The following is a 115,343-nucleotide window of genomic DNA, read 5'->3' as shown; positions in this document are numbered from 1 at the left end:
TCAAATCGAGCAAAATCAAATCGGGGCTGTAGTCTGGCGTGTTTAACCACTTGAGGGCTTCCAGTCCATCATTGGCAACAACAACCTGAAAGCCTGCCTGAGTCAATTGAATGGTTAGTACCATTCGGTAGGTCGCATCATCATCAACGACCAGAATTCGTTTTCTCGTATTCATCGGTGGGCGCTACGGCGGAGTAGCATTTAGATACACGTTACCTAACAATTGCCAGCGAGTGGTCTGGCCATGGATGTGGATTGCCAGCAGATCGGTCTGAGTTAGTTGAGCCAGTAGGGGAGGAACCAATAACGCAGGCTGATTGAGCTATTAAAGATTACCGTTTGCTAATAAATAGACAAGCGACAGGAAAAGAAATATAAATACTTAACAAAAAAAGTGAGAGTACGGTTATGTCAGTTGAGTATTTGGCGCTCTTAGAACGATTCCGCTCAGTGGAAATCAATTAATTATCAGACATAAATGTAAGAGTGCCAGTCATTGCAATTTAGGGAAGATTACTTAGATCACCGGTCCGGAAGACCTGGCCGGTGATTGACTGTCCTGTTTAAAGCGAAGGATATTTAATAAGTTTTCGATAGACCAGATGAATGAAGCGATGAAGGAGCTTGTCTTTTTAGGCGATCCGATGTCTTGTTGGTCTACAAAATCGCCATTCAAACAAAAAGCGCCCGAAATCTGATCAATCCGATCCTGATTTTGTTATATGGGTCAAACAGCCACCGGTTGGCTTGGTAAGCTAGTATGGACTTCAAAACCAGTGTCCTTTGTACTTTAAACTGGAGGCTTGCCGCCGAATTAAGCCGGGATTGCCCAGCCTTTCCAAAGGATACCGGCAAAAACCGGGCAGATCACGTGGGAAGGTCCGTAGGCCTGCACCACCTGTCGTCCTACAGGGTTTTGGAGGCCGGGCGCCACGGATGCTCCAGGTGTCAGCGGCAGATAGGGGAAAAGGCAATTAACACGCTCGTCGACCTGAGAAACCTAGCCGGATGTCAGGAAACGTACCTGCCTGAACGGCTAGGAGTGACCGGATCATGGTAACCTTCGGTCATCCGTTCCAATCGAAGGTTTTTCAGCTAATCAACAGGATCATCAATAAACTTAAAAGCAATAATGCCGGTAACAAAGGAGAAGAAAAGAATTGCCATCTTGGGAGCGGGACCCAGCGGCCTTTTTATGTACAAGAGACTGATTGAAGCCAATTCCGCGGGCTGGGAAATTGATATTTTTGAAAAGAACACGCAACTTGGGGCCGGCATGCCTTACAGTCCAGAGGGCGCCACGCTTGAACATGTCACCAATGTGTCAGGAAACGAAATTCCGGCTATGGTTATCTCATTGGAGGAATGGGTGCAAACGTTGCCCCCCGACGTGCTCTCCCCCTTCGGCTTAGATCCCAACCGGTTCAACGAATACAAGGTGGTTCCCCGGCTTTTATTCGGACAATACCTGGCCGCCCAGTTTGAATTTTTACTCGAGCGGGCCCGCCGGGAAGGACTCCAGACCCGCGTTCATCTTTCCAGCAGGGTCACCGACCTAATTGACCGGCCGGATCAGCAGAAAGTAGAGGTTATCAGTACCGCGCCCGAAGTCGCCTTGTTTGATGCCGTCATCATCTGCACCGGCCATGACTGGCCTAAAACGTACGAAGGATCAATTCCTGGCTATTTTGACTCGCCATATCCGCCCACCAAACTGGCTTTGCCGCTCAATCATCCCGTTGCGCTACGGGGTTCATCCTTAACGGCCATTGATGCGATTCGAACGCTGGCCCGCCACAACGGAATTTTTAAACCGCAGCCGGACGGTACGTTAAGCTACGAACTGGCACCTGAAAGCCCCCACTTTCGGATGGTGATGTATTCCCGCAACGGATTACTGCCTGCCATTCGGTTTCATCTGGAGGAGTCGCTGCTATCAAAAGATGCTTTGCTAAGCCCCGAAGAGATTGCCGCGAACCGGGCTGCCAATCAGGGGTTTCTTTCCCTGGATTTTGTCTTTGAAAAACTCTTCAAGGAATTTTTCAAAGACAAAGATTTGGCGTTTTACCAGCGGATTCAGGCCATGCAGATGGAGGAGTTTGTTGAAATGATGATGGAACAACGCGAACGGCGTGAACCCTTTGAACTCTTTCAAAGTGAATACCGCGAAGCCGAGCAGTCCATCCGGCGTCAGCAGTCAATAGTCTGGAAGGAACAACTGGCCATTTTAAGCTACGCGATGAATTACCCGGCAAAATATTTTTGTGCCGAGGACATGCAACGGCTACAGCGTTCGCTGATGCCCCTAATTTCCGTCGTCATTGCATTTGTCCCCCAACGCTCGGCGCAGGAACTGCTGGCGCTGCACCAGGCCGGCATTTTAAGCATCCATTCGGTCGGTTCCGATAGCCGGGTGGAACCTGAAAAAAAGGGTGGGATCACCTACCATTACAAAAATGAGCAGCAGGACCAGTCCGCGGTTTATCAAACGTTCGTTGACTGCGTGGGGCAGCCTCATTTAGCTTTCGATGATTTTCCGTTTAAAAGTCTGATCACGAATGGGACGGTCAGTGCGGCCCGGTTGAAGTTTCAAGCGGAAGAAGAGGGGCGTCGGGCGAAGGACCAGGATGACCAAAGTGTCGAGACAGATGGCCAGGGAGGCTATTATCTAAAGGTGCCGGGTTTGGCAATCAATGATTATTTCCAGGTAACGGATGCCAACGCGAGGGCAAATCCCCGGATTTATATCATGGCGGTGCCGCACATTGGCGGGTATAATCCCGATTATTCCGGACTGGATTTCAGCGAAACGGCCTCGGAGTCAATCGTAAAATGCCTGCTGGAAGATTAGTCCGTGGGGGCAATGGTGATCGTGTAGAATCACCATCAGGCAGAATGACAATACCGGATTGAATGCAGTGAATCAGCTGCCATGCTCAAGTCAATACCGCCTTTTGATTGGGTCTGTGGCACCGGAAGAAAAAGAGTTGGCTGACAAAATCTGTATATGGATAAAGCCAGGTAACTACCGCCAGTCTACTCATTAAAACATTCTACGCCTACCCGCTGTTATTAGCCCGGGATTACGATTGAGGAGGAGATTGTACAGAGAGTATCAGAATAGCCAGACGTGTAGTCTGGCTATTTTTTTGCCCACCCATCCGGCATCTCACGTTCCACCCTGTTAAAAGCCGGTTTTTGGCCGGCTCCTGGTAATCCGTTGAATTTCATCTTAATTAACGCTCCGGCCAGTGCGAGACGAATGCAGTGACAGACTTGCCGTATCGCGCTCCTGACTTTGCAGCGGTTTTACCTATATTTACCCATCAAACAAGACGATTCACCGAGCAGGTTAATCATTTAAGTCTATGACCAACTCAATTATTGGTGCCTGGCGATTGCTACGGTTCGACGCTAAAAATGTTGTCACCAATAAAGTGTATCAGCTTTATGGGCCTGACCCCGTTGGCACTCTACTTCTTAGTGAAGACGGTTATATGTCAGTGGCTATTATGGCCAGAAACCGAACCGATTTCCCGGTTGAATCCCTACAAGGGGCGTCAACAGAAGCAAAAGCTCATGCCTGTGAAACCTATTTGTCGTATTCGGGCCGGTGGCGGATTGAGGATACTAAAATTTTTGTCCACGTCCTGGTTTCCCTCTTACCGAACTGGACCAATAAAGAGCATTACCGGCGGTTCCATCTGGAAGCGGATACATTAACGTTCCAAACGCCCATTCTACAGACAGGCGGTTCCGAAACGGTTATTGAGCTCAGTTGGGCCAGAATGAGCTAAAATAGGTAGGAACAAAGGCCCTGTCGGGCGGGCCGGCGCGTCCGATTCTGGAGGGGGCTCAACCCGCATGTGCCGAGAAGTGGGGGCTGTTGGAAGAGCCCCAATGCATGGGATGACCAATCATATTGGCCGGTATTTGGGTTATGCATTAAGCCAACGATTGATTCACATGACCTCAGAGAGCCCCGAAACACCAACTACTCCACCCCGAAGCATCTTCAAGCGCATCAAAGAGTTCCTCATCGACCGGTTCAGTCTGGAGGAGGACAAGGACGACGAGGCAGGCGTCATTCAATCCATTAGCCGGGGGATCGAGTTTCGGGGCATTAATTTGTGGACGCTCATTTTCGCTATTTTCATTGCTTCCATTGGTCTGAATATCAATTCCCCCGCCGTCATCACCGGCGCGTTTCTGATCTCGCCGTTGATGGGCCCGATCATGGGGATCGGAATGGGGGTAGGGATCAACGACCTGGCGATGATTCTGCGATCGCTGAAGAATTTAAGCATTGCCGTGGTCATTAGCTTACTCACCTCAACGCTCTACTTCTTTTTGAGTCCGCTGCATCTGGCGCAATCCGAATTGATCGCCCGCACCTCACCAACCGTTTGGGATGCCCTGGTGGCTTTCTTTGGCGGACTTGCTGGTATTGTTGCGGGGTCCCGGCGGGAAAAAATAACGAATGTTATCCCCGGTGTGGCAATTGCCACCGCCCTGATGCCGCCCTTGTGCACCGCGGGGTATGGCATTGCGACCGGGAACCTCTACTACTTCGCGGGGGCTTTTTATCTGTTTTTGATTAATGGAATCTGCATCAGTCTGGCGACCTTCCTGATTGTGCGGTTTCTGGGCTATCACCAAAAGGATTATCCCACCCCCGAAATCGAACAGCGTGTGCGCAGTACGATCTGGATCGCCGTGTTGATTGTTGTGGTTCCGAGCAGCTACCTGGGCTACCAGATTGTGCGCAAAACCATCTTTGAGGAATCAGCCCGGCGATTTGTTACCAATGAATGCAATTTTCAGTATCGGCAGGTCATCAATTACGCAGCCCGTTTTAATCGCCAGCAGAGCACCCTGGAACTTTCGCTGGTGGGCGAACCCCTCCCCAAGGATTCCATTCACGTTCTGCGCACTAGAATGCCAGCTTATGGTCTGGGTGATGCCAGATTGGTCATTAAGCAGGGAAATTTCAAAGATTCCGAAATTGACGTGGATGCGCTTAAAAATACGCTGGCGGACCAGGTTATTCAATACAGCCAGGCCACGATAGCCCGAAAAGACCAGACGATCGACTCCCTGCAGAGGTACATTGAGCTGACCCAAACCTCCCGGATTCCGGTAGCTGATCTGCGAAATGAACTGAAAACGCTCATGCCCGATGTGCAGACCTTTACGGCCGCCCGCTCGCTGGTAATGAATGCAACGAACACAAAGCCTGACACCGTGCTGCTGGTATACGCCCGTTTTTCCCGTCGCCACACCCAGGCAGAACGGCAGCGGATTCAACGCTGGCTGCAATCGCGGACCAAAAGCAAAAAGATTAAGTTAATCGTGGAGTAGTATAGGGCCTGATGCTGGCCCCTAAAGAACTCCGCCGGGCGGGCATATACCAATCTCTATGGCCTACACGTCGTCCGGTAGTAGAGTAAGCCCGTTTGTGAACTCGTCCGCGTCAGCTACAAACGGGTTGTGCGTCCTACTGGCTGCGGCTGCGCGGCAGGAATACGGTTTTTCGGATTTCTGTTGCTCTCACTAAAAAACCGGGTATTGTTTTTCCGGCCATCCAACTCAGACCTTATTCGTTTCGCAGGCTTTTAACCGGGTTGATCAGCGCGGCTCGAACGCTTTGTAACCCGACCGTCAGCAGGGCAATGGAAGTCGCCAGGACGCCCCCCACCGCAAAATACCACCATTCGATCTCGATCTTGTAGGCAAAGTCACGCAGCCAGCCGTTCATCGTGTACCAGGCAATGGGCGTGGCCAGCCCAAGAGCCACCAGAATCAGTTTGAGAAACGACTTCGACAGCATCGTCACAATGCTCACCACCGAGGCCCCCAGGACCTTGCGCACGCCAATTTCCTTTCTCCGCTGCCCGGCCGTAAAGGTGGCTAGTCCAAACAAACCCAGGCACGCGATGAAAATAGCCAGACCCGAAAACCCTAAGAAGAGCGTGCTCTTGCGCTCGTCGGAGCGGTATTGCTCGGCAAAGGTCTGGTCCAGAAAACCGTATTCGAACGGCTGACCCGGATTCACTTCCTCATAAACCCGCTTGATCGAGGCTAATGAAACCGGCATACGCTGGGGGGGTACCCGAATCAGCAGGTGGTCGGCCCGATCCGGGTGCAAAACCAGCACCAGGGGTTCGATCTGATTGTGCAGGGAACGCAGGTGAAAATCCCGGATGACGCCCGCAATCGGAATTTTTCTGGTGTCAAACTCAATCAATCCTTCCGTGCGGTTTTTCCAGCCCAGCCGCCGGAGCATGGCTTCGTTGACCAGCACGGCATCCGTCGAATCACGGGCCAGATCGGTCGAAAAACCGCGTCCCTCTTTTAAGGGTATTTGTAACACCCGCAAAAAGTCGGCATCAACGGAAAAATGTTCGCTGCTCACGGGTTGCTCCGTGCCGCCGGCGTAAAAACTAAAGGTGCTTTTGCTGTTGATTTCCCCGCCCAGGGAGCCATCGGTCAGGCTCACGCCTTTGATCATCGGATTTTGGAGCAGTCGGTTTTTGAGCACACGGGCCGTCCGCTGAACGGATGGTGCTTTGAGGGGAATCGAAATCACCTGCTGTTGATTGAAGCCCAGTTCCGTGTGCCGCATGTACTGCAACTGCCGGTACACAATGAGGGTCCCCACAATCATCACCATCGAGATCGTAAACTGCACCACCACCAGCGACTTGCGGAGCCATACGCCACTGCCACTGGAGCTGAACGATCCTTTCAGAACCGCCACGGGTTTAAAGCGGGAAAGAATAAAGGCGGGGTAAAAACCGCCGATTAATCCGACCCCTAACGCAAAGGCCGCGCCCAGCGCCAAGGTCTGCCCGTTCCACAGATCGATGGTCAGGGCTTTGGCGGCAATGGTATTGAAAAACGGCAAAAGCCCGTACAGCAAGACCAAACTTAACAAAAGGGCCAGAAAAGACAACAGAATGGATTCGGTCAAAAACTGCCCGATTACTTGAAATTGCAGCGAACCGACGGCCTTGCGAATGCCGATTTCCTTGGCCCGACGGGCCGATTGAGCCGTTGTCAGATTGATGTAATTAACCAGGGCGATCAAGAGAATGAATACCCCAATCACCGAAAAGGTGTAAACGTAAGCCATATTGCCCCCGTTCTCTTCGCCCATCAGGTGGGTGGAGCGCAAATGCATATCCACCAGCGGCTGAAACGTAATCTCAACCTTTACTTTGGTTTGGGCGCCGGGCACGTCTCCAATCGCTTTCGCAATGTATTTTTGGTAAAAAACCGCCATTTTCTGCTCCAGTTTAGGACGGTCGCCGGCCTGATTCAGCAGCACGTACGTCATCGAACTGAAGCTGTCCCATTTATGGAGGTTAACCCCACTGACCTCAGGATTGGCGTACGGCAGAATGGCGTCGAAGGTCAGGTGGTGATTAGCGGGAACATTCCGGATGATACCCGCGACGGTAAAAGGCAAATTGTCTTTCACCATGACAACTTTGCCTACCAGGCCCTCGGTCCGGCCAAAGAGGGCCAGCGCCATGTTCTGGGTCAGAATCAGATTGGTCGGGCTCGTCAGTGCGTTCTGAAGGCTGCCTTCCACGAAGTCGTACTCAAAAAACGTAAACAGGGTGGAGTCGGCATAAATAACATTTTTCGCATACAGGGCTTTCTCACCGACCCGCAACAGGGTTTCGTGGGCGGTTTTGACGCGCAGGACGCTGCTTATTTCGCCATATTCCTGTTGTAAAGCAGCCGCCATGGGAGCCGAAGCAACGCCCAGCTTGTATTCATTGCCGGCCCACTGGAGGTGCATGTTGACCCGGAAAATCCGATCGGCCCGGGCATGGTAGCGGTCGAAAGTCAGTTCATCGTGGACATACAGGCCCAGCAGAATGGCGCATGTCATACCGACCGCCAAACCCAGTAAATTGAGGGCTGTGTAGGTTTTGTTTCGGACGAGGGTACGCCAACTAATTTTGAAGTAGTTCAGCAGCATGGGGTAGGGGCCTGTTTTTGCTTCCGGCAAAAGCGGCTCAACAATCATACCACCGGGCCAAAACCGGCCTTGGGCACGTCTGGAGACGCCGGGTTAGGTAGAGCCTGTACGATTTCGGACAAGCAGTGTCCATTTTCAGCAGCCGGATTTTGATTTGCCTTATTTCGACCATACCGATGGCCTGGGCGTAATCCGTCACGAAGCGGATTGGATAAGCAACGTTCTGAGGCTTTGTATGAAACTTCGGCCCTGGTCATCTACACGCTCTTCGGCTTTCGATTCATGAACAACCGGATGAATATCCTTGAATAGGTTAGAGTTTGGGTTCCCAAATCAGGTTGGTGTAATAGAATCCACCCACGGCCGGCCCACCGATGAAGGTGTAGTAATAACGATTCGTCAGGTTAGTCCCGCCCACCTTGATGCCTAAATTCCAGTTCCGGACCTGATAACTCACCTGCGCATCCAGGGTGTTGATGGCCGATACCGTACCGGTGGCCAGCTCCGATTGCCACAGAAAGGCGTCCTGGTGTTTGTAGTTCACCGAAAAACCGAGTCCCCGCCAGAGATTCCCGTTCGCAATACTCAGGTTGGTAATCCAGCGGGGTGTATTGAAGGCGCTTTCGAGCCCATCGCCCTGATCGGCGCGGTCAAGTTTGGCAAAGGAGGCATTACCGGCCACCGACCAGTTTGGGGTCAGGCTGTAGCGCAGACCCAGACTGAAACCGTAATTATAGACCCTGGTTTGCGAATTGGTCCACAGGCGGTACCGATCCTGGGTGGTGGAAGACGAAAAGGAATACGCCAGTGAATCTGCATTGCGACTCCGGGCCGCGTTGGCGTTCACCTGGGCGATGAAGTTTCGGTAGGCGGAATAGTAGAGGTCGGCATCGACGTACAGCCGGTTTTTGAAAAACAAGCCCTTATAACCCACTTCCACGCTATTCACCTGTTCGGGCTTTAGATAGGTATAGGGGCTCTTTCGTAACAGGCCTTTGTTTTTGTCGATGGCCTGGCTGGTCGTCAGGCCATTGGTATTCACATCGGTCGTGATGGCCGTCTGAAAAGCGTTGATCGAGGTGACCAGGTACGTATTTTCGTAAATCCCCTGGGACATCAGCGGCAGCCCGCCCACCCGTTTGACCCCGCCCGAATTGATGTTGGTGAAGCCTTCGAATAAAGACGGGAACCGGTAGCCATTCTGGTACGATAACCGGAGGTTGTGCGTCGGGACCGGCGAATACACGGCCGACAGCCGGGGATTAAACCGGGCATCGAAATAGGTGTTTTTGTCCAGCCTGAGCGATCCGGCGACCTTCAGTTTAGTGTCAAAAAAGGTCCGGCTGAGCTGAACAAAACCGCCGGTTTTTCCGTATACCAGGTTTTTGCCAGCCTCGGTGGGATTGATGAAATAATTCCCGTCCGGGAACACGACGTAGCGCCGGAAGTCGAAACCGGCCTGAATGCTGATGCCCGTTTGCTGGCGAAACCGCTGCCACAGCACCCGCGTGGGCTCAACCTGCCCTTCGACGTGGTACAGCCAGGACTGGACCCGCAACGCAGCCCCAAGGTCCCAGTTGTTGATGTCGCGAAGGTTTTCAATCAAATCGTTGTAGGCGGGTGTGCCGGGAACCGGACGACCCCGGTCAGCCACCGTACGGGCATTGCGCAGGGCCTCCGGCACGGCCAGACCCGCCCGGGAATCCGCATTAAATTGGTTGGTAAAGTCGGCAAACCACTGCGTATCGGTTTTGAACGATTTATCAATGTTTTCCGCCATGGAACGGATGTTGTAGGCATCCCCCGTGTTTTCGTGCGTTCGGTAGGCTCGGATCTGGATCGATGGAGTGGTTAAGGTTACACTGTGCTGGTCGAGCCGGTACTTATCGAGCCGGAAGCGATTGGTCCGCTGATATACGTTGTCCAGCGTGGCGCCCTGAACGGTGTAGGCCAGTTCGACGGTGGGTGAAAACCGGTAGTGCAGCGACACATCGCCCCGAATATTCTGGAGCCGGTAATCGGTGGCCTCCCGTTCGTAGTAACCCGTTCGGCCAACGCTGTAGCGCCTTCCTCCCAGGGTGAGCGTCCGGCGGTTGGCCGCTTCATTGCCGTAGCCATTGACCGGATCGTAAGCCGGGTTATCAAACCCAAACAGGTTAAGGGACGCGTTGCCGTTGGGATTGAGGTCCCGGCGATTGTCGGCGATCCAGTCATACCCCCGCTGATACACCAGATTGACCTTGAAGGCAAATCGGTTTCCCAGCTGGCGGGCATACCGCAAACTGGTCTCTGAATAAAGTTTCGCAGCCTGGGAAGCGCTCCCCACCTGATTCACACCGGTTTTTTGCCCCACACTAAGTCCGGGTGAATCGAAAGGATTGCGCGTTAAAATAGTTACCAGGCCATTCAACGCATTCATTCCATACAGGGCAGAGGCTACCCCCGGCACCACTTCGACCTGTTGAATATCCAAATCCGAGGGGGCCAGCGCACTGGCAATCGGAGCGCCGATGTGGGGGGCCTGGTTATCGCGCCCGTCCACCAGTTGCACAAAACGAACGTTGGTGGTGGCGGCAAATCCCCGGGTGTTGTAAACCTTAAAACCCAGACTGGAGGTCAGCAGCTGAATGCCTTTGATGTTTTCAATGGCGTCAAAATAGGAGGGTTGCCCCGACAGGCGGATGCGCCGGGCATCGAGCACTTCAATGCTGACGGGCGACCGCAGCACGGATTCCGTCACCCGCGATGCCGAAATGACCACCTCCGCCAGTTCCCGGGAGCGCAGGGTATCGCGGGCCGGGAGGGTATCGGAGGGTGACGGAACCGGGGCTAAGCTTAAACAAAGAAGTAAAGCGTTGATCATACGGATAGGGCAGGCGAGCGGACAGCTTAGTAAAAAGGCAAGCGTTATGGTTAATAGAATATAACGCTAGGTAGCACTTTTTGCTGATAAATAAGCGATTCTGCGCTGATTCGTTAGGCAATGCGCCGGTCGGCTGGAAAACCGGAAGAAAAAGGGGGTTTTCGAGGGGGAAACCTACTATTCCTTAAAACCTATTCTTCGCTGAATTTGCTCATCGCTGACGGTCATCAAACGGCTATTGAATGGGGACAAGGACTGGCTGATCGCCCTTGACATGAAAGGTTGCCTGAATCGATTTTGACGGCCAGGAGCGGTAAATGAGTCGGTAGTCACCCGCACCGAGTTGCATGGAGATGGGAAACCGGTAGTAATCGCCCCGACGAACGTTGATTTTACGCGTCGAAACCATACCGCTTCCGTAGACTTCCAGAGATCCTTTCCGACCGCATTGGTTGCACGTAAAGTTAACTTCCCGATTCATGAATGAGTTATTCGGCGAAACGACAACCGACTGTAGTTGCTGCATGGCCTTTTCAACCGCCTGTTTATACGGATACGCCCGGTTTTTATTATAGATTTCCAGTTGCTGGAGAATCGTTGGCAGATAAATGAAGTGACGGTTGGTGATGTAGTGGGACTTTAACTGGGCCGCCCGCTTGCGATGCCCCAGGTTTTGAGCAATGATGATTTCACCGGCCCGTACAAAATGCTCGTACAGGCAGCTTTTCCAGCGGGTGTAACCCTGGTTCGCCATCGGCTGCTTAATGGGCTCAAACAGACTGGCCGTGCGATTAATCAATTCTTCGGGAAGGCTATCAATCACGGGATTGACGAAAGGATGGCCAAATTCATGCGTGCTTAATTCCAGCAGATGCTTTGGATCATCGAAACCCATATTCAGGGTATGCCCCGGATCGAATTGCTGCGGGTTGAAAGGACCGAATACATGAAAGGTCCTGGTTTTTTGGGCTAACGTGTACTGAAGGCCAAAACCCATGCCGGTCGGGATGGTCAGACTGGGAACTAAGGCGTACTGATCGAAACGCCGGCCATAAAAAGCCTCCAGGGCCGGAATCAATTTTCGCTGCGGCAAACCCCGTCTGACCTGGGTCAACGCGTTTTCATAGCGATTCGCGCTGGTCCGGAGATAGTGAGCAAAATCAACTTCCCGATAAAGTTGATTCATCGCTTCGATGAACTGCGTGGCATTTTGCCGGGCTTCCTGGGGATTACGGGTGGGCGAAAAGCGGAGGTAATAGGTTTCATCAATCTGGTCACTTAACCGGGCCCGGGGGAAGTCATCCAACTGAAGCAGCAAATTGATCAGGTAGTCTAACCAGATGCGCTCGGCATACCGTATGATGACCGCCAGGTGCTTGCTGTGTTGATACTGCCTGTACTGTTTGTATAAGCTAAAACCGTAGTTATACCATTCACTTCGTTTGATGGGGCGGGTTTTCAGGTACGAATCATGGGTTTCGAGATGGGCTCCTTCGTAGCCTACGAAATAAACAAAACCCAGCAGTTCGACATTGGGGTTAATCTGCACCCGAATGGAGTGCTTACTGGCGGGCTGGCTGTGCACCTTCGCTTGATCAGCGAAGAAAGGCAGCCCAACAAGAATCAGGAGTAGGCCGAATGGTTTTAGCATGAGAACAACTTGATAGCGCTGATGAGGACGCAAATCAGCGGTATTGGCTTTTCTTTTGCGCTCAAAACCGATTTCGGGACGTCCACTATCGTGATTCCGGCCGTTTGGAAAGGGCTGTCAAGTTTATGTGTTGACTTAGGAAAGGCTGACGGGCTTTCCTTTCTGCGCCGTCATATACTGGGAGGGGGATTGACCGGTATGCTGTTTAAAGACTTGGTTGAACGCCGATTTGGAGTTAAAACCGGCCTCCAGCGCCAACGCCAGCAAGGTTTTGTGCTGCTGCCTGGGGTCGTTTAGCTTTCGAATCACTTCGGCCACGCGATGCTGATTCACGAATTGATTGAAGTTGACGGAATCGTGCGAATTAATGAGGTAGGATACGTAACGGGCCGGTAAATCCAGGTGTCGGGCGACATCGTCCAGCGTCAGTTTGGGCTGAACGTGAACCGCTTCGCGCTGAAACAAATCTTGCAGACGCTGCCATTCCCTGGCCTGGTCATAGTGGTCGTATTCCGGTTTATCGGTCGCTTTGGCTTTGGGCAGACCGGGTAGCGAGAAATAGGAGGAGTCCCAGTAGGCGATATACCCATACGCAAGCAAAACCACGGTTAACAGCATTTCCAGCGCTTCAAAAACCGGCCAGTTTAACAGCACGCCCACGGCCCAGATTCCCGTTAAGGTCACCAAAAAAGCAAAAAAACCGTATAGCCGGAGCCAGGACCCGATGGACAAGGGCGTTCGCCCGGCGGTTAAACAGCGGTGATACGCGACCAGCTGCGTACCATACATCCCAACCGATAGGACCATTCCCAGGATGGGGGCTATTTCGGTAAGGCTAAACCAGACCGGATTTTTCAAAAGGGAAGGCAAAGCAATGCCGGTTTCCCGCTGGTAAAGAGTCACTGCCCAGCGGATTCCTATTTCCACCAAAGCCGGCAGGAAAGCCCACCAGTAGGTTCGCTGAAACACGAAAGCCGGCGAAGTTGTCAGCCGGGCGAAAAACCAAACGGCGAGCGGCAGTAGGCTATACGATTGAAAATTCCAGAAGGGAAACGCCGTGGCGGCTCGATGATGATTCACTTGCATTCCCCAGGCATTCAATACCTCCAGAGAAAGACAAAACAGAATAATTCCCAAGAAAAGCGTTGGTCGCACCGGTCGTGCGCCCTTCAGAATTAAAGCGATACTGAGCAGCGCTCCCTGGCTAAATGCCAACAAAAAGGCAATTGCTTTCCAATGTTCCATTCAAAATCGACGCGCCAACTCTTTATTACTGGATAAATTCTTTGCTTTACAAATCTCCCGGACACCTAAGCTACTTGAAAAGCCATCTATAAATGTAACGGAATTTTGAAACGGGCTCGATGAATGAGTAGGGTCAGCCCTAAAAATAATCGGGTAAAACGCCCGTCGTTGCCAGTCTATTCAAGAATCTTTATTCGTCTTATTTTTGAGATGGTATAGAGAAGACCCTCCTGAATCTCAGCGTATGCCTGAAATCCTGGTATGCCTGCTTCTCTCACCGGTTTCCCATTTACCAAATCCAGAATTCTTAAATGACTATTTTTGTAGACTTTTTGTCTACTATACTTGATAAAAAGAAAGGTTTTCCTATCTTTGTGAGAAACTAAACAATCATCCAGATGGACCAGTCTAAAAAAGCCGTGAACCAACATTCTGTTCTCTTCGCCCTCCTACACGGTGCTACCTATTTACCGGCAACCTGGCTGTTAAAAAACCAGGTATTTAGCCTGCCGGTAGCGGCATTGATTGCAATCGTGCCAATTATCACGTTTTCCGTTTTTATTTTCAAATACATCAAAGCCCTTTCGGTCATGGATGAAGTAAAACAGCGGGTCCACCTGGAAGCCGTTGTCATCGGTTTTTCACTGACAGTCATGTTGGTCATGCTGTTGTTTTTGCTCGGCCTGGGGAATGTTTCGACCACCACCTGGTTTGGCTATGGACATCTGGTGGGGTATTGCTGGGTGTTTTACTTTATTGGCTGGTTCATTTCGAGAAAAAAATACGGAGTATGAAGAACACTATAAAGGTGGAGCGGGCAAAGAAGAACTGGACCCAGGCCGATCTGGCAAAACACATTGGGGTATCCAGACAGGGTTTAAATTCGATTGAAACCGGAAAATTCATCCCATCCACGGTACTGGCTTTACGAATGGCTAAAGCTTTCAATACGACGGTCGAAGCTTTGTTTCAACTGGAAGATACGGAGGAGTGATTGACGTAGCGTCGGAACGAATTTACCTATTGACACCCCGAAATCTATACAATTGAAGTGAGTCACCACTCCACCAGACACGTTTCGGATGGGCGCAACGAAATGCGGACTAAAAACAAGGGGTGGAGTCTACCCTGAAAGAGCTGACGGTTCCTCCATTCCTGTTTTGTTCGGAAACCGCCGGATTTTTGGGTGACCAACGTTCCCGTATGCTCCATCAGATAAAGCGGTAGAGGCCCGCCAAATCGCGTAAAACGATCAGGTTGTCCACGTTTAATTTATCAAAGATCCGGGCTTTGTGCGTACCCACCGTGGAGGTGTGAATGTTTAACGAATCCGCGATACAACTGACCGACTTGCCCCTGATTAACTGGTTGACAATTTCAAATTCCCGGTTCGACAGCAGGGAAAAGGGGTCTACTTCTTCGGACAAATGGTCGTCGTTGATCATCTTGTCGCGCACGTCCTCACTGAAATACGTTTTACCACTCAGCATGGCCAGCACGGAATTCAGAATTTCTCTATCCTCGGCCTGCTTGCTCAGGTATCCTTTGATGCCGCACTGTACATAGCGTTTGGCAAAGGCGTATTCGGTCTGGCTCGTAAAAATCAGGATGGGCAGGCCGGGGCTCATTTTCCGAATCGTATCCAGCAGACTGAACGTATCGGTGTTGGGTAGGTTGATATCCATCATCACCAGATCGTACGAGGCATCCAGGATTTTGCGGAAGGCTACGCTGCCGTTGGACGCTTCATCAATCTTCACGTTGCCAAAATAATCCCGCAGCAGAAACCGGATGCCGGAGCGAACAATGGCGTGATCGTCCACCACTAAAATTGAATACATGGGAGTAGGAATTGAGTGAAACCAGGAAAGGGACCTTCACCGGGCACCCGGTGAAGGTCCCTGCGATTAAAAATCCAGAGTCGTATAAACCGGATTGTTGCTGATGAATTCGGGAATCAGCCGTTTGATGGTGGCTACCAGCGCCCGGTCATTGTCTTCCGGCAGCAACTGCCGCAGGTGTTCGACGGCCCGCTGGATCTCATCCCCCGGAGGGGCCAATACCCGGGCTTTCAGAATTTTGGGGTGGTGCGTCGGCAGGGTTCGTTCGGCCTTGTGCAGCAATTCCTCGTACAACTTTTCCCCCGGCCGCAAACCCGTAAACAGAATCCGGATGTCCGGCCCGGCTGCGGACCGGGAAAGATGGATCATCTTCCGGGCCAGATCGACAATCCGCAGCGGACGCCCCATGTCAAAGACAAACACTTCACCGCCCTGGCCCATCACCCCTGCCTCCAGCACCAGTTGACAGGCCTCGGGAATGGTCATAAAATACCGGATGACGTCCGGATGCGTGACCGTAACCGGACCACCGCTCCGGATTTGCTGGCGAAAAACCGTTACTACCGAGCCATTCGACCCCAGCACATTCCCAAACCGGGTCACCACAAACCGGGTCTGGCGCAGCAGAGGGTCCGTGGGCGTAAGTCCCTGAACGTACATTTCCGCCAGCCGCTTGGTGGCTCCCATCACGTTGGTCGGATTGACGGCTTTATCCGTCGAAATCAGCACGAACGTTTCCACGCCGTATTCCACCGCCAGATCGGCTACTACCTTCGTGCCCAGCACGTTCACCCGTACGGCTTCGTACGGGTGGGCTTCCATCAGCGGAACGTGTTTGTAGGCAGCCGCATGGAAAATCAGCGTGGGCCGGGTCGCCCGAAAGATGTGACCCATTCGGATTTCGTCGGACACATCGGCAATTTTGACCACGAGTTGAATGTGGCTCAGGGCGGTTTTGTGCTGCCGGCGGAGCTGATGCTCCAGCTCAAACAGGGCCGATTCGGCCTGGTCGACCAGCACCACCGTCTGCGGGTGGTAGTGCAATACCTGCGCGACGAGCTCACTGCCAATGGAGCCCGCTGCGCCGGTGACCATGATCACCTGTCCGTTCAGATGGTCGCCCAGGGCTTCGTTGGCCAGGTGAATCGGCTCCCGTTCGAGCAATTCCTCAATGCTCACATCCTGAAGTTGCAAGGCCGTAAGCTGACCATCCATCCACTGGCCCACGCTCGGAATGGTTTTGATGGGCACCTGGTGCTGTAGAAAGAAATCGACGAGTACTGCCCGTTTAGCCGGGTTGAGGCCTTCCGTTGCCAGAATAACCTGCGGTTTGTAAGTCTGATTCCGGATAAAACGGTGGTAGGCCTGCTCGCGGGAAATGACCCGGATTCCTTCGATTACCTTGTCGATCTTGGCCGGATCGTCATCAACGAAGGCCAGCACCTGATAGCGGTGTGTCGAATTTTGAACCAGCGCTTTTCGGGTTACCAGACCGGTTTCGCCCGCGCCGTAAATCAGTACCCGCTCGCGGCTGTCGTAGCCCGTCGAAGACAGGTGCCAGTAGACGGTTTTGATGCCAAAGCGGCTCAGGGATAAAAGCACCAGACAGCAGAAATAATCGATCAGGATAATGGAAAAAGGAACGTTGAACGTCGTGTCGCCCTGGGCCAGCAGCCAGGAAACCAGGGCTATCGACAAAGCACTCAGCGTAACGGCATAAACCAACGGCACCACATCTTCCAGACTGGTATGGCGAATAATGCCCTGATGGGTACCGATAAACAGAAAGCACCCCAGCCGAATGCTGATCGTCAGCAGTAGACCGGTCAGAAACTGAGGACCATCGATGGTCGCAAAATCGAAGTTAAACCGCAATCCGAAAGCCACCGCGAAAGACGCTACGGCCAGAATCGCATCCGTCAGCAGGATAAAATAGCGGGAAGCGAAGCGGTTAGTCAGGCTTATTCTATAAATCGCTCTCATTAGTGATCAGATCGGGATGAAACAAATGAAAGGATTTGTGCTTATTGCTTGAGGAGTTTGATCGTTTGGGCCTTGCCGGATCCGACTTCAACCTGAATCAGCAGTAGACCTTTGGGCCAGCTGGGGTCCATCGTAAACTCCAACCGCTCGGAGGCCGGGCGCTTATATTGTTTGAGCAGCCGCCCATCGGGGGCCACCACCCGAACCCGGATGGGCTGCCCGTCGGGATTCTCCAGGCCCGTCAGGCTAAACTGGTTGTCGGCCGGATTGGGCATTACCACCAGGCGGGGGGTGCCGTCAAGAACCACGCCCTGAATTTTGGAGTATTCGTACGAACCGTCGACATCAATCAGTTTGAGTCGGTAATAGTGGGTACCCGGTTGCAGCGGTGCGTGCGTAAAATGATAGCGTTTTCCCTCAAACGGACTGCCGACGGCGTTGACGGATCCGATGCTTTCCCAACTTTTGGCATTTGGGCCGTATTCGATGACAAACCGGCTGAAATTGATTTCCGACCGGGTTTGCCAGCCCAGTTCAACCTGGTCCAGGGAACCTCTTGCCTGAAAATAGGCCAGCGTAACCGGTAGTTGGGTGGGCGTGAAAGAACCGGTAAAGGGATAGTTATGAATTTCAGCAGAAGTTCCGGCGTGCGTCAGATCCCCGCTGACGTACAACCGACCGTCGTAAGCGCCATTCAGGGTGACGCTGCCGTTGGGAACCAGTGCGGTGCCAATAAAGGCCGAATTGAAACTGACGCTGGTGGCTTCACAGAAATTAAAGATTACATTATACACCTGGGCATCCGGTTCGCTGGCGCCGGGCTGACCAGCCCGCCCAATGAGAGCCCGCCAGTTAACACTTAAGCCGCCCCCGCCGGTGACATTAACCACCACGGTAGCGCCTGGGGCAATATTGCTGAAGGTGAGATCTGAAGTAACGCTGCTGTTGGCAATCGTAAATACTTCGTTGGCGGCATTGGTACCCGTCAACACGCTCCCCGAGCGGGAGCCGGTCGGGGTACTGGTGCACAAATTGCTACTGATCTGCTGCATACCGGAAATAATACCGGCAATGTCGATCCCAGCAGGACCCTGGCTGCTGGTTTGTCCAGCGCTGCCCGCCCCCGAAGAAGGCAGCGTATTGGCCCCTCCTGAACGGATCGTGTACGTGCCTCCTCTATTAAATCCGACGCCCAGCGAACCCGATCCCGAAATGGTCCCGCCGACGGCCACTGGAAAACCGCTGCCCCCCTCGCCAAGGACAAATGTGCCCCCGCCCGATTGGGAAATTCCGTAGCCACTCTGGTTGATGACCAGATTACCGCCCACGGCCAACCGGCCCTCCACTTCACGCCCCCCGCCGGAAGGTACCGTGAAGTTACCGCCCACCACGACGGCGTAACTCTCGTCGTAGCCCCGGATCGGCGGATTTCCGGGCGCATAAATTCCAGCCTGCTCATCGGGCGTAAGCGGACTGGGATAAGCCCCCGATACGGCATCCGGTTCGGGGAAAACCGCTGTTGTACTGATACAACCGGCCCCCGAACAATTCAGTTGCGCCAAAAATTCGGGAATGCCCATTGGTTTTGCGGAAAACCGGGTTGCTTTACGACCCTGGGGCGACGTAAAAGCCAGAAAGAGGCTTACCAGTGCGAAGGAGAAAATGTGTTTCATCGTGATAAGAGAAAAATGGTTACCGGAAGTGATTAGGGATCTTGCAGAAAAGGATCGACCCAAAAGTAGAAGGAGAGGGCCAGGGCGACTATTTCAAATGTTACCACCACTATGACGTATGTTACATCCCCCAAAAATTCCGGCATTTTTGATGTATTTTTAGAGTAAAGAGGATTTTTTAGCTTGCCAATTCAACCGATTTTCGGGCTGCATGTACCCTGCCTGGTGAAAGTGTCAATTTGCGGAATTGGAATTCATTCAACGCGCGGGCCTTTAACCGCAGCGTCTATACGTTGAGCGGTGAATGCGGATGGCAGACTGACTTGGAGGGACTGTATTTCGAACGTATTTGCGAAAAGCCGGATCGGCGAAACCTATAACTGGGTAGCCAGAAAAACCGTGGGCGGCATGTGATAGTGTTCCCGAAAGCATTTGGTAAAGTACGCCGGTGACTCAAAGCCAACCAGTTGGCTGGTTTCTGCAACGGTATGGCCCGCCCGCAGGTATTCAATCGCCCGTCTTAACCGGTAATTGCGCAGAAATTCCGTCGCGGTCATCCCCGTCAAACCTTTCACTTTTCGGTACAAATGAATCCGGCTCAGTCCCACCTGCTCGGCCAGTTCGCCCACTCCAAAACCGGATTGGGTGATGTTGCTGTCAATAAGGCCGTGCAGGGAAAGCAGGAACGGGTCAATAGGGACTGTCCGGGTTTCGTCGTCGGACTTTCGGCTGGAGTGTTTCCGGGGGTGACGAATCCGTACTGTTTTGGGGGGCTGATAAGCTGGAGTCGATACCGGCCGTCGGCAATGCCGCAAGAAGGTCCGGAGCCGTTGCCAATACGAAAGTAACCGTTCAAATAGAGCCATACAAGTTAAGGGTATCCGGTTCCAAAGAAACCGGATGACTCGGTCTTGCTCTATTTCAAATGATACATGACACTATCAATTATGTTAAATAATGCCTTCGGGCCTAAGTCCCGCGGTTATTCAAGTGTTGAATTACAAACTCGGTTGGGGTCATGTTGAAGTGTTCCCGAAAACATTTGGTAAAATAAGCGGGCGTATCGAAGCCGACGAGGTTACCGGCTTCACCGACGGGATGACCCGCCCGCAACAATTCGGCAGCTTTTTTTAACCGGTAATTGCGCAGAAGTTCGGTAGCCGTTAAGCCCGCCAGGGATTTAATTTTCCGGTAGAGCTGAATGCGGCTGATGTCGAGCTGACCGGCCAGTTCTTCCACGCCAAACGTGGAATCATCCAGGTTTTGATCAATGAGCGCGTACAGTTTTTCTAAAAACAAATCGAGCGGAGCCGGTGGAGCTTCCCGAAGCGGAACGTCCGGCGATTGGAACATCGTGCGAACCCATTCGCGGAGTCGACGGCGCCCCTCAAGTAAATTTTGAACCCGGACCTGCAATTCCCGGATGTTGAAGGGTTTGGTCATGTAATCGTCCGCTCCCAGCGTCAGCCCATCCAGCCGGTCGTTGAGTGACGATTTGGCCGTGAGCAACATCACCGGAATATGGCTGGTCCGCAGGTCCTTTTTAAGTTGATCACAAAGGGCAAAACCGTCCATTTCCGGCATTAACACATCGCTGATGATCAAATCCGGAAGTTGCTCAACCGCCTGTTCAAAACCGCGCCGACCGTTTTCGGCCTGAATGATTTGGTAGTTTAGCGGCAGGCTTTCGGCGACGAACTGGGCCAGTTCCGCATTATCTTCCACGAGTAACACCCGCGGGGCACCGTCGGACGTTTCCTCCGCTTCGTACCGGGTCGGGAGCGGGCTGACAGGCGCCGAACGGCTGGTGGAACCCGCAATAACCGGACGCAGGGGAATGGACAGGCGGAAAGAGGTTCCTCGTCGACCGGTCGAAGGATCGGCTTCGCTTTTCACCTCGATCTGACCCTGCAAAAGGTCAACCAGTTCCTTGACCAGGGCCAGCCCGATACCGGTCCCCGGCACCTGCTTATTGGCCGAGGCTCCCGAAGAATCCGCCTGATAAAAGCGATCGAAGATGCGGGGCAGGTGCTCGGCCGAAATACCGATGCCGGTATCGGAGACAATCAGGAGCATCCAGGGCGCCAAGGTGGTTGGCAAGTCGGTTTCGGGCGAATGGGGACCCGGAGCCGCTAAACCGTCAACGATCTGAAATTGAACCATTATTTGGCCGCCTTCCGGGGTAAACTTGAGGGCGTTGGAGAGCAGGTTGGTCAAAATCCGTTCCAGCTTTTCGGCATCGAAGTTGTACTCGGCCGCTCGTTCCAGCCCTTCCAGCCGCAGCTCAACGCCTTTTTGCTGAACCGCGGGCTGAAAACTCTGACCAATCGACTGGATGAACCCGGCAATATCACCCCGTACCTCCTCGATGGGTAAGGCCCCGGCTTCGAGTTTGGAAATGTCCATCAACTGGTTGACCAGGTCCAAAAGCTGCTGGGCGTTGCGGTCGATGGCCGCCAGCCGACGCTGGTCATCGGGCTGTTCAAGCCGGGGTTTGAGTTGCTGAGTGGGGGTTAGGATTAAGGTTAAGGGCGTGCGGAATTCGTGGGTAATGTTGGAAAAAAACCGGTTTTTCATTTCGTCCAGAATCCGCAGTTGCTCCGCTTCTTTTTGCTTCAACTCCATGGACTGGCGTAATTTCAACCGGTTAGCATAGAGCCGGAAAACGCCGACTGCGGCTCCAATAAAGGCCAGAGCATACAGGAAATACGCCCACCAGGTAGCCCAGAACGGCGGCAGGATTTGGATGGACAGCCTGCGTGTGTGTCGGCTCCAGTTGCCGGAAGTGTTTGAGGCATTCACGATCAGCGTATACGTGCCGGGTCTTAGATCGGTGTAGACCGCTTCCGGCCGGCTGGTTTCGATCCAGGTTTCGTCAATGCCCCGTAACCTATACCGGTACCGGTTGAGGTTGTTCTGGTTAAACTGAAGGCCTACGAATTGAGCCGTTATGAAGTTCTGGTCGTACGGTAGGGTGATTTCCTGCACGGCCTGGATCGGTAAAGCGCCGAGAGGGGAGTTGGGTCCCGGCATCACGGGGCGGTTTTTGATCTGCAAGCCCGTCAGTTCAACCTGCGGGTGGAATTGATCCTCCTGCAGGTGGCTCGGTTGAAAAGCCGTAAAACCTTCGACGCCCGCCATGACGATAGCGCCATCCGCAAACTGAATATAATGAAACCGGTTGAACTCCTCGGCTAATATGCCATCGTCGGTGGTGTAAGTCCGGATCTGAAAAGTCCGCCGGTTCATTTGGCACAGGCCTTTGTCTGTTCCGATCCAGAGATTGCCATGTTGGTCAGGAATGGCGGAGTACACCACATTATTGGGTAGCCCGTTGCCGGTGGTTATCCGCTGGCTTCGTCCGGTCCGTTTGTCAAAGGCACAAAGCCCGGCCCCGTAGGTGCCGATCCACAGCCGATGCTGATCGGCCGGATCCGAAAAAAGACAATACAGGATGTTGCTGCCCAGAGAGGTCGGGTCGTCAGCCTGGTGCCGGTAATTGCTGAGCTGCCGGGTTTTCCGGTCCAGGCGAAACAAGCCATTATCGGCGGTGCAAAACCAGAAGGATTGCTGGTCGGCGACCATTTGAAGAACCGAACCCATCAGGTCCAGGTCAAGGGAATAATCACTTATTTGCCAGGTTTCGGATGCTTCATTGAACCGGATTAACTGGTGTTCCACCACCACCCACAACGTTCCATCCGTATCGCGGGTAACCGGGTAAATGTTCGACCGTCTTTTCACCACCCCAGGCAGCGGAAAAGTCGTCACTTCATTTTTGACTGTGTTTAAACGGTGGATAGCGGCCGGAAAACCGTGCGTATACCAAAGCATCCGGCCGGTCCGGTCCAGGGTATTCCGGAAATAATACTGAGATGCCGATGGGGGCCGAATGGGTTGACGGTCGGGCGGAATCTTTCCCCAGCGGGTAAGCCAGTCCGTCAGAAAACCTTGTTGATACGGAATTGCCTGAAAGGGCGGTTTTCGCAAATTGAATTTACGGATTCCAAAACCGTCAGTTCCCACCCACAGCACATCGGAACGGTCGATGTACAACCACATCGGATGCCATCGCTCCCGGGAATAATCGTAAATCACCTCGACTCCGGAACCGGAGCCACGCACCAGCACACCATTGTTTTGGGTGTAGAGATTTCCCTGACTATCGAATACAACCGGAACAACCCGGTTTTCCGGAATTAACCGGGCCATTGGAAACGTCCGGACAGGATCGGGCCCTGTTCCCAGTATCCGGAGTTGATTCAATCGGTGGTTCACCTGTCCGAACTGGGGATAAAAGGAAGTGGTAGCCGACTCCTTTACCACTTTTTGGTAGGGCACCAGGGCCTTCCGGGAAACATCGTAAGCCACCAGACTATCTTGAGCAAGCAAGCAAAGTTGGCCCCGGTCGTCGAGTTGAAGGACGACGCCCAGCGGATAGCGGCTCGTTTTTAAAAACCTTGCCTGAAACGGCACCCATTCGGTCCGGTTGGTGGTTAAGTTAAGGCCTAACAAACCGTGGTTGTGAAAAACGAGCCATAATTGCCCTGAATGATCGAATTGAAAATCGGTCAGCGAGAAATTTTGCCGGTGTTTAGTAATGGCGGGGTGGGTGTCAAAACGGACAAACCGCTCGGTCACCGGGTCAAAGCAGTCGAGGGTTGAATTCTCGGATAAAATCCAGATGTTTCCCTTCGGGTCCAGCCGGAGTCGGGACAGGGTATTGGAAGACAAACCCGGGCGGCCGTTTAGATTGACCTGAAATACTTTGGTCTGCCGCCCGTCATACCGGCATAACCCTCCACGAGTCGCCATCCAGATAAAACCCTGCCGGTCCTGTAAAATACTGGGGACAAACCCTTGCGGAAGTCCGTTCTGGCTGGTCATGGCTTCCGGCTGGAGGAAAGCAGCCGGTTGCGCCGAGAGCGAATTCAAGGCGCCTGAAACGACCAGAATTATCCAGAAAACCGCATACGTAAACCGGCCTGGCCCTTGTGTCGAACCCATCATAATTCCTGAAAAAAGACACTGTCTGACGTTTAAAAGCGGACGGTACGGGTATCGCCGACGGTCAGCTACCGGGTCGACCGGATGGAGAAGATAGACAATCAGTAACCAGGGCTACCGATTCAACACGTTTCCTTAATCACTCAATTCCTGAAATTAGTTACTAATAGGTAAATATGTTTGTTTTTAGAAGAGATTTTTTTGTCGATGTAACATTCGTTATAGTGCCAGGTAACATCTGAAATACCCCTCATCGACGCTTCCCCTTACTTTTGACCTGTCGAGCGACCTGGCGTGCCAAGTAATCCTGTCGAGTATTCGGGCCGGTTTCTGGGGCCCATTTTAAACGGTTTTGCCATCGGAATAAAGGGCAACGGGCGCTACCTCGTTCGTTGAAACTTGGTGCGCAATCCCCTGATGGCCCACAAGGAAGAATTTTTGACCAGGCATTCCTTCGCCGTCGACCCGTCTGTTTCCTAAAACCAATTTTAGCTTTTGTCTACCTTTTTAACCGGATGATTCATGAAAAAAAACGTACCTGTTTCGTGGGCTTTTAGCCTTATTTTCTGGCTTCTTCTGGCCGGCACAACGCTACTGGCTCAGGTTCCCAGTAAGCGCGGGGATAAATCCCTCGGGGGAACAGCGGATGATGAGGGCCGGGTGATTCTGAAACTGCCGGATGGAGGCTACCTGGTTGGGGGCGATTCCAATTCTCCGGCCAATGGGGGTGACAAAACTGCGGGAACGAACGGACGAGTTGATTTCTGGGTGGTCCGCTACGATGCCAACCACAACAAACAGTGGGACAAGAACTTTGGTGGAGTCAGTAATGAGGAGTTGACAGCAATCACGGCCACCGCCGATGGCGGTTTTTTGCTGGGAGGGGCTTCGAATTCGCCCAGTGCCGAAGGGCTAAAAACCGGCGAGCATTATGGCGGTTTTGATTATTGGATCGTTAAAATAAAGGCCAATGGCGACTATCAATGGGATCAATCCTACGGGGGAACCTCAAATGATTACCTGACAACCATCACGGCACTTTCCGACGGAACGGGTTATTTGGTGGGGGGCTATTCCACGTCTCCAGCCTCCGGAACCAAGGAAGCTGAACAACTGGGCACTTTTGATACCTGGGTCATCCGAATTGATACCAACGGTCTTAAGGAATGGGACAAAACCTACGGGGGTGATCAACGCGAAGAATTGCATGGCATCCTGCCTACTTCCGACGGCCATTATCTGCTGGCTAGCCAATCGTCGTCGCCAGCCGGAACCGGAAAGGAGGCTGCGAACCTGGGTGGAGCTGATTACTGGCTGGTTAAAATCAATGCGTCGGGCGGTATCCTCTGGGATAAAACACTGGGCGGGACCGCAGGGGATTACCTGCGATCAATCGTCCCGACGGTGGATGGAGGATATTTCTTAAGCGGTTTTTCCGACTCGGATATAAGCGGCACAAAAACCGGGGGAAATTTGGGGGGCTATGACTATTGGATCGTCAGGGTTGATTCGGACGGTGACCCAATCTGGGACAAAACGGTGGGGGGGAGTGATTCCGATGAAGGCATTAAGGCGGTGGCAACGGCTGATGGGGGCGTTGTAGTGGCCGGGAACTCGTCCTCCAATACGGGCGGAACCAAATCCGCCGATTCGAAAGGAGGCTCCGATTACTGGATCGTTTCTATAGACCGTGAAGGGAAAGTCATTTGGGATAAAACCCTGGGGACAACGGGGCTGGAACAAGTATTCGACTTCACCCAATTAATTAGCGGAGACTATGTGGTAGTCGGGTTTTCACAGGATGTAAAAGATGAAGACAAAGAAAGTCAGCCCCATGGCGGCAATGATTATTGGCTGGTAACCCTGGAAGGCTGTATCCCGCCCACCCTTACCTTTGTTTCTAACCTGACAAACCAACTGATTCTGCAAAATACCCCGGGTGTTTCGCTTTCCATTTCGGGTTGCTCGGGGGGAACGCTGCACTGGAATGGACCCAACGGGATCACCGGCACGTCTTCTACCATTTCGGTGCCCACATCCATCACCGGAACGCTTGCTTATTCGGCTACCTGCACCATTGGAGGTTGCTCAGCCTCCCAATCGACTACGCTGACGGTTGCGCCCCCGCCGGTCACCGGTTCCTTTGATGGCTTCATCAACGGGGCCGATTGCGGCAGCTTCCGGGGCTGGGCCTGGGAACGCAGCAAACCCAATTCCGCCGTCTCTATTGATATTCTTGACGGACCCAATGTGATTGCTACGGTACTGGCCGATGTCTTCCGGCAGGATCTGCAAACTGCCGGAAAAGGCAACGGTAAACACGCTTTCTCCTGGTCGATCCCCGCCAATCTGAAAGACGGTTTGGCCCACAGCCTCTCGGCCCGCGTCACGGGGAGCAGCTTTATTCTGAAAGATTCGCCCAAAGCACTCATTTGCGAGGGCGCACCGGTCCCGGGGGGCAACAACCCCCCCATACCCCCCTCGCCCACCATCCTGATTGCTCCGCTGGCAGCCCAGGTAGGTGTTCCTTTCTCGGGTACGTTAAGCGCTTTTACGGATCCGGAAGGCCAGCCCTTAACGTATAAACTGAGCGGTTTGCCGGGCGGATTGCTGATTAACCAAACCACCCGGGTGATTTCCGGAACCCCATCGGAAGCGGGCACCTTCGTATTGACGTATCAGGCTACTGATCCCGGCCCCCTGACCAACTCCGTCAGCTTTCCGCTAACGGTGAATCCGGCATCCACCACGACCGTAACCGGGAGTTTTGAAGGCTATCTGGACAAAGTGGAATGCGGCACGATTCGGGGTTGGGTCTGGGATCGAAACAAACCCAACACGCCGGTGACGGTGGAGATCTACTCGAAAACTCCTGAGGGCACTGAAACGGTCTGGGGTAGTACGGTGGCCAATATCTACCGGGAAGATCTGAAGAATGCGGGCAAAGGCAACGGGGTTCATGCCTATAGTTTTTCCACCCCGGCAGGATTGAAAGATGGGCAAACACGTTTACTGTACGGCCGGGTACAGGGTAGTACGTACCTATTAAAGGATTCGGGTAAACCGCTGACCTGTAATTCTCCGGTCCGAGCATCGGCAGAAACCGGTTCTGATCTGAAGGTGACCCTCTTGGAAAATCCGGTTACGGATCAGGTGAAGGTGGAAATTCGTGGTGCGGCAGGTCGGCCTGTTCACGCTCAATTGACAGACTTCCAGGGGCATACGATTGGGTTCCAAACCATTGGGTCAGCTGGGACCGTTGAATTCGTGAGCTTTGGCATCCGCCCGCAGGCCGCTGGCTTGTTGTTGCTGCAAATCAGCAGTGAGCAGCAGCGTCGCGTGATCAAGGTGGTCAAACCCTGACGGTGTGGGAGGTTTTAGATCAGTTCAACCAACCCGGCTTAAAAACCGGGTTGGTTTGTCTTTGTGAAAGCGCATGGGTCTATGAAGAATTTTTTCTGTATTTCACTCCTAAGGAAACCGGGGCAAATGGAAAATCAGACGAGAACATTAGTACGCTTAGCGGGATCCGGTTTTATGAAAGAGGCCTTATAAATAGCCATTTCGGGATTCAACGAATCAGCAAAATAACAATGCCGACTAATCCACCCGGAAACTGGCAGCAATCTCCTAGTTAGCGATGACCTTCACGGGAAGAAGTCAGTATCCTAATCACCCACTAAAACAATGCTTTTGGGAGCCATGGTCTGGCCATAATCCTGGATAATCTGTCGTAAAATCTGCATGTCGGCCGGGCACTGCTGCGCAAATTGCTCCCAATGGGTGAGGGTCAGTTGCTGGGGCATTTCCACCACCGCCACAATACAATCCCAGAAAGCATCCCAGCTGGGCCCGTACCAGTCCGGAAAATGAAGCTGCGTTTTGAAAAGTTGGTGGAGGGCCATTTTGCTGGTGATACCCGTTAAATCCAGAGTCATAAGCTGTTGTTTAAATGGAAAATGCGCCCGTATCAAAGGAAATTTGAATGCGCCATACAAAGTTTCTCCTGGAGAAACAGCTTGGGCCAGTTCGAGCTTTATTTCGCTAAATAATTGGTCAGGTTGTCCCCAATGTAGCGCCAGCCCCATTCAAACCGCTGCCTGGCAAAGTGGGCCTCGGGAGGAAAGGTTTCCAAACCCGAATGCGTAATCCTAAGTCGGGTCTGATCTCCTTCGCCAAAAAGCTCAAAAGCCACTTCTGAACGACCAGAATATCCCTTATACGCCCAGGTATGCGCTAACTTCCGTCCCTCGATGACCTCGGTCACGTTCCATTCTTTTTGATAGGAGGACCCATCATTCGTAAAACGAAACGCAAAGCCCACAACCGGTTCAAATTGCTGCACTTGGGAGAAGTACCATTCTTTCAGAGCCTCTTTTCCGGTCAGCGCCCGCCACATTTTTTCAATCGGAGCCTCAAAAACACGCTCAATTACCAGCGGGTCATTCATACGATGCCGTAAAGTTAGAGTTTAGATGCCTGGATGCTCTGGCCAGAGCACCTTTTGAACTCGCTAGTTGGGGTGTGAATAATTCCCTAGTCACAGCGAAGTCATTTCAAGCAACACAAAGCGAGGAATTAAAATTCTGGATTGCCCACAACCGGGTGATGACTGAAGTTGTAGAGATGATTCTTTATCAGGATAAAACGTTCTTTCCCTGAGCTTATACATTACCAGCAGGGGCAGCCTTCAAAAAAAGCTGTTCCTGCCGCCGGAACGGCAAGCGTGGAATGCGGTTGGCCAACTCCGCTTCAGGCACGATAATCGACTTGAGGTTCAGCTTACAGAATCAGATATGAGGTGGATGCCGTACTTTTAGATTCAATCTCTCTATCTTACCGCCGTAGTAAGGTTTAAGAGCATCAAATCTAAAAATAATAGAATGGCATCGGGTTTTTTCGCAATTTTGGATGATATAGCCGCCCTAATGGATGATGTTGCTCTGGCAACAAAAGTGGCCACGCGCAAAACCGCCGGTATTTTAGGCGACGATCTGGCCGTCAACGCCGAAAAAGCGACGGGTTTTCTGGCTGAACGGGAATTGCCGATTCTGTGGGCCATCACGAAAGGGTCACTCATCAACAAACTGATGATTGTTCCGGTTGCCCTGCTGCTGAATGCCTTCTTCCCGGCCGCCATCACGTTCATTCTGCTTCTTGGCGGGTGCTACCTGGCCTACGAAGGGGCGGAAAAAATAATCGAATTCGTTAGTAAGGCAACCAAACACGAAAAACCGTCTACTCCAGCCGGCAAGCCGGATGAGCCCGTTGCCGATTTCGAAAAAATAAAGGTAAAATCCGCCATTACCACCGACTTTATCCTTTCGGTGGAAATTGTCATCATTGCGCTGGGTTCAGTGGCCGATCAAACCACCATGATTCAGATCCTGACGGTGTCGGCCGTGGCCTTAGTGGCAACCGTTGGCGTGTACGGCCTCGTCGCGCTGATTGTGCGCATGGATGATGCGGGCTATCAGCTGATCAAGCGCTCGAAGCCCAATGGCTTGCTGGCCCGGCTGGGTCAGGGGCTGGTTGGGGCGCTGCCGCTTATTATCCGGATTTTGAATGTGGTGGGGACTTTAGCCCTGTTGCTGGTTGCTGGCGGCATTTTTGTCCATAATATTCCTTATCTGCATAAGGTGTTTCAGGATATCCCTGCTTTGGTCACTGAGTTTGGAGTTGGTTTGGTAGTCGGCCTGGTAATAGCTGGCCTTGTTATCCTGTTCAAGACCATTCGGAGTTTCTCCAGCACGGCGGTGTTTTAATGATCGCTGGTTGTAAATTGGACGCGTCTACCTGATTGCGGGGACTGGTCTTGCTTTGCCGCTCGGAGGAAAGGTGTCCGTCTCTCGACCGTATTTCCCTTTGCAATTTCTTAAAAATTCAAGGTTCCGGGAATTGACTACCTTGTTGAATTATTGCAAGGTAGCCTTCCGATTTGATGGTTTTGTTACAGCGGTTTTTTCTTTTTTTGGGGTAAGGCAGGATTCGTTTTTCTTCTCACAAATGCCCTTCTTTCCACCGCAGCCGGGCAGAAGGTCCCGAATTCTCAATCCGTTGACTAACGCTCGATGGGGATTTGAAACGGGGCTATGTTGACGGCCATTCCCGTACCAACGATCATTCGGGTGTCATGGTGCCGGTTTTTGCCTACGGGCCGCATTCGCTGGATTTCCGGGGTGTTTACGAAAATACCGCCATTCACCACAAAATTATGGGAATCCTGCGCCAGTATCAGCGGCAACCGGTTCCGGAAACCGGGGTTTTACACCGAAACTGAACCAATGGCTCGGAGGACTCGGGTTAAGATTACGGGATTGTTAAATCCGGCCGGCTGATTTCTTCCAGGCTTTATGCTGCGGTAATCGTAGAGTAACAGGCTATTGGCTCCTTTGTAGAATCGTAGAAACCTCACATAGCTACCTGTTCATGAAAATTTCTCCGCTTAGCTACCTGGCTAAAGCCACGGCTTTGATCACCTTGCCCCTGGTTGGCTGCACGGTGCAGGATCATAACCTGCCTTCCAGCCGGGTTGAACTCAAATCCCATTCCACAACGCCAGCCCTGGTTAAAAAACATTCCGGTTTTGAAAATCTGGATGTTTACTCACTGCTTAGTTCGGACGATAAGCTCGGTCAATCGCCCAGTTACATTTTTGGGGGCTCGGCCGACGGCGCGGGTCTGCTCAAGAATAACGATGATACCTATACCTTACTGGTCAACAACGAAGACAATTTCGCCGTTTCCCGGGTAACGTTGGATGCCACCTTTAAACCGGTGAAGGGCGAGTATCTGCTTAATTCCGACGGGGCTCAGTGGCGCCTTTGTTCGGCCACCATGGCAACACCGGAGGAACACGGTTTTGGCCCGGTTTTTCTGACCTGCGGAGAAAGCGGGGAGGAGTCCCGGATTCATGCCCTCAATCCCTACGGCGACCCCACAACGGCGGGCGTGACCAAGGAAATTCCCGCGCTGGGTCGGCAGAGTGCCGAAAACGCCCTGCCGCTGCCCAAAACGGCGTATCCCGGTAAAACCGTCATTATCATTGGCGATGACGACAGTGCTATTTACGGCGGACAGATTCTGGTATACATCAGCAATACGGTCGGCGATCTGAACAATGGCAGCTTTTATATGCTCCGCCGGAAAGACCTCAATCAACAGGAAATGGCCATGAAAGAGGGCGATTTGCACGATGTGGAGCTGGTCAAAATCGAGAACCAGGCCACGTTGACGGGCTTGCAACTCAATCAGAAAGTGGATGAAGTAAAGGCCATTAAATTTGGTCGGGTCGAGGATGTCGATTACCGCAAAGGAGGGGGCGCTCAGGGCCGGGAGGTTTATTTCACCGTTACCGGACAAAACAATACGGGCGTCAATGCCGACTATTCCCGCTCCAAATACGGCCGCATTTACCGGTTGAAACTGGACGAAACCGATCCGACCAAAGGCAAGCTGTCGGTGGTGCTGGACGGCGATAACCGCAGCGGAGTTGCCAAAACCTTTCAGGACCCGGACAACATTCTGGTCACGGAAAATTTCGCCTACATTCAGGAAGACCCCAATGGCTACGGGAATGAGACCCACGATGCCTACATCTACCAGTATAACCTGAACACGGGTGCCTTAAAAGTCGTCTTCGAACTGGATCACCGCCGGAATCAGGCGGATGTGGCCAAGTACAACGTGGGCGGAGTTTCCAAACTAGGCGACTGGGAGAGCAGCGGAATCATTGACATTTCCGACATCATTGGCGTACCCAATACCTTTCTGTTTGGCGTACAGCCCCACACCTGGACGGGCGATCAGTATAAAGGCGTGGATGGCGGTTCCAAACGGCTCAACGAAAGACAAGCCAGCCAGCTGCTGATCGTGAAAGGGTTGCCCCGGTAAATCATCCAATTGCATTTTACACGCATTCCTGCCAGGACGTCCTGGCAGGAATTTTCCTTTTTTTCATGATAAAGCGCATTCTGCTCGTAGGTGCTGCCGGATTGCTGATCCTGGGGGCTTATCTGGCTTTTCGTCGAACTACGCCACCCGTAACCGCCACGCCGGTGGAACAGATTCAGGCTCAATTTCAGCGCGACCTCGCCGTGCTGGATTCGACCGTCCGGATTCTCCAAACGACCCTCGAATCCGGCGACAAACCGGCCCGGCAGGCGGCTTTCCGCCAGGCCCGACTCGCCTGGAAACCGGTGGAATGGCTGGCGGAGTATTATTTTCCGGCTACCGCCAAAGCCATCAACGGAGCCGCCATTCCCGAGTACGAGGAATCCGATGCCAAAACGATCGATCCGGAGGGTTTTCAGGTGATTGAACCCCTGCTCTTTCCCGCACCGGATCCGGACCAGCAGGAGGAACTGATTCAGCAAATGGCAATTCTAGCCGCCAACGTCAAACGCCTTTCCATCGTTGCCCAAAACAATCCAACGACTGACGCTCATCTTTTCGATGCCCTGCGTCTGGAAGTTTTTCGGATCATTAGCTTGGGAATTACCGGTTTTGATTCGCCCGTTGCCCAGTATTCGCTGGCAGAAACCGATGCAGCCCTGCGCGGACTCAAACGGTATATCGCCTATTACCGCCCGGAATTGCAAAGCCGCAATCCGCAACTGGCCGATTCCCTGGAAACGCTTTTTCAACAGGGAAATCGGCGTTTGACGGCTTCTCTGGGACCCGAAGCTTTCAATTCCTTTGATCGGCTCGCGTTTATTACCCACATTGCGAACCCCCTGAGCAGTCTGCTGCTGGATGCACAAACTGCCCTGGGTATTCAACCGTTCAACGAATCGCGCGGTCTACGGCCGAACGCCCGGACGCTGTTTGCGGCCAATGCCTTCGATGTCAATCATTACGCGCCCGGGCGGGACCATCGGCCTACGCCCCAACGGATCGCTCTGGGTAAAAGGCTGTTTGCCGATCCAGTCCTGTCGGGCGATGGGGGACGCGCCTGTATTAGCTGTCACCAGCCGGAGCGGGCTTTTACCGATGGTGTCGCCCGAAACCGCACCCTGGATGGTCGCCAGACCGTGCTGCGCAACACGCCGACGCTTTGGAATGCCGGGCTGCAACGGGCTTTGTTTGCGGATTCGCGGGTGACGTTTCTGGAAGATCAGGCTACCGATGTGGTCACCAACGTGGACGAAATGCACGGCTCCTTCGAACATGTAGCCTATCGTCTGAGGGCTGATCCGGAATATACTCAACAGTTTAAGGCCGCCTATTCGGATGGCATTACGTCGTTCACCATTCGCAATGCGCTGGCCAGCTACGAACGTTCACTGGTCAGTCTCAATAGCCGGTTCGATCGCTATGTTAGGGGTGAAAAAACCGCTCTGGATGCGCAGGAGATCCGGGGCTTTAATCTCTTTGCCGGGAAAGCCAAATGTGCGACCTGCCATTTTCTACCCCTGACCAACGGGTTGGTTCCCCCGCATTTTGAAAAAAGCGAAAGTGAAAATCTGGGTGTTCCCCAGGTGGTGGCCTGGAAAGGCGGCAAGCTTGATCCTGATTTGGGAAAATACCGCCATACCCGGGGCGCCATCCATCGCCGGTCCTTCAAAACGCCTTCCGTGCGAAACGTTGAATTAACCGCGCCCTATATGCACAACGGCGCATTCCGTACCCTGGAGGAGGTCATTACTTTTTATGATCAGGGTGGGGGAAATGGGCTTGGCATGAAGCAGGAATACCAAACCCTTCCCGAGGACCGACTTCAACTGACCCAAGGGGATAGAGCCGCTTTGGTTGCTTTTATGAAAGCACTCACTGATATCCAGGCGGTTCCCAGGTAGACCAGAGAACAGGGAGCAGGCGGTTCGGGGAAAGACCAGGCATTTTCACAAGGTGACTGGGTTCTCTGTTCTTTTTAGGATTATTAGTAATCAAAACACGTTTTTCCTGGCTACTACTTCAATGGCTTAGTAGCGCCAAAGTCTATCGTTACTTTAGGCGGGTAAATGGAGATGTCGGTATGCAAACAAAAAAGCCACTTACAAGAAATTGTAAGTGGCTGCTATTTAAGGCTCCCGAAGCTGGGCTCGAACCAGCGACCCTCTGATTAACAGTCAGATGCTCTAACCGACTGAGCTATTCGGGAAGGACAACCCATTGTGGCGGGTTATTGTGGGTGCAAAAGTAAGTGCCGGCCGCAACTCTTGCAAACATTTTCATTAAAAATACGTAAGAAACCGCTCGGTTAGACCGCTGAAGAACCCAGCGTTGGCACCCGAGCCAGAATTAACTCCTTGATCTGGCGGGCATCACCCCGGGTGAAATTCTTGATGACAATTTCGGGCCGCGCCCGCGGTATGATGCGGATGGTCGAAAAAAATAAACCATTGTCAATCTCCACCCCGGAAATATCCCCGTAGAAAACAAAGTTGTCGGTGCCGCCGATCAGCTTATTGACGCGGAAGGTTACCCCCTTATCGTTGAATTCAACAACGTCGCGGTTGATGGGGTCTTTGAAACCGCTGGATTTGAAAACTTCTGCCATGTGCGTTTTAGAAAAATCAGTACTTTCAAACCGGTTGCCGTTGCCATGCCGACTCCCGGCACACCAAGCTATTTCGGAATGTAAATGACCTTTTTAGTTTCGAAGAAGGGTTCGTCAAAGTAACGGGCCAACTCGTAGATCTGATACTTGTCTTTGATTTCGGCCAGCTCTTCGGCCAGATCACCCCCTTTCAGGTATAAAACGCCGTTCCGAAGTTTATTGTTACCGTTTTTTAAGATCTTGTAACGGACCCACCCCAGAAACGGTTGCAGGCGCGTGACCGCCCGGCTGACCACAAAGTCGTAGGTGGTTTTCAAGTGTTCAACCCGGACCTGTTCGGCCCTGACATTGCTCAAACCCAGGGCCGAACTGATTTCGGTAACCACTTTGACTTTTTTGCCAATGCTGTCGACCAGGTGGAAATCAGCCAGCGGAAAAAGAATGGCCAGCGGAATGCCCGGAAAACCGCCCCCCGTACCTACATCCAGAATTTCGGTGCCTGGTGTAAACTGGATCACCTTGGCAATACCGAGCGAATGCAGGACGTGCTTTTCGTACAAAGCATCAATGTCCTGTCGCGAGATGACATTGATCTGGGCGTTCCAGTGGCGGTATAACTCTTCCAAGGCTGCAAACTGCTCCAGTTGCGGCTTCGTCAGGTTCGGAAAGTATTTTTTGATTAGCTCCAAGGTAAAGAATGATGAAGGATGAAGGATTGACTATGAATGATGGAGGCAAGTTGTGAGCGAAGTCCATTCATCAATTATAATGTATCGATCATCATATAAAGTGTCACTTCCATTTCATCCGGCGGTTTTTATTGCGGGGACGTAGCGTAACGAACCCCATAACGATATAATAAATTCCCATTACCAAATCCAGGAACGGAATGGCCATCCAGTCAACCGTATGCCCTAGGCGGTAGCTAATGCGCCCCACAACGGCCCAGAAAACCAGGAACCGAAAGAAAAATAAACCGCTCGCGATGACCAGAAGCTGGCCGTCCAGGTGGTTCATGAGTCCGGAAAAACCGGTGTTCAAACCACTCAGGATGGTAACCAGCACAACCACCGGCCCCGCTACCCAGGTCAATACATGGGAAAGCGAAAGGAGGCCCAACCAGACTTTGTTGCGGGTTCGGTAGTATTTTCCCACTGACAAATGCCGCTGCTTCTGGTGCCACCACTCGGCAAACGTTTCTTTCGGTTTCGAGTACGTGAAGGTGGCCGGATGCAGGCTGACCGCAACGTTTCGGGAAGTCGCTACTTCATTGATAAACAGATCGTCGTCGCCACCTAGTACGCGAATGTGGGAATAAAAGCCTTTATTATCTAAGAATACTTTTCGGCGGTACATTAAATTGCGGCCAACGCCCATGTAGGGTAGCCCGGCCAGGGCCATCGAAAAATACTGAACGGCGGTAAACAACGTCTCGTAGCGAATCAGGCGGTTGATCCACCCGTGTTTTTTTCGGCGTTTGTACGGACCAAAGCCCAGCACGATTTGTTTTTTCGGATTATCGAGCTGAGTCACCATGCCCGCGAGCCAGAACTCACCAGCGGGTTGACAATCGGCATCCGTTAGTAAGATAATGTCGTGAGCCGCATTGCGAATACCAGTGGTCAGCGCGTATTTCTTGGGAGTAACGTGATCGTGTTCCCGGTCGATGCGAATAAACCGGACGTGCTCAAACCGGTCGGCCGATTTTTCCAGAAACTCCCGGGTGCCGTCGCTCGAACGGTCGTCCATCACCAGCACTTCAAAGGAAGAATAGACCTGATCATCGAGCAGGGGCAGGAGTGTCCGCAGATTGTCCAGCTCATTCCAGGCGCAAACAATAATGCTCACGGGGGGATCGGGGGAGGGGCCATCATCGGCCAAGGCATCACCGGACAGGGCCGACGAATCGGTCACCTCTGGCGACCAGTTTTCGTTGGGATCGGCATAAAAAGCCGTCCTTGAAAAAATACCGAGAATATAAAAAAGTTGTATGCATACGGATAAGAGGCACACAACCAGTACAATAGACACCACGAAAACACGTAAATTGGCTGATGGATTGCATAGGAATGCAGCCGCAAATATACAGCTTTTGATTTTCGTCGCTGGACTTTCGAACTTTGCCGGTCGAAAAGATCGTTGTACGAATCCATCATGCAGTTTACCATCCAGGCTACCGACCCGCTGTCGAAAGCGCGTACGGGCGTCATCACGACCGATCACGGTCAGATTGAAACCCCCATCTTTATGCCCGTCGGAACCGCCGGAACTGTGAAAGCTGTTCACCAGCGCGAGTTGGCGCAGGACGTACAGGCGGAAATTATTCTGGGAAATACGTACCACTTATACCTGCGACCGGGTCTGGATGTGCTGGAAAAAGCCGGCGGTTTGCACCGGTTTAATGGGTGGGAGCGGCCCATTCTGACCGATAGTGGCGGCTATCAGGTGTATTCACTATCCAATACGCGCAAAATCAAGGAAGAGGGCGTCACGTTTAAGTCCCACATTGACGGCTCGAAACACATTTTTACGCCGGAAGGCGTCATGGATATCCAGCGGATTATCGGCGCCGACATCATCATGGCTTTCGACGAATGCACACCCTATCCCTGCGAATACGGGTACGCCCGGACGTCGATGGAAATGACGCACCGCTGGCTGACCCGCTGCATCGACCGGTTTGATACCACCGAAAATAAATACGGGTATCGCCAGACGTTATTCCCAATCGTTCAGGGCAGTACGTATAAGGACCTCAGGCGACAGTCGGCTGAATTTGTGGCCGAACAGCAGCGGGACGGAAACGCCATTGGCGGTCTGGCCGTGGGCGAACCAGCCGAGGAAATGTACGGGATGATCGAGCACGTCAATGCGATTCTGCCGTCCGATAAACCGCGTTACCTGATGGGCGTTGGAACACCCGAAAATATACTGGAAGCCATTGCGCTCGGAATTGATATGTTTGACTGTGTAATGCCCACCCGCAACGCCCGACACGGTTTGGTTTTTACGTCACAGGGCATCATAAACATCAAAAATGAGAAGTGGAAAGCGGATTTCAGTCCGATCGATGAAGAAGTAGGCGGTTATGCCAGTACGTTTTATTCAAAAGCCTATTTGCGCCACCTGATCCGGTCCGAAGAAATATTAGGCGCACAAATTGCCAGTCTCCAAAACCTTACCTTTTATTTATGGTTAGTAAAGCAGGCCCGACAACAGGTTTCCGCCGGAAATTTCGTGAAATGGAAAGGTTACATGACAAAAAAACTGATGCAACGTCTTTGATAGTAGCCAAATCCTGTTTTTCTTGTGTCGGAAAACGGATAAGCATCTTGAACAAAGCTGTCGGGAACTTGTTTGTAATCTACCAATGCCTGTTTGTAAACTAAGTGAAAATCTATAGTTTTGCGGCAAAGTGTTGAAAATTGCATGATAGACCGGCCAAACTAACCGAAAAACGTTGTTTTACCACACTCAAATGGTTTATTAACTGTCAAACAATAACCTGATAAGTATGAAAAAAGTATCCCTGTTCGTAAGGGCAATGGGACTGGCTCTTCTGGCAGCGACAGGTGCCAGTGCTCAGTATAACCCGAAAGCCTCGTATGATGGTCCTGCTAAACTGAACACCTGGTCAGTTTCTGTAATGGGCGGACCCACTCAATTCTTTGGAGACCTTCGGGAATATGACTTCTATCCAGTCTCAAAGACCGGATTTGACAGCTACAACGAACGCAAATCGGCGTTTTTTGGTGTAGCGGTCGGAAAACAGTTATCCCACCTGTTTGGGCTTCAGCTGGATGGGCAATTCGGTAACCTGGTTGGAATGAAGCGCCGGCTTTATTATTCCTATTTTCGATCAAATTTTATCCAGACCGATTTGACGGGGAGTGTGAACCTGAAAAGTCTGCTGTTTGGTATCAATAAAATGAAACGCTGGAAAATTGATGCCTACACCGGTATTGGTGTGGTGTTCTTTAAATCAACAGCGTATGAGTTGGGAACGGGCCGCGTTCGTCGCTGGACCAAAACCAACAATGGTGACGGTATTCTGCGCGAAGCTAAATACGAAAAAGACTGGGCCATCCCCATCGGTTTAGCGGTTAACTACGAAGTAAGCGCCCGTTTTGATGTCGGTCTGGACTTCCGGTTCACGAATGTGAACACCGACCGTCTGGATGCGACAATTGGTGGCAATAGTTCCAGCTATTTTGACGGTTTCGGAACCCGTGGTCAGTTTGACAACCCATTTGAACGGAAAGGGGAATCAAACCTGGATAAATTAGGATATGCGGCCGTATCGGTAACCTATAAATTAGGAAAGAACGCCATCAAGGTTCAGAAAGTGAACGGCAAGTATGACTACGACACCACCAAAGGGACGTATCACCTGCGTTGGACCGATCCGAGAAACCTCATCAAACCGCCGGTTATCCTGACGCTGGAACAAATCGACTCCGTGGCTAAAGCCAACCGTCCGAAAGACATTGATCCGCGCCTGTTGATGGATACCGATAATGACGGTGTTTCCGACTACTTCGACCGTCAGCCCAACACGCCAGCCGGAAGTATCGTTTCGGGTGCGGGTGAAGCCATCGACTTCGATAAATACGTAAGTGCAGCGTTGCCGGGTATTGCCTGCGCCGAAATCCTGACGAACGTAAGCTTCGACACGGATAAAAACATCATCAAACCGCAGTTCTACGATATGTTGAACAAAGTGGTTGAATTGCTGAACAAAACGCAGTGCCGTCTGCAACTGTCAGGCCACGCCGACCGTCGCGCTTCCGACCGGTACAACATTGCACTGTCGCGTCGCCGGGTTGAAGCCGTCAAAAACTACCTGGTGAAACAAGGTCTGAATGATCCTAACCGGATTATTATCGACTACTTCGGTTCGTTCAAACCCATCGGCGACAACTCACGCGCTGGTCTGACGAAAAACCGCCGGGTTGAATTGCGGCTGGTTCCGTAATCTGATCCACGAAAAGTACGAAAGCCCCGACAGGTCACACCTGTCGGGGCTTTTTGCGTAGTGTAGAAAACCGGCCCAATTTCGAAGCCAGCAGCGCGGAGTGGGCGAATATTGAACCCATCCTATATATTTGCCGGTGGATCATCGGCCTTCCCTCTTAACACGTTCCGTTGTGTACGAAGCATTAAAACAAAAAGAAAAACAGATTGCCGTCATCGGTTTGGGGTATGTTGGCTTACCGATTGCCCTGGAGTTTGCCCGGCAATTCAAAGTCATTGGGTTCGACATCAATCCGGAACGGGTCGCCCTGATGCAGCAGAGTGTGGACCCTTCGCATGAACTGGCTCCGGGCGAGTTTGAAAACCGGGATATTGTGTTTACCGACGATCTGGAAGTGCTGCGGCAGGCTCATTTTTTCGTAGTCGCCGTGCCGACGCCGGTCGATGATTATAAAGTTCCGGATCTGAAACCCCTGCAGCGGGCCTCCGAAACGGTCGGAAAGGTCCTGAAACAAGGCGATTATGTCATTTATGAATCGACGGTTTATCCGGGCTGTACGGAAGAAGATTGTTTGCCGATTCTGGAGCAGTTGTCGGGCCTGAGCGTGGGTCGGGATTTCAAGATCGGTTACTCGCCCGAGCGCATCAATCCCGGCGACAAGGAACGCACGTTGACCACCATCCTGAAAATAGTGTCCGGCAGTGATGCGGAAGCCCTGGAGGAGATTGCGGCCGTTTACGGCAGTATTATCCGGGCCGGTATTTATAAAGCGCCAACCATCAAAGTCGCCGAAGCGGCCAAGGTAATTGAAAATACCCAGCGCGACCTGAACATTTCTTTAATGAATGAATTGTCGATTATTTTCGACAAAATGGATATTGACACGCAGGAAGTCATCAAAGCCGCCGGTACGAAATGGAATTTTCTGAAATTTACGCCCGGATTGGTGGGCGGCCACTGCATTGGCGTCGATCCGTATTACCTGCTCTACAAAGCCCGCCAGCTGGGCTATGATCCGCAGGTGATCCACAGCGGGCGTCGGATCAACGACGGAATGCCAGCGTACATTGCCACCAAGCTGGTGCAGATGCTGATTAAAAAAGGCAAGGCCCCGCAGCAGACCAAGGTGTTGGTGATGGGCATAACCTTCAAGGAAAATGTTTCAGACATTCGAAATTCAAAAGTGGCCGACCTGGTGCGGGAACTGATGAAATACTCGGTCAATGTGCACATTGTCGATGCATTTGCGTCGCCCAACGAAGTCGCCCACGAGTATAACCTGACGCTGATGGATAATCCGTCGAACCAGTATGATGCGGTTGTGCTGGCGGTCGCCCACGATGCCTATAAAAAGCTGGACATTTCATACTTCCGATCCATTATGGGAGCACAGCCGGTTTTGCTTGATCTGAAAGGACTTTACACCAAAGAAGAAACCGCCGGAATCGACTATTGGCGAATGTAATAAGCTGAAAATCAAAAGGTAGAATTGGCGGCTTTTTGGTAGTTATAAAAAACCGGATCGCAGGTTGTTACAAACTCCCGGCTTTTACGTCTCAATAAAACATAAAAATTGCAAGCCTCACTGCTAGCGATTGCTTGTGCTTGCAATTTTAAGTTTATTTTGACTGCTATCACCAATGCCGCGATTCGTAAAACCGGAGAAAAGCACTTATAAGGTCTTGCTGGTGGATGACCACTCCATTGTCCGTTCGGGAATCCGTTTGTTACTAAAAGAGCAGTACAGCGCGATTCAGGTTGATGAAGCCCGAAATGGCAGCATCGCCTTTGGTAAGATCATGGATACTACCTACGACCTGGCGGTCATGGACATCAATATGCCCAATACTGATACATTCAGCTTGCTGCAAAATATCCGAACCGTGTCACCTGATTTGGCAATCATGATTTTTAGCATCATGACCGAGTACGCGTTTGCCAAGCGGTATTTACAAATGGGGATCAAGGGATACGTTAGCAAGCAGGCGGAAGACGACGAAATTTTGAAGGCTGTTCATACCATTTTGTTGGGACGAAAGTACATCGATTCGGCTTTGCGGGAGCAAATGGGGGAGGATGCCCGCTTCGGGAAAGACGCCGACCCGTTTGAAATGTTATCGAACCGCGAACTGGAGATTGCCTACCATCTGGTGAAAGGTAGGTCGGTCAGCCACATTGCGGATATCATGAATATCCATACTTCGACCGTTGGTACTCACAAAGCCCGGATTTTTGATAAGTTAAAAGTGAATAATGTAGTGATCATGAAAGATTTAGCCGCTCAATATCGACTGATTTAAGCGACGAACAGTCCGTGCCGTTTATCGTTAAAACAACAAAAACCGCAACCGGAATCCGGTTGCGGCCAGGGCAGTCTGACTAGTTGAGGCAGTCTATATTTTGGCGCCTTTGATGCTTTTACCAACGGCCAGTAACTCTTCCGGCGTTTGGTAGCCCAGTACTTTCTTAACTACTTTTCCGTCGCCATCAATGAACAGCAGCGTCGGATACCCTTCCAGCGGATACTGCAACGCCAGCCCCGGGCCTTCTCCGCTCTCCATGTCCATTTTCACGTTGATAAACTCCTGGTTAAAGAAGTCCCCCACGGATTTTTGCGTAAACACGTTCTTTTGCAGCATTTTGCAGGGACCGCACCAGGTCGTGTAAGCATCCAGGAAAATAATTTTGTTCTCGGCTTTTGCTTTCGCCAGATGCGCTTTCCAGGTAGCCTCCGCAAATCGAATCCCCGGTTCGGCGCTGGCGGTCGAAAGGCTCGTTTCCGACACCGTGGCTGCGGACTCACTTTCGGCTGCGGTGGCGGTTTCTTGGGCTGTTGCCTGTTCTCCTTCCGATTTGCCTTTGGAGTTGCAGGCATTCAAAACGAGCGTCAGGGCAAGCAAAAAAGATAGCAAACGTGTGCTTTTCATAACAACGAGTTCTGTTTGTTCTGGTACTATACTAACGGCGAACGAATTCGGATTGGTTCTTTTTATCAGTAAATTTCGGATAGAAAGTAAGTTCGCCGTCGCAATTTTAATGAAAAAAGTTTAGTTATCGACGTTTGTTCCCGGCCATTTTGAATCGAAAATAGTACTCTTCTCAATTCTTTACGAACTTTGCGGCTGGGGAGCGGTTTAAAAAACCGTACTCCGAATCACTATGGAAGTAAAACAAGCAGAGTTTGTGATGAGCAATTCCGACCCGGCCCGCTGCCCGAAGCCGGATAAACCGGAGTATGCCTTCATCGGTCGCTCCAACGTCGGAAAATCGTCGCTCATCAACATGCTGACCACCCGGCACAGGCTGGCAAAAACATCGCAGACACCCGGGAAAACCCAGCTGATCAACCATTTTCTGATCAACACCGACTGGTATCTGGTCGATTTGCCGGGATACGGTTTTGCCAAAGCTCCGCAGCGCGAGCGGGAGAAATGGGAAAAGATGATCGACAGCTACCTGACCGGACGCCCCAACCTGATCTGTACGTTTGTTCTGGTGGATGGCCGGATCGATCCGCAGCGCATCGACCTGGAGTTTATGGAACGGATGGGCCAACGCGGTATTCCCTTTGTGATTATTTTTACAAAAACCGAAAAAGTCAGCTCGAATGCCATCCAGCAAATGGTCAAACGGTACGAACAGACGCTTCGCAAGACCTGGTCCGAATTGCCCCCGATGTTTATTTCGTCGTCGGTGAGCCACCGGGGCAAAGCCGAAATTCTGGACTACATCGATCAGCTTAACAAAGAGTTTTACCAGGAAATGAGCGCCCAAAGCTAGGAAGAACCGTGGCTCTGGTCCGGGAAATGGCCGGCAGAAATGCGTCCGGCCAGTATTATCTGCGGGTTATTAACCTTATCTTTGCGGTTCAGTTTTTGTTAAAGTTGGCAATAACCCAATCAAAAAGACCGTTACCCATTAAACAAGCAGCATGGAAGCGCTGAAAGAAATTGCAAATATTGCCGGAAAAGGCGGCCTGTACCGAATTGTAAAACCCAGCCGAACGGGCGTTATTGTGGAATCACTCGATGAAAAAAAAGAAAAATCGATGATTGGTCCCACCGCGCGCGTATCCGTATTGAAAGACATTTCGATTTATACCGACGACGAGGAACAATCGAAACCGCTGGCCGATGTGTTTATGGCCATCTACGAAAAATACGAGGACAATTTGCCCATCACGCCCAAATCAGCGTCGAATGCCGAACTGGCCGATTTCATCGCTGGCGTGGTGCCGGAATACGATCGTGACCGGGTGCACATGTCCGATGTGAAGAAAATGATCGGTTGGTATACCATTTTGCGGAAAAATCTGCCAACCGCGTTTGAGCAAAAAACCGAAGAACCGGCAACTGCCGAGGTCACGCAGGACGAAGCGCCTTCGGCCCCGGCGGAAACGGAAGAGCAAAAAGCATAAAGAATTTCCATTTTCAGTAATCGAAAAAGCAGGAACTGGCCTTTGGCTTCCTGCTTTTTTTAGTTTCAGTGACTTGGGAAAAGAACACGATTCCTTTTAGCTCGTGTCTCTAGAGAAAACGCCCCATTTTTTCCTCCGAAAAACCGGCGCTGGAAGTCATGCCTTTGCCGCCAATGCCGGTAACGATGTGGATGTTATCCTGATCGGCCTCAAAAATTTCGTCTGGGGTTTGGGCGTAAAAACCGGCCCAGGTGCGCTGGATGCGGTCGATCGGGAAGGTGACAATGCGCTGGGCCTCCTGAATAATCAATTGATTGATGTAATCCTGGGTATCGAATCCCAGCTCGTCGGTTTGCGTGGCCGGGGCATATTCGTGCGAATCACCGAGGATGACGGAGCCGTCGGGAGCCTGTTTGAACAGGACGTGAATCCCCCACTTTTTGAGTTCGGCCAGGTGCTCTGGGGTCTGAAGCGCTGCGTACGATGGACAGCCGACGAACGACTCGTAGCGCCGGATGGTCAGGCCCGTCAGAATATTGCCGGGAAGCGCAATTTCCGGCATCGGAACCGTACGCATCATCTGTAATTTGCTCACAACCAACCCACTTTGGGCAAACAGGTCGGGAAATAACAACCGAAACTCGCTGCCGTTGCAAATCAACACGTTCCGGGCCGAAAACCGCTCTCCGCTGGCCAGCCTGACAGTTGCCCCCTCGGCCGTCGATTCGCAGCCGATCACGGCGGCATTGTTTCGATAACGGACATTCGGGAATTTCGTAGTTAGATAAACAATCAGCCGGTGAATCATCTGATCGGGCTCGACACTGACTTCGTCCGGAAAAACCAGCGCGCCCTGCACGTACTCCGTCCGGAAAACCGGGTAACGGGTCAGTGTCTGTGCTTTCGACCACAGTTCACACGGATACCCCTCGGCCCGCCGTTGGTCGAACAGCTCATTCGCCAGCGCCCATTCGTCCGCATCCGACGCCACGTAAACCGAGCCGTTTTGCCGAACCGTAATGTCGTACTCCTGCTGAATTTCGCGGTAAAGTTCCAGACTGCGCCGACCGTACTGATACCAGCGCCCGCTCAGACCGGACGGCACTACCTGACCGAAATTGCGGACGGTGGCACTTACGGGCCGGTTATCCTTTTCCAGAAGCAGCACTTTTTTTCCGGCCCGGGCCGCGTGGAGCGCGTGAAAGGTACCCAGAATGCCCGAACCAATGATGATGAAATCGAAAGAAGCCAAACGAATGATGAATTAGAATGAAGGAAGGTCGGTTTACGGTATACGGTTTTCGGTATACGGTTTTCAGTTTCCGGTTTTCGGTAGGTGGGTACTACTGGCGGTGAACCGAAACGTCGGCTTGGCGAAAACCGTATACCGAAAACTGAAAACCGTATACCGGAAACCGAAAACCGTATACCGAAAACCGGTCATTGTAAAAGAGCTGGCAATTCGGCGAGTGATGCCAGCAGGCGGTCGTGCGGATGGGTTTCGAGTTGCGTCTGGCTGTGGGTGCCGTTCACAACACCCAGGTTCAGGCCCACGCCGGCGGCTTGCCCCGACAACAGATCCGAAGGCGTATCGCCAATGTTTACCACCCATTTTGGATCGGTAACGGCCAGCAACCGCATCGCTTTCTGGATCATCAACGGCTGCGGACGTCCGTGTTCCACTTCATCGCTGGCAATCGACGCCTGAATAGTGGTCTGATCGTTTCCCACATACTGCTCATCCAAGCCGCTCAGCCAGCCCAGTTTTTCCAGGATAATGTCGGTTACGGTGCGGTAAAAACCGGTCGTCAGCGCAATCCTGATCCCGTTTTTTCGCAGAAATTCAAAGGTTTCCAGGCAGCCTTCGGTTGGAACGACTTCCTGCGTCCGGTAGTGGTTTTCCAGAATTTCGGTAAAAAGCTGGTACGACTGGTCCACCATCGATTGGAGTTCGGCGGGGGTAGCACCGTTGAGTTGCTCGCGCCACAGGGTTTCGAAAACAAACCGCTTGGAAAGGCCCTGCATCGCCAGAATGCGTTCGTCACTGACGTGCAGATTGGTTTGGGCGGCCGCCCGGGCGAAACAATGTTCAACTTCGTGCTGGTCCCGAACGGTGGTGCCAGCCATATCAAATACAACCAGTTGGAAGGGTTTCATTTTTGCAAAACGGATGGACGATCAGGGGCCAAACATACAAAACAGAAAACGATAAACGGCGACCGGTTTATTAAATTCCTGTGATCCTTGAGGTTATCACGGCTTCTTTGTAGCTTCCCTTTTTCAGGGACCCGGTTCGGGATGACCTGATGTTGTGCAATTCATTTTGAATGACGTACTACTATGGCGTATCGCTGTTCGGTTCGAAACGTGACGTACCGGTTCGACGATTTGAAGACCTTGCTGGCCAAAGCTACGCCGTTGCGATCGGGTGATCAGCTGGCGGGTGTGGCGGCCCAAACCGCCGAGGAGCGGGTGGCGGCCCAGATGGCGCTGGCGGATGTGCCGTTGACGACGTTCCTGAACGAAGCGGTGGTGCCGTACGAAACCGACGAAATCACCCGGCTGATTCTGGATACGCACAATACCGGGGCTTTTGCGCCAATCCGCCAGCTGACGGTTGGCGATTTGCGAAACTACCTGTTATCGGAAGAAGTCGATACGCAAACGCTGACGAACCTGCAAGCGGGCCTGACGCCGGAGATGGTGGCGGCAGTGAGCAAGCTAATGCGGAATCAGGATCTGATCACGGTGTCGGCCAAATGTGAGGTCGTGACCCGGTTTCGGAACACCATCGGGCTCAAGGGGCGGTTTTCGACCCGGCTCCAACCCAACCACCCGACCGACGATTTTCGGGGGATTGCGGCCAGCATCGTCGATGGGTTATTTTACGGGAGCGGTGACGCCGTGATTGGCATCAACCCGGCAACGGACCACGTTCGGACGGTGATTCGGCTGGTGGATATGATGGACCAGATTCGCCAGCGGCTCGATATTCCGACCCAATCGTGCGTGTTGAGCCACATCACCACCACGCTACAGGCCATTGAACAGGGCGCGCCGGTCGATCTGGTGTTTCAGTCCATCGGCGGCACCGAAGCGGTCAATGCGTCGTTTGGCGTCAATCTGGCCATTTTGCGGGAAGGGCAGGACGCCGGCCGTTCGCTGAAACGCGGTACGGTGGGCCAGAACGTTATGTATTTTGAAACCGGGCAGGGAAGCGCGCTGTCGGCCAATGCCCACCATGGCGTCGATCAGCAAACCTGCGAAGTGCGGGCCTACGCGGTGGCGCGGCTTTTTGAACCCCTGCTGGTCAATACGGTGGTCGGTTTTATCGGGCCGGAATATTTGTACAACGGAAAGCAGATCATTCGGGCCGGTTTGGAAGACCACTGCTGCGGGAAATTGCTGGGACTGCCGATGGGGGTCGATATTTGCTATACCAATCACGCCGAAGCCGATCAGGACGACATGGACACCTTGCTGACGCTGCTCGGAATGGCGGGTGTTAACTTTATTATGGGCATTCCGGGGGCCGACGATGTGATGCTGCACTACCAGAGTACGTCGTTCCACGATGCGCTGTACGTGCGGGATTTGTGCCGACTGCGCCCCGCACCGGAGTTTGAAGCCTGGCTGCTGCGTATGGAATTGACGAATGCCGATGGAAAATTAAAGCCTGCCCAGAATACGCATCGTTTACTGCAAGCCGCCGGATTATGAACCCTCTGCCCGACCAGGCTGACCCCTGGGCTTTCCTGCAAAACCACACGTCCGCCCGCATCGCCCGCGGACGAACCGGCCACAGCCTGCCCACGCGCGCGTTGCTGGATTTCCAGCTCGACCACGCCCGCGCCCGCGATGCGGTTTATTCGGCGCTGGAAGCGGATGAACTGGAGCGGCAACTGGCGTTGATTCAGCCGCCGGTTTTGCGGCTCCACAGTCAGGCGGCCGACCGGGCGCAGTACCTTCAGCGGCCGGATTTGGGGCGAAAACTGGATGAGAATAGTTTGAAATTGCTGCACGATGGAGGAACCGGAAACCTGTCAGGTCTCCAAGACCTGACAGGTTTAACTACCGATTTGGATACCAGTTTGGAAGAGAGCGGTTTTGACCTCTGTATCGTTCTTGCCGACGGATTATCGGCCACGGCCATCAATCGGCACGTGGTGCCGGTGGTTTCGCGACTGGCGGAAGAAATTCAGAAAGTAGGCTGGTCGTTGGCCCCGTTTTGTGTGGTGGAGCAGGGGCGGGTGGCCATTGGCGACGAGATCGCGCATGCACTCAAAGCCGAAACCGTGCTGGTGCTGATTGGCGAACGGCCCGGCTTGAGCTCGCCCGACAGCCTGGGGGCTTACCTGACGTTTCATCCCGAACCGGGCCTGACCGACGAATCACGGAACTGCATTTCCAACATCCGGCCCGAAGGATTGCCCTACGAAGCGGCCGTGCAAAAAATACGGTATCTGCTCACGGCGATGAAAAACCGGCGGTTATCGGGCGTGCAACTGAAAGATGAGTTTGACGACACCTTACTGGGGTCTTAGCGCAGTGGTTGCAAGGTCGTTTTCATGCGGCTGGTCAGGAAAACTTTTTTGCCCGAGATCCGCTCCAGCATCGGTTTGAGGATTTTGTCGGCGTTCTGGCGGGTCTGCTCCAGAATGCCGCTGTTCAGGGCCGACTGCCGGATTTGCGTTTCGGCCCGGCGGTAAGCTTCGCTGACCAGTTGGGCTTCTTCCAAAAAGGCGTATTCCGTATTGAAAACCCGCGAGCGCCGGTGGTCAATCTTATAGGAGCAAAGCTCCGGATCGGGCAAATGAACAATCAGACTGTCGCCCTGCGTCGTCAGGTCTTCGGCCGTAATTTTGGTCAGATCGAGGCAACCGATCGCTTCGCCCTCGACAATGAGCACGGCTTTTGGATTGGGGAGCCACTCCCGCACCAACTGGTGTTCCACAATGTCCTTAAACCGGTATTGCACCAGCTCCAGCTTGCCCAGTTCGGCAACTTCCTGCAAAACAACCGTTTGTGTAGTCTTCTCCTGTTTGGTCAATCCACTAAAAATCGACCAGCTCCGCAATTGTTCCCACATCACAATCAGACCCACAACCAGCAGGAGCAGCAAAAACAGACGAATCAGTGCATTGAGAAAGCGAGTCATTGCGTGGAGGTTAGCCGGTTTTTAGGGTACGGTTTACAGTATGCGGTTTTCGGATTTGCTGATCGGGATCGGGTGCTCCATCGCAAGCCGGATACCAAAAACCGCAAACCGGTATCCCAGAAACGAAAAATCCCAAACCAATTACTTAGTTCAGGACTTCGGTCAACTGTCATCATAGGTTAGTGAAAATGCTGAGACGTATCCGCCGGTTGCTTTTCCAGATCGAACAGATCCGTCAAAACATCAATCAGCGTATCGGCTTCGCCCCGTTTGCAGGCGGCTTTGAGTTGCAAAACCGGAGCCTTCATAATTTTCTGCATGATGCTGCGCGTAATTTTCTCCACTTTTTCGGATTCTTCGGCAGTCATGTTTTTCAAATGGCGGGCAATTTCCTCTTTGCGAATCTGCTCCAGCGCATTTTTGAATTTGTTGATGGTGGGCGACACGATCATCTCGCGGGACCAGTCGTTAAACTCACCAATCGACTGATCGATGATGGCTTCCACCTGCGGAATCGACGCCATCCGGCGGCTCAGGGCTTCGTCGGCCCGGTTCCGAATGTGATCGATGTTATACAAAAGTACGCCCGGCACCTGCTCGACATTCACATCGACGCTCCGGGGCACTGATAAGTCAAAGAAATACTTGAACGTCAGGGAGTTTAATCCTGACAACAAATCAACCGTAATCAGCGGTCTCTCAACCAGAACCGACGAAATAATTACGTCGGCCTGGGCGATTTCTGCCGTCAGATTCGCAAAGTCAGCCACCCGGAAACCGTGTTTCTGCGCCAGTACGTCCGCTTTGGTGCGGGTGCGGTTGCAGAGCGTAATCCGGTTCATTTTGCGGGCGGCCAGGTTTTCGCAGATATCGGCGCCAATTTCCCCCAACCCAATCACCAGAACCGACGGGCCTGCCGATCCGTGTTCGGCCATGTACGGGCAGCCGGCGGCACCACCAACCAGTTCCTCAATCAGTTCAACAGCGGCATACGAAACCGATGCGGCTCCGTCGCGGAAGCTGGTTTCCTGCGCTACCCGTTTGTTGGTGAAGAAAATGGTGTGCATCAGGCGGTGCAGAAAAGGCCCCGCCATGTCGAGGTCGGCCGACCATTGGTAGGCCTGTTTAACCTGATTCGGAATCTGCATGTCGCCCACTACCTGCGAGTGCAGACCCGTGCAGACTTCAAACAAATGCCGGACCGCAGTGGCCTGGGTATCAAAAAAATGAAAATAAGGAAGGTAGTCGTCCGTAGAAGTGATTCCTTTTTCGGCGAGCAGCAAGCGGGCAATTTCCGGGTTCAGATTCTGAGTAGAAGCGTAATAGACCTCCGTACGGTTGCAGGTAGAAATCACCAATGCTTCCGTAGCTCCGAAAAATTCGCGGAGTTTAATCAGAAACTGCTTGGACTCGTCTTCGTTTAATGCAATTAGCTCCCGAACGGCCAGGGGGGCGGTTTTGTGTGAAAGACTAATTGATTTAAAGAAATCGTGCATTGTTACTAATCAAATAATGCCCAAAATTACAATACAATTCTCTTACAGAAAACACTGTTGAGGCAGTTTCAGTTTACTATTCACTTATTTAGAACCGCTATAAACTATTACAAAGTTCTCCTTCTTATATCCTATTTACAAGATTATTCCGGTGAGCCGGGATTTATGCACATTGAATTGCGAAAATTGAACGTTATGACGTAAGTTCAGGCAAATTACGCGGCCGACAATCGGGTTGTGATGAGGATTGTCATCGAGCTGAATGATCGTTTTCAGCTGGTACGCAGAAAACCGGCGCGGGGTTGCCTGACACAAACATTTATGTTAAAATCACTGGATATATACGGGCAGCGCAACACGCTGAAGATTGTGGTTGCCCTGAATCTGCTGCTGGTCGGTACGGCTTCGCTGCTCTACACGAATAGCCTGGTGGAGAAGCTGGAGGAACGGGAGGAAAATTACGTTCGGCTGTACGCCAAGGCGCTGATTAACATCTACACCACCGATCCCAACGAAGATGTAACGTTTATCACGCAGGAGATTCTTTTTGTCAATCAGAAGAACCAGGTCGAAACCATTTACATCGACGAGACCAACCACATTGCCTACAGTAACCTGGAATTTCCGGGCGTCTCCGAAGAGGAACGAAGGCGGCTGGAAGCCGAAGAGCTGGTGGAAATGAAAAAAGAGCATAAACCCATCGTGGTGGAGCTCGCCAACAACAAGTGCGGGTTTATCTACTACCATAATTCGTCGCTGCTGACTCAGTTACGGTTTTTCCCGTACGTTCAGCTGGGCGTGATGGTGACACTCGGTTTTCTGGCGTATCTGGCGTTCAGCTCGGCGCGCCGGGCGGAGCAAAACCGGGTGTGGGTGGGGCTGGCAAAAGAAACCGCCCACCAGTTGGGAACACCTCTGTCGTCGCTGATGGCCTGGGTGGAGTATTTCCGGACGGATGATGCGATGGATCAGTCCATTGCCGATGAAATCGAGAAGGACGTTAAACGGCTGGAGACGATTGCCACCCGGTTTTCGAGTATTGGCTCCATCCCGACGCTGAAAAGCGAGGATATTTACGACACCGTGCAGCAGTTTATTGTCTACCTCGAAAAGCGAATTTCAACCAAAGTGAAAATGCACGTTGAGAACTTTCTGATCGATGGCAAAGAGGTTAAAATCAACAAGCTGTTGTTTGAGTGGGTGATTGAAAACGTTTGCAAAAATGCCGTCGATGCCATGAGCGGAGTAGGTAGCCTGACCATTCGGTTGTTGCCGCTTCCGCGCAACGAGATTGCCATCGACATCACCGATACGGGCAAAGGAATTAGCAAAGCGAACTTACAGAAAGTGTTTAACCCCGGTTACAGCACCAAAAAACGCGGTTGGGGGCTGGGGCTGACACTGGCTAAACGGATTATCGAAGAATACCACGACGGGCGGCTGTTCGTCAAAAGCTCCGAAGTCGGCAAAGGAACCACGTTCCGGATTTTGCTGAAGGAAAACGTGGTGAGCGAGGGACTCGTTGTGAAGGGAGAAAAAACCGTAAAAAGCGCCTGATTGCGTTCAATCAGGCGCTTTTTACGGTTATCAGTTGCTCAGCGGAATGGAGAGCGTATCGGTTTCTACCACATTGCTGACGTTGCCCCCGCGGTCGCGGACACGAACGGTAAATTTAACGGGTGTCATCCGGGAGTTCCGCGAACGCAGAAAGCTCTGAGAAAAATCCAGCTTTCCTTCCAGCGGACTTTCCTTGTTATCGGGCTTCAGACGCGGGAAAAACAGTTTATTAAGAACCGGCAGGTCCACATATTCAAACTTGCCGTTGACAAACCGGTAGGTTTTCAGTTCGTAGTTGCCCCAATCCCTGTACGTAATGGTATCCGCCCGCTCTTCTACGGATACACCCAGATCGCCGTCGCCATCCTGAAACCGGACCGAAATCACCACCGAATCTTTCGGCGATTGGGAAAAGTCGTCGAAAGCCGGGTAGGAGGTAACCGAAGGAGACATAATTTCGGGCGTATTATTGAAATCAGGCGGTTCGAGACACCCGATCAGGAGCGCCGAGCAGCCGAAAAAAAACAGCCCTTGCCGAATAAATCGCGTAGACATCGTGTTATAAACTAGCGTTATTAGTTGGTCTAATCAGGCTTCCGGAAAGAAGCCCTATTTTCATTTCAAGTGTCACCGTCACCCATTCGTCAGCAACTCCGAAACCAGATTCTCCGCTTAGCGTCTGCCCACCCTCCGGTTTTCGATTCAGTCGCACTGGATGTATTTCGGTATCAGGCCCGGTTTAATTCCGTTTATGCCACGTACCTGAGGCATCTGCGGGTTGAGCCTGAAAAGATACGAACCACCGACCAAATTCCGTTTTTGCCGATTGCTTTTTTCAAAAATCACCCGATTCTGACCCAGGCCGGGCCGGAAGCCAAACCGCTGACCGCTGAGCTGCTGACTTTTGAGAGCAGTGGCACCACCGGAGCCGTAACCAGTCGCCATTATGTTACCGATCCGCTTCTGTACGACCTGATTAGTCAACAGGCGTTTGAGCAGGTCTATGGCCCGCTCGACCGCTTCCATATTCTGGCCCTGTTACCGTCATATCTTGAACGAAATAACTCGTCGTTGGTGTATATGGTTCAGCGGTTTATTGAAAAAACCGGCTCGAATACCTCCGGTTTTTTTCTGCACAATACAGAGGAGTTAACGGCCACGCTCCGGCAACTGGCCGCCAATCCGGAGACCGGGCGTAAAATTCTGCTGATCGGGGTAACGTTTGCGCTCCTCGACTGGGCCGAAACCGCAACCGACTTCGGTTTTTTACGAAACCTGCCGGATCTGGTGGTTATGGAAACCGGCGGCATGAAAGGACGGCGGCAGGAGTTGCTGCGGGAAGAGGTGCACGAACTGCTCACAACGCGGCTGGGCGTCCGGGCGATTCACTCCGAATACGGCATGACCGAGTTGCTCTCGCAGGCCTATTCGACCGGCGAAGGCGTTTTTCGAATGTCACCGACGCTCCGGATTCGGCTGCGGGATGTTAACGATCCGTTTTATCTGTACCCAACGGAATCGGCCGCGGGGCCGTCGGTGCGCTTGACGGGGGGCATCAATGTGATCGACCTCGCCAATCTGGATTCCTGCAGCTTTATCGAAACGCAGGACCTGGGGCAGTACGAAAAAGAAATACCCGACGGCTTTCGGGTCATCGGGCGTTTCGATAATTCGGATATTCGGGGTTGTAACCTGATGGTGCTATAACGCTACAAGAGGATTGCCATCTGGTTTACATGGGTTGTGGATTGATCCTCCGCGACTGATTGGATCGGATTTGAAATCCCTGATCCGCCTGGAAGCGCAATCAAGCGTACATTTCTACGTCATAGCGGGTAATTTGATCGCCACACAGAATGACCAGACGTTCGACAACGTTGCGGAGCTCGCGCACATTACCGGTCCAGGGCAGTGACTGGAGGTAGGTCATGGCGTCGGGCGTAATTTCTTTGGGTTGCGCCCCGTATTCTTCGGCAATGTCGTGCAGAAATTTCTCGGCCAGCAGCGGAACATCCTCCCGGCGGTCGGCCAGCGGTGGAACATGGATGCGGATAACGCTTAGCCGGTGGTATAAATCTTCCCGAAAGGTGCCTTCCGTAATTTCCTTCCGAAGGTCTTTGTTCGTTGCCGCAATGACCCGCACGTTGATTTTGATTTCTTTATCACCGCCGACCCGCGTAATCTTACTTTCCTGCAACGCCCGGAGCACTTTGGCCTGGGCAGACAGGCTCATGTCGCCGATTTCGTCCAGAAAGAGCGTCCCGCCGTCGGCCTGTTCAAATTTGCCCTGGCGCCGGGCAGCTGCGCCGGTAAACGCCCCTTTTTCGTGACCAAATAACTCACTCTCAATCAATTCGCTTGGGATGGCGGCACAATTCACTTCGATCAGCGGCATTACGGCGCGGCTGCCCCGTTCGTGTATCTGTTTGGCAACCATTTCTTTACCGGACCCGTTGGCGCCCGTAATGAGCACCCGGGCTTCGGTGGGGGCCACGCGGTCGATGGTTTCTTTGACCCGACGAATGGCGTCCGAATCGCCCACGATTTCGTTTAACTTGTAGATCCGGCGCTTCAGGGTTTTGGTCTCCACCACCAGCTTGGCTTTTTCGATGGCGTTGCGCACCGTCACCAGCAGGCGGTTCAGATCGGGGGGCTTGATGATGAAATCAAAAGCACCCCGTTTGGTGGCTTCGACGGCATTCTCCACATTTCCGTAGGCCGAAATCATGATAAACTGGGTGCCTTTGCCCACATCGGCGGCTTTCAGCAGCAGTTCCAGACCATCCATTTTGGGCATCTTAATGTCGCACAGCGCAACATCGTAGTTGTTCTGTCTGATGAGCTCCAGACCTTCTTCCCCATCCTTGGCTTCATCAACGTTATATCCTTCATATTCCAGAATGTCGCGCAGTGCGTCCCGGATGCTTTTTTCATCATCAATGATGATTAATCTCGCCATAAATCAGTGTTACTTTAATAATAACTACAGTTACTTGTCCGGAAAACAGTTGGTACAAACCTGAATTTTAGTGGAAAGTAATAGAAAGAGACTTCAATAAGCAAGGTTATGTCTTTTTTTTTAGAAGGAATTATTCAAACCGTAAGGATCAAAAATGTCTGTTAAAAAGGAAGCGACAAAAACGGACGGAGCGTAGCCGTTTTTTCAGAAATTTAACCAAATCCTAAAAAGTATACCCCTAGAAATGAGTAAAATATATCTAAATAATACCTTGTTTTATCCTAAAAGTTGATGCAACTTACATCAGTCGACAACAGAGGATAGATTGCGTCTTTATTCACTGTATGCTTGTTTTTTTACCATCTTTATTTTTTAACCCCAATTTTCTCTATGCAGTATTCTACTTTCCTACGAAGCTTGCTAACCATCTGGCTGGGTGCCTTGCTGGTTGTGGGCGTTCAGGCACAGGACCGGCGGATTACCGGAACAGTTCTTTCCGGAAAAGACCAGCAACCGATCGCCGGAGTCTCGATTTTAATCAAAAATTCCACCCTGGGAACCACCACGGATGCCAGCGGTAAATTTGCGCTGAGTGCGCCCGCCAATACGGTTTTGGTATTTAGCTCCATCGGCTTTCAGGGCCGGGAGGTACCAATCGGCAATCAGACCAACCTGGAAGTAACCCTCGAAGAAGGATCACAAAGTTTAAATGAAGTGGTTGTAACGGCCCTGGGGATCAAAAAAGAAGCCAAACGCCTGGGCTACGCCACTGCCAATGTCAGTTCGGAACAAATTACGACCAACCGCACGGTGAACTTCATGAACGCCCTGCAGGGGAAAGTAGCCGGGGTAAACATTTCCAGTCTGGGCACGGGGGCCGCCGGAACCAGTAAAATCCGGATTCGGGGGCAGTCGTCTTTTTCCGGCCAGAACAACCCGCTGATTGTGGTCAATGGCGTGCCCATCGACAACACCAACTTCGGCCAGAACAACGGAAACACGGGGAGCGATGGTTCGATCGGGGGCCGCGACCGGAACTATTCGGATGGGGGCGACGGTCTTTCGTCCATCAACCCCGACGATATTGAAGGAATGACGGTTTTGAAAGGCGGTACGGCGGCAGCCCTCTACGGTTCGCGGGCGAAAGACGGCGTCATCATGATCACGACCAAAACCAAGGGCAGCGGTCAGGGCATCGGCGTGGTTTACAACACCAACTTTACGACCGACCAGCCGCTGGATTTCACGGATTTTCAATACGAATACGGACAGGGCGAATACGGCGTGCGGCCAACGGCCCCCAACCCGACTACGGGCGTCTGGAGTTTCGGGGAAAAATTCAACGGACAGTCGCAGGTGCTGTTCGGGGGTGTAACGGCTCCGTATGAACCCGTGCGCAACCGCATCAAGAAATTCTACCGCACCGGCTCGACCTGGACCAACTCGGTTTCCGTTTCGTCGGGCAGCGAACGGGGCGGTTTTAACCTCTCGGTCTCCAACACGGACAACAAAGGCATTACGCCCAACAACTCCTTCAACCGGAAAACGATCAACCTCGGTTTTAGCTACAACTTGTCATCCAAACTGACGGTGACGGGTACGCTCAACTATTCGAACGAGTACAACAAAAACCCGCCCCAGATTGCGCAGCAGGACAACAGTACGCCGACGGTTCTTTACACCCTGGCGAACTCCATGCCGCTCGATGTGCTGGAGGCCAACCAGATCAACCCGGCAACCGGCAACGAATTCATCTGGTCGCGGTTTCAAAACCGGACGAATCCGTATTTCGTCCTGAGTCAGAAATTTGAAAACATCCGGCGCGACCGGCTGCTGGGCAACCTGACCGCCCGCTACAACTTTACCGACTGGCTGTACCTTCAGGGACGGGTTGGGCAGGATTTCTGGTCGCGCGATCAGGACTACAACTTCCCGACCGGCCAGGCATCCCTGGCAGCCGCTCCGGCCGGTTTTGTGAACGGCGCTTACGTGCAGGAGGCCCGCCGGTTCCGCGAAATCAACGCCGACTTCCTCATCGGTGCGAACCGAACGTTTGGCAAGTTTGGGATTGATATCACCGCCGGGGGCAACCAGTTATACCGCCGGAGCGATTTGAACAGCGTTCTCGTCACCGACTTCATTGTGCGTGGACTGTACATTCCGCAAAACGGCCGCGTGAAAGATCCGACCTACGGGCTGAGCGAGCGCAAGGTGAACTCCCTGTACGGAGCCGCCGAACTGTCGTTCAACGAGTTTCTGTTCCTGAACGTAACGGCGCGGAACGACTGGTTCTCGACGCTGGCACCGGGCAACCGCAGCATTCTGTACCCCTCCGTTACGGGAAGTTTCGTGTTTTCTCAGGCCTTCAACAGCCTGCCGGGCTGGCTGAATTTCGGTAAAATCCGGGCGGCTTACGCGCAGGTGGGTAGCGATGGGGACGTGGCTCCGTATTCCAACAACCTGTTTTACAGCGTCGGTGCGAACCTGTTCCCGAATCCGTCGGGCCTGGGCCAGCCGGTTGGAAACATTACCTCCAACACGGTTCCGAGTGCGACGCTGAAACCCAGCCGGACCGCCGAAACCGAAGTGGGGCTGGAACTGAAGCTGTTCAATAACCGCGTCGGACTGGATGTGGCGGTTTACAACAAAATCACCAGCGACCAGATCGTGGCCGCGCAGTCGTCGGATGCCTCCGGTTATACCAACACGCTGATCAACAGCGGTGAAAGCCGCAACCGCGGTTTTGAAGTGCTGCTGAACGCATCACCGGTTCGGACCAAGGATTTCTCCTGGGACATTACGCTGAACGGTTCGTATAACCAGACCAAACTGCTCAAACTGCTGACCACGACGCCGGGCGAACAGATTGTGGTGGGCAACGGGATTTACGTCGGCGATCTTCGTCATGTGGTTGGCCAGCCCCTGGGTCAGTTGTATACGTTCGGGTATATGCGGGATGCGCAGGGACGCATGGTCCACGGGGGCGATGGGCTGCCGGTCCGGACACCGGCTCCGGTTTCCTTCGGCTCGGCCCTGCCCAAATACATGGGCGGTATCACCAATTCCGTTACGTACAAAGGCATTAATCTGTCGTTCCTGATCGATTTTAAACTGGGCGGCAAAATGATTTCGGGCACCAACCTCAACGCTTTCCGGCACGGTTTGCAGATAGAAACCCTGGTGGGCCGGGGCGAAGCGGACAATAAGATGGTGGGCGTGGGCGTTAACGAGCGCGGAGAAGCCAACACCGTCCGGGCTTTTGTGCAGGATTATTACTCGGTGGGCCGCTCGAAAAGTCTGGGCGAGCAGGTGGTCTACGATGCCGGTTTCTGGAAGTTCCGCCAGATTTCGGTGGGCTACGATTTCACGAAAATGTTGCCGGGCAGCTTTTTTATCAAAGGGGTTCGCCTGAGCGCCGTGGCCAATAACGTGGCTATTCTGAAGAAGTGGGTGCCCAACATCGATCCTGAACAATTCGGTTTTAGCTCCGACAACCTGGTGGGTCTGGAATCGACCGGTTTGCCCACCACGCGCAGCATTGGCTTTAACCTGAATGTTAGATTCTAAAACAGTGGACGAATTACGGTATACGGTTTTCGGCACGGTTCCCCGAAAACCGCATACCGTAAACCAAAAATTATCAATCATGAAAAAGAAATTCATTTATATACCATTAGTTGCCCTGCTGATTGGCGTCAGCGGGTGTGAAAAGGGATTCGACGAACTGAACATCAACCCGACTGCCGCCACGGCGCTAAATCCGCTTTTCACGTTTAACAATGCCATGATCAACACCACCTTTCCGGGGTCGACGATGATTTTTGAGAACGCCATCGTTCAGCAGGCGTTTACTCCGAACTCCGGCATCGTAGCGGGCGGAAATTATAACATTGATAACCGGGGCCCCACGGGCGCCAATACGGGAATCTGGCAGCGGTATTACCGGGATGTAATCCGGTATCTGGTCGATGTTCTTGATAAAACCAAAGCCGATCCCAACCGGTCGAACCTCTACCAAATGGCCCGGATCTGGAAAGCGTATGCGTCGATGGTGCTGACAGACAATTACGGCGATATTCCCTATTCGCAGGCTGGTCTCGGTTTTCTGGGCGCCAACGTGACGCCGGTTTACGACACGCAGCAGAGTATTTATGACGATATTCTAAAGGAATTGACCGAGGCAACGGCCGCACTGGATGCTTCCAAACCGATCGAAGCCGGCGATATTCTGTACGGAGGCAACATTCCGAAATGGAAAAAGCTGGGCAATTCGTTGCTGTTGCGGGCCGGGATGCGGCTTTCAAAAGTAAACCCGACCCTGGCCCAGTCAACGGCGGCCAAAGCCTTTGCCGGCGGAGTGATTCTGGCCAATGCCGATAACGCCCTGATCCGGAACAACGCCAATTACCAGAATCCAGTTGGGGTGATGCTGAACTCGACGGAAGCCGCTAACTTTTACATGACCCGGACGTTCGTCAGTTACCTGACGACCAATGAAGATCCCCGGCTGGCGTCGATTGCGGTTCGGTATGTCGGAGCGAAAAGTGGGGCGGAACAAACGGCGGCCCGCGCCAATCGGGACCCCGCGGTTCAGGTCGGAATGCCGCTTGGCTTTGATAATGGCAGCATTCCGGCGCAGGCAACGGCCGACAAGTTGGCGAGTTTCTACGATTATTCGCAGGTGGACCGGACCCGGCTGGCCCGGCTTGATGCGCCTACGTATCTGGTGACCAACGCGCAGACGCAGTTGTTGCTGGCCGAGGCCGCCCAACGGGGCTGGATCACGGGAAGTGCCGCTGATTTCTACGCTGCCGGTATTACGTCCCACATGCAGCAAATGGGTGAGACCGATGCCAATTCCGCGGTTCCGGCGGCTGCCATTACGACCTATTTACAGAAACACCCCTACGCAGCCGCTAACGGGCTGGAACTGATCAATACCCAGTATTGGGTGGCTTCGTTTTTGAACGGTCCGGAAGTTTTCGCCAATTTCCGGCGGAGCGGTTTTCCGAAACTGACTCCCAATCCGTACCCGGGCAAGGAAATAAAAGGAAACTTTATCAACCGCATTTCCTACCCGGATTCTGAGCAATCAGTCAACAAAGCCAACCTGGATGTGGTGATTGGCCGCCAGGGACCCGATAATCTGGATACCCGCGTCTGGTGGGATAAACAATAAAAGAAGGAGTAAAAGGATAGAAAGGCGGAGCGGATGAAAGGAAGAGGTTAACCCCTTCTCCCTTCATCCGCTCCGCCTTTCTATCCTTTTTGCCCTTTCTTCCTTTATTTCTTATACATCACGGTGTCAACGGCTTCCAGCGTGCGTTTCACGTTGGGCAGGATGACTTCGATCAGCGTCGGGGCGTAGGGCAGCGGCAAGTCCAGGCTGTTCACCCGAATCACCGGCGCATCCAGGTAATCAAAGGCGTTGCGCTGGATGTTATACGTCAGTTCTGACGAAATAGCCGCCAGCGGCCAGGCTTCCTCCACCACCACACAACGGTTGGTTTTCTTGACCGAATTGATGATGGTCGCGTAGTCGATGGGCCGAACGGAACGCAAATCGATTACTTCGGCCGAAATGCCTTTCTGCGCCAGTTCGTCGGCGGCCTGCAGGGCCACTTTCATGAATTTACCAAACGACACAATCGTCACATCGTTGCCTTCGCGTTTGATATCGGCTTTGCCAATCGGAATCAGGTATTCTTCTTCCGGCACCTGGCCTTTGTCGCCGTACATCAGCTCCGACTCCATGAAAATAACCGGATCGTTGTCCCGGATAGCGGTTTTCAGCAAGCCTTTGGCATCATACGGATTCGACGGAACCAAGACTTTCAAACCGGAGGTATTGGCGAACCAGTTTTCGAAGTTCTGCGAGTGCTGCGACGACAGCATGCCGGCATTGCCGGTGGGGCCGCGAAACACAATCGGGTTGGAATACTGCCCGCCCGACATCGACATGATTTTGGCCGAACCGTTGATAATCTGGTCGATCGCAACCAGGGAAAAGTTGAACGTCATGAATTCAACAATGGGCCGCAAACCGTTCATGGCCGCGCCGACCCCAATACCACCAAAACCCAATTCGGCGATGGGCGTATCGATGACGCGCGCCGGGCCAAACTCGTCGAGCATGCCTTGACTGACCTTATACGCACCATTGTATTCAGCCACTTCTTCGCCCATCAGAAAGACCTTCTCATCCCGGCGCATTTCTTCTACCATGGCTTCGCGAAGGGCTTCGCGGAATTGTATTTCTCTCATCGGATGTGAGTTAGTAGTTATCGCATTTGTAAAAACGGTCAAAAATAGACAAAACGGGCTAAAAGAACAATTCAAACTCAAGACCCGCGTGGAACCCGCCCCGGCACGGGGATGAATCCCGGATTTCCGTAAAAGAATTTCATAAAGTTACGAACTCCTTTTCAATCAGAACTCTCCGATCCGAACCTTTCAATTATCTTTGCCTCCTAATCCTCCGCTTAACTCGTTTTACTCCGCTCAACTCCGCGAAATAATCACTCCGTTGTTTCGCCGGGTAAGCCGAGAGCAGAAGAGCAGGCGGAGTAAATCTTGCTTTTCATGTCGAAGACCATTCAATCAGCGCTTATTTCGGTTTATTACAAAGACGGGCTGGAACCCCTCGTCCGGCTGTTGCATCAAAACGGCGTACTGCTGTATTCAACGGGCGGCACCCAGACGTTCATCGAGCAACTGGGCATTCCGGTTACGGCCGTGGAAGACATCACCGGGTATCCGTCCATTTTTGGCGGCCGGGTCAAAACCCTGCATCCGGTAGTGTTTGGCGGTATTCTCTACCGCCGGAATCTGGCCGAGGATGTAGCCCAGGCCAGTCGGCACGACATCAATCCCATCGATCTGGTGGTGGTCGATCTGTATCCGTTTGAGGAAACCGTCGCGTCGGGCGCATCGGACGAAGACATCATTGAGAAAATTGATATTGGCGGCATTTCGCTTATTCGGGCGGCCGCCAAAAATTACGACGATGTGCTGATCGTTTCATCGCGCAGCCAGTACGCCGAAGTGGTGAGCCTGCTGACCGAGAAAGACGGCGCCACGGATCGGGACGACCGTCGCCGGTTTGCCAAAGAAGCCTTCGCCATGTCGTCGGGCTACGACCGCGCGATTCAGTCTTATTTTGCCGGATCAACCACCGATGACAGCGATTTTCGGAAACTGCCTGCCCAATCGTTGCGCTACGGCGAAAATCCGCACCAGCAGGCCACGTTCTTCGGCGATCTGAACGCCTTGTTCGATCAACTGAATGGCAAGGAGTTGTCGTACAACAACCTGGTCGATGTGGATGCCTGCGTGAGCCTGATCGACGAATTTACGGATACGACCTTTGCCATCATCAAACACACCAATGCCTGTGGGGTGGCGACGGCCCCAACGGCCCGGGAAGCCTACCTGAACGCCCTGACCTGCGACCCGGTTTCGGCCTTCGGCGGAGTGATTATTACCAATGCGAAAGTAGACCTGGAAACGGCCGAGGAACTGAACAAACTGTTCATGGAAATCCTGATTGCGCCGGAGTTCGACGAGGAGGCTTTAACGCTGTTAAGTTCCAAGAAAAACCGTATCTTGCTGAAGCGCAAGTCGGTAGAATTCAGTCCGAAAATGTTCAAGACCTTGCTGAACGGCGTTCTGGAACAGGATAAGGACCGCCAGACCGAAACCGCCAGCCAGTTCAAAACGGTGACGGAAAAATCCCCTTCCGATCGTGAACAACGGGCCCTGGAGTTTGCCCTCAAAATCTGCAAGCACACCAAGTCCAACACGATTGTGCTGGCCAACGACGGCCAATTGGTGGCGAGTGGCGTGGGACAAACCAGCCGCGTTGATGCGCTGCGGCAAGCCATTGAAAAAGCCCGGACGTTCGGTTTTGAGCTGAAAGGGGCCGTGATGGCGTCGGATGCGTTTTTCCCATTCTCCGATTGCGTTGAAATTGCGGCTGAGGCCGGTATTTCGGCGGTGGTGCAACCCGGCGGTTCCATCCGCGACAAGGACAGCATCGACGCCTGCAATCAGCGCGGAATGGCGATGGTAACCACGGGCGTCCGGCATTTCAAGCATTGATATGGTATACACGATCTGGTGCGGTTTTTGGTTTCTGACGCTGTTTCTGGTGTTGTTTCCGTTCACGTTCATTTTTCTGCAACGGGAAGCGTGGAAACCGTATGCGCACAAAGTCAATTACATCTGGGGGCGGTTGTTTTTCTGGATCATCGGGATGCCGGTTCAGGTCGACTACCGGTTTTGGCCCGATCCGAAGCAGACGTACGTGTTTTGCGCCAATCACTTTTCGTACCTGGACATTGCCGTGATGGGCATTATCGTCCGGAATTATTACGCCTTTATCGGTAAAAGTGAAGTAAAACGGGCTCCGCTGTTCGGGTATATGTTTGCCAAGCTGCACATTCAGGTGGACCGGAGCCAGGCCAACAGCCGCGCCTATTCGTTGTCGAAAGGCATTCGGACGCTCAAAAGCGGACGGAGCATCATGATTTTTCCGGAAGGCGGCATCAAAGCCAAACAGCCCCCCAAGATGTTTCATCCGTTTAAAGACGGGGCCTTCACGATGGCGGTTCAGCAGCAGGTGCCCATCGTTCCGATTTCGCTGTTGAACAATCACGAAATTTTTCCGGACAAGAAAAAGCTGCGGATGCACTGGCGGCCCATCCGGGTGGTGGTGCATCCGCCGATTGAAACCAAAGGAATGACGCAGGCCGATATCGAGCGGCTCAAAGAAGAAACGTTCCGGATCATCGACGAACCCCTGATGAGTCAGACCCTCCGGGTTGCGGTAAATTAATGCGATAGCCTATGAAAGTTGATCACGAAACCTTGCATAAAATTGTCCACCTAGCCCGGCTTGACGTGCGGCCCGAAGAAGAACAACCCCTGATCGCGAGTCTGAACGAGGTGTTGACCTGGATGGAGCAGCTCAACGAGGTTGACACCACCGGCGTTGAACCGCTGACGCATATTTCGGCGGAGCTGAACGTGCTGCGGGAAGACGTCGTTGGCCACCAGCTTCCGCGTGAACAGGCGCTGCAAAACGCTCCGGATCAGAACGATCCGTATTTTCAGGTGCCCAAAGTGATTGAATAAAACCGGGTCGGAATGGGGCCGGCGTTTTGGGGCAGTGCGGTTTTTTCCGGCTGGAGAATTGCGTACATGGGGTTCGCTCATCCAAACCTTCTTCTCTATTAATGATAAAAATTCTGAAAATCGGCGGTATCGCTCTCGTGATACTGATTCTGGTCTTTCTGGGCCTTGGGCTGGTTATGCCCAAAAAGTATTCCATTGAACGTTCGGTGGTGATCAGCAAGCCCCGCAGTGAGGTATTTCCGCTGGTTGCCACGCTCCGCAATCAGGACAAGTGGCCGCCCTGGGTCGATTACGATCCAAACATTAAGATCACGTATTCCGGAACCGATGGCGCCGTGGGATCGACCTACAACTGGGTTGGCAACAGCGATGTGGGCAAAGGCGAACAGGTGATCCGGGAAATTACGCCCAACGAAATGGTCCACAACGAGGTCCACTTCATCGAGCCGTTTGATTCCGTCGGGCAGGTGTATTATACGCTGACGGATGAGGGCAACAAGACCAAAGTAACCTGGAAAATGATGGGCGAAAGTGTGTATCCGATGAATGCCATGTCGGCGTTTGTGGACCTGGATGACATGCTCGGCAAGGAGTTTGATCGCGGCCTGAAAAAGCTAAAAGAGCTGGCCGAATAAAACGCGCTAAGGTGCCCACTTCTTCACCTCACCCGGGTCCCGGCATTCCGCCAGCAGTTGCTGGTTGGTTTTTTGAAAAACCGGGTGCACAAACTCCGGCGCAATTTCCGCCAGCGGTACGAGCGTAAACCGCCGTTCGTGCAGAAACGGATGCGGCACCGTCAACGGCTCCGTTTTTAGGATCAGATCATCAACGTACAGCAAATCGATGTCGATGATGCGGCTGCCCCATTTTTCGCGCCGAACCCGGCCCAGGCGGTTTTCAAGGGCCTGCGTTTTCGCCAGTATTTCTTCCGCCGGAAAAACACTCAGCACTTTCAGAACCTGATTCAGGAAAGCCGGCTGATCGATGACGCCCCAGGCTGCGGTTTCATACAGCGCCGATTGGTGCAAAACCGGCCCCACATCGGTTTGAAGGTGGTGCCGCGCCCGGTGCAGGGTGGCGGCCCGGTCGCCCAGATTTGCGCCCAGCAGCAGAAAAACCGTATACGTGGTCATGCGTTAAAAGCCAATCGTCCGGGGCGGTTTTTTGGCGAAATGAACCTCTTCTTCCAGGTGGTAGATATCAGCGAGCGTCATGGGGTGATCGGTGCGGAATTCCAGCTCCCGTTCTTCCAGCAGGCGGTTGGCCTTCTCGACGGCCAGTTCCCGAAATTCGTAGCGGGCAATCAGCCGCCCTTTTCGGAGCAGCGCCTGGTCGAGCCGGTTGATGTCGGTGTTGAACGTGCAGATAATCTGAATCGCCAGGCAGTCGGCCAGCAAACCGTCGGTGAGGTTGAGCAGGTTCGAAACGGCGGCATTCCGGACATCGGTTTCGCGGTCCATCAGCACCTGTTCGGCTTCCTCGATAACCAGGATCGAATTGCGTTGTTCGAGCAGAAACGGGATAAAACCGGGTTGCGTCATTACCTCGACCAGTTGGGGCGGCAACACCAGAATCTGTTTGGAAAGCTGGGTCGTCAGGTGGCGAATGAGGTTGGTTTTACCGGTTCCTGGTTTGCCATGCAGGATAATCAGCCCTTTTTCACCGTTGGTATTCAGGCGCTTGATCAGCTTTTCATACACCGGCAGCATATCGTCGTTGTAATGTTTTTCCAGTTCGAGCGGCAGCAATTTCAGTTGCGTTTCTTCGACAATCAGTTCATTATACTGCTGCGTAATCAGCCCAACCCGGCCCAGCGAATTGTCCGGATCAGGAACTTTGTGGGCATCCAGACCCGTCAGAACCCGGTCCAGAATTTCACGGCTGACGTAACCGCCCAGCATCGAATAGGCCTTCATGGCGGGCAAATAGTGCAGCCGCAGCAAAACGCCGTCCGGATGCGACCAGAAAGCGTGTTCTTCCTGCTTGGAAAACAGCTCGGTTCGTTCGTGAATCCTCGTAAATTGCTGTTGGGTCAGAAAATCGGGTAAAGTTATTTCAAACTGGTGACGACAAATGAGCTGATTCGGGAAAACGCCAAACTGCTGCACGAAGTAGTAGACATTGGGAAAGTCGTCGTCGTCGGGCGAGAATTTATACTGATCGGCAGGTAGTTTCCAGGACATACTGTAAATGTCGGTGAATGCCCGCAAACGTGCAAAAAAACCGGACGGAAACCCGCAAGGTTTTAGGCGCCCTGCGGGTTTCGACGATGGCGTCAGTTAAACGACGGTGCTGGATGCGAGGGCGATTTGGGCCGTTGAAAAAAGCTCACAAGCCAGACAAGGGCGGCAATGATGGCCCCGATGGTGGCAACCAGCGACACTGAGCCGTTGCCCTGCTGGCCGGCGGCAATGGCGGCATAGGCCCAGACAAAGACCAGCAAATACGAAAAACTCCACAGTCGGCTGAAGACAAACAGGCCAATGGCCAGGCCAACGGCAATCAGGATTTGCGCCCAGACCGGTCCGCTGATGCCCCAGCCGTTCCAGCTGCTCGATTCGAGCCAGACGCAGATGTTGGCGATGGTAGCCACGGTGACCCAGCCGAAATACAGCCCGAACGGCACCCGGGCGAGCCAGCTTTCGGCGGCCGGAAAGTCCGTCGCCGTCAGCCGCAGCCCCAGATTGATGCCGTAGAGCGTGTACAAAATTCCCGCAATAAACAGAACGGAAACAAAAAGCCACTCATTCTGAAAAATCGGTAACCACAGGCTGTTGAACAAACCGTTGAGCATGACCAGCGTACCAATGCTACGAAACCGGGGGTTGGTTCGCTGCGAGGGGAGCGCCTGGTAGACCGCAAAACCGAGTAAGCCGAGGTAGATGACCCCCCAGATCGAAAAAGCAAAACCGGCGGGCGTAAAGCTGGTGAAATACTTGTCCGAAACCTGGGCGTTGGTTTGTCCGCCAAACGGCAGGGCGTTCGACAGGTAATTCATGACAATGGTTGAAATGATGACGAAAACAACCAGAAACTGTCGGATTTTATCGCTCTTCATAAACAAAAAAGTTTACGGTTTACCGGTTTTGGTTTACAGCAGCGAGCGCGAACATGCGATGAATGCGTTAGCTACCGTAAACTAAAAACCGTAAACCGTAAACTTAAATTTTAATCCGTTGTTCGATTCCGGAGCCTTAGAAACTCAGAATCTTGAATTCCGTTCGGCGGTTGCGCTGGTGCTCGTCTTCGGTTTTGGCGTTTTTGACAATGAGCTGCGTTTCACCGTAGCCTTTGGCAATCATGCGCTCGGCCTCAACGCCTTTCGAAACAATGTAATCAACGGCGGCTTTGGCCCGGTTTTGCGACAGCCGGATGTTGTAAGCATCTGCCGCGCGAACGTCGGTGTGCGAACTCAGCTCAATTTTCAGCGTCGGATTGTCTTTCAGAATCGTAACCAGTTTGTCCAGTTCTTCGGCCGCATCGGGCCGGATGGCGTATTTATCCAGGTCGTAGTAAATATTTTCCAGCACGAACGTTTTGCCCAGCGACACTTTGTCGAGCAAAACCGGCACTTCAAAGGTGGTATCGGTTTCGGCTTTTTTCAGGAAGATCGGCGGAATGCTCCGACCCTGCATCGTAAACTGCTCCCGTTTGGTCAGGTAACCGGGCCGTTCCACCAGAATCGTATAGTCTTTACCTTCTTTCAGCGGGTATTTCCCAAACGTGCCGGGGTCGCCCGTCAAGGCTTCGGCAACGGGAGTTTCAATACCGTCTTCGATGATCCGAACCTTGGCCGAATCCAGCGGAGCCTGCGGAGACGCATTTTCCGAAACCGTACCGGCGATGAAATACCGCACTCGTTTCGGGGCATCGGCGGGCGGGGTGGTGGCAATCGGCGGGTTTTCCGTTGTGCCTTCCGAATCGTCAAAATAATAAATATCGTCGTCGCCCTTGCCGCCTTCGCGGTTCGAGGCAAAATAGCCTTTGTGATTATCAATCAGCATCAAACCAAAATCGTCCGCCGGTGAGTTGATCGGTACGCCCAGGTTTTCGACGGAAATGATGCCCTGCGAGCGGGTAGCGACGAAAAGATCGAGCTTGCCCAGACCCGGATGACCGTCGGACGCAAAATACAGCTTGCCGTCCTCGGCTACGTACGGAAACATCTCGTCGCCCGGCGTGTTGATGTCGCGGCCCATATTGACCGGGCGGCTGAACCGGCCCGAAGCGTCCATGTTGGTGCGGTATAGATCGATGCCGCCCACGGTTCCGGCGCGATTGGAGGCAAAATACAGCGTTTTTCCGTCGGCCGAAAAAGCCGGACTGCCATCCCAGGCCGTCGAGTCGCTGATGGGCAGCCGGGCCGGTTCGCTCCAGACATTGTCCGTCTGGCGGCTGATGTACAGATCGACGTCCAGACCGCCTTTGCGTTTGCCGTTGTTGCCGCGCGCAAAAACCATGGTTTTGCCGTCTTTGGAGAACGCCGGGGTACCTTCGTTGGCGTCTTCCTTAAAGATGTTGCCGCTAAATTTCTCCGGATTGTTGCCGGTTTCGTCCGGTTTCTGCGCCAGCTTGATTTTGTAAATACCGGTCATCGACAGACCGTTGTTTTTATACACCTTTTCCTTCCGCGACGACGTAAAAATCAGTTCATCCCCGCGCAGAACGGGCGCGTATTCCGAACCCGGTGAGTTCAGATTGCCGATGTTTCTGGGCTGATAGGCGATCTTTTTCTGGCTGATGACTTCAATCGCCCGCAGGGTTTCGGCTTCCCGCCGGGCTTTTTCCAGATTGACTTTGCTGGCCGGTTTTGACGAAACATACTGATCCAGCTGGGTCAGGGCTTCGGGATACCGGCCCTGGGCTTTCAGCGCGTACGCATAATACATCTTGGCGCTGGCTTCGGTGATGCCGGCTTCGATGGCTTTCTGGTAAAACGGGGCAGCCTGCGGAAACCGGTTCGATAAGCGGTAGGATTCGCCCAGCAGGTAATTCAAACGGGCCACATCTTCCACGCCCTTCCCGTTGGCGGCTTTCTGTAAGTTCTCAATGGCCAGGTTGTATTCCCCTTGTTCGAACTGCCGGACACCTTTTTTATATACCTGCATGGCGGAGTTGCATCCAGTCAGCCCGACGGCCAACCCCAGCGCCACCAGCAGGGAATAGGAGGTACTGATTTTCATAAGATTACTGGAACGGTAAGCTGTGTGTGTCGCCAAGTTAATGATTTATCGCTTGGCTCTACATTTAAACGCTCAGAAGTTGATTTTATTGGCGGGAAATCCGGGCGAAAAACCGCACTGGTGGAAATGAAAAAATCCCACCGGGTCGGGCGGGATTTTTTGAGGAAGACGCAATTGAATAGTAAACGCCGGGCGCTGGCAAATAGTTTACAGCCTGAAAAACTGCTGTACTATTTTTCAAATTAATTGATTCAAAAGCCGGTTTTTGGGTCTTTTTGCCAAAAACCGGCTTTTTAGCCGAAAAGCTGTAGTAAACGGAGCGCTCCAAAACGGGTGGAGAAAACACAAAAGGTTAATGCGGGAAAACCTATCTTTGCAGGAACCAAAGCATATGAGTGGATTTAAAAAATTGGCGAGCGATACGGCGCTGTACGGAATCAGTACGATTCTGGGGCGGATGCTGTACTGGCTGATGGTGCCCCTGCACACCCGGGTTTTTGAGCGCACCGGCGAAATGGCTTCGAACGTGGAGTTGTTTTCCTACGTTCCGGTTTTGCTGCTGTTTTACACCCTGAGTTTGGAAACGGCTTTTTTCCGGTACGCGGCCCGGCAGAAAGAGGATAAGCAGCGGGTGTTCAACGAAACGCTGAGTATTGTGCTGGTAATCAGTGTCGTGGCAACGGCCCTGATCTGGCTCTTATCGTCCCGGATTGCCGATGCGCTGGATTATCCCGATCAGCAGTTGTTTGTGACCTGGGTTGCGCTGATTGCCGCCACCGACGCCATCGTGTCGATTCCGTTTGCCCGGCTTCGGGTCGAAAACAAAGCCCGCCAATTCGTCAAAACCAAGCTGATCAACATTTCGGCCAATGTGCTGCTGAATGTGTTCTTTCTGGTGATCTGTCCGCAGATCTACAACGGTGAATACCTGGTTTTTCTGCAGCCGTTCGTGGATCTGTTCTACGATCCTTCCATTGGTCCCGGCTACATTTTTCTGGCGAACCTGATTGCCAACCTCCTGTATTTTCCGTTGCTGGGTAAAGCGTTTGCCGGTTTTCGGTTTCGGCTCGACAAACCGCAGGTGCAGCTTCTGGTAGCGTATTCGTTTCCGCTGATGCTGACGGCGCTGGCGGGCAATATCAACATGCTGACCGACCGCTGGTTTCTGCGGCCGTTGTTGCCGGACGGTTTTTATCCGGGCCTGACCTCGGAAGATGCGCTCGGTATTTACGGGAACTGTTACAAACTTTCGGTGTTTATGGCGCTGGCGATTCAGTCGTTCAAGTTTGCGGCTGATCCGTTCTTTTTCTCGCGCGCCGAAGACAAAAACGCGCCCGGTTTGCTGGCCGATGTCAACAAATGGTTCATCATCGTCTGCGTCCTCATCTGGGTGGGCATCAGCCTGAACCTCGACTGGATCGGGTTGTTTATCGGACCCACCTACCGGCAGGGCCTGGGCATTGTGCCAATCCTGCTGCTGGCCAACCTCGTGCTGGGCGTTTATTACAACATCGCGTTCTGGTTCAAGCTGAGCGACAAAACCGTATATGGCACGCTCATTACGGCCCTGGGCGCTACGGTTACGGTTTTGTTAAACGTACTGCTGATCCCGATCATGGGGTACATGGGGTGCGCCGTCGCGTATCTGGCGTCGAGCATCGTCATGTGCGTGACCTGTTACATCCTCGGCGAAAAACACTATCCGGTTCCCTACGACGTTGCTTCCGCTCTGATTTACATCTTCAGTGGGGCGGTTTTGATCTACATTGCTTCTCAGATCGAAATTTCCAATCTCTGGATTTCCGTGCCCTACCACCTGCTGTTGTTTGGGTTGTTCGTCGGTGTGATGCTGGTGATCGAGCGAAAAACGTTTGGGCCGCTGCTGGCCCGGTTTCGGAAGCGGGGCAACCGGAACAAAATGGTCGGGGAGTCAGGTAACGGGTAAAACGGCAATAAACGCTGACCCCTGGCCCGGCCGACTGTCAACCGTCAGCGTACCGCCGTGGCCTTTCGTCACGATGTCGTAACTCATTGAAAGACCCAGGCCGGTGCCTTCGCCGGTTGGCTTGGTCGTAAAGAAAGGCTGGAAAAGTTTGGCTTTGACCGCTTCCGAAATGCCCATTCCGTTGTCGATCACCCGGATTTCGACCTGCCGACCGATGACCTTGGTCCGAACGGTAACCACCGGTTTATACGCTTCGGCGGCTGTTTTCTGTTTTTCCTGAACGGTATAAAAGGCGTTGTTGAAGAGATTCAGCAACACCCGCCCGATCTCCTGCGGAACCAGGTTGATCAAACCGACAGCCGGGTCGAAGTCGGTGATCATCTCGCAATTGAACGTATTGTCTTTGGCCCGCAGTCCGTGGTAGGCCAGCCGCAGGTATTCATCGCAGAGCCCGTTGAGGTTGGTCGGCTGGCGTTCGCCCGAACTGCTGCGCGAGTGCGCCAGCATACTCCGGACAATCTGGCTGGCGCGGCCCCCGTGGTGACTGATTTTCTGGAGGTTCTGCTTCAGGTCACCCAGCAGCTCCTTTTCCAGCCCGGCATCGCGATCCGGTTTTTGCTGTTCGTCCTCAAGTTCGCCAATCAGTTCGGCGCTGACTTCCGAGAAGTTGTTGACGAAGTTCAGCGGGTTCTGGATTTCGTGGGCAATCCCGGCCGTTAATTCCCCCAGCGACGCCAGTTTTTCTTTCTGAATGAGTTGATCCTGGGTGGCTTTCAGGTTTTCGAGCGAGGTCTGCAACTGAGCGGTGCGTTCTTTTACCTGCTGTTCAAGCCGTTCGTTCTGGCTGGCGATGATGCGGTTTCGTTCAATCTCGCGTTCTTTTTCGAGCTGTTCTTTTTCAATGGCCTGCTGCGCCACCCGCTTGCGAACCAGGTTGTAGCGGTTGAGCAGGGCGCCCGAGAAAACAATGATCAGCCAGGCAAAGCAGGCGCTTTCGATGTACCCGAAATTGTACCACTGCCAGGTGGGGACCTTGATGTTAAAAAAGTACCCCAGCAGGTGAGTCGATAGCGTGTAGAGCCAGAACAGAAACAGGGGCGTGGTGGCCATCAGCGCAAACCGGGCGTCGAGCGAACCGCGCCGGAGCATGTTCAGCATGCCGATTGCCAATAAAACATAAACGACCCGAATCAGAATTTCGATGGAAAGCACCACGAACGACGGCGATAGAAAGGGCAACCGGTACATGAAAAACTGGAGTCCGTTGGCCAGTGCCGTCAGGATCAGGAAAAAGGTAATGGCGTTGTTTAAGCGGGGCAAAGCCGGAACGAGCTGGATGAACTTCCGGATCGACTGAATGAAAAAGAAGTAGAAAACGATAAAGAAAAAGATGCTGGTTAACTTAAACTGGTACGGATACTCCGGAAAGAGGGCTAGCTGAAGATTAAAACCGTTACGTTCGAAGATGAAAAAAAATAAGCAAATGGCGAAATAGAGGTAGACGCGGTCCCGGACCGAAACGAAAATGTAAAGGTTATAGCTGACCGCCAGCAGCAGGATGCCGATCATGATGCCCTCGAAGTAATAGTCTTCCCATTCCCGGTCGACCCGGAACGACTTATAGACGGAATGAATGCGGTGTTCTTCGGTCTGGAGCTGGGGCGAAAGATACGTCAGCGGTTGCCACCAGAGAGGATTTTCCGAGCGCTGGTAAAGGGTAACCTGCTCACCCGGTTTCAACTGAAAGGAAAGCCGGTACCGCTCGACATCGCCGTTGTGAACCGGAAGTTCGCTGCGCGGAACCAGCTGGCCAGTGCGCTGGTGCTGCCAGCGCCCGCCGGAGTCCTGCGCGTACAGGTCGAAGTACGCAGCTTCAAATTCGCATAAGAACAGCTTGGCGTCGTGATCGAGCGAGTTGCGAACCCGCATCCGAAGCCAGTAGACGTGCGCCTTTCGGTTCCGGTTCAGGTAGGAATCAAACCGGAAGTTTGGGCTGCGCTGCACCTGTTCAAAGGTAAAGTTGCCCGTGGGATCTTCCAGTACCTGGAAGAAGGTGGTATCGAGTTTGAAAAAACCGGAGTCGGTCTTGATTTCAAAAACCGGTGGCCAGGACTGCTGCGCAAAACCGCTGGTCGCCAGGGTGAGGAAATGAAAAATAAATAAGGAACAAAGAAGAATGACCAGCGAAAACCGGGTGTTGGGTTTTGCTTCATAGCGGGCCGCCGGGCGGTTTATTCTTAACTCTTCATGGGTCATTGATTTCATGCCTTCGTGTCCCGCAGCAATTTATTGGCATAAATGAACTCGTTCAGTTCGGATACGTTCGACTGGGTGATGGTGGCGCTGGTGCCTTCCCAGAGTTTTTTGCCTTTGTAGAGAAACAGGATTTTCTCGCCAATTTCCATCATCGAATTCATGTCGTGGGTGATGACCACCGTCGAGATCTTGAATTCGTCGGTGATTTCCCGAATCAACTCATCGATTTTGATGGAAGTCAGCGGGTCAAGACCGGAATTCGGTTCGTCGCAGAACAGATACTGCGGATTCATGACAATGGCCCGGGCAATGCCAACGCGCTTTTTCATCCCGCCACTGATTTCCGACGGCATGCGGTCGGCGGCCGCGTCCAGCCCCACGCGCTGAAGGCAAAACTGCGCCCGGTCTTTTTTCTCCGTCGAAGACATATCGGTGAGCATATCGAGCGGAAACCGGACGTTTTCCAGCACGGTTTTGGAGTCGAACAACGCTCCGCCCTGAAACAAGACACCCATCTCGCGCCGAATGGCTTTCTGGGTGTCTTCATCGCCGGCCATAAAATCACGCCCGTTGTAGAGCACCTGGCCTTCTTCGGGTTTGACGAGGCCGATCATGCACTTTAACAAAACGCTTTTGCCGGTTCCGCTGCCGCCGATAATCAGGCTGGTTTCGCCGGGCAGGAACTTCCCGGAAATGCCCGCCAGAACCGTCCGGTCGCCGAAGGTTTTCTGTATGTTCTTAATCTCGATCATGATTCAAGCTGTTTCGCGGAGTTGAGCAGAGGAGAAGGGAGTTACGCAGAGTTTTTTCTATATCTTTTTCTCTGCTTAACTCTGCCCGCTCCGCTTACCTGCGCGACATAACTCTATAACAATAATTGCGCTAATAAAAAGTCCGCAGCCAGAACGGCGATGCAACTGTTGGTAACGGCGGCTGTCGATGCCTGCCCGACTTCCAGCGCGCCCCCGGCGGTGTAATAACCCTTAAACGACGAAATCGTGGAAATCAGAAACGCAAAGACCACCGATTTGATCAGGGCGAAGGTGATGTTGAACGGATTGAAGTCGGAACGCAGGCCGTAGACGTATTCTTCGGAGGTGATCAGGTTGGCGGTCGTCCCGGCGATGTAGCCACCGTAAATGGATAAAAAACCGGCCAGAATCACCAGCATCGGAAAGGTGATCATGGAAGCCAGCACTTTGGGCAGCACCAGGTATGAGCTGGAATTGATCCCCATGACTTCCAGCGCGTCGATCTGTTCCGTGATGCGCATGGTGCCCAGACCACCGGCAATGTTGGAGCCGACTTTGCCCGACAACACCACGCAGGTGATGGTGGGAGCCAGTTCAAGCACCGTCATGTCCCGAACGATCAGCGAAATAATGTACGTCGGGACAAACGGGCTCACCATGTTATACGCCGTCTGCACGCAGGTTACGGCCCCGATGAAGGTAGAAACAATGGCAACGATAAAGACGGAGTTGATGCCGATTTGGATGCATTCGTCCAGAACCAGCTTGGTATACACCCCAAATTTTTCGCGGTTCCGGAAGAGGGAGCCTAAGAAGATAAAATAACGTCCAAGATAATGCATGAGCGCAAATAACAACAAAACTACGGTAAAGATAGAACGGTTTTGTGCGTATCTTGCCAAAAAACACGAAAGAGTCAATAGTCATTCCGGGGCAATCGGGCGTATTCTAACGAATAGTAGGCGCGGCTAGTGACCATTGACTGATTCTATGAATCCATTACTGGTAGTGACGGGCGGCACCAAAGGCATTGGCCGGGCCGTAGTTGAACGTTTTGCGGAAGGCGGTTTTGATGTGGTGGTGAGTGCCCGCAGCGAAAATGATTTAAGGCAGTTGAAGCACGAAATCGAAGCGTCGGTGGCCGACGTGCTGGAAGGCTTCGACGATGCCGTGATGCCCACTATTTTTCCGTTTGTGGCCGATCTGGCGCAACGAGCCCACGTAAACCGCCTGATTGAGTTTATTCATTCACTGGCCCGGCCGGTGAGCGTGCTGGTGAACAACGTCGGTATTTTTCTGCCGGGACAGGTGCACAACGAGCCGGAAGGCACGTTCGAAACCACCATGAATCTCAACGTGGCCAGCATTTACCACCTGACCCGGGGGGTGATCGGTGACATGATGAAACAACGCAGCGGGCATATTTTCATGATGGGATCGACGGCCAGCATCACGGCCTATCCGAACGGCGGTTCGTACTGCATTTCGAAGTTTGCCCTGCTGGGTCTGGCCAAAGAACTCCGTGAAGAAATGAAACCGTATGGCGTGAAGGTGACTTCGCTGCTGCCCGGCGCGACGTATACCGACAGTTGGGCCGCTTCCGGTTTGCCGGCAAACCGGTTTATGCAGCCCGCCGACGTGGCGGAGGTCATCTGGTCGGCCTATCATCTGTCGGCCGGGGCGGTGGTCGAGGAGATTCTGCTCCGACCCCAACTGGGTGATATCAAGTAATTTAAATTGATAAATACCGAATAATAAATGGCGAATTACGAATAATGAAGTGAAGTTGCCTGATTTCGATATTCGACATTCGGAATTCAATATTCGCTATTCATTAAAATCTTCCTTTGTATCTTGCGCCCTGATTAATAAAAATTTAAACGGGAAAGCACTATTTTTAACATAAAACTCCAGTAATGGAATCTGTTCAATATTTGGGTATTGACGTCGGCGGTACGAATGTCAAGATGGGAATTGTCGACGCACAAAGTGGCAATATTTCTAATTTCTACAGTCATGATACGGCCAGTTGGCGCGAATCAGGGCATTTTGTCGAACAATTTGCCGACGCCATTGCGCTTCAATTGTATGAACACAAGGAAATTAAGAAAGTAGGAATCGGCTTACCCGGAATGATCAACCGGGAGCGGACCGTTCCCCTCGAAATCACCGCCATCCCCGAATTGAACGGTGTTCCACTGGTCGAAACGCTGAACAAACGGTTTCCGGACGTTCAGTTTTTTCTGGAAAACGACGCCAACGCAGCCGCGCTGGGCGAATTTTATTTTGCGGACGAGAAAATCGACGAAAATTATATTTTCATCACGCTCGGAACCGGGGTCGGTGGGGCCGCCATTATCAACAAAAAAGTGTTTGTTGGGGGCGATGGCAACGCGATGGAACCGGGTCATTTGCCCTCCCGCAATAACCGGGTGCTCGAGCGAAACATCGGCAAGAAAGAGCTGCTGGATTTAGCCAACGAACGCCGGGAAGAGTTCAAGGGCGTTACCCAACTGGCCGCCGATGGCAGCATTTCGACCACCAGCCTGGTGGCTGCCGCTGCCGTGGGCGATGAGCTGGCGCTGCAAATCTGGACGGAGGTCGGCGAGATGCTGGGCGACGGTCTGGTTTCGCTGGTTCGGGTGCTGGACATCAAGCAAATCCTGATCGGGGGCGGCTTGTCGGCCTCCTACGACTACATTCTGCCGGCGGTTCAAAAACAACTGGATTTCTGGCTGACGCCGTATTACCAGAACGGGCTGTCGCTGAAACGGGCCACACTCGGCAACGACGCGGGTTTGCTCGGAGCGGCCTCGCTGTGCTTTGAGTAGTTGAAAATTCGAAAGAAAGTCAGATTCGTTCAACACTCGCCGACGTGTTGAACGAATCTTTTTTTTGGGGCGGTTTTGATCCAAACGGCACGGAGCGGCACTGGAAAACATGGAAATCGTAAAAACGAACAAACTCACCACGACCCAATCCGGTTTGCTGCTGGGGCTGCTGGGCGTCATCTGCTTTAGCTTCACGGTTCCCATGACCAAGCTGGCGCTGCTGAGCTTCAGTCCGTGGTTGATCAGTTTTGGGCGCATCGCCGGAGCCGGTTTGCTTGCGCTGGCTATTTTACAGCAACAGGGCAAGGTCTACCTGATCAGAAAACACCTGCGCATGCTGTTGGGAATCTCGCTGGGGGTAGGACTGGGGTTTCCGGTTTTGATGACGGTGGCCATGCGGTCAACCTCCTCCTCGCACGCCGGAATTGTGCTGGCCCTACTGCCCCTGACGACGGCCGTTCTGGGGGCCATCGTCAACCGCCAGTCGCACAAAACGGCGTTCTGGGTGGTTTCGGCCAGCGGCTGCCTGACGGTTTTGGGGTACGTGCTGCTGCGGGACCGGGTGACGCTCCAAACCGCCGATCTGCTGTTGCTGGGGGCTACGCTGTCGGCCAGTCTGGGCTATACGCTGGGTGCGCAACTGACCCGCAGCGTGTCGGGGCTGGATGTCATCTGCTGTGCGCTGGTCATCGTTCTGCCCGTCAGCGTGCCGGCGACGGTGGTTGCCTGGACCTACGAACCACCTGCGCTCATTGAGGGAAGTGCACTGGTGGGGCTGGTGTACGTAACGCTGTTAAGCCAGCTATTCGGATTTGTTCCCTGGTACAAGGGGCTGGCGTTGGGGGGCGTTGGCGTGGTGTCGCAACTGCAATTGCTGCAAACCTTTTTTACGCTGCTGATTTCGGCCTGGATGCTGGGCGAGTCGATCGGACTGCTCGAATACGGAATTGCGGTTTTGGTGATTGTTCAGATCTACATCGCAAAAAAGGTTAGCTGAAGGCTTCCGGCAAACCCCCAGAACCGTCAAACAATATTGACTTCCGGATTCAGGCGGATGCCAAACTTGTCGTCCACCGATTGCTGGACTTTTTGGGCAAGGGCCAGAATTTCGGCGCCGGTAGCCCCGCCGTGGTTGACGAGCACCAGCGCCTGTTTGGCGTGCACGCCCGCGTTGCCGAGGTGTTTGCCCTTCCAGCCGCACTGTTCAATCAGCCAGCCCGCCGGAACTTTCACCGTCCGGTCGCCGGTCGGAAAACCGGGTATTGCCGGGTAGGCGGTTTTTAAGGCTTCAAACTGATCTTTGGAAATTTCCGGATTTTTGAAAAAACTTCCGGCATTACCGATTTCGGCCGGATTGGGCAGTTTACTCCGCCGAATGCGAATTACCGCGTCGCTGATGGCCTTGATGCTGAGCTTGTCGTCGGAAATGCCCATGGCCGCCAGCGTTTCCCGGATGGCGCCGTATTCGGTATGAAAAACCGGTTTTTTATTCAGGCGAAACGTAACGCTGTTGATGATGTAATGGCCTTTGGCTTCGTGTTTGAAAATACTCTCGCGGTAGCCAAACCGGCATTCGGCGTGATTGAAGGTGCGGGTTTCGCCGGTTTGAATGGCAACGGCTTCCAGATGGTCGAAAACCTGCTCAATTTCAACGCCGTAAGCCCCGATATTCTGCATGGGTGCCGCGCCGGTGGTGCCCGGAATCAAGGCAAGATTCTCAATCCCGGCGTAGCCGTGCTGAACGCAGTACATCACCAGCTGGTGCCAGTTGACGCCCGCTCCGGCTTTGACGTACACGTGCGCATCGTCTTCCCGAACCACCGCAATGCCCTGGATGGCTACTTTGATGACCAGCCCTTCAAAATCACGCGTAAACAGCAAATTACTGCCGCCCCCCAGAATCAGCTTCGGTACGGCCAGATACTCATTTAATTGAAAGAGCGTTTTGAGTTGATCTTCGGTATCAATCTCCACCCAGTACCGGGCTTTCGCGTCGATGCCAAAGGTGTTATACGGTTTCAGCGAAACGTGACTCTGAATATCTAACATGGGGTAACGTAAGAAAGCTACCTCAAAGTAAGCAAAAAGAAGGGAAAAGGTTGGTATCCCGGCGGTATTGCTCAACAAGATAGCGGGCTGATTGTTGCATAACCAGATAGTTACTAAATTTGCGCACCAGGAATGAAAGCACAGACAGATAAAATTCGATTGGATAGCGCGGTTATCCTGCTCCTATTGGCGGCCTTGTCGGGCTTGATCAGCTCGTGTGCGTCATCCAAAAAGTCGGTTTCCCGCTCGCCATCGGTCGATTACAACGCCTATAACTACGATCTGTCGGCTACCCGGCCGCGGTACAATATACCCTCGTCGGCGGCAGCAAAACCGGGTTCGACGACTTCACCGGCGCGCCCGGCTCCGGAAAACCGCCGGACCCTGCCGATGGCCGAACCCCTGCACATCAACAAAAAACTGGATGCGGTGCTGGACACGATTGCCGTCAAAAACCGCTCGATCCGGTACGCGCAGGGCTACCGGATTCAGGTCTATGTCGGGAACGAACGAAACGAGATTGACCGGGCGAAACGCATCACGTACCAGAGTTTTCCGGAACTTAATCCGTATACCACCTATCGCCAGCCTACCTACCGGTTAAAGGTGGGCGATTTTATGCGCCGGATTGACGCCGAGCGGTATCTGGCGCAACTCCGTCAGCAATTTTCATCGGCAACGCTTTTACCCGACCGCGTTGAAATTCGGAAGAGTCTGTCGATCAAGTAAGTAAATGTCCATAAATTTGGTTGTTGCCTTTGTTATCAATCTATGAAAAAAGCACTAATTACCGGCATTACGGGGCAGGATGGCGCCTACCTGGCGGAGCTACTCCTGTCGAAAGGTTATGAAGTTCATGGCATCAAACGCCGGAGTTCGCTGTTCAATACCCAACGGATCGACCACATCTACGAAGATCCGCACGAGAGTCACGTCCGGTTTCGGTTACACTACGGCGATCTGTCCGATTCAACCAATATCATCCGGATTATTCAGGAAATTCAACCCGACGAAATCTATAACCTCGGTGCCATGTCGCACGTTCGGGTCAGTTTCGAAGAGCCCGAATATACCGCCCACGTCGACGGGATCGGCACGTTGCGGATTCTGGAAGCCGTCCGCTTGCTGGGTCTGACGGAAAAAACCCGCATCTATCAGGCTTCCACTTCCGAACTGTACGGGGGGGTACAGGGCCACGCCCAGTCGGAAGAAACGCCGTTTTACCCCCGCTCACCGTATGCGGTGGCGAAATTGTACGGCTACTGGATTACCGTCAATTACCGGGAAGCCTACGGCATGTATGCCTGCAACGGCGTACTGTTCAACCACGAATCTCCGCTGCGCGGGGAGACCTTTGTTACCCGGAAAATCACGCGCGCCGTGGCCCGGATTGCGCTGGGGTTGCAGGATAAGGTGTTCATGGGGAACCTGGACGCGCAACGCGACTGGGGCCACGCCAAAGATTATGTGGAAGCGATGTGGCTGATGCTGCAACAGGAAAAACCGGAAGACTTCGTGATTGCGACCGGAAAAACCACCCACATCCGCGACTTTATCCGGATGGCCTTTGCCGAAATTGGTGTCGAACTGGAATTCCGGGGCGAAGGCGTCAACGAGGTCGGCGTTGTGGCAAAATCCTCCAATCCGAGCTATGCGCTGGAAGTCGGAAGAACCGTGGTCTGCATCGACGAACGCTATTTCCGGCCGACGGAAGTGGATTTGCTGCTCGGCGATCCGACCAAAGCCATGACCAAACTAGGCTGGAAACCCAAGTACGATCTGGCGGCTTTGGTGAAAGAAATGGTCGCTGCCGACATTGAGCTGTTCCAGCGCGACCAACTGCTGGAGAAGAGCGGTCACCGGGTCATGAATTATTTTGAATAAATAACTCCTTCAGGGAGACCAATAAAAAAACCGCCCGGTTCTGAGAACCGGGCGGTTTTTGTCTTTTACCGCGGAGGCTTACACCGGCACGGCGTAGTAGTACATCCGTGAGCTGTTCGGGTACATACCCACCAGCATCAGACCGTCGCCTTCTTTGGTCGTTGCCATAGCCGATTGCAGTTCTTTCATGGTACGGACCACTTTTCCGTTGGCTTTGACAATGATGAAACCTTCTTCAATATCGGTTTCAGACATTTTACCTTCCCGAATCCGTTTCACCCGAACCCCGCCGGCAACGCCCAGACGTTTGGCATCGGTCGCCGTCAGTTCTTCAAAATCGGCGCCGAGCGAACCCAGGCTGCTGGTGGCATTGGATACCGTTACGTTGTCGCTTTTCTTGATAATGTCCCGTCCGCCGTTGCGGTTACGCAGTTCGACGCGGAAATCACGCAGGTCACCATTCCGGTTAACCGTCATTGCAATGACGTCACCCGGGCGACGGCGGCCGATAATCTCGCGCATCTGGCCGTCCGAATCCACATTCTGACCTTCCATTTTCACGATCACGTCGCCTTTTTTCAAACCGGCAACAGCCGAAGCACCTCCTTCAACCACTTCGTTGATGTAAATACCGCGTCCTACTTTAGAACCCAGTTCCTGCGCCCGCAGGCTGTTCAGTTCAACCGGGATGATTCCCAGGTAACCGCGTTGTACGTTGCCGTATTTCACGAGGTCAGCCGATACTTTTTTCACCAGCGAAACCGGGACGGCAAAACCGTATCCACTGTAATACCCGGTGGCCGAAGCGATGGCCGAGTTGATGCCGACCAGTTCACCGCGCAGGTTGACCAGCGCACCACCCGAGTTACCGGGGTTGATGGCGGCATCGGTTTGGATAAACGCTTCCACGGGTGCTTCCGGTTTCGGATCGTTCCGATCAATGTTTTGTTCCAGAATACCAATCCGGCGGCTTTTGGCGCTCACGATACCAGCAGTTACGGTCGACTCCAGATCCAGCGGGTACCCAACGGCCAGTACCCATTCGCCCAGTTTCAGGGCATCTGAGTCACCCAGCGTAATGGAAGGCAGGTTTTTGGCATTGACCTGAATAACCGCCAAGTCCGTCAGCGGGTCGGTGCCGATTACTTTGGCTTTGAAGCTCCGTTTGTCGGTCATAATGACTTCAACCTCATCGGCTCCCTGCACCACGTGGTTGTTGGTAACAATGTAACCGTCCTGGCTGATGATAACGCCGGAACCGGAAGCCTGACCCCGTTGCCGTTGGGGAGCACCGCCGTTGCCCCGTCCGAATTCTTCACCAAAAAAGTCGCGGAAAATATCCGGAATCTGTTGTTGACGGACCGTACGGGTGATGGTGGTTTTGATATGGACGACGGCGGGCGTTGCGGCTTCGGCAGCGTACGAGAAATCGCCCGGAGCAGCCTGTGGGCCGGTCAGAGCGGCTAGCCGTCCTACGGGAGTCGACGCTGGAGCCGATTCGTTAAAAATGACATCCTGCTTATTAAATCCTAAGAAGTTGTAAGCGGCCAGCGTGACAAAGCTCGACAAGAGAGCAATGATAGCTAAAGATTTCCAATTGTTTTTCATGACTTGATTCTGAATGGGTCGTTTACTGCTTTCGTTACAGTTCACCATGATAACGAAATCCGCTTTTCCAAAAATTCGATTTTGTAACGCAATTAACAAAATTTAACAACGAATGTTGACAGGTCCGGTTCGCAAAAGAATGAAACGAAATGGCGCCGATTTGCCGGCTGCTGGCGAACCGATTTCTGGTCAGGAACTCAAAAGTATATTTCCCTAATGACAACATCCATACCAGCCTAATGTTTACGTAAATGTATGTCATTATGGCGGGAAGTTTTAGTAGGTTTCCAGCCGGAACCAGTCAGTTTGGCATCCGGTTTTCAGAATGGCCGTATTTCGTTTCGTCAACTGACAAAACAGCATCGAAATCTTTGGTGGGTGAGGAGGGAGTGCGGTTTTGGAAAGACGAATTGAGCGGAACGTGAAAACCGGCGGCAGAGAAGAAAATCAGGAGAAAATGATCGTAGAAGGTTGGCAAGAGTGATTAATTGGAAACCGGTTTCATCTGCAATTGCTCACAGGCTTTTTCGGCCGCCGACTGTTCGGCTTTTTTCTTGCTGTAGCCACTACCCTGCGCAAACGGTTCGTCGTTAACCGTCACCTGCGAGATGAATTCCCGGAAATGGTTATTGCCGCGTTCGGAGATGATGATAAATTCGACTTTTTTGCCCTCGCGCTGCGCCCACTCGATCAGACGGCTTTTGTAGTTGGCGTTGTTACTGATGAGCGCTTCGAGATCGTAATGCCCCAGCAATTCCTTGAGGATAAACCCGCGGGTAAACCGGAAGCCTTTGTCTAAATAAATGGCTCCCACCAGTGCTTCCAGCGCATCCCCGTACATCGACGTGCGCGAAGGCACAATGCCCCGGTTGCGGCTGCCGTCGTATTCGATCAGGTTTTCCAGACCAATTTTGCGGGCAATCCCGTTCAGGGTTTCGCGGTTGACAATCCGGGAGCGGATTTCGGTCAGGAAACCTTCGTCTTTGTAGGGAAATTTCTTGAAGAGAAATTCGGCAATCACCATCCCCAAAACCGCATCACCGAGGTATTCCAGCCGTTCGTTGGATTCCTTGAAGCCTTTGATAGCCGTCTCCCGCGAGGCTGAAGTGTGCCGGAAGGCAAGCTGGTACAAACCGATGTTGGAAGGAGCTTCGCCAATGATGTGCTCAATGGAACGCTTGAATTTTTTGCGTTCACTATTCCCCAACCGCAGCCGGAAGAAACTGAGAATAGGCTCGAGGACTGTGTTGGATGAAGCGTCTTGCACGCGGCTAATTGGGACTAGTAGGAATCAAGTTTACGAAATATAACAGAAAAATTGTGACCGCCAAAACCGAATGTGTTACTTAATGCCACATCAATGGTTCGTTGCTGGGCTTCGTTGAACGTGAAATTCAATTTGGAGTTGAATTGTTCGTCGTCGGTAAAATGGTTGATGGTGGGCGGAACAATGCCGTATTTCATCGCCATGATGCAGGCGATGGCTTCAATGGCCCCGGCCGCGCCCAGCAAGTGGCCCGTCATGGACTTGGTGGAGCTGATGTTCAGTTCATAGGCTCGGTCGCCAAAGACTTTCTCGATGGCGGTTGCTTCGCTAACATCGCCCAGCGGGGTTGAGGTCCCGTGGACATTGATGTAATCAATGGCTTCCGGACCGAGACCGGCATCTTCGAGCGCATCTTTCATGACGTTCAGCGCCCCCAACCCTTCCGGGTGCGGAGCGGTGATGTGATACGCATCGGACGACATTCCCCCGCCGATCAGTTCGGCGTAAATTTTGGCTCCCCGCGCTTTGGCATGCTCGTATTCTTCCAGAATAAGGGCACCGGCCCCTTCGCCCAGCACAAAACCGTCGCGGTCCTTATCGAAAGGCCGGGAAGCGGTTTCGGGCGAGTCATTTCGTTCGGACAACGCCCGGAGCGCATTGAAGCCGCCGACACCTGCTTCGGTGATGGCCGCTTCAGAACCGCCCGAAATGGCGATGTTCAAACGCCCCAGCCGAATGAAATTAAAGGCGTCGATCATGGCGTTGGTGGCCGAAGCACAGGCCGAAACCGTCACGTAATTGACACCATGAAACCCGTAGCGAATCGAGAGCATGCCCGATGCACTGTCGGCAATCATTTTCGGAATGAAAAACGGATTGTAACGGGGAGAGCCATCGCCGGTTGCGTAATTCTTGACTTCATCTTCGAAGGTTTTGAGTCCTCCGATTCCGGAACCCCAGATGACACCGGCTTTATTCAAATCGAGCTTTTCGAGATCAAGCCCGGCATCCTTCACCGCTTCGTCGGCCACAATAAGCGCATACTGGGCGAAAGGATCCATTTTACGAGCATCCTGCCGGGGAATAAACTGGTTAATGTCCAGTCCCTTTATTTCGCAGGCGAATTTTGTCCGAAATTTTTCGGCATTAAATTTAGTAATCGGACCGGCGCCACTTACACCGGCAGATAAGCCGTTCCAGAACTCTTGTACTGTATTACCAATCGGCGTAAGAGCGCCCAGGCCGGTGATTACTACTCGTTTAAAAGGCATAGAATAAACTCAAAAACAAAAAGAAACGCTTATTTCACATTCTCTTCCAGGTACGAAATGGCCTGGCCAACGGTACCGATGTTTTCCGCCTGATCGTCCGGAATAGAGATGTTAAACTCTTTTTCAAATTCCATAATCAGTTCAACGGTGTCGAGCGAGTCGGCGCCCAGATCATTGGTGAAGCTGGCTTCCGGGGTTACCTCCGATTCCTCAACACCCAGTTTTTCAACAATGATTGCTTTTACTTTGTCTGCAATTTCTGACATTTTTGTATGCGTTTGGGGTTCTAAAAACTGTGCAAAGAAAGAAATTTAAAACAGCATTGTCAAATAATTTTTTCTTTCGAAAATCGTTTAAAAAGGCTTGGTTTTTTTTGTAAAAAGACAGATTAACAGCTTCTTACAAAATAAAATTGTATTTATGAGCCGGGTCGTAAAATCCAGTCGGGTTCGGCCGGTTCGCTAGGAAAATAACTCCGTTCACTTCCAGCGAACGGCTAAATAAACCGCCTGACCAGCCCGAAACCCCTTTGAATGTCGTCGGCTAATCGGCTTGCTTTTAGTAACAAATGAAAAGATGTAAAAGTTATTCAAACGAGATTTGTCTCTTTTCCCAATCGGCAATTGTGTAGTTTTGCCCGAAAAATACGGTGAATATTCCCAAACTGAACCATACGGATTCCGGCAACTTTTTTCTGATTGCCGGGCCCTGCGCCATCGAAAACCGCGATCTGGCGCTGGAAATTGCCCAAAAACTGGTCGATCTAACGGACCGGCTGCACATACCGTTTATTTTTAAGGGGTCCTACCGCAAGGCAAACCGGACCAAACTAAACTCCTTCACCGGCATTGGCGATCAGGCTGCGCTGGAAATTCTGAAGGAAGTAGGAGACCGGTTTCAGGTTCCGACCCTTACTGATTTTCACGAGTCCGATGAAGCTGCAATGGCCGCCCAGTACGTTGACGTGCTGCAAATTCCGGCTTTCCTGTGTCGCCAGACGGACATGCTTACGGCGGCCGCCGAAACCGGCAAAGTCGTCAATGTCAAAAAAGGCCAGTTTATGTCGGGCGATTCGATGGCGTTTGCCGTTGAAAAAGTAAAATCCGTCAATCCCGGTGCCGAGGTGTTTCTGACCGACCGGGGCAACTCGTTTGGCTACGGTGATCTGGTGGTCGATTACCGGAATCTGCCCGTCATGCAGGCTCACGGGGTTCCGGTGGTTATGGATTGTACCCACTCGCTGCAACAACCCAATCAGGCTTCGGGCGTCACTGGTGGAAAACCGGCTCTGATTGCCACCATTGCCAAAGCGGCCATTGCCGTCGGGGCGGATGGCTTGTTTATTGAAACGCACCCCAAACCGTCAGAAGCCAAATCCGATGGCGCGAATATGCTGCCGTTGAGTGAGTTGGAAGCCTTGCTGGAAAAACTAGTGCGCATCCGGCAGGCAATTTTTTAAAGCCGGCTAGTAGAAATTCGTCGTTCCATTCTCTGATCAATAAACCAACTTTTGTGCTTATGGAGTCCCGCTACGCCACCAATCCCACCGATTTTAAACAGTATGATACCGACCGAATCCGGCGGGAGTTTTTGATCGAAAGTCTCTTTGAAGCGGATTCTTTTGCGTTTGTTTATTCCCATTACGACCGCATGATTGTGGGCGGGGTGATGCCGGTTCAGGGCGCGCAGCAATTGCCGACCTACGACGATCTGAAAGCGGATTACTTCCTGCAACGGCGCGAGCTGGGCATTATCAACGTTGGCGGAAACGGCGTGGTGACGGTGGATGGACAGTCGTTTGAGCTGGCCAAAAAAGATTGTTTATACGTGGGCTTGGGTGCTAAAGAAGTGGTTTTTACGAGCCAGCAGACCAATGAACCGGCCCGGTTTGCGTTAATTTCGACCCCCGCCCACCGGGCGTGTCCGACGGCAAAACTGGTTTCGGCCGAGGCTTCACCCGCAGACCTGGGCGCCCAGGAAACCGCCAATGAGCGGACGATTTATAAATACATTCATTCCGCCGGTTTGGAAAGTTGCCAGTTGGTGATGGGCCTGACCACCCTCAAATCCGGCAGCGTCTGGAACACCATGCCGCCCCACGTACATAACCGGCGGATGGAAGCCTACATTTATTTTGATGTTCCGGACGCGCACCGCGTATTTCATTTTATGGGTCATCCCCAGGAAACGCGCCATTTGATGGTCGCCGATGGTCAGGCCGTGCTTTCTCCGCCCTGGTCGATTCACGCGGGGGCCGGAACCACCAGTTATTCGTTTATCTGGGCGATGGCGGGAGAGAACTACAGTTTTACCGACATGGATTTTGTGCAATTGAGCGACCTTCGGTAAGCCATTTAGGCGCAATCGGACCGGTGCGCAGGGAAAAGGAGATGGAAACACCCGGTTTTTGAATTGGCGTAAGCGTTTAATTTTAGCGGGAATCAAAAGTTGACTATACGGGAGTCTTTGATAATCAATTGGTTTGCATGATTTGCTGACGGCGGTTTAAGCAGTGGTTGGGACAAAAGGATAGAAATATTCCCCGGATACGATTACATTTGGTTGTTACAATTTCGTTACCTGAAATTATGTCCATCGTAAACAAAGCCCGGCAGGCTTACCACAAGCTGTTTCCTGCCCCAGTTCTCAAGGATTTTCCGACCGAAAATCTGCCCTGGATCGACAAAAAAAATCCGGATATTGAAGGGTTCGTGAAGCAATTTCCCAAGGCGGCCCAGTTGCCCTACAATCTGGCCGAAAAACTCCGTTTCTGGGAAAAAAATGGGTATGTAATTCTGGAGCAGATTATCTCTGACGAGTTGATCGATGCGTATCTGGCTGATGTACAGGAGCTGATCGACCGACATAAGGAATACGATATCAATATTCGCATCGACCGGCCCGAATACGTCAAGCATCCGGTTATGAAAGTCCGGGATGTACCGCGCGAAATCATTGAAGGGCAGTACATCAAGATTATGGACTTTCACAATGCCTCGGTGGCCGGCAAGAAACTCATGCTGCACAAAGCCATCGTGTCGTTTCTGGAAGCCATTTTCAATGAAAAAGTGGTGGCCATGCAAAGCCTGACGTTTTTGTACGGTTCGCAGCAGGAAACTCACCAGGATTTTCCGTATGTGGTACCCCAGGTTCCGAGCCATCTGGCCGCGGCCTGGATTGCTCTGGAAGATGTGAAAGCCGGATCGGGCGAACTGCATTACTACGTGGGTTCGCACAAGGTGCCGAAATTCAACTGGGGGAACGGGATCTTCTTCAACGGCGAATCGACCCGGAACCCGACCGAATTTGGCAAATACCTGAACGCGGAATGCGAGCGTCTGGGGCTGGAAAAAAAGACCTTGCTGATCAAAAAAGGGGACGTACTGATCTGGCATGCGGCTTTGGCCCACGGTGGCGAACCGATTCTGGACGGCAGCCTGACCCGTAAATCCTACGTCTGTCACTATTCGTCGGCGCTGGGGTACTTCCGCCACCGGCATGATCTGGTAAACGAACCGGTCCGGCATACCCTGAACGAGGCCGATGTTTTTGCCGATCCCAAGCTGACATCGTACGAAAACTCATTCAAGCGGGGAGAGAAAGTTGACTGATAAAACCGGACAAAACCGGATTCATCTGAATAAAAAAAACGCCTTCCAAACCGGAAGGCGTTTTTCGATTCTACCAATCTCTATTATAACTTCATGAAGTTCGTTAGTCGGCACTCCGCACCGAACTGGCACCGGAGGTATTGGAGCGGAGGGACGCTGACCCCCGATAGGTCACGCTGCTGGCTCCGCTGGCTTCGGCTTCGAGCCGGTCGGTGACGTGCATCCGGGCGCTGCTGGCTCCTGATACGTCTACTTTGGCACTGCTTACTTTCAGATCGTAAGCCTTCAGGGTGGTGGCCCCCGAAACCTCACCGTCGAGTCGTTTGGCCTGGCCCGTCAGGGTCACATTCGAAGCACCGGACAAATCGACCTGTAACCGCTCTGCGTCAACTTCAATGGTCGAGGTGGAGGCCCCGGAAATATCGACATCCAGCTCCTTAAGGTTGCGAAAACCGGTTACGTCCGAACGCGACGCGCCCGAAAATTCAACCGCTTTCAGGTCCGGCAGACTGATGTTGATGGTGACCCGCTGCCGGTTGCGGTTTCCGAGTTTGTCTTTGTAGCGAACCTGCAATTCATTACTGACGACCCGCGCTTCCAGGTCTTCCAGGTCCGAGGCCCGGCCCGATGCGGTCACTTTATAACCGCTGCCACGGGTCACATGAATGGTGAAGGCGCTGCCCAGATCGAGTTTGTCGAAATTGCTGACGGTAAACGTGCGGGTTTCTTCCTGAACGGTCAGATTATTCATAATGTCTACCAACTGACTGCCCGAAGGACTAATGGCGGCTACCGATAAAACGGCGGCCGATACCAGAAAAGGTGTGAACAAAGAGCGCGCAAAGGGTTTTTTCATGATGAACGTTCGTTGAAATGTAAAGGAAAGATGCACCGGGAAACCAAAACGTTGCATCCTGATGCTGACCCGGCCGGCTTTCGTCCGTTTTTTAAGACAAGACGAACGAAAGTCGGTCGGGTCAAAACTATTACTGTTCGTTTTTCGGTCCGTGGACGCTGCTGGCGCCGGTGGTTTTAGAACTCAGATCGTCCACTATTCCGAATTCGGCGTTGCTCGCACCCACCGCGTTGACATCGGCTTTGCCGACGGTCATGGCCGTTGCGTCGAGTTTGCAGGCTCCGGTCAGGCGGGCGTCCAGGCGGGTGGCCCGGCCCCGTAACGTGACTTTCGACGCGCCCGTCAGGTCAAGGTCAAGCTGATTGACTTTGATGTCGATCAACGTTTTGCAGGCTCCGCTCAGGTCAACGTCCAGATTCGCCAGGGAGTCAAAACCGGTAATGATCGACTGCGTGGCACCTGAGTAGTGGATGGAGTTTACATCGGGCATGGTGACGGTGATTCCGATGCGACGGCGATCGCTCAACCTGAACATTCCTTCATTGCGGTAATCAACGTGCAACTCGCCATTTTCGACCCGAATCCGCAGGTCGTCAATGTCTTCTTCCCGGCCGTCGGCTACAACCTTGTACGAATCACCCCGTTTTACCCGTACGGCAAAGGCTCCGCCGATGTCGATTTTGGAAAAATTGGTGACTTCAAACTGCCGGGTGTACTCGCCTTTGTTGAAGAAATCATCGCCCAGTTCGTTGCGAAGCACTTCGTCGATGGCGTCGTTCGTATCGAAATCCTCCCGGTAGCGGTCTTCGTTGAATTCGCGCGGGCGGGTCAGGGAAACCAGACCGTCGGTCTTGCTGAACTTCCAGAGCGTGGATTTCATGCGTTCGATTTCCTGCTCGCCAAACTCGTTGCGGATGTGCCGCGCAAAGGCTTCGGTCATGCGGAACGGGCGTTCGTACGGAATCAGAACCTTCACGTCAACATCCTGCCCCCGGAAACGCGATCCCGACTGGATTTCGTAGCTGTTGTCAAATGTTACCAGCGAATCTTTTACCGACCAGTTGTAAATGACCGTCTTGGCATTGCGCTGAGCCTGCTGGCGGGTTGGCCCCTGGGCCTCCAGCCGTTTCGATAGCCGCCAGGCGGCTCCGTCGGCACCTTCCAGTTCAATCGAGGTGTGGAAATCGCCGTTATTGTCGTCCAGATCGTTCAGATCCAGGGTCGGAATAGCCGCCGGCAGCCGAATGACCTCGGTTTCTTCAACAATTCCGCGCCGACTGAATTCATTGACCAGCCGCGGCACCGTGGCGCCTAAACCGATCAGTCCCAGAAACCAGATCGCTAACAGCGTCAGGGAGACACCGGTGGTAACCAGCGCCCGTTGCGAGATGACCATAATCCCCAGGATGGCGATGGCCAGACCCGGCAGAAAAGCCGTAATAAACGCCGACAGCACCATCAGCGGAGAGATTTCTCGCTGAATCATGTAGGGAATGTCGCTGCCGCCGAAGTTAAGGCCCTGCAACCCGAAAACCGTACCCAGCACCCCCAGCGCGCCGATCATGATGCCAAAACCGACTACCACCAGAAACACCCCGGCCAGGACCCGAACGATCGAAATGAACCCCCGGGCGAGCGGCCCCAGCGCGCTGCCTAAACCGTTGAAAATCATGGCAATCATTCGAAACGGGAACAGCAGGATTTTGGCGAGTGTACCCTCTTCGGCAGTTTCGTTGATATCAAGGCCACGCTTGATATTGCTCTCGATGTTCGAGAGCGTAATGGGCTCCCCCTGCATTTCCATCTTTTCGGTCAGGGTGTTGGCCGGTGGCGAAATGATCCAGAGAATGAGGTAGGCCAGAAAACCGGTCCCGAACAGAAAAATGGTCAGGACAAACAGCAGGCGAACCACCCCGGCATCCGTCCCGAAGTAAGCGGCAATCCCCGAAGCGACCCCGCCCAGCACCTTATCGTCGGGGTTTCGGTAAAACTTCTTGACGCTTTTGTCGTCTTCCAGGGTGGTGGAACCCGGAAATGCGACCCACATGGCGATGTACAGCACCACCGTAAAACCGGAAAGACTGCCGAAGAACTCACCACTGCCGTGGAAAACTCCGCTGAACGGCGGCAGCGCCAGAATGAGCGTGACGAAAATCAGCCGCACCCAAACCGGGTCGATGTTAAAATAATTGGCAATCCCGGAAGCGACCCCGCCCAGAATTTTCCGGCGCAGATCCCGGTAGAGCTTGCGTGGGGGCTGATTCGCCGGTCGGGGCGGCACCGGTCCGCTGCCCGCAAAACTGCCGGGGCCCGGCTGGCGGCTTTCGCCCGTCGGCGGAATGGATTCGAAAGTCGATTGGGGACGGTTTGCACTGGCCGAGCTGGTGCCGATCAGGTCTTCTTCTTCGATGGCTTCGAAATCGGCAACGGTCCCCATCGACTGGATCAGCTCATTGACATCGTCCAGCGTGACGACCTGGCGGGGTTCGCCCTGCTTTTCCGCGACTTTGAGTTTATTAAGCAGTTTTTCGGCAATCCGGTTTTCAATATCGGTAATAATTTCCTGGCTGTCTTCGTAGGTCGAAAAGTAGTGTTGAATCGACGTGAGATACCCTTTTAATTTATCGTAGCCATCCTCCTCGATGTGGAAGATAACCCCGCTTATATTTATACTGATGGTCTTTTTCATGGCAAAAAAGCGTGTGAAAGAGTCGTGATGTGTTTAGGTCAGTTTCCGGGTGTGGGCGAATCCGGGTCGTTGCTGGCGGTCGAAACCGGGGGTTCAACCAGGGTCAATCCGTTGGTCGCTGCCTTGTGTTTTTCGGTTTTACTGACAATCGAATTCACCGAGTCGGATAGTTCCTGCCACGTATCGTTCATCCCTTTCAGTGACGCCTGGCCCGTTTCGGTCAGCAGGTAATATTTCCGCGGGGGGCCGGAGGTGGATTCCACCCATTTGTAATCGAGCAAACCGGCATTTTTGAGCCGGGTGAGCAGGGGATAGAGCGTGCCCTCCACAACCATGATGCGGGCGGACGTCAGTTCCTCCAGCATGTCGGAAGCGTATACTTCGCCCCGCGAGATGATGTGCAGAATGCAGAACTCCAGGATTCCCTTCCGCATTTGCACCTGAGCATTTTCAATATTCATATCACTGCATGACGTTAAAAGAGTTGATGGAGGACGGAGCTGATTAGTTTATCGAGTTCATTATCGGTTGTTCATCGGTTGTTGTTTACTGGCAAAGTGCCCAATCAGCTCCTGACCTTTTCCAGTTTTGATAGTTCAAAGGTACAAAAAGGTACTATGCGATGCAAGGTACTATGGAAATTAATCAGGACCGGAATGATGAACGGAAGAAATGGCGCGCTGAGCGGCAGATTTTGGAGGAATCAGAGAATTATTTTTACATTTATCCAGCCGTAAAAATGATACCTGACTAATGCGCATCACTGTCTTTTGTTTTTTAATTTATTTGTTTGCACAAGAAATAAAAGCGCAAACAAAAAGTTTTGGTAATGAATGGATTGGTTACAACCAGACCTATTACCGGATTCCCGTCACCCAGGCTGGCATTTACCGGTTGACGGCCAGCGATTTGCAGAAAGCCGGTATTTCGCTGGCTGCCATCGATCCGGTCGGGTTCCAGCTTTTCCGCCGGGGGCAGGAACTGGCGATCCACGTGGCCGGGGAAGCGGACCATCAATTTGATGCGGACGATTACCTCGAATTCATCGGTGAACGCAACGACGGGCGCCAGGACTCGCTGCTCTACCGACCCATGCGGGCGCAGCCGCACCCGTATTACAGTCTGTATTCGGATACGGCGGCTTATTTTCTGACCTGGCGCACCGACGGAAAACCGGGTAAGCGAATGGCGGTTTTTGCCGCTACTGATTCAAAAGGACTTCAGCCGGAACCGTATCACCTCGCCGAACAGCTTACGGTTTTGACCGCTGAAATCTCCACGAATCAGGCCAACGGCGGGCCTTCGCCGTTTCCGTCGGCCGACGAACTGTTTTTCGAGGAAGGGGAGGGGTATACCGGTCCCCTGCTGAAAAAAGACAGCGTCGTCAGCCGGAGCTTTCGGCTCGAGGGCTGGGTCCGGAACGCCCCCGAAAAACCGCATATTGAGGTATTGCTGAATGGACGCGACAATACCACGCACCGGGTCGATCTGTTGACGGGAACGACGCCGGGACCTACGCCCCTGGCCAGCACGCAGTTTGAATGGTTCGGCACCGCCCGCTTGTCGGTTGAAATTCCCCTGGTTGCCGTATCACAGGCCAACGAACTGCGGCTGTCGACCCGCTCGCACGGGCCGTTCGAAACCGACCGGTATTCCGTCAGCTATTACCGGCTGCGGTTTCCGCAATCGTTTAGTCTGGCCAACCTAACCCGGCAAACCCTGCATCTGCGGCCCAACCCGGCCGGAAAGTCGTACGTGGAACTGACCGATGCGCCCGCCAATCCGCTGATTTACGACCTGACGGACCCCGGAAATCCGCGTCGGCTGACGGCGGTTCGCGAGGGCACCGTGCTGAAACTGGTCGTTACGGATACGGAAATTTCCCGCCGGATTTTGGTGAGTGCCGAAACCCAACCGCCCCTGCGGCTGGAGCGTACGGTTTTTCGGAAAATCGATCCGGCTCAACACAAATATCTGATCGTCAGTCACGAAGCACTGATGAAACCGGTCGGGGGTGTCGCCAATCCCGTGAACGAATACGCGGCTTACCGGGCCTCGGCCGCCGGGGGCGGTTTCGATACGCTGGTGGTAACCATGAAACAACTGCTCAACCAGTTCAGCTACGGAGAACGGACCCCCCTGGCCATCCGGCGGTTTGCCGAGTATATGCTGACCGGAAAAACCGCATCGGCGGACACGACCCGGTACCTGCTGCTGATCGGGCGCGCCAACGCCTATTATCCCAACCGGACGCACCCGGACCAGTATTTTCGGGATCTGGTGCTGACGGTGGGCAATGTGCCGGGTTCGGACCTGTTGCTGACCGAGGGATTGGCGGGCTTTCCGGCGAATGTTCCGGCCATGCCGACGGGGCGGATCAACACGCTTAACCCGGCGGAAATTCTGGCGTACCTCGAAAAAGTAAAGGAATTTGAGCGCACACCGGCTTATGAACCCTGGCGCAAGGAGGTTTTGCACCTGAGCGGGGGCCATTCCGCATTTGAACTCACGACCTTCCGGCGCATTCTGGATCAGGTGGGCCAAACCGCCCGGCGGCAGTACGTGGGCGCCAACATCACCAATCGGGCCAAGGAAACCGACGAGCCCGTCGAGCGCATCGACGTCAGCGAAAAGGTCAATTCGGGGGTATCGCTCATGACATTTTTCGGGCATTCGTCCCCCATTGTCACCGATCTGGACTTTGGGTATGCCTCCAAGCCGGCCTACGGCTACCGCAACAAAGGGCGCTATCCACTTATGTTTTTCAACGGCTGCGGCATTGGAAACATCTTTTTCGGGTCCGTCAGCAACCTTTCGACCGATTGGCTGCTGACGCCCGACAAAGGCGCCATTGCGATTCTGGCCCATAGCGGTTCGGGTTTTGCCGGTCCGCTCGAAACTTACACCCAGCAGTTTTACCAGACCCTGTTTGCCGACAGCGCTTTTCTGAACCAATCCATTGGTCTGATTCAGCAGGAAACCACCCGTCGGGTGCTGGAAAAATACCGGGGGCCCTACGACATTTCGAATGCGCAACAGATGGTGTTGCAGGGCGACCCGGTTTTGCGCCTGTTCCCGATTCAAAAACCGGATTTCAGCCTGACTTCTTCGGGCGTTTCTCCGCAAGGGGCGCAGAACGATTCCGTGCGGCTCAGCGTGGTAATAACCAACGGCGGCCGTTTTAATCCCGGCCAGAAGGTGGGCCTGGCGGTTCGGCAGCGCGGGGCCGACGGCACGCTGCGATCCTTCGGTACCCAGCTTCACGACGCCATTGCGTACCGCGATACAATCCGGTATGCTTTCAAGCCCGATTCCCTGCCAAAAACCGCAAGCCGGTTTGAGCTGGTGGTGGACCCCGAAAACCGGGTCGATGAGTCGGACGAACGCAACAACGGGCTGGTTTTCGAGCTGAAACCGGAGGGTGGGAAGTACACGATCATGCTGCCGGATTCGGGGCAACGGTTTCCGCCCGACCGGCTGAGTCCGCTGCTGACGGTGACCTTTGACCACCATATAATAAATCAGGGGGCGCTGGTGCCGGTGAATCCTTTGATCCGTATTATTTTGCAGGATGAAGATCCCTACCGGATTCGTCAGGATACGGTAGGGATCAATGTTCTGCTGAAAAGGCCCTGCGAAACGTGCGGTTTGGAGCGCGTGCCACTGAACAGCCCCGAAGTAAGCTGGAAACCGGCGGGACCGGATAACCGGTTTGTGCTGGATTTTCAGCCCCGGAATTTGACCGACGGCAACTATACCCTGCAGGTGCACGCGGCCGATGGGAGCGGCAACCGGGCGGGGGCCACACCCTATGAGATTCAGTTCCGGGTAAAAACCGGAGACAGTTTATCGGTCGTGCAGGCGACCCCCAACCCATTCTCAACGCACACACGGATCCGGTTTACCATTTCGGGGAGCAACTCGCCGGGCGAGGGACGCCTGGTGGTTTGCAGCCTGAACGGACAGGTGGTTCGGGTGCTGCACCAGGCGGTTCGAGTCGGGGAGAATGTTTTTGGCTGGGATGGCACCGACCAGGGCGGAGTTCAGTTGCCCAACGGTCTGTATCTGTTCAGGCTGTTCCTGAACGACGGCCGGCAAAAAAGTGGAAAGGCGGTATTGAACCGTTAGTGGCGTACCCGAATACCAAATCTATTAATAAGAAAGAATGTATAAACGGATGAGTTTCATCCTGCTGCTGGCCCTTGTGCTGGTAGCCGGAACTGCGGCTGCGGTCTGGCAGTCGGCCCGCCCGGAGGCCAAGCCCTTGGAGCGCCCCGGTTTTGCGCTCTCGTTCGATGACCGAACCGTTCATGAGTGGTACGAACTCCGGGATCTGTTCCGGCGCTACAACGCCAAAGCCACCTTCTACGTCACCCAGTCCGACCAGTTAAAAGCCGACGAAATCCGGAAACTCCGCCATTTACAGGCAGCTGGCTGCGAAATTGGCAGCCACGGTTTTCGGCATGTCGATGTTCACGATTTTCTGAAAACCAACACCGTTGATGCGTACATGCAGCACGAAATTCACCCGTCGGTCGAGCATCTGGAAGAACTCGGTTTTGACATTCGCACCTTTGCCTATCCGTACGGGGCCAATCATGCGCTGGTGGAACCCCGACTGGAAAAACACTTTGAGCTGACCCGCGATATTTACGCCCTGCGCCATACCCTTCTCGGCCTGCATCTGGACGAACCGATTACGCTGGCCGATGCCATTTATTGCAACGGGTCACCCCAGAAACGACTGAAAGCCCTGACCATCGATAACGAGAGTGGCGTCACGAAAAACCACATTACGCAGGCCTTAAGCCGGGCCAGGGAAAACGGGGAAATCGTCCTTTTCTACGGCCACAAACCCGAATCGGGAGGTGATAAATCCAATCCGATCGGAACCGACGTGGCCCTGATCGAGCATCTGTTCAAAACCGCGCAGGACCTCGGCCTGGCTTCGTATACGATGAACGAAGTGGCCGGCCGGGACCAGCTTTAGTCCCAACACTCCATCAGGAGCAAATCGCCGGTTCGGTAGCGGATTGTCACAAAACCGTCTTTGGCGGCTTCGTTGCTGCTGCCCGTGCGGTAGCCCAGGGTCAGGGTTTCGTCATTCAGGTTGTACTTCAGGCCGGTGGTGACGATTCCGCCGACGGTGCCCACCGGAATAAGCGAAATGGGCGTGCCCTTGACGTACCATTTCTCGAAAACGCCGGTTAACGGAATGATCTTCGAATAATCATCGACCATGACAATCTTGATCTGGTCCTTATACCGGGCGATGCTCGTCAGGTTGGTGATCGTATGATCGGCCCGGCGCCCGGTGGCCCACGCAATGTTGACCGCCGGAAACCCCCGCTCGATCAGAAAATCAATGCCTTTTTCCAGATCGGTTTTGATCTGATCGGGCGTGTGAATGATTTCAATCGGATACTGCCGCTCCCGAATCAGGTCGAAATCCGGCGGGTGGTCGAAATCGCCCAGCAGGGCATCCACTTTAATTTCCAGCTCCAGCACCCGCCAGATGGCACTGTCGAGCACCACCACGAACGGGTTCCATTCGAGCAACTGCCCCAGCAACTCCGGATCGCAGCTTTCGCCGTTGGCAATCAGCAAAGCCGGTTCCTGTTTATCGCGTACAATGTGATGAGAAGACATAGCAAGGGAATGATGGTGTATGAATGATGAACGATGAATGGCTTACGCAGGCAGAATTCATCGTTCAGGCATCACCATTTTTAATAATTGAGTTTATCCGGGTTAGTCAGCCAGTCTTCAAAAACCGTCCAGGCTTCGTCGCGCAGGTGCTGGTGCATCGGAATCTGGCGGGCATCGAGCGGTTTTTCCAGTTCCTGGTAAATAAAATGATCGTCGAAACCGGCCCGGGCGGCATCCGAATGCCGGCAACCGAACACGACGCGTTCGGGCCGCGACCAGTAAATAGCCCCCAGACACATTGGGCAGGGTTCGCAGGAGGTGTACAGAGTGCAACCCGTCAACTGAAACGTTTGCAGGTGTTGGCAGGCATCACGGATGGCCACCACTTCGGCATGGGCCGTGGGGTCGTTGGTTGAAGTCACCCGGTTGCAGCCCCGACCCACAATCTGACCCTCTCGGACCACAACCGCCCCGAAAGGCCCACCCTGTCCGGTTTGGGCGCCTTCTTTGGCGAGCCGGATGGCTTCCCGCAAAAACGTAGTGTCTTGCTGATTCATAATCGATAAACCGCCGGTTCGCCCGGACCTGAGCGGTTTTAGGGACCGGTTTTCAAACTTTGTTGGATAACAGTTACCTCCTCGGGTGTGTTCACATTGGTTAGTTCAGTCACCTGCTCAATTTCGAGCAAATCAATGGGGTTGCTCATCAAAATGGTGCGCGGGAAGGGCGTCCCTTCGTCGATGGCCCGAAGCATGGCCGGGTAAGCGGCCGGCTCCCAGATGCAGACCGACGGTTCCGGAAACCGGTGATCGCTATCCCAGAAGGCCGTCGCCAGGTTGTCCGGGTTTCGATTCAAAACCAGTTTTCGGATGGATTGCTCGGACAGCAGGGGCAGATCGCACATCACCACCAGCCAGGCCGCCGAAGTCAGGCGGTTTTCGGACTGATGCTGAAACGCCGTCAGAATACCGGCCAGCGGCCCCGCCACGGACGAACGATCTTCCAGCAACTGAAACCGGCTTCGGGCCAACTGGCGGGCCTGACCGGCGTTCACCGACAGGTAAACGGTTTCGCAGTGGGTCGCCAGCAGATCGTACAGGTATTCATACTGCGGTTTTCCGTGGTACGGGATGGTGCTTTTGTCCACGCCCATGCGGGTGCTGCGGCCACCGGCCAGCACCAGCCCGTTCAGGGGCGGGCGGGATTCAGGCGGACTGGTGAAAGTCATGTTTTCCGCCGGTTTTATCCAGCAAGCGGGTTTCTTTGATGACAATATCGTGCGAAAAGGCTTTGCACATGTCGTAAACCGTGAGCGCGGCCACCGACGCGCCCACCAGCGCTTCCATCTCAACGCCGGTTTTGGCTTCCAGGGCGGTGGTGCATTCAATGATGACTTCGTTTCCGGCGGTGGTGACGGTAAATTTGCAACTGTCCAGCCCGAGCGGGTGGCAAAGCGGAATCAGGTCGGCGGTCCGTTTGGCCGCCATCGTGCCGGCGAGGATGGCGGTCTGAAAAACCGGGCCTTTTTTGGTCTGAATATCCTCGCCGTGCAGGTGTTGCATGATTTCGTCGTTCAGTACCACGGTGCTCCGGGCGCGGGCTACCCGCCGGGTGACGGCTTTGTCGCCGACATCAACCATGGCCGGGTTGCCTTTCGAATCAAGATGAGTAAACATAAGGATGGGAAGCGGGATGCGTTAAGAATGAACAGATGCAGGGGTCGTCCGGCGGTTATTTGGCGGGGCGACCGGGACGCCAGTACGGTTCGGCGGCTGCCAGGAACTCGACGGGGGCTTCGGATACAAATTCCTTCAGCCACTCGGCGCAGTACTTCATCCCGGCCTGTTCGGAAACCAGATGCCCCAGAATGATCAGCGCTTTTTTCTGGCCGGAGGTAATGGCATCCTGCACATATTCCACCAGCTCCCATTCGTGGGTTTCGCCAACCACCAGCACGTCGGCCTGCGCCAGGTACGGAATGCCGGGCATCAGGCTGATGTTGCCCCAACTGGCCATCACCCGCTGAACCGGCAACTGCGGATCGCCCACGACGCGCATCGTCTGGATGTCCAGTTTGGAAGCAATGCCTTGCGCAAAACGCGCCAGCGGGGTTTCCGGAAACGTAAACAGCCGGGGATTTTGCGGGTCGTTATGCTTCGCCCAGCCCAGTTCCCGGATCATGCCGGTGGCAATGCCGTCGGGACGGCGTCCGTGCCAGTGATCGTGAAAATGAAAAACCGCCATCCCATGCTGCTGGATAAAATCGCGCTTGAGCTGGTAGAGCGGATCCTGCAATATCGGCTCGGTGCGGTCCTGGTGCGAATAATACGTCGGTTCGTGGGTAATCACCAGATTAAGCCCTTTGGCGGCTGCCCGCTGCAGGACCGCCAGCGTGGCCATCATCGTAACCGCAATGCCTTTAACGGGAATCTCCCGGGTGCCGGCAATCAGGTTGTCGACGGTCTGTTCCCGCCAGGGAATCCCTACCTGGGTTTTAATGCGGTCAATCACCTGACCCGCCGAGAGCGCGGGCGGGCCGGACGGCCAGATAACGGGGGCCATTGTCAGCCCCAGGGTGGCCTTGAGAAACGTGCGACGGGTTGGGTGGTCGGTAGTCATCGGGTTGAAATCATCTGTTGAAAGACGGAACACGGACCTCGTACCTCCTCAGCGCCTGGTAAACGCGGTGGGCGGGGAGACCCATAACGGTATAAAACGACCCTTCGATGCGCTGGATGCCGATCATGCCGATGGGTTCCTGAACGCCATAGGCGCCGGCTTTGTCGAACGGACGGTAGTGTTCGACGTACGAATCGATCTCGTAATCGTCCAGCGGATTGAAAAAAACCGTCGCGATGTCGGTGAACGAGACGGTTTCTTCGGCCGACAGCAAACAGACCCCCGTCATCACCTGGTGCGACCGGCCCGCCAGCCGCCGGAGCATCCGGCCCGCTTCGGCGGCATCGGCCGGTTTGTTCAGAATATCGGTGTCGACCACCACAATTGTATCGGCGCACAGCACCAGCTGATCGCCCAGGTCGGCGCGGAAACGGTCGGCTTTCTGACGGGCCAGAAAGGCCGGAACCTCCGCAACGGGCAGGTCGGCCGGGAAGGTTTCGTCGGTGGGCCGGACTTCAACGCGGAACGTACAACCCATTTCGCGCAGCAGTTGGTGCCGCCGGGGCGAATTGGAAGCCAGCACCAGGGAGCGGTTCAATTGCATGGTTTCTCAAAAAAAATGCGTATACTTTAAACTGTTTACGGGGCAACCGTGTCTTTTCACTGCAAACATAAGAACTAAACGGTCTTGAAAACACCCTTTCAGATCCGATCCGGCGGATTGGACGACGCCGGAAGCCTGACGGAGCTGGCGATCCGGACGATGCGGGAAGCGTTTGGGCCGCCCCACAATCCGGCCGAACTGGTTGACGCGTATATAAAAAGCGCATTTTCGACGGAACAGACCCGGCGGGAGTTGCTGGACACCAAAAACCGGTTTTTCGTGCTCGTCGATTCGGAACCGGACTTGATCGGGTACGCCAAGCTGGTTAAAAACCGCCCTCCGCGCCAGCTAAAAGGGCAACACGCCATCGAAATTCAGCGTCTTTACGTGGCAGCGGATCAGATCGGGAAAGGGTTGGGAAAATTGCTGATGAACCATTGTCTGGAACAGGCCCGGCTGGAGGGCTACAAAACCGTCTGGCTGGGCGTTTGGGAGCGGAATGTCAGAGCCATCCGGTTTTATGAACAACTGGGTTTTCAGCGGTGCGGCTGGCATTATTTTCAGTTTGGCCCCGAGCGGCAGCGAGATTATTGGATGAAAATAGACGTATAGTTGCGTGAAATGCATGAATAGCCAGCCGATGGGTTCCCAAACCGCGTCCGCCTTGCGGGTGGGCTGGCTGACGGTTTTCTGGCTGGTGCTGACGGGTTCGGTTTTGCGGGCGCAGGAAATTAAAATTCCGGTTCCGAACACCAAAGCCGATTCGCTGACCATTGCGGACTCGCTGGCCAAATCCGCCCGCGACAGTGCGCTGGCGGTGCGCGACAGCACGTTTTACACGAACCTGAAAAAGCGAATGTACAAAAGCCGGATCACGCGGGAGCTGCACCGGTTGCTTTTTCACGATATGTACAACAGCCGCCTGAAAACGGGGGACGTCAACGAAATCGAAATCAATCCGTTTTCGCCGTATCAGGGTCGGATCATCAATAAAATTTACATCCGCCGGCTGGAGGTTTTCGGGCCGAGCGTCTACGACACGCTGCGAAAGCCCCGAAGCTGGTTTGAGCGGGTGGCCAACCGGCTGCACGCCGACACCCGCGAGGGCGTCATCCGGCGGTCGTTTCTGCTTTTTGAAGAGGGCGACCGCGTGAGTCCGGATACGCTGCGCGACAACGAGCGGCTATTGCGGAACACCAACGTTTTTCACGATGCCCGGATCATTGTGGTGCCCCACGGCAACAGCCAGGGGTTTGTCGATGTGTACGTCATCACCCAGGATGTCTGGTCGTTACTGCCTTCCGGCAGCCTTGGCGGTTTCAACCGGTTCGACCTGCGGCTGGAACAGCGAAATTTCCGGGGGCTGACCCACACCTTTTCCAATCAGGTATACTACAATGCCGACGATCCGTTCCAGAAAGTCGAATACCGGGGGCGGTACGTCATTCCGTACATTGGAAAAACCTTTTTCACGGGGCAGGCCGACGTCATTGAAACCCGGGACCTGAAGCAGTATGCGCTGCGGTTTTACCGGCCGTTTCTGACGCCGGATACGAAGTGGGCCGGTTCGGCGGAACTGAGCTACAACCGGTTTCCGCGCTACACGGTTTTTTCGGAGGACAGCGCCCAGCTCACCAAACTGGGGTATTACTACAACGATGTCTGGGCGGGGTACGCGTTCAAGCCTTTCTTCAGTTTTCTGGGCGAGGGCGACGACCGGACGCGGCTGGTGGTAGCCGCCCGGTTTACGCGCCTGGCTTTCACGAGCCGTCCGGATGTTCGGGCCGACACCAATCAGTTGTTTCAGAACACCAATGCTTCTTTGTTCAGCATCGGTCTGTCGCGCCGTCGCTACGCCCGCGACGTATTGATTTACGGGTTTGGCCGGACGGAGGACGTTCCTTACGGCAGTCTGGCGGCCCTGGTGGCCGGCTACGACAATGCCGAACTGGGTCAGCGGACGTACCTGGGGTTCAAATATTCCAAGGCGCACTACCTGGAATCGTTCGGGTATCTGTACGGAGCCTTGAACATCGGCGGTTTTTTGCGGAATAAAAACGACCTGGAGCAGGGGGTCCTGGCCTTCGAGTCGAGTTATTTCACACCCCTGCGAACGACAAACTGGGGCAACTGGCGGCATTTTATCAACCTCCGGTATACAATGGGGGCGCAGCGGTTCAGCAACGAATACGTGACGCTCAGCGGGCGTGAGCGGCTGGGAATCAACAACGACAACCTGCGTGGCACCCGGCTGTTGCTGACCAACATCGAAAATATTCTCTTCTCCCGCCTGAACATTGTCGGTTTTCGGGTGGCCATCGTCACCTATGTCAATTTGGGGCTGGTGAGTTACCAGACCCGAAAACTGTTTCAGGGGCCCTTGTACCAGGGCTACGGCCTGGCGTTTCGGCTCCGGAACGAAAACCTGACCTTCAACAGTTTTCAGATCCGGCTGGTGTGGTACCCGAACATTCCGGGCAATTCCGCGCCCCTGCGGTTTGGGTTCGAAGGCTCCCCAACGGCCCGTTTCCGCGACTTCGCCATCTCGGCTCCCGAAATAATTCCGTACCGCTGAAACTTTTTATTGGTTTAGTGTTGTTACATTAAATGTATAGACACTATATTTGCAACGTTAACAGGAACTGGTAATTGGTGGTTTAATCGTAGTTTTACTGCTAAACCGACAAAGCCGCTCCTTTGTAGCACCAATGACAATGCCAATCGAGAATGATATCAAACAATCTACCGCCTTCAGGTCAGCCTATCACCGGATGACGGTTAACCTGATGTATACCAACGGCTGGGTGTGCGACGAACAGATGCATTTACTGAAGCCGTACGGATTGACCATCCAGCAATACAACGTGCTGCGGATTCTGCGCGGGCAGCACCCCAACCCGGTTAAAGTGGCCGATATTACGGAGCGGATGCTGGACAAAATGTCGAATGCGTCGCGGCTGGTTGATAAACTGCTGGCGAAGGAACTGGCCCAGCGCACCGAGTGCCCGAATGACCGCCGGGCGGTGGATGTGGTGATCACGGAGAAAGGGCTGGATCTGCTGAAAATCATGGATCACCACCAGAACCAGTGGGAAAAGCGGTTTCATAACCTCACCGAAGAGGAAGCCGATGAACTGAACCGCCTGCTGGACAAACTCCGCGGATCGTCGGAATAGCAAATCTTACATCGAATACATAATCCCACGTTTAATAATCAGTTTACCCAAATTTTAATCTCATGTACAAGCAAATTTTAGTAGGATTTTTGGCCATTGCCACGGCGGTTAGTAATCCGGTAGCAGCGAATGGTGTTGAAAACGGCGCGAAAAAAAATGTAGCCAAAACGACGACGTATACCATCGATGTCGATAAGAGTGTCCTGACCTGGAACGGCAAAAAAGTAACGGGTGAGCACACGGGTCCGGTGAAAGCCGAGAAAGGGTATCTGACCCTGAACGGTAGCAAATTGACCGGCGGCCTGGTTTCCATCGACCTGCGGACCATGACCAGCACCGACCTGAAAGACAACAAAGAATACCACGACAAGCTGATCAATCACCTCAAGTCGGATGATTTCTTCTCGGTAGCCAAACACCCGGTTGCGACCTTTAAAATTACGAAAGTAAAAGCGGGCAGCGGCAACACGGCGGACGTAACCGGCGATCTGACGATCAAAGGAATCACCCATCCGGCCACCTTCCCGGTAACGGTCAATGTTGCCGGTAACACGCTGACGGCCACGGGAAAAGCCACGATCAACCGCGCGAAATACGAAATCAAATACGGGTCGAAATCGTTCTTCGACAACCTGGGCGACAAAGTGATCTATGATGATTTTACCGTCGATATGAATATTGTCGCAACGTCCGATAACGCTTCTTCGGTTAAAGCGAAGTAAGTTTTTCCAGCACACTTCATCAACAACCGCGCTCCGGATTATCGGGGTGCGGTTTTTTTATGCCCTGTCCTAGTCACGGGCGTACTTCGCTTGCAGTCGCCGGGCGACGTCGTAAGCCAGTTCGTCGCGCAGGCTGTCGTAAAGTTGCCAGCGGGAGGGCGGAAAAGGATCGGCGCTTTTGAGCGAACTGCCGTTGAGCGCCCGGTCGTCGCCACTGAAGGTTTGCCATTCCGTCACCCAGTTCCGGCTTTCCCACACGGGTTCTTCCCACAACACGTTTCCGGTTTGCGTATCCAGCGCCCGCATCCGCAAGTCCAGTCCGGCGCGGATCTCCCGGCGGTGGGTGGTCAGCGTGCCACTGACTTTTTCCATGACGTCAACTTTGGTCGAATCGTTGATTTTTTTCTCGCCTACTTTATAGGTCTGGTTGCTGTAGATGGTGGTGGATGAAGAAGAAAGCGTTTCGCTGAAGGGCGAATAATCGGTCACCTGCATCTGCACGGCCTGGTGAATCAGAAAACCGTCTCCGGCCTGTTCGTCAGGCGGGTAAAGCCGGACAAAGGGAGACGGCGCGGTGTTCCGCTCGATCTGCCGGAAAATAAGCCGCTCCAATTCCTGGTTTTTTCCGGAACTGATTTCGCGGCTTGGGCTGAGGGGTTCGATCACGACCCGCAGAATGGCAAACGGCAGGGCTTCCTCGGACTTGGCGTAGGACTGCCGGTAATCGGCTACCCAATCCAGGGCTTTTCGGTAGTTGAGGTAAGCCTCTTTGGCCGCCAGGCGATCGTCTTCGCGGTACGAAAACGCCTGTTCGGCCACCAGATAGCGGTCGGCTGCGGCCAGCTGACGCACTTCGTTCTGCCGGTCGGTATACGAAACCGGGTAAGCGGCCAGCCACTCCGCGCAGGCCGGACATTGCTGGACGAATCCGCGCCGGGCGTTGTTCGTCAGGGCTTCCAGTTGGGCATATTCCTGAAACACGGTTTCCCACCGAAAAAAACCGGGTTGCCGGGGATCGGTTGACGGGGCCGACGAGAGCCGCCGGATGGCGGTCTGGTGCTGGTTATAGGCGTGAACGAAAGCTTCTTTCAGGACCCGGGGAGCCGTCTCATACCCCCGCTTGAAGGGGCCGCGCGGCTGGTGAAGTCGTTGGGATGCTTTTTTGACCGCCAGATCAAAATTACCCCGCTTAAGGGCGGTTTTGCCACTGCTGCACGCGCTCAGCCCAATGGCGATGATACCGAGAAACACAAGCAGGCGACCCATAACGCAACGTCGATTTTTGCCCTTTTGACCCCTTTCCCCGGGCCGGGTTTAACGTTGACCCCGGGAGTAAATGATTCGTTGGATTTTGGTAGCAATTATTGTTTATCGAAACGAATGCGTCTGGACTGAACGGGCGGTCCACTAGGCAAACCGGGGCAGATCGTCCAGAAAATCAACGGTATTGAGCTGGTAATCCACGCAGCAGCAGAAATGCGTCAGTCCGTTGCTAACGACGATGTAGGGTGCCTGGTGAACGTGGTTGTAGCGGGCAATCTGATCAAAAACCTGCTGGCTGACCGCAACCTGCGGGGCTTTGCACTCGACGAGCAGAAACGGTTTGCCCACGCGGTCGAACACCAGAATGTCCGTTCGTTTCCGGAGCTGGTTCAGCTTCAAACCGCCTTCCATCCGGATCAGGGCTTTTGGATACTTGTACTGGTTCAGCAGCAAATGCACGATATGCTGCCGCACCCACTCTTCCGGCGTAATCAGCACGTATTTCTTCCGCAACACGTCGAAAATATACGGTTTCCCGTCGACCTGCTTCGTATTGTACTCAAAAACCGGTAGGTTTAACGATTCCATTACCAAAAATAAGGATGGAAGGAGGAAAGGAAGAAGGGAGGCCGGAAAAATATTCCCACTCGTTCCATTTTCTTTTCCTCCTGTCATCCCTTCCTCCTTATTGAAATGAAAACGAAAGAGGAAATTGTCAAAAACTGGCTGCCGCGTTATACCGGTACCCCCATCGAACAATTTGGTGAATACATCCTATTGACGAATTTTATCAATTACGTCGAGCTGTTTGCGCAAAAATTCGAGGTGGAAATTCACGGTCTGGGCCGGGCCATGCAAACGGCCACTGCCGATAACATCACGATCATCAATTTCGGCATGGGGAGCGCCATGGCGGCCACGGTCATGGATTTGCTGACGGCCGTGAGCCCCAAAGCCGTGCTGTTTCTGGGCAAATGCGGAGGGTTGAAAAAAACGCTGGTGGGCGACCTGATTCTGCCGATTGCCGCCATCCGGGCCGACGGAACCAGCAACGATTATCTGCGCCCCGAAATACCGGCTTTGCCCTCATTTCGCCTGCAACGGGCGGTTTCGTCCATGATTAAAAAACACGAACTGGATTACTGGACCGGTACGGTTTACACGACCAACCGGCGCATCTGGGAGCACGACGTAGCGTTCAAAAATTACCTGGTCGAAATCCGGGCGATGGCCATTGACATGGAAACCGCCACGATTTTCACCGTCGGTTTTGCCAACTCCATTCCGCACGGCGCGCTGTTGCTGGTATCGGACAATCCGATGGTCCCGGAGGGCGTCAAAACCGAAGAAAGCGATAAACGGGTGACGGGCCTGTTCGTCGAAAAACACCTCCAGATTGGCATCGACTCGCTGCGCGAACTCGCCACCTCCGGCGAATCCGTCAAACATCTGAGGTTTGAATAAAAGGAGGAAGAAAGAGGAGGGGAGGAAGGAGAACGGGTTGATCTCTTGCTTTTTCTTTTCTCCTTTGTGTAGACCTCAGCAAAATTCAGTTACGGCCTGGTGGCGTGGCGCCAAGGCGAATGAACGGCGGTTTTCTCCTGAACTATCAATCGTAATTCTGCCATTGGCTACCGGATTGGCGGGCAGTTTTACCCTCTTCTGACAAAACGAGCTATGATAACTGACAAAATGTCTTAAATAATTCGGGAAATTAATTTTTAGTGACAAAATGGCGCATTTTGGTTGAGTTTTTGAATTGGTACATAAGTTGAATAGTAGGTTAGCGTAGTCACGAAATCAAAAACCTAATCAACATAAAAGCCATGAGAACTTTAGTTCAATACAACCAATTGCCTTCTTTCTTCGATCATTTTGTAGCCCGTGAATTAGGTCGTCCGTTCCACACCCCGGCCATCACCAAAACCGGTAGCTCAGCGGTGGCTGCCAACATCAAGGAAGACGAAACGGCTTACCACATCGAGTTGGCCGCTCCCGGTTTAAAGAAAGAAGATTTCAAAATCAGCCTGAACAACAACCAGTTGACCATCTCGGCCAAGCTGGAAGAGTCGAACGAAGAAAAAGCCGAAAACTTTACCCGTAAAGAATTCAGCTACACTTCTTTCGAGCGGAGCTTCCGCTTACCGAAGAACGTCAACAACGAGCAAATTCAAGCCGCCTATTCCGACGGTATTTTGAAAATCAACCTGCCGAAAGTTGAAAAACCGGTGGTTGAACCCAAACAAATTGAAGTAGCGTAAGGTTAGTAGACGCATAGAAAGAAACCCTGATTCGTTTGGATCGGGGTTTTTTATGTTTTGTACCCATGCCCTACGCGGGGCCCCCCGGCAGGCCGTGGGTGCGGAGTTCTCGGAAAAAATCATTTAATTTTCCGGCGTCCAGTTTTCCGTCCGTCCGAACGCTGCTGCACAGGTCCAGCCCGAACGGTTGCACGGTGTCAATGGCCTGCCGGACATTTTCCGGTTTTAGACCACCCGCCAGAAAAACCGGCACCCGGCTTTGGTTCACAATCCGGCGGCTCAGCGCCCAGTCGTGCCGCCGGCCGGTGCCACCGAGTTCCTTCACGGCCAGCTTCGGGTTGCCCGAATCGAGCAGCAGCGCGTCCACTGCGTCGGCCGACGCCAGCGCTTCGTCGATGCTCAGCTCGTCCAGCACGTGAATCACCTGCACCAGTTTAACCCCCGGCAAGGCGGCCCGTAAAACCCGGTAACTGCCCGGCGGCAGCGCATCGACGAGCTGGACGGTGTTGGTCAGCACCCGGCGCTGGTGTTCGATGACGGCTTCGGCGGTGGGCTCGCTGGTGAGCAGAAACGTCGCTACCGGCGGAGGTACGGTTTGGGCAATGGTGCGAATGAGCTCATCGCCGATGATCCCCGGTCCGCTGGGCATCCGTCCGACCAAGCCGACGGCCGACGCCCCGGCATCGACGGCCATTCGGGCTTCCTCGACGCTGCTGATGCAACAGATTTTTACGCGCATGGTAAATTAATTCAACGGATTGGCTGGTTATAAGGGCAATTTACTGAACAAAGAAATCACGGTTGGACTTTATTAGCAGCAGATTCCTGATTGAACCGTTATTTTTGTGGTATGAATACACCGAATGATCCCTACGCTTCGCTTCGCTACTCCGAATTTCGCTTTTTTGCTGCCAATAGTTTTCTGATTACGGCCACGCTTCTGATTCAGGAAGTAATTCTGGGTTATGAGCTGTACAAGATGACCCACGATCCGCTGGCGCTGGGCTTTGTCGGACTGGCCGAAGCCCTGCCGTTCATTGCGCTCTCGCTTTTTGGCGGGCACCTGGCCGACCGGCGGGAGAAGCGCTCCATTCTGCAAATCAGTCTCTCGGTCATCATTCTGGGGTCGGTGATTCTGTACCTCGTTTTTCAGCCCTCGGTGGTGGCTCACCTTTCAAAAACCGCCCAGTTAACGGTTATTTACGGCGTGCTGGTGCTGATCGGTACCGCCAAAGGCTTTTATTCACCCACGAGTTCGTCGCTGAAACCGTTTCTGGTTCCGCGCGAGTTATACGCCAACTCCTCCACCTGGAGCGGGTCGTTCTGGCAGGCCGGGGCCATTGTCGGGCCGGGCATTGCCGGTTTTCTGTATGTCTGGCTCGGGCTGGACAATTCCCTGCTGGTCGTTGTCGGACTGCTGCTGGTCTGTCTGGTGCTGATTTCGATGATTAAGAAAAAACCGGTTCCGGTGCTGGAGGGAGCGCAGGCCAGCCTCTGGAACAGCCTGAAGGAAGGCATCCGGTTTGTTTTTAAAACCAAGATCATTCTGTACTCCATTTCGCTGGATTTGTTTTCGGTTTTGTTCGGCGGGGTGGTGGCCATGCTGCCTATTTTTGCCGAAGACATTCTGAAAGTGGGTGCTCAGGGACTCGGAATTTTGCGGGCGGCTCCGGCCGTTGGCGCCATCGGCACCATGCTGTTCCTGACCCGGTTTCCGCCCACGCACAACGCCTGGCGAAACATGCTCATTGCCGTGCTCGGTTTCGGCATTTTCTCGCTGGTGTTTGCGTTTTCGACCTGGTTCTGGCTGTCGGTAGTGGCCCTGTTCCTGACGGGCGCGTTCGATAGTGTGAGTGTGGTGATCCGGAATACGATTCTGCAAATTTTTCCGCCCGATCACATGCGGGGCCGGGTGGCGGCTGTCAACGGCATCTTTGTCAGTTCCTCGAATGAGATCGGCGCGTTCGAATCGGGCGTGGCGGCCCGGCTGCTGGGGGTGGTTCCGTCGGTGGCGCTGGGCGGGTTCATCACCTTGCTGGTTGTGGTTTACGTGTATTATAATTCCCGGGAATTGTTCGCGGTTCGGTTGAGCTGAGTCTCCTCGGTAACAAACCGGGTGAAGGGTAGGAATAACGCGGTGTGTGTCGTTACTTACGGGAGAAAAGCGTAAATCCATCTGCTATCGAATCATGCGTCTATTAAACCTCCTGTTGAGCGGCAGTGTGCTCCTGGCCGTTACCCTCTCGGCTTTTGACTCGCCGAAGAAAGAAAAGAAACTGGTTAAAGTCTGGGAAACCGACTCGACGCTGCGCGTTCCGGAGTCGGTTTTATACGATCCGAAAGGGGATGTGCTGTATGTCGCCAACATCGTCGGAAAAGGCGATTCGCTGGATGGCGACGGTTTTATCTCGAAAGTGACGCTTGATGGCAAAATTGAAAACCTCAAGTGGACCACGGGCCTGAACGCTCCCAAGGGCATGGGCATCCACAAAAACCGGCTGTACGTCACGGACGTGTACCGGCTGATTGCGATTAATTTGGCGAACGGACAAGCCGAACAAACCTGGGATGCGGCCGACAAAAAAGCCTATCTGAACGATGTGGCGATTGATAAACAGGGAACGGTTTACGTCTCCGATAACCGGAACAATAAAATTTACCGCCTGAAAGACGATAAATGGGAAGCCTGGATCGACGGCGGGGACATTAACAATCCAAACGGTTTGCTGGCGGTTGGTACGAAAACGCTGATGGTGGGCAGCACCAAAATCGGAGCTTTGCAATCGCTCGACGTTGCCACCAAAAAACTGACCAAGCTGGCGGATGGCATGGCCAACACGGATGGAATTGTGGCCGTCGGGAAGGATTACATTGTCTCCGACTGGAACGGGCGGCTTTTCTACATCACGCCCGACGGACAGAAGCAGCAACTGCTCGACACGCGCAGCGAGAAGGTCAATTCGGCCGATATCACGTATGTCCCCGGCAAGAAGCTGGTGGTGGTCCCGACGTTTTTCAAGAACAAGTTAGTCGCCTACCGGCTGGAATAACAAAACCGCAAAAGGGGCCGAATTCGGCCCCTTTTGCGGTTTTAGCAGGCGATTTCCGTTTCATCCAGTAGTGTTTAACGTTCAGATACCATACCCTATTGGCTTTGATGTCACCCCGCAGGAACCGCTAATGGATTATTTGATATAAGGTAGTGTCTCAGTTTCTTATCTTTTGTATATACCAAAAGATAAGAAACAGGATCATACCTATAGACAAATACAAAGCTTTACTCCAATGCCCTCCTAAAGTGTTACCGACTACAAGCACGAAGCATATAGCGGCATGGAGTAACCAAAGCCATTTCTTCAAAGGGTTGGGTAAGACAAAATAAATTAAGACGTCTACCGTAACCAGCAAAAACAGAAACAGTGCTCGAAACAGCACTACAAATAACAGCATTGCAATATTTTTTTAATAGTCCGGTGTCAATAGCTGAAATAGCCGGATTTGCCCTAATCGAAGCCCCAAAAAACCGAGGCAAATAGGAAAAGGATTGGTAGGGAAATTTTCAGACTGAGACACTACCTGACATGAGCATACAGGAACAAATCGAAACCTATTTGGCAAGCCTGCCTGAACCAAAACGCAGCGACCTGCAAGCGTTGCATCAGATGATTCTGCAAATACTGCCAGCCTGTCAAGTCTGGTTCCTGGATGGTAAAAACAATGAAAATAAAACGGTTTCAAACCCCAGTATAGGCTATGGATCCCGCACCATCACCTATGCAGATGGAAAAACCAAAGCATTTTATCAAATTGGCATCAGTGCCAACACCAGCGGAATTTCAGTTTATATCCTTGGTATTGAAGATAAGAACTACCTGGCTCAGACCTATGGAGAAACACTCGGCAAGGCAAGCGTGAGTGGCTACTGCATTACGTTCAAAAGGCTAAAGGATATAAACAGTCAGGTGCTTGAAGCGGCAATCCGGTATGGGGTCGAGGCTACAAGAAAAAATAATATTTCAAATTGAGACACCGCCGATTGGCGGACTTCCCGGTTTGGTCCGTACGGTTTTTTCAGAAGTTACCCTGAGCGTTCAGGAATCGTAGAACCACCCGGTACCGATTTCCAACGCATTACCGCTTCAGCAACTGCTCCACGGCTTGCTGCATTTTCTCGATACCGAATCCCTGCAAAACCGCATCCATGTGACGCACGATCTGGTCGTTGCCCAGGTTGCCAAGACTGCCTTCGTGGGTGTGGTGCAGGTCGCGCGGGGCTTGGTAGGTCCCTTCTTCGACTTCGGATTTGATGATCAGGTAGGCTTCCCGGAACGGAACGCCCTGCAACACCAGCTGATTCACCCGCTCGACGCTGAACAGCAGATCGTATTTCGGATCGGCGAGCAGCCCGGTTTTCACCTGAATGTTTTCCAGCATAAAATTCGTGATTTGCAGGCAATCCAGCAACTCCTCAAAAGCGGGCATCAGAATCTCTTTCAGAATCTGCATGTCGCGGTGGTAGCCCGACGGCAGGTTGCTCATCACCAGCGTCACTTCCATCGGCAGGGCTTTCAGGCGGTTGGTTTTGGCGCGCAGCAGTTCGGCCACATCCGGATTTTTCTTGTGCGGCATGATGCTCGAACCGGTCGTCAGGGCGTCGGGCAGGGTCAGAAAACCAAAGTTCTGGCTGTTGTACAGGCAGATGTCCATGGCCATTCGGGAAAGCGTTGCGGCCACGGCGGCCAGCGCCGTCAGGGCGGTTTGCTCGGTTTTTCCACGGCTCATCTGCGCGTAAACCACGTTGACGTGCATCCCTTCAAAACCCAGTAAGTCGGTGGTCAGTGTGCGGTTGAGCGGAAACGACGAACCGTAGCCCGCGCCCGAACCGAGCGGGTTACGGTTGGCCAGCCGGAACGCCGTTTGCAACGTCAGCAGGTCGTCGGCCAGGGCCTCGGCATACGCCCCGAACCAGAGGCCAAACGACGACGGCATGGCAATCTGCAGGTGCGTGTAGCCCGGCAGCAGATCCGCTTTGTGTTGCTCCGAACGGGCAATCAGCCGGTCGAAAACCCGGTGAACGGCCTCCGCCACTTGCCAGAGCCGGTCGCGGGTGAAGAGCTTCAGATCGACCAGGACCTGATCGTTCCGCGACCGGCCGCTGTGAATTTTCTTGCCAACGTCGCCCAGTTTCCGCGTCAGCATCAGTTCCACCTGCGAATGGACGTCTTCCACGCCCTCCTCAATCACAAAGTCTCCCGCTTGAATTTGTTGATAAATGCTTTTCAATTCCTCCTTCATCCTCCCCAATTCATCCTTCGAAAGCAGGTTGATGGTTTCGAGCATGGTGGCGTGGGCGAGGTTGCCCAGCACGTCGAACGGGGCGAGGTAGAGATCCATCTCGCGGTCGCGCCCGACCGTAAATCGTTCAATTTTGTCGGCCGCCGTGGATTCGGTGGCTTGGGATTCAGAATTGCCGGATGATTTTTGCCAGAGTTTCAAGAGCGTAACAAAGTCAGTGGAAGCGGCAAAAGTAAGCGTTCTGCCGGACTAATGAACCCAATCGCTAAAAACCGTCGTCCCGGCACACCGCAAGTCCGCAGGACTTGCCTGTGGATAATCCCGGGTACAATCCGGGAAGTGAGGACAGCGACCAGCGTATGGACAGTATCCGGAAGTCCCGGGTTGCACCCGGGGTTATCCATAGGTAAGCCTTCAGGATGGACCGGGGTATGCTCTTGTTGTTAGCGATTCAGGAAGGCGGAATACATCCAGACCAGTTTTTCCTGTTCCCGAATGTAATCGCTCATCAGGGCGTTGGTACCTTCGTCGTCGATTTCGGCGGAAAGCGTCAACAAATGCCGTTCTTTTTGCAGCAGCACCTTAAACGCGTCCAGAATCTCGGCAATGGCTTTCCGGCCGTCGGAAACTTCATTGCTTTCCTCGATGCTGGATAGGTTGGCGTAATCCGAATATTTATGGCCGGGAGTATAGCCCAGGGTCAAAATCCGTTCGGCGATTTCGTCGATTTTCAGCAGCGAACCATTGTACAGCTCTTCAAATTTCAGGTGCAGCTCAAAGAATTTTTCCCCTTTGATGTTCCAGTGATAGCCGCGCGTATTTTGGTAGAAAACGGAATAATTGGCGAGCAGTTCATTCAGCAGCGTTGCCAGCTCTTCGCTTTTCTCCGTATCCAGTCCGATCCGATTCAGTGTTTCCATGTTGTGAATAAATAGTGAATGGTTTGAGGCCGGGAAAATATAAAAATCTGCTTTCTGAGCCAACAAAAGCCTATTTTATAACACGGTATTCGATCCGGTAGTTTCCGGGACTGCCGGTTTTACGTGTTCCCATAGCCACCAGAAACCGCCGGCCGATACCAGACACAAGCCCATGACC

98 protein-coding genes and 1 tRNA gene (2 of these 99 cut by a window edge) are annotated in these 115,343 nt (G+C 53.2%); 47 read left to right on the top strand and 52 right to left on the bottom strand.

Annotated features, from left to right (window positions below):
• Positions 1 to 175, bottom strand: partial view of a response regulator gene (locus ACYVHX_RS13570; RefSeq protein WP_460672191.1) — the beginning only. It extends 242 nt beyond the left edge of the window; the window shows 175 of its 417 coding nt (coding positions 1-175); it begins with the start codon at positions 173 to 175; its stop codon lies off the left edge, out of view.
• A gap of 957 nt (positions 176 to 1,132) precedes the next feature.
• Between ACYVHX_RS13570 and ACYVHX_RS13565 the strand changes: the two genes are divergently transcribed.
• The 3 genes from ACYVHX_RS13565 (at position 1,133) to ACYVHX_RS13555 (ending at position 5,361) form a co-directional block, all read left to right on the top strand.
• Complete coding sequence (locus tag ACYVHX_RS13565; RefSeq protein WP_460672190.1) at positions 1,133 to 2,851, top strand: FAD/NAD(P)-binding protein; 1,719 nt, start codon at positions 1,133 to 1,135, stop codon at positions 2,849 to 2,851.
• A gap of 517 nt (positions 2,852 to 3,368) precedes the next feature.
• Positions 3,369 to 3,797, top strand: a complete 429-nt coding sequence (locus ACYVHX_RS13560) for a lipocalin-like domain-containing protein (protein WP_460672189.1) — start codon at positions 3,369 to 3,371, stop codon at positions 3,795 to 3,797.
• Between the two features lie 169 nt (positions 3,798 to 3,966).
• Complete coding sequence (locus ACYVHX_RS13555; RefSeq protein ID WP_460672188.1) at positions 3,967 to 5,361, top strand: DUF389 domain-containing protein; 1,395 nt, start codon at positions 3,967 to 3,969, stop codon at positions 5,359 to 5,361.
• 235 nt (positions 5,362 to 5,596) lie between these two features.
• Here the strand turns inward: ACYVHX_RS13555 and ACYVHX_RS13550 are convergent, their stop codons facing one another.
• The 4 genes from ACYVHX_RS13550 to ACYVHX_RS13535 form a co-directional block, all read right to left on the bottom strand.
• Positions 5,597 to 7,993 (bottom strand): ABC transporter permease, encoded by a 2,397-nt coding sequence (locus ACYVHX_RS13550; RefSeq protein ID WP_460672187.1) that lies wholly within the window; start codon positions 7,991 to 7,993, stop codon positions 5,597 to 5,599.
• A 313-nt stretch (positions 7,994 to 8,306) separates the two neighbouring features.
• On the bottom strand, positions 8,307 to 10,856 hold the full coding sequence (locus ACYVHX_RS13545) for a TonB-dependent receptor (protein WP_460672186.1): 2,550 nt from the start codon (positions 10,854 to 10,856) through the stop codon (positions 8,307 to 8,309).
• 235 nt (positions 10,857 to 11,091) lie between these two features.
• Positions 11,092 to 12,507, bottom strand: coding sequence for a DUF4932 domain-containing protein (locus ACYVHX_RS13540; RefSeq protein ID WP_460672185.1), 1,416 nt, complete (start codon positions 12,505 to 12,507; stop codon positions 11,092 to 11,094).
• 135 nt (positions 12,508 to 12,642) lie between these two features.
• Positions 12,643 to 13,593 (bottom strand): helix-turn-helix domain-containing protein, encoded by a 951-nt coding sequence (locus ACYVHX_RS13535; RefSeq protein ID WP_460672184.1) that lies wholly within the window; start codon positions 13,591 to 13,593, stop codon positions 12,643 to 12,645.
• A gap of 557 nt (positions 13,594 to 14,150) precedes the next feature.
• Between ACYVHX_RS13535 and ACYVHX_RS13530 the strand changes: the two genes are divergently transcribed.
• Positions 14,151 to 14,546, top strand: a complete 396-nt coding sequence (locus ACYVHX_RS13530; protein WP_460672183.1) for a hypothetical protein — start codon at positions 14,151 to 14,153, stop codon at positions 14,544 to 14,546.
• A complete protein-coding gene (locus ACYVHX_RS13525; protein ID WP_460672182.1) occupies positions 14,543 to 14,746 on the top strand; it encodes a helix-turn-helix transcriptional regulator in 204 nt (67 codons plus the stop codon). The genes ACYVHX_RS13530 and ACYVHX_RS13525 overlap by 4 nt, the downstream gene beginning before the upstream one ends.
• A gap of 217 nt (positions 14,747 to 14,963) precedes the next feature.
• Here ACYVHX_RS13525 and ACYVHX_RS13520 read toward each other — a convergent pair whose 3' ends face one another.
• From ACYVHX_RS13520 to ACYVHX_RS13500, 5 genes are all read right to left on the bottom strand, one after another.
• Positions 14,964 to 15,593 (bottom strand): response regulator, encoded by a 630-nt coding sequence (locus tag ACYVHX_RS13520; protein WP_460672181.1) that lies wholly within the window; start codon positions 15,591 to 15,593, stop codon positions 14,964 to 14,966.
• A gap of 66 nt (positions 15,594 to 15,659) precedes the next feature.
• Positions 15,660 to 17,576, bottom strand: coding sequence for a polysaccharide biosynthesis protein (locus ACYVHX_RS13515; RefSeq protein ID WP_460672180.1), 1,917 nt, complete (start codon positions 17,574 to 17,576; stop codon positions 15,660 to 15,662).
• A gap of 41 nt (positions 17,577 to 17,617) precedes the next feature.
• Positions 17,618 to 19,249 (bottom strand): choice-of-anchor A family protein, encoded by a 1,632-nt coding sequence (locus ACYVHX_RS13510; RefSeq protein WP_460672179.1) that lies wholly within the window; start codon positions 19,247 to 19,249, stop codon positions 17,618 to 17,620.
• 374 nt (positions 19,250 to 19,623) lie between these two features.
• Complete coding sequence (locus ACYVHX_RS13505) at positions 19,624 to 20,115, bottom strand: helix-turn-helix transcriptional regulator (protein WP_460672178.1); 492 nt, start codon at positions 20,113 to 20,115, stop codon at positions 19,624 to 19,626.
• Positions 20,116 to 20,218: 103 nt separating this feature from the next.
• Positions 20,219 to 24,259: a hybrid sensor histidine kinase/response regulator transcription factor gene (locus ACYVHX_RS13500; RefSeq protein WP_460672177.1), complete on the bottom strand. Its 4,041-nt coding sequence runs from the start codon at positions 24,257 to 24,259 to the stop codon at positions 20,219 to 20,221.
• Between the two features lie 519 nt (positions 24,260 to 24,778).
• Between ACYVHX_RS13500 and ACYVHX_RS13495 the strand changes: the two genes are divergently transcribed.
• Positions 24,779 to 27,619 carry a putative Ig domain-containing protein gene (locus tag ACYVHX_RS13495; RefSeq protein WP_460672176.1) on the top strand — a complete coding sequence of 947 codons (2,841 nt, stop codon included), beginning with the start codon at positions 24,779 to 24,781 and terminating at the stop codon, positions 27,617 to 27,619.
• A gap of 305 nt (positions 27,620 to 27,924) precedes the next feature.
• Here ACYVHX_RS13495 and ACYVHX_RS13490 read toward each other — a convergent pair whose 3' ends face one another.
• Together ACYVHX_RS13490 and ACYVHX_RS13485 are read right to left on the bottom strand one after the other, a co-directional pair.
• A complete protein-coding gene (locus tag ACYVHX_RS13490; protein ID WP_460672175.1) occupies positions 27,925 to 28,194 on the bottom strand; it encodes a barstar family protein in 270 nt (89 codons plus the stop codon).
• A gap of 98 nt (positions 28,195 to 28,292) precedes the next feature.
• On the bottom strand, positions 28,293 to 28,706 hold the full coding sequence (locus tag ACYVHX_RS13485; RefSeq protein ID WP_460672174.1) for an SRPBCC family protein: 414 nt from the start codon (positions 28,704 to 28,706) through the stop codon (positions 28,293 to 28,295).
• A gap of 433 nt (positions 28,707 to 29,139) precedes the next feature.
• Between ACYVHX_RS13485 and ACYVHX_RS13480 the strand changes: the two genes are divergently transcribed.
• The 4 genes from ACYVHX_RS13480 to ACYVHX_RS13465 all read left to right on the top strand — a co-directional run bounded on the left by ACYVHX_RS13480 (position 29,140) and on the right by ACYVHX_RS13465 (position 34,053).
• Positions 29,140 to 30,021: a DUF808 domain-containing protein gene (locus tag ACYVHX_RS13480; RefSeq protein WP_460672173.1), complete on the top strand. Its 882-nt coding sequence runs from the start codon at positions 29,140 to 29,142 to the stop codon at positions 30,019 to 30,021.
• 314 nt (positions 30,022 to 30,335) lie between these two features.
• Positions 30,336 to 30,536, top strand: a complete 201-nt coding sequence (locus tag ACYVHX_RS13475; RefSeq protein WP_460672172.1) for an alkaline phosphatase — start codon at positions 30,336 to 30,338, stop codon at positions 30,534 to 30,536.
• Between the two features lie 149 nt (positions 30,537 to 30,685).
• Entirely contained in the window at positions 30,686 to 32,149 is a 1,464-nt protein-coding gene (locus ACYVHX_RS13470; protein ID WP_460672171.1) for an alkaline phosphatase PhoX, read from the top strand.
• A 65-nt stretch (positions 32,150 to 32,214) separates the two neighbouring features.
• Positions 32,215 to 34,053, top strand: coding sequence for a cytochrome c peroxidase (locus tag ACYVHX_RS13465; protein ID WP_460672170.1), 1,839 nt, complete (start codon positions 32,215 to 32,217; stop codon positions 34,051 to 34,053).
• A 231-nt stretch (positions 34,054 to 34,284) separates the two neighbouring features.
• Here the strand turns inward: ACYVHX_RS13465 and ACYVHX_RS13460 are convergent.
• The 4 genes from ACYVHX_RS13460 to ACYVHX_RS13445 form a co-directional block, all read right to left on the bottom strand.
• Positions 34,285 to 34,358 (bottom strand) — tRNA-Asn (locus ACYVHX_RS13460).
• A gap of 99 nt (positions 34,359 to 34,457) precedes the next feature.
• On the bottom strand, positions 34,458 to 34,757 hold the full coding sequence (locus ACYVHX_RS13455) for a hypothetical protein (protein ID WP_460672169.1): 300 nt from the start codon (positions 34,755 to 34,757) through the stop codon (positions 34,458 to 34,460).
• Between the two features lie 68 nt (positions 34,758 to 34,825).
• On the bottom strand, positions 34,826 to 35,446 hold the full coding sequence (gene rsmG / locus ACYVHX_RS13450; RefSeq protein WP_460672168.1) for a 16S rRNA (guanine(527)-N(7))-methyltransferase RsmG: 621 nt from the start codon (positions 35,444 to 35,446) through the stop codon (positions 34,826 to 34,828).
• A gap of 103 nt (positions 35,447 to 35,549) precedes the next feature.
• Complete coding sequence (locus ACYVHX_RS13445; protein WP_460672167.1) at positions 35,550 to 36,671, bottom strand: glycosyltransferase; 1,122 nt, start codon at positions 36,669 to 36,671, stop codon at positions 35,550 to 35,552.
• Between the two features lie 240 nt (positions 36,672 to 36,911).
• Here ACYVHX_RS13445 and tgt point away from each other — a divergent pair, with 240 nt between their 5' ends.
• The 4 genes from tgt to ACYVHX_RS13425 all read left to right on the top strand — a co-directional run bounded on the left by tgt (position 36,912) and on the right by ACYVHX_RS13425 (position 42,032).
• Positions 36,912 to 38,042, top strand: coding sequence for a tRNA guanosine(34) transglycosylase Tgt (tgt, locus tag ACYVHX_RS13440; protein WP_460672166.1), 1,131 nt, complete (start codon positions 36,912 to 36,914; stop codon positions 38,040 to 38,042).
• A 229-nt stretch (positions 38,043 to 38,271) separates the two neighbouring features.
• Positions 38,272 to 39,732 carry an OmpA family protein gene (locus tag ACYVHX_RS13435; protein WP_460672165.1) on the top strand — a complete coding sequence of 487 codons (1,461 nt, stop codon included), beginning with the start codon at positions 38,272 to 38,274 and terminating at the stop codon, positions 39,730 to 39,732.
• 172 nt (positions 39,733 to 39,904) lie between these two features.
• On the top strand, positions 39,905 to 41,197 hold the full coding sequence (locus ACYVHX_RS13430) for a nucleotide sugar dehydrogenase (RefSeq protein WP_460672164.1): 1,293 nt from the start codon (positions 39,905 to 39,907) through the stop codon (positions 41,195 to 41,197).
• 175 nt (positions 41,198 to 41,372) lie between these two features.
• Entirely contained in the window at positions 41,373 to 42,032 is a 660-nt protein-coding gene (locus ACYVHX_RS13425) for a response regulator (protein ID WP_460672163.1), read from the top strand.
• A gap of 93 nt (positions 42,033 to 42,125) precedes the next feature.
• On the opposite strand, the gene ACYVHX_RS13420 is transcribed toward ACYVHX_RS13425, so the two are convergent.
• Positions 42,126 to 42,659: a thioredoxin family protein gene (locus ACYVHX_RS13420; protein WP_460672162.1), complete on the bottom strand. Its 534-nt coding sequence runs from the start codon at positions 42,657 to 42,659 to the stop codon at positions 42,126 to 42,128.
• Between the two features lie 232 nt (positions 42,660 to 42,891).
• Here ACYVHX_RS13420 and yihA point away from each other — a divergent pair, with 232 nt between their 5' ends.
• Positions 42,892 to 43,512, top strand: coding sequence for a ribosome biogenesis GTP-binding protein YihA/YsxC (gene yihA / locus ACYVHX_RS13415; RefSeq protein WP_460672161.1), 621 nt, complete (start codon positions 42,892 to 42,894; stop codon positions 43,510 to 43,512).
• A gap of 151 nt (positions 43,513 to 43,663) precedes the next feature.
• Positions 43,664 to 44,149: a DUF5606 family protein gene (locus ACYVHX_RS13410; protein WP_460672160.1), complete on the top strand. Its 486-nt coding sequence runs from the start codon at positions 43,664 to 43,666 to the stop codon at positions 44,147 to 44,149.
• Between the two features lie 109 nt (positions 44,150 to 44,258).
• On the opposite strand, the gene ACYVHX_RS13405 is transcribed toward ACYVHX_RS13410, so the two are convergent.
• Together ACYVHX_RS13405 and ACYVHX_RS13400 are read right to left on the bottom strand one after the other, a co-directional pair.
• Positions 44,259 to 45,401 (bottom strand): TIGR03364 family FAD-dependent oxidoreductase, encoded by a 1,143-nt coding sequence (locus ACYVHX_RS13405; RefSeq protein WP_460672159.1) that lies wholly within the window; start codon positions 45,399 to 45,401, stop codon positions 44,259 to 44,261.
• Positions 45,402 to 45,589: 188 nt separating this feature from the next.
• A complete protein-coding gene (locus ACYVHX_RS13400) occupies positions 45,590 to 46,306 on the bottom strand; it encodes an HAD hydrolase-like protein (protein WP_460672158.1) in 717 nt (238 codons plus the stop codon).
• A 183-nt stretch (positions 46,307 to 46,489) separates the two neighbouring features.
• Between ACYVHX_RS13400 and ACYVHX_RS13395 the strand changes: the two genes are divergently transcribed.
• Together ACYVHX_RS13395 and eutC are read left to right on the top strand one after the other, a co-directional pair.
• On the top strand, positions 46,490 to 47,869 hold the full coding sequence (locus ACYVHX_RS13395; RefSeq protein WP_460672157.1) for an ethanolamine ammonia-lyase subunit EutB: 1,380 nt from the start codon (positions 46,490 to 46,492) through the stop codon (positions 47,867 to 47,869).
• A complete protein-coding gene (eutC, locus tag ACYVHX_RS13390) occupies positions 47,866 to 48,693 on the top strand; it encodes an ethanolamine ammonia-lyase subunit EutC (RefSeq protein ID WP_460672156.1) in 828 nt (275 codons plus the stop codon). The genes ACYVHX_RS13395 and eutC overlap by 4 nt, the downstream gene beginning before the upstream one ends.
• Here eutC and ACYVHX_RS13385 read toward each other — a convergent pair.
• Both ACYVHX_RS13385 and hemA read right to left on the bottom strand, forming a co-directional pair.
• Positions 48,690 to 49,307 carry a DUF4230 domain-containing protein gene (locus ACYVHX_RS13385; protein WP_460672155.1) on the bottom strand — a complete coding sequence of 206 codons (618 nt, stop codon included), beginning with the start codon at positions 49,305 to 49,307 and terminating at the stop codon, positions 48,690 to 48,692. The two genes, eutC and ACYVHX_RS13385, sit on opposite strands and share 4 nt — an antisense overlap.
• A gap of 179 nt (positions 49,308 to 49,486) precedes the next feature.
• Positions 49,487 to 50,803, bottom strand: coding sequence for a glutamyl-tRNA reductase (gene hemA, locus ACYVHX_RS13380; protein WP_460672154.1), 1,317 nt, complete (start codon positions 50,801 to 50,803; stop codon positions 49,487 to 49,489).
• A gap of 321 nt (positions 50,804 to 51,124) precedes the next feature.
• Between hemA and ACYVHX_RS13375 the strand changes: the two genes are divergently transcribed.
• On the top strand, positions 51,125 to 52,360 hold the full coding sequence (locus ACYVHX_RS13375) for a sensor histidine kinase (RefSeq protein ID WP_460672153.1): 1,236 nt from the start codon (positions 51,125 to 51,127) through the stop codon (positions 52,358 to 52,360).
• Positions 52,361 to 52,390: 30 nt separating this feature from the next.
• On the opposite strand, the gene ACYVHX_RS13370 is transcribed toward ACYVHX_RS13375, so the two are convergent.
• On the bottom strand, positions 52,391 to 52,915 hold the full coding sequence (locus tag ACYVHX_RS13370; protein WP_460672152.1) for a hypothetical protein: 525 nt from the start codon (positions 52,913 to 52,915) through the stop codon (positions 52,391 to 52,393).
• A gap of 69 nt (positions 52,916 to 52,984) precedes the next feature.
• Here ACYVHX_RS13370 and ACYVHX_RS13365 point away from each other — a divergent pair, with 69 nt between their 5' ends.
• The gene (locus ACYVHX_RS13365) at positions 52,985 to 54,067 is read left to right on the top strand and encodes a LuxE/PaaK family acyltransferase (RefSeq protein WP_460672151.1); all 1,083 of its coding nucleotides are present in this window, start codon (positions 52,985 to 52,987) and stop codon (positions 54,065 to 54,067) included.
• 100 nt (positions 54,068 to 54,167) lie between these two features.
• On the opposite strand, the gene ACYVHX_RS13360 is transcribed toward ACYVHX_RS13365, so the two are convergent.
• On the bottom strand, positions 54,168 to 55,319 hold the full coding sequence (locus ACYVHX_RS13360; RefSeq protein WP_460672150.1) for a sigma-54-dependent transcriptional regulator: 1,152 nt from the start codon (positions 55,317 to 55,319) through the stop codon (positions 54,168 to 54,170).
• 390 nt (positions 55,320 to 55,709) lie between these two features.
• Between ACYVHX_RS13360 and ACYVHX_RS13355 the strand changes: the two genes are divergently transcribed.
• Both ACYVHX_RS13355 and ACYVHX_RS13350 read left to right on the top strand, forming a co-directional pair.
• The gene (locus tag ACYVHX_RS13355) at positions 55,710 to 58,886 is read left to right on the top strand and encodes a SusC/RagA family TonB-linked outer membrane protein (protein WP_460672149.1); all 3,177 of its coding nucleotides are present in this window, start codon (positions 55,710 to 55,712) and stop codon (positions 58,884 to 58,886) included.
• A gap of 79 nt (positions 58,887 to 58,965) precedes the next feature.
• Positions 58,966 to 60,498, top strand: a complete 1,533-nt coding sequence (locus tag ACYVHX_RS13350; RefSeq protein ID WP_460672148.1) for a SusD/RagB family nutrient-binding outer membrane lipoprotein — start codon at positions 58,966 to 58,968, stop codon at positions 60,496 to 60,498.
• Positions 60,499 to 60,602: 104 nt separating this feature from the next.
• On the opposite strand, the gene ACYVHX_RS13345 is transcribed toward ACYVHX_RS13350, so the two are convergent.
• Positions 60,603 to 61,583: a pyruvate dehydrogenase complex E1 component subunit beta gene (locus ACYVHX_RS13345; RefSeq protein ID WP_460672147.1), complete on the bottom strand. Its 981-nt coding sequence runs from the start codon at positions 61,581 to 61,583 to the stop codon at positions 60,603 to 60,605.
• Between the two features lie 318 nt (positions 61,584 to 61,901).
• On the opposite strand from ACYVHX_RS13345, the gene purH reads away from it, so the two are divergent.
• From purH to ACYVHX_RS13325, 4 genes are all read left to right on the top strand, one after another.
• Positions 61,902 to 63,419: a bifunctional phosphoribosylaminoimidazolecarboxamide formyltransferase/IMP cyclohydrolase gene (gene purH / locus ACYVHX_RS13340; protein ID WP_460672146.1), complete on the top strand. Its 1,518-nt coding sequence runs from the start codon at positions 61,902 to 61,904 to the stop codon at positions 63,417 to 63,419.
• Position 63,420: 1 nt separating this feature from the next.
• The gene (locus tag ACYVHX_RS13335) at positions 63,421 to 64,155 is read left to right on the top strand and encodes a lysophospholipid acyltransferase family protein (protein ID WP_460672145.1); all 735 of its coding nucleotides are present in this window, start codon (positions 63,421 to 63,423) and stop codon (positions 64,153 to 64,155) included.
• 11 nt (positions 64,156 to 64,166) lie between these two features.
• A complete protein-coding gene (gene gatC, locus ACYVHX_RS13330) occupies positions 64,167 to 64,454 on the top strand; it encodes an Asp-tRNA(Asn)/Glu-tRNA(Gln) amidotransferase subunit GatC (protein WP_460672144.1) in 288 nt (95 codons plus the stop codon).
• Positions 64,455 to 64,555: 101 nt separating this feature from the next.
• A complete protein-coding gene (locus ACYVHX_RS13325) occupies positions 64,556 to 65,089 on the top strand; it encodes an SRPBCC family protein (protein WP_460672143.1) in 534 nt (177 codons plus the stop codon).
• A gap of 6 nt (positions 65,090 to 65,095) precedes the next feature.
• On the opposite strand, the gene folK is transcribed toward ACYVHX_RS13325, so the two are convergent.
• The 4 genes from folK to ACYVHX_RS13305 form a co-directional block, all read right to left on the bottom strand.
• On the bottom strand, positions 65,096 to 65,587 hold the full coding sequence (folK, locus tag ACYVHX_RS13320) for a 2-amino-4-hydroxy-6-hydroxymethyldihydropteridine diphosphokinase (RefSeq protein WP_460672142.1): 492 nt from the start codon (positions 65,585 to 65,587) through the stop codon (positions 65,096 to 65,098).
• Between the two features lie 3 nt (positions 65,588 to 65,590).
• Entirely contained in the window at positions 65,591 to 66,637 is a 1,047-nt protein-coding gene (locus ACYVHX_RS13315; RefSeq protein WP_460672141.1) for an AAA family ATPase, read from the bottom strand.
• A 92-nt stretch (positions 66,638 to 66,729) separates the two neighbouring features.
• Positions 66,730 to 67,512: a tryptophan-rich sensory protein gene (locus ACYVHX_RS13310; protein ID WP_460672140.1), complete on the bottom strand. Its 783-nt coding sequence runs from the start codon at positions 67,510 to 67,512 to the stop codon at positions 66,730 to 66,732.
• Between the two features lie 136 nt (positions 67,513 to 67,648).
• Positions 67,649 to 69,637, bottom strand: coding sequence for an OmpA family protein (locus ACYVHX_RS13305; protein WP_460672139.1), 1,989 nt, complete (start codon positions 69,635 to 69,637; stop codon positions 67,649 to 67,651).
• Positions 69,638 to 69,661: 24 nt separating this feature from the next.
• On the opposite strand from ACYVHX_RS13305, the gene ACYVHX_RS13300 reads away from it, so the two are divergent.
• Together ACYVHX_RS13300 and ACYVHX_RS13295 are read left to right on the top strand one after the other, a co-directional pair.
• Positions 69,662 to 69,883: a hypothetical protein gene (locus ACYVHX_RS13300; RefSeq protein ID WP_460672138.1), complete on the top strand. Its 222-nt coding sequence runs from the start codon at positions 69,662 to 69,664 to the stop codon at positions 69,881 to 69,883.
• 145 nt (positions 69,884 to 70,028) lie between these two features.
• Positions 70,029 to 71,582, top strand: coding sequence for a polysaccharide biosynthesis protein (locus tag ACYVHX_RS13295; protein ID WP_460672137.1), 1,554 nt, complete (start codon positions 70,029 to 70,031; stop codon positions 71,580 to 71,582).
• Here ACYVHX_RS13295 and ACYVHX_RS13290 read toward each other — a convergent pair.
• The 3 genes from ACYVHX_RS13290 to ACYVHX_RS13280 all read right to left on the bottom strand — a co-directional run bounded on the left by ACYVHX_RS13290 (position 71,568) and on the right by ACYVHX_RS13280 (position 75,432).
• A complete protein-coding gene (locus tag ACYVHX_RS13290; protein WP_460672136.1) occupies positions 71,568 to 73,838 on the bottom strand; it encodes a sensor histidine kinase in 2,271 nt (756 codons plus the stop codon). The genes ACYVHX_RS13295 and ACYVHX_RS13290 overlap by 15 nt on opposite strands.
• Positions 73,839 to 73,843: 5 nt before the next feature.
• Positions 73,844 to 74,590 carry an ABC transporter ATP-binding protein gene (locus tag ACYVHX_RS13285; protein ID WP_460672135.1) on the bottom strand — a complete coding sequence of 249 codons (747 nt, stop codon included), beginning with the start codon at positions 74,588 to 74,590 and terminating at the stop codon, positions 73,844 to 73,846.
• 113 nt (positions 74,591 to 74,703) lie between these two features.
• The gene (locus tag ACYVHX_RS13280) at positions 74,704 to 75,432 is read right to left on the bottom strand and encodes an MlaE family ABC transporter permease (protein WP_460672134.1); all 729 of its coding nucleotides are present in this window, start codon (positions 75,430 to 75,432) and stop codon (positions 74,704 to 74,706) included.
• Positions 75,433 to 75,580: 148 nt separating this feature from the next.
• Between ACYVHX_RS13280 and ACYVHX_RS13275 the strand changes: the two genes are divergently transcribed.
• The 3 genes from ACYVHX_RS13275 (at position 75,581) to ACYVHX_RS13265 (ending at position 78,418) form a co-directional block, all read left to right on the top strand.
• Entirely contained in the window at positions 75,581 to 76,321 is a 741-nt protein-coding gene (locus ACYVHX_RS13275) for an SDR family oxidoreductase (protein WP_460672133.1), read from the top strand.
• A gap of 185 nt (positions 76,322 to 76,506) precedes the next feature.
• A complete protein-coding gene (locus ACYVHX_RS13270) occupies positions 76,507 to 77,421 on the top strand; it encodes an ROK family protein (protein WP_460672132.1) in 915 nt (304 codons plus the stop codon).
• 109 nt (positions 77,422 to 77,530) lie between these two features.
• Positions 77,531 to 78,418, top strand: coding sequence for a DMT family transporter (locus tag ACYVHX_RS13265; protein WP_460672131.1), 888 nt, complete (start codon positions 77,531 to 77,533; stop codon positions 78,416 to 78,418).
• A gap of 26 nt (positions 78,419 to 78,444) precedes the next feature.
• On the opposite strand, the gene murB is transcribed toward ACYVHX_RS13265, so the two are convergent.
• Positions 78,445 to 79,470 carry a UDP-N-acetylmuramate dehydrogenase gene (gene murB / locus ACYVHX_RS13260; protein WP_460672130.1) on the bottom strand — a complete coding sequence of 342 codons (1,026 nt, stop codon included), beginning with the start codon at positions 79,468 to 79,470 and terminating at the stop codon, positions 78,445 to 78,447.
• A 132-nt stretch (positions 79,471 to 79,602) separates the two neighbouring features.
• On the opposite strand from murB, the gene ACYVHX_RS13255 reads away from it, so the two are divergent.
• Both ACYVHX_RS13255 and gmd read left to right on the top strand, forming a co-directional pair.
• Complete coding sequence (locus tag ACYVHX_RS13255) at positions 79,603 to 80,199, top strand: SPOR domain-containing protein (protein ID WP_460672129.1); 597 nt, start codon at positions 79,603 to 79,605, stop codon at positions 80,197 to 80,199.
• 42 nt (positions 80,200 to 80,241) lie between these two features.
• On the top strand, positions 80,242 to 81,354 hold the full coding sequence (gene gmd / locus ACYVHX_RS13250) for a GDP-mannose 4,6-dehydratase (RefSeq protein ID WP_460672128.1): 1,113 nt from the start codon (positions 80,242 to 80,244) through the stop codon (positions 81,352 to 81,354).
• Between the two features lie 78 nt (positions 81,355 to 81,432).
• Here the strand turns inward: gmd and ACYVHX_RS13245 are convergent, their stop codons facing one another.
• The 5 genes from ACYVHX_RS13245 to ACYVHX_RS13225 form a co-directional block, all read right to left on the bottom strand.
• Positions 81,433 to 82,962, bottom strand: coding sequence for a Do family serine endopeptidase (locus ACYVHX_RS13245; protein WP_460672127.1), 1,530 nt, complete (start codon positions 82,960 to 82,962; stop codon positions 81,433 to 81,435).
• A 301-nt stretch (positions 82,963 to 83,263) separates the two neighbouring features.
• Positions 83,264 to 83,440 carry a hypothetical protein gene (locus ACYVHX_RS13240; RefSeq protein WP_460672126.1) on the bottom strand — a complete coding sequence of 59 codons (177 nt, stop codon included), beginning with the start codon at positions 83,438 to 83,440 and terminating at the stop codon, positions 83,264 to 83,266.
• Positions 83,441 to 83,446: 6 nt separating this feature from the next.
• Positions 83,447 to 84,229 carry a ribonuclease III gene (rnc, locus tag ACYVHX_RS13235; RefSeq protein WP_460672125.1) on the bottom strand — a complete coding sequence of 261 codons (783 nt, stop codon included), beginning with the start codon at positions 84,227 to 84,229 and terminating at the stop codon, positions 83,447 to 83,449.
• Between the two features lie 14 nt (positions 84,230 to 84,243).
• Positions 84,244 to 85,500 (bottom strand): beta-ketoacyl-ACP synthase II, encoded by a 1,257-nt coding sequence (gene fabF, locus ACYVHX_RS13230; RefSeq protein WP_460672124.1) that lies wholly within the window; start codon positions 85,498 to 85,500, stop codon positions 84,244 to 84,246.
• A 29-nt stretch (positions 85,501 to 85,529) separates the two neighbouring features.
• Positions 85,530 to 85,766 (bottom strand): acyl carrier protein, encoded by a 237-nt coding sequence (locus ACYVHX_RS13225; RefSeq protein WP_128547485.1) that lies wholly within the window; start codon positions 85,764 to 85,766, stop codon positions 85,530 to 85,532.
• A 383-nt stretch (positions 85,767 to 86,149) separates the two neighbouring features.
• Here ACYVHX_RS13225 and kdsA point away from each other — a divergent pair, with 383 nt between their 5' ends.
• The 3 genes from kdsA (at position 86,150) to ACYVHX_RS13210 (ending at position 89,111) form a co-directional block, all read left to right on the top strand.
• Entirely contained in the window at positions 86,150 to 86,959 is an 810-nt protein-coding gene (gene kdsA, locus ACYVHX_RS13220; protein ID WP_460672123.1) for a 3-deoxy-8-phosphooctulonate synthase, read from the top strand.
• Between the two features lie 59 nt (positions 86,960 to 87,018).
• Positions 87,019 to 87,849, top strand: a complete 831-nt coding sequence (kduI, locus tag ACYVHX_RS13215; protein WP_460672122.1) for a 5-dehydro-4-deoxy-D-glucuronate isomerase — start codon at positions 87,019 to 87,021, stop codon at positions 87,847 to 87,849.
• A 239-nt stretch (positions 87,850 to 88,088) separates the two neighbouring features.
• Complete coding sequence (locus tag ACYVHX_RS13210) at positions 88,089 to 89,111, top strand: phytanoyl-CoA dioxygenase family protein (RefSeq protein ID WP_460672121.1); 1,023 nt, start codon at positions 88,089 to 88,091, stop codon at positions 89,109 to 89,111.
• A 103-nt stretch (positions 89,112 to 89,214) separates the two neighbouring features.
• Here ACYVHX_RS13210 and ACYVHX_RS13205 read toward each other — a convergent pair whose 3' ends face one another.
• From ACYVHX_RS13205 to ACYVHX_RS13195, 3 genes are all read right to left on the bottom strand, one after another.
• Positions 89,215 to 89,967: a head GIN domain-containing protein gene (locus ACYVHX_RS13205; RefSeq protein ID WP_460672120.1), complete on the bottom strand. Its 753-nt coding sequence runs from the start codon at positions 89,965 to 89,967 to the stop codon at positions 89,215 to 89,217.
• A gap of 130 nt (positions 89,968 to 90,097) precedes the next feature.
• Complete coding sequence (locus ACYVHX_RS13200) at positions 90,098 to 92,656, bottom strand: PspC domain-containing protein (RefSeq protein WP_460672119.1); 2,559 nt, start codon at positions 92,654 to 92,656, stop codon at positions 90,098 to 90,100.
• 38 nt (positions 92,657 to 92,694) lie between these two features.
• Positions 92,695 to 93,117: a PadR family transcriptional regulator gene (locus tag ACYVHX_RS13195; protein WP_460672118.1), complete on the bottom strand. Its 423-nt coding sequence runs from the start codon at positions 93,115 to 93,117 to the stop codon at positions 92,695 to 92,697.
• A gap of 292 nt (positions 93,118 to 93,409) precedes the next feature.
• Here ACYVHX_RS13195 and porU2 point away from each other — a divergent pair, with 292 nt between their 5' ends.
• Together porU2 and ACYVHX_RS13185 are read left to right on the top strand one after the other, a co-directional pair.
• Complete coding sequence (porU2, locus tag ACYVHX_RS13190; protein ID WP_460672117.1) at positions 93,410 to 96,784, top strand: putative type IX secretion system sortase PorU2; 3,375 nt, start codon at positions 93,410 to 93,412, stop codon at positions 96,782 to 96,784.
• Between the two features lie 49 nt (positions 96,785 to 96,833).
• On the top strand, positions 96,834 to 97,646 hold the full coding sequence (locus ACYVHX_RS13185; RefSeq protein WP_460672116.1) for a polysaccharide deacetylase family protein: 813 nt from the start codon (positions 96,834 to 96,836) through the stop codon (positions 97,644 to 97,646).
• On the opposite strand, the gene ACYVHX_RS13180 is transcribed toward ACYVHX_RS13185, so the two are convergent.
• From ACYVHX_RS13180 to ACYVHX_RS13155, 6 genes are all read right to left on the bottom strand, one after another.
• Positions 97,643 to 98,305, bottom strand: a complete 663-nt coding sequence (locus ACYVHX_RS13180; protein ID WP_460672115.1) for a thiamine diphosphokinase — start codon at positions 98,303 to 98,305, stop codon at positions 97,643 to 97,645. The two genes, ACYVHX_RS13185 and ACYVHX_RS13180, sit on opposite strands and share 4 nt — an antisense overlap.
• Positions 98,306 to 98,385: 80 nt before the next feature.
• Positions 98,386 to 98,862, bottom strand: coding sequence for a nucleoside deaminase (locus ACYVHX_RS13175; protein WP_460672114.1), 477 nt, complete (start codon positions 98,860 to 98,862; stop codon positions 98,386 to 98,388).
• A 38-nt stretch (positions 98,863 to 98,900) separates the two neighbouring features.
• Entirely contained in the window at positions 98,901 to 99,533 is a 633-nt protein-coding gene (locus ACYVHX_RS13170; RefSeq protein WP_460672113.1) for an NTP transferase domain-containing protein, read from the bottom strand.
• A complete protein-coding gene (moaC, locus tag ACYVHX_RS13165) occupies positions 99,511 to 99,981 on the bottom strand; it encodes a cyclic pyranopterin monophosphate synthase MoaC (RefSeq protein ID WP_460672112.1) in 471 nt (156 codons plus the stop codon). The genes ACYVHX_RS13170 and moaC overlap by 23 nt, the downstream gene beginning before the upstream one ends.
• A 55-nt stretch (positions 99,982 to 100,036) precedes the next feature.
• On the bottom strand, positions 100,037 to 100,924 hold the full coding sequence (locus ACYVHX_RS13160; RefSeq protein ID WP_460672111.1) for a Nif3-like dinuclear metal center hexameric protein: 888 nt from the start codon (positions 100,922 to 100,924) through the stop codon (positions 100,037 to 100,039).
• Between the two features lie 10 nt (positions 100,925 to 100,934).
• Positions 100,935 to 101,528 carry a Maf family protein gene (locus tag ACYVHX_RS13155; protein WP_460672110.1) on the bottom strand — a complete coding sequence of 198 codons (594 nt, stop codon included), beginning with the start codon at positions 101,526 to 101,528 and terminating at the stop codon, positions 100,935 to 100,937.
• Positions 101,529 to 101,612: 84 nt separating this feature from the next.
• On the opposite strand from ACYVHX_RS13155, the gene ACYVHX_RS13150 reads away from it, so the two are divergent.
• From ACYVHX_RS13150 to ACYVHX_RS13135, 4 genes are all read left to right on the top strand, one after another.
• Entirely contained in the window at positions 101,613 to 102,140 is a 528-nt protein-coding gene (locus ACYVHX_RS13150; protein WP_460672109.1) for a GNAT family N-acetyltransferase, read from the top strand.
• A 13-nt stretch (positions 102,141 to 102,153) separates the two neighbouring features.
• Complete coding sequence (locus ACYVHX_RS13145; RefSeq protein WP_460672108.1) at positions 102,154 to 104,103, top strand: hypothetical protein; 1,950 nt, start codon at positions 102,154 to 102,156, stop codon at positions 104,101 to 104,103.
• Positions 104,104 to 104,242: 139 nt separating this feature from the next.
• Positions 104,243 to 104,704 carry a MarR family winged helix-turn-helix transcriptional regulator gene (locus ACYVHX_RS13140; protein ID WP_460672107.1) on the top strand — a complete coding sequence of 154 codons (462 nt, stop codon included), beginning with the start codon at positions 104,243 to 104,245 and terminating at the stop codon, positions 104,702 to 104,704.
• Positions 104,705 to 104,766: 62 nt separating this feature from the next.
• Positions 104,767 to 105,426 carry a YceI family protein gene (locus ACYVHX_RS13135; RefSeq protein ID WP_460672106.1) on the top strand — a complete coding sequence of 220 codons (660 nt, stop codon included), beginning with the start codon at positions 104,767 to 104,769 and terminating at the stop codon, positions 105,424 to 105,426.
• Positions 105,427 to 105,495: 69 nt separating this feature from the next.
• On the opposite strand, the gene ACYVHX_RS13130 is transcribed toward ACYVHX_RS13135, so the two are convergent.
• Positions 105,496 to 106,692 (bottom strand): hypothetical protein, encoded by a 1,197-nt coding sequence (locus ACYVHX_RS13130; RefSeq protein ID WP_460672105.1) that lies wholly within the window; start codon positions 106,690 to 106,692, stop codon positions 105,496 to 105,498.
• Between the two features lie 141 nt (positions 106,693 to 106,833).
• A complete protein-coding gene (locus tag ACYVHX_RS13125; protein WP_460672104.1) occupies positions 106,834 to 107,277 on the bottom strand; it encodes a type I restriction enzyme HsdR N-terminal domain-containing protein in 444 nt (147 codons plus the stop codon).
• Between the two features lie 105 nt (positions 107,278 to 107,382).
• Here ACYVHX_RS13125 and ACYVHX_RS13120 point away from each other — a divergent pair, with 105 nt between their 5' ends.
• The gene (locus tag ACYVHX_RS13120; RefSeq protein ID WP_460672103.1) at positions 107,383 to 108,153 is read left to right on the top strand and encodes an AMP nucleosidase; all 771 of its coding nucleotides are present in this window, start codon (positions 107,383 to 107,385) and stop codon (positions 108,151 to 108,153) included.
• A 362-nt stretch (positions 108,154 to 108,515) separates the two neighbouring features.
• The gene (locus ACYVHX_RS13115) at positions 108,516 to 108,950 is read left to right on the top strand and encodes an Hsp20/alpha crystallin family protein (protein WP_460672102.1); all 435 of its coding nucleotides are present in this window, start codon (positions 108,516 to 108,518) and stop codon (positions 108,948 to 108,950) included.
• Between the two features lie 70 nt (positions 108,951 to 109,020).
• On the opposite strand, the gene ACYVHX_RS13110 is transcribed toward ACYVHX_RS13115, so the two are convergent.
• On the bottom strand, positions 109,021 to 109,689 hold the full coding sequence (locus ACYVHX_RS13110) for a phosphoribosylanthranilate isomerase (protein WP_460672101.1): 669 nt from the start codon (positions 109,687 to 109,689) through the stop codon (positions 109,021 to 109,023).
• A gap of 111 nt (positions 109,690 to 109,800) precedes the next feature.
• On the opposite strand from ACYVHX_RS13110, the gene ACYVHX_RS13105 reads away from it, so the two are divergent.
• The 3 genes from ACYVHX_RS13105 (at position 109,801) to ACYVHX_RS13095 (ending at position 112,975) form a co-directional block, all read left to right on the top strand.
• Entirely contained in the window at positions 109,801 to 111,045 is a 1,245-nt protein-coding gene (locus ACYVHX_RS13105) for an MFS transporter (RefSeq protein WP_460672100.1), read from the top strand.
• 94 nt (positions 111,046 to 111,139) lie between these two features.
• The gene (locus ACYVHX_RS13100; protein WP_460672099.1) at positions 111,140 to 112,000 is read left to right on the top strand and encodes an SMP-30/gluconolactonase/LRE family protein; all 861 of its coding nucleotides are present in this window, start codon (positions 111,140 to 111,142) and stop codon (positions 111,998 to 112,000) included.
• A 531-nt stretch (positions 112,001 to 112,531) separates the two neighbouring features.
• Positions 112,532 to 112,975, top strand: coding sequence for a DUF1801 domain-containing protein (locus tag ACYVHX_RS13095; RefSeq protein ID WP_460672098.1), 444 nt, complete (start codon positions 112,532 to 112,534; stop codon positions 112,973 to 112,975).
• Positions 112,976 to 113,081: 106 nt separating this feature from the next.
• Here the strand turns inward: ACYVHX_RS13095 and argH are convergent, their stop codons facing one another.
• From argH to ACYVHX_RS13080, 3 genes are all read right to left on the bottom strand, one after another.
• On the bottom strand, positions 113,082 to 114,446 hold the full coding sequence (argH, locus tag ACYVHX_RS13090; RefSeq protein ID WP_460672097.1) for an argininosuccinate lyase: 1,365 nt from the start codon (positions 114,444 to 114,446) through the stop codon (positions 113,082 to 113,084).
• Between the two features lie 242 nt (positions 114,447 to 114,688).
• On the bottom strand, positions 114,689 to 115,165 hold the full coding sequence (locus tag ACYVHX_RS13085) for a Dps family protein (RefSeq protein WP_460672096.1): 477 nt from the start codon (positions 115,163 to 115,165) through the stop codon (positions 114,689 to 114,691).
• Between the two features lie 75 nt (positions 115,166 to 115,240).
• A protein-coding gene (locus ACYVHX_RS13080) for an MFS transporter (protein ID WP_460672095.1) crosses the window boundary here: on the bottom strand, positions 115,241 to 115,343 show its 3' end. Its footprint extends 1,145 nt past the window's final position; only the last 103 of its 1,248 coding nucleotides appear in the window; its start codon lies beyond the right edge, outside the window; its stop codon occupies positions 115,241 to 115,243.

Source organism: Larkinella ripae (genome assembly GCF_054780775.1).
The sequence above is the reverse complement of the archived record's forward strand: the minus strand, read 5'-3'. Positions and strand labels throughout refer to the sequence as shown.

Coding starts and splice junctions, on each gene's coding strand:
- ACYVHX_RS13565 (WP_460672190.1), top strand. CDS start 1,133: ATGCCGGTAACAAAGGAGAAGAAAAGAATTGCCATCTTGGGAGCGGGA.
- ACYVHX_RS13560 (WP_460672189.1), top strand. CDS start 3,369: ATGACCAACTCAATTATTGGTGCCTGGCGATTGCTACGGTTCGACGCT.
- ACYVHX_RS13555 (WP_460672188.1), top strand. CDS start 3,967: ATGACCTCAGAGAGCCCCGAAACACCAACTACTCCACCCCGAAGCATC.
- ACYVHX_RS13550 (WP_460672187.1), bottom strand. CDS start 7,993: ATGCTGCTGAACTACTTCAAAATTAGTTGGCGTACCCTCGTCCGAAAC.
- ACYVHX_RS13545 (WP_460672186.1), bottom strand. CDS start 10,856: ATGATCAACGCTTTACTTCTTTGTTTAAGCTTAGCCCCGGTTCCGTCA.
- ACYVHX_RS13540 (WP_460672185.1), bottom strand. CDS start 12,507: ATGCTAAAACCATTCGGCCTACTCCTGATTCTTGTTGGGCTGCCTTTC.
- ACYVHX_RS13535 (WP_460672184.1), bottom strand. CDS start 13,593: ATGCAAGTGAATCATCATCGAGCCGCCACGGCGTTTCCCTTCTGGAAT.
- ACYVHX_RS13530 (WP_460672183.1), top strand. CDS start 14,151: ATGGACCAGTCTAAAAAAGCCGTGAACCAACATTCTGTTCTCTTCGCC.
- ACYVHX_RS13525 (WP_460672182.1), top strand. CDS start 14,543: ATGAAGAACACTATAAAGGTGGAGCGGGCAAAGAAGAACTGGACCCAG.
- ACYVHX_RS13520 (WP_460672181.1), bottom strand. CDS start 15,593: ATGTATTCAATTTTAGTGGTGGACGATCACGCCATTGTTCGCTCCGGC.
- ACYVHX_RS13515 (WP_460672180.1), bottom strand. CDS start 17,576: ATGAGAGCGATTTATAGAATAAGCCTGACTAACCGCTTCGCTTCCCGC.
- ACYVHX_RS13510 (WP_460672179.1), bottom strand. CDS start 19,249: ATGAAACACATTTTCTCCTTCGCACTGGTAAGCCTCTTTCTGGCTTTT.
- ACYVHX_RS13505 (WP_460672178.1), bottom strand. CDS start 20,115: ATGGCTCTATTTGAACGGTTACTTTCGTATTGGCAACGGCTCCGGACC.
- ACYVHX_RS13500 (WP_460672177.1), bottom strand. CDS start 24,259: ATGATGGGTTCGACACAAGGGCCAGGCCGGTTTACGTATGCGGTTTTC.
- ACYVHX_RS13495 (WP_460672176.1), top strand. CDS start 24,779: ATGAAAAAAAACGTACCTGTTTCGTGGGCTTTTAGCCTTATTTTCTGG.
- ACYVHX_RS13490 (WP_460672175.1), bottom strand. CDS start 28,194: ATGACTCTGGATTTAACGGGTATCACCAGCAAAATGGCCCTCCACCAA.
- ACYVHX_RS13485 (WP_460672174.1), bottom strand. CDS start 28,706: ATGAATGACCCGCTGGTAATTGAGCGTGTTTTTGAGGCTCCGATTGAA.
- ACYVHX_RS13480 (WP_460672173.1), top strand. CDS start 29,140: ATGGCATCGGGTTTTTTCGCAATTTTGGATGATATAGCCGCCCTAATG.
- ACYVHX_RS13470 (WP_460672171.1), top strand. CDS start 30,686: ATGAAAATTTCTCCGCTTAGCTACCTGGCTAAAGCCACGGCTTTGATC.
- ACYVHX_RS13465 (WP_460672170.1), top strand. CDS start 32,215: ATGATAAAGCGCATTCTGCTCGTAGGTGCTGCCGGATTGCTGATCCTG.
- ACYVHX_RS13455 (WP_460672169.1), bottom strand. CDS start 34,757: ATGGCAGAAGTTTTCAAATCCAGCGGTTTCAAAGACCCCATCAACCGC.
- tgt (WP_460672166.1), top strand. CDS start 36,912: ATGCAGTTTACCATCCAGGCTACCGACCCGCTGTCGAAAGCGCGTACG.
- ACYVHX_RS13435 (WP_460672165.1), top strand. CDS start 38,272: ATGAAAAAAGTATCCCTGTTCGTAAGGGCAATGGGACTGGCTCTTCTG.
- ACYVHX_RS13425 (WP_460672163.1), top strand. CDS start 41,373: ATGCCGCGATTCGTAAAACCGGAGAAAAGCACTTATAAGGTCTTGCTG.
- ACYVHX_RS13420 (WP_460672162.1), bottom strand. CDS start 42,659: ATGAAAAGCACACGTTTGCTATCTTTTTTGCTTGCCCTGACGCTCGTT.
- yihA (WP_460672161.1), top strand. CDS start 42,892: ATGGAAGTAAAACAAGCAGAGTTTGTGATGAGCAATTCCGACCCGGCC.
- ACYVHX_RS13410 (WP_460672160.1), top strand. CDS start 43,664: ATGGAAGCGCTGAAAGAAATTGCAAATATTGCCGGAAAAGGCGGCCTG.
- ACYVHX_RS13400 (WP_460672158.1), bottom strand. CDS start 46,306: ATGAAACCCTTCCAACTGGTTGTATTTGATATGGCTGGCACCACCGTT.
- ACYVHX_RS13395 (WP_460672157.1), top strand. CDS start 46,490: ATGGCGTATCGCTGTTCGGTTCGAAACGTGACGTACCGGTTCGACGAT.
- eutC (WP_460672156.1), top strand. CDS start 47,866: ATGAACCCTCTGCCCGACCAGGCTGACCCCTGGGCTTTCCTGCAAAAC.
- ACYVHX_RS13385 (WP_460672155.1), bottom strand. CDS start 49,307: ATGACTCGCTTTCTCAATGCACTGATTCGTCTGTTTTTGCTGCTCCTG.
- hemA (WP_460672154.1), bottom strand. CDS start 50,803: ATGCACGATTTCTTTAAATCAATTAGTCTTTCACACAAAACCGCCCCC.
- ACYVHX_RS13375 (WP_460672153.1), top strand. CDS start 51,125: ATGTTAAAATCACTGGATATATACGGGCAGCGCAACACGCTGAAGATT.
- ACYVHX_RS13370 (WP_460672152.1), bottom strand. CDS start 52,915: ATGTCTACGCGATTTATTCGGCAAGGGCTGTTTTTTTTCGGCTGCTCG.
- ACYVHX_RS13360 (WP_460672150.1), bottom strand. CDS start 55,319: ATGGCGAGATTAATCATCATTGATGATGAAAAAAGCATCCGGGACGCA.
- ACYVHX_RS13355 (WP_460672149.1), top strand. CDS start 55,710: ATGCAGTATTCTACTTTCCTACGAAGCTTGCTAACCATCTGGCTGGGT.
- ACYVHX_RS13350 (WP_460672148.1), top strand. CDS start 58,966: ATGAAAAAGAAATTCATTTATATACCATTAGTTGCCCTGCTGATTGGC.
- ACYVHX_RS13345 (WP_460672147.1), bottom strand. CDS start 61,583: ATGAGAGAAATACAATTCCGCGAAGCCCTTCGCGAAGCCATGGTAGAA.
- purH (WP_460672146.1), top strand. CDS start 61,902: ATGTCGAAGACCATTCAATCAGCGCTTATTTCGGTTTATTACAAAGAC.
- ACYVHX_RS13335 (WP_460672145.1), top strand. CDS start 63,421: ATGGTATACACGATCTGGTGCGGTTTTTGGTTTCTGACGCTGTTTCTG.
- gatC (WP_460672144.1), top strand. CDS start 64,167: ATGAAAGTTGATCACGAAACCTTGCATAAAATTGTCCACCTAGCCCGG.
- ACYVHX_RS13325 (WP_460672143.1), top strand. CDS start 64,556: ATGATAAAAATTCTGAAAATCGGCGGTATCGCTCTCGTGATACTGATT.
- folK (WP_460672142.1), bottom strand. CDS start 65,587: ATGACCACGTATACGGTTTTTCTGCTGCTGGGCGCAAATCTGGGCGAC.
- ACYVHX_RS13315 (WP_460672141.1), bottom strand. CDS start 66,637: ATGTCCTGGAAACTACCTGCCGATCAGTATAAATTCTCGCCCGACGAC.
- ACYVHX_RS13310 (WP_460672140.1), bottom strand. CDS start 67,512: ATGAAGAGCGATAAAATCCGACAGTTTCTGGTTGTTTTCGTCATCATT.
- ACYVHX_RS13305 (WP_460672139.1), bottom strand. CDS start 69,637: ATGAAAATCAGTACCTCCTATTCCCTGCTGGTGGCGCTGGGGTTGGCC.
- ACYVHX_RS13295 (WP_460672137.1), top strand. CDS start 70,029: ATGAGTGGATTTAAAAAATTGGCGAGCGATACGGCGCTGTACGGAATC.
- ACYVHX_RS13290 (WP_460672136.1), bottom strand. CDS start 73,838: ATGACCCATGAAGAGTTAAGAATAAACCGCCCGGCGGCCCGCTATGAA.
- ACYVHX_RS13285 (WP_460672135.1), bottom strand. CDS start 74,590: ATGATCGAGATTAAGAACATACAGAAAACCTTCGGCGACCGGACGGTT.
- ACYVHX_RS13280 (WP_460672134.1), bottom strand. CDS start 75,432: ATGCATTATCTTGGACGTTATTTTATCTTCTTAGGCTCCCTCTTCCGG.
- ACYVHX_RS13275 (WP_460672133.1), top strand. CDS start 75,581: ATGAATCCATTACTGGTAGTGACGGGCGGCACCAAAGGCATTGGCCGG.
- ACYVHX_RS13270 (WP_460672132.1), top strand. CDS start 76,507: ATGGAATCTGTTCAATATTTGGGTATTGACGTCGGCGGTACGAATGTC.
- ACYVHX_RS13265 (WP_460672131.1), top strand. CDS start 77,531: ATGGAAATCGTAAAAACGAACAAACTCACCACGACCCAATCCGGTTTG.
- murB (WP_460672130.1), bottom strand. CDS start 79,470: ATGTTAGATATTCAGAGTCACGTTTCGCTGAAACCGTATAACACCTTT.
- ACYVHX_RS13255 (WP_460672129.1), top strand. CDS start 79,603: ATGAAAGCACAGACAGATAAAATTCGATTGGATAGCGCGGTTATCCTG.
- gmd (WP_460672128.1), top strand. CDS start 80,242: ATGAAAAAAGCACTAATTACCGGCATTACGGGGCAGGATGGCGCCTAC.
- ACYVHX_RS13245 (WP_460672127.1), bottom strand. CDS start 82,962: ATGAAAAACAATTGGAAATCTTTAGCTATCATTGCTCTCTTGTCGAGC.
- fabF (WP_460672124.1), bottom strand. CDS start 85,500: ATGCCTTTTAAACGAGTAGTAATCACCGGCCTGGGCGCTCTTACGCCG.
- ACYVHX_RS13225 (WP_128547485.1), bottom strand. CDS start 85,766: ATGTCAGAAATTGCAGACAAAGTAAAAGCAATCATTGTTGAAAAACTG.
- kduI (WP_460672122.1), top strand. CDS start 87,019: ATGGAGTCCCGCTACGCCACCAATCCCACCGATTTTAAACAGTATGAT.
- ACYVHX_RS13210 (WP_460672121.1), top strand. CDS start 88,089: ATGTCCATCGTAAACAAAGCCCGGCAGGCTTACCACAAGCTGTTTCCT.
- ACYVHX_RS13205 (WP_460672120.1), bottom strand. CDS start 89,967: ATGAAAAAACCCTTTGCGCGCTCTTTGTTCACACCTTTTCTGGTATCG.
- ACYVHX_RS13200 (WP_460672119.1), bottom strand. CDS start 92,656: ATGAAAAAGACCATCAGTATAAATATAAGCGGGGTTATCTTCCACATC.
- ACYVHX_RS13195 (WP_460672118.1), bottom strand. CDS start 93,117: ATGAATATTGAAAATGCTCAGGTGCAAATGCGGAAGGGAATCCTGGAG.
- porU2 (WP_460672117.1), top strand. CDS start 93,410: ATGCGCATCACTGTCTTTTGTTTTTTAATTTATTTGTTTGCACAAGAA.
- ACYVHX_RS13185 (WP_460672116.1), top strand. CDS start 96,834: ATGAGTTTCATCCTGCTGCTGGCCCTTGTGCTGGTAGCCGGAACTGCG.
- ACYVHX_RS13180 (WP_460672115.1), bottom strand. CDS start 98,305: ATGTCTTCTCATCACATTGTACGCGATAAACAGGAACCGGCTTTGCTG.
- ACYVHX_RS13175 (WP_460672114.1), bottom strand. CDS start 98,862: ATGAATCAGCAAGACACTACGTTTTTGCGGGAAGCCATCCGGCTCGCC.
- ACYVHX_RS13170 (WP_460672113.1), bottom strand. CDS start 99,533: ATGACTTTCACCAGTCCGCCTGAATCCCGCCCGCCCCTGAACGGGCTG.
- moaC (WP_460672112.1), bottom strand. CDS start 99,981: ATGTTTACTCATCTTGATTCGAAAGGCAACCCGGCCATGGTTGATGTC.
- ACYVHX_RS13160 (WP_460672111.1), bottom strand. CDS start 100,924: ATGACTACCGACCACCCAACCCGTCGCACGTTTCTCAAGGCCACCCTG.
- ACYVHX_RS13155 (WP_460672110.1), bottom strand. CDS start 101,528: ATGCAATTGAACCGCTCCCTGGTGCTGGCTTCCAATTCGCCCCGGCGG.
- ACYVHX_RS13145 (WP_460672108.1), top strand. CDS start 102,154: ATGAATAGCCAGCCGATGGGTTCCCAAACCGCGTCCGCCTTGCGGGTG.
- ACYVHX_RS13140 (WP_460672107.1), top strand. CDS start 104,243: ATGCCAATCGAGAATGATATCAAACAATCTACCGCCTTCAGGTCAGCC.
- ACYVHX_RS13135 (WP_460672106.1), top strand. CDS start 104,767: ATGTACAAGCAAATTTTAGTAGGATTTTTGGCCATTGCCACGGCGGTT.
- ACYVHX_RS13130 (WP_460672105.1), bottom strand. CDS start 106,692: ATGGGTCGCCTGCTTGTGTTTCTCGGTATCATCGCCATTGGGCTGAGC.
- ACYVHX_RS13125 (WP_460672104.1), bottom strand. CDS start 107,277: ATGGAATCGTTAAACCTACCGGTTTTTGAGTACAATACGAAGCAGGTC.
- ACYVHX_RS13120 (WP_460672103.1), top strand. CDS start 107,383: ATGAAAACGAAAGAGGAAATTGTCAAAAACTGGCTGCCGCGTTATACC.
- ACYVHX_RS13115 (WP_460672102.1), top strand. CDS start 108,516: ATGAGAACTTTAGTTCAATACAACCAATTGCCTTCTTTCTTCGATCAT.
- ACYVHX_RS13110 (WP_460672101.1), bottom strand. CDS start 109,689: ATGCGCGTAAAAATCTGTTGCATCAGCAGCGTCGAGGAAGCCCGAATG.
- ACYVHX_RS13105 (WP_460672100.1), top strand. CDS start 109,801: ATGAATACACCGAATGATCCCTACGCTTCGCTTCGCTACTCCGAATTT.
- ACYVHX_RS13100 (WP_460672099.1), top strand. CDS start 111,140: ATGCGTCTATTAAACCTCCTGTTGAGCGGCAGTGTGCTCCTGGCCGTT.
- ACYVHX_RS13095 (WP_460672098.1), top strand. CDS start 112,532: ATGAGCATACAGGAACAAATCGAAACCTATTTGGCAAGCCTGCCTGAA.
- ACYVHX_RS13085 (WP_460672096.1), bottom strand. CDS start 115,165: ATGGAAACACTGAATCGGATCGGACTGGATACGGAGAAAAGCGAAGAG.